Genomic DNA, 115,343 nt, shown 5'->3' with positions numbered 1-115,343 from the left:
GTTGTGCCACTGTTTGCTTACGCCATTCAAAGAGCTTCCCTTCGATAAAACAGCCCCGTTTGTGCGGGGCCGTTGTTGAAGGAGCTGCAATATGCACCATCGGAAAGGCCCGATGCTGTGAAAGGTTGCAAGTCATCAGTTGTAAGCTATGAACCGTTTTGGTAGCTGGGGTTTTCGTGCCTTATTCCATCACCCACAGGGGAGCTGTCACAGCCCCCGCTGGTGTCTGCAACCGAAGCAAATACGCCCCGGCAGCAATCCTCGCGGGCAATGGAATTGAGTAGGAACCAGCTTCAACACGCCCCTCTGCAAGATTTGCCACGCACTGGCCAACAAGGTCATGCAACGTCACCGCTACCGAAGCCGATTCCGGCACCGCAAACCTGACCATTGTTGACGACGTTGCCGGGTTAGGAATCGCCTGCAACTGGTACTCTGCGGCATTGCTCGTTTCCCCGACGCTGCTGGTTCCCGACGGAGCATTGTAGATATGCCCCGCGCCACCATACTCCTCCTCGAAAAGGCGAATAAGCTCAACAAAGGTGACGATTTTCACCTCCCCACGTGCCTGCATTTCCAACAATGGCTTCACCACCGTGTCCTCAAATGGTTTGGTCTCGCCGGGCAGCCGCCCTTGTCCGGTGCTGAAGGTTGCGGTTAAGATTTTGTCGGAAGAGATGGCCCCGTTTTTGTACAGATCCACCAACTGGCGAACTCCCTCCACCGTGCTTGCATACTGGCCCACAGCATAGACGTTCGCGTTGGGGTCATCAACGAAGTAGTTGTAGCGGTCTTTTGGTCGCCAGACACCGGAAGGGGATGGGTCGTTGACGTGGTTTGGCGTGCCGCTGCCAATCAAGATATTCCCGGGCCAGACATACCACGGATACTTGCTCCCCCGCAGCGGCTGGCGGAATCGGTCCCACTCCTGAAAGTTTGGCGACTCGGGATCCCACACGTGCCCACCGATTACCGTTGTTGGCTTCACCCCCAACGAGTCAATCAGGCAAGCAACGTCGGCGTAGTTGTAGCCTTTTTGCTCGTGCGAGTGCGGGTCAACCGATATTCCCATATCCTCCTTGATGAACCGCACAATGTTCTTCCCATTGGTTTGCGCCATTAACTCCGGCGTTTCCCATTTCAGCGCAGCCTCCAGAAACAACCACTCTGGTTCCCAATTGAACGCCACTCCATTCCGCTGGATCATTCGGCAGAACTCCACCAGCGCGGCCCGATTCTGCACGTAGCGTTCCTGCGAGACTTGGCTGGTGAGGTCCCGCAGAAGATTGTCCTCATTGTGCATGAACAAGCAGACATACACCACTCCGTTTTGTGGCGGACTCTGCCCGTATAACCTCCCTATGGCACAGAGTAATGCGATCGCAAAAATGATAACCGAGATCGGTGATAAGCGTACGGTGCGTTCCATGTCAATACCTCCTTACCCTCTTGATTCTGTGAACGGATGTGTTGCGGTGGTAGGAGGCAGGGAGGGGGCGATGGTTCCCTGAAAAAGCATCAAGGAGGCAGGGCAAAGCGGGAAGATCAGCATCATGGAGTTCTACAAAGCAGCACGGGGAAGAGAATCCAGTTCTCTTCCCCGTGCTGCTTTCTGTCATGGACTCAATCCCTTTTCCTAAAACCGCATCACCTTCCCAATCCTTTCCTTGATCGTCTCCACGGTTGGGACCACGGCTTCCATTAAGGTGAGGTTGTAGGGGATTGGGATGTCGGGGGTGGTTAGCCGCTCGACCGGGGCATCAAGATGGGTGAAGGCCTCTTGCGCTATCGTTGCGGCAATCTCGGCACCGAAACCGCAGGTTAGGTTGTCCTCGTGCACCACAATGCAGCGGCTGGTTTTGCGAACCGAACGGAGCACGGCCTCGCGATCCCACGGCATCACGGTCCGAAGGTCCAACACCTCCACGCTGGCTTCCACCTGTGCGGCGGCTTCCAATGCCCGATGCACCATTTCCCCCCACGTCACTATCGTCACCTCCGTCCCTTCTTTCACCACGTTGGCAACACCAAAGGGGACCATGTAATCATCGCCAGGATAGGGGCGGCGGGCCTCCTTCGTGTCCAGCAAGGCGCGATGCTCGAAGAAGAACGTGGGATCGTTGCTGCGAAGCGCGGTCCGCAGCAGCCCAACGGCATCGGCGGCGTTGGAAGGGAAGGCAACGCGCCACCCAATCAAGTGAGCATAGATTGACTCACCACTAACCGAGTGCCACGGGTCCCCAGTTTTTTTGCCAAACCCAACCGGAATCCGAACGACCATCGGCGCGGCAAAATTGTTGGCGGTGCGCCAGCGCATCGTTCCGCAGTCGTTGATCTGCTCGTGAGCCGGGTCCGCGTACTTGCGGAATTGGATCTCCGGAACCGGCATCAGCCCCGCGATTGCCATGCCGACCGAGCGGCCAATAATCCCCTCTTCATTCAGCGACGTGTCGAACACCCGCGACTCCCCAAAACGGATTTGCATATCCACCGTTGCCCCATGCACCCCCCCTTTCTTCCCCACATCCTCCCCAAAAACCAGCACGCGATTGTTCGCCTCCAACTCCTGCATCAGGGTGCGGCGGACGGCATCTATCAGATTCATCCGTGGTCCGTTTGGCGCGGGTTGGTCGGTCCCATGAAGCCGTTTTCCGTAGGCCTCGGCTCCAATTTCTGGAAGATCACCCCCCGTTTTTTGGATCATCCCTTCGGTGTAATAGACGTTCTCTTGGGCATGGGCAATTTCCGGATCTGGCGCAGCGGTGGCGCGTTCGGCGGCGGCGGCAACTTCGGCGGTGGCTTCGGCCTCCAGTTCCCCCCATTTCTCGGCAGTCAGCACCCCTTTGCCGATCAGGTAATCGCGCAGTTTGGGAAGCGGGTCGTTTGCCCGTTCCTCCTGCAGAAGCTCGGGGGATTTGTAGGCCTGGGTGTCAACAAAGGAGTGGCCGCTTAGCCGTGGGACTTTCAGATGGAGCAGCACCGGCCCCTTCCCGGAACGGATGTGGGCCACGGCCTCGGAAATCAGCCGCGAGGTCTCTTCGGGATCGGTCCCGCTGCCGCTTATCACCCGCAGGTTCTGGAAGGAGCCAAGGTTCTGGGCAATGTTCGCGCCAGGCGTTTGATAGATGCCCGGAACGGAGATTCCAAACCCGTTGTCTTCAATAAAAAACAAGTAGGGAAGCTGGCCGACGGTGACGATGTTCAGCGCGGCCCAGAATCCGTTGGTGGCGCAGGAGCCATCCCCCCCCAATGCTGCGGCCATCGCCCCGTTCCATTCCGATTGCTGCAACACCTCGGCACGGTACCGAATCGCTTGGGCCCATCCGGCGGCAGGGGAGTATTGCGCGCCAACGTCGCCGCTGGTGGGAAGCACCGTTGCCCGCCCCCGCGACGGCAGATTATGCACCACCCCAATATCCCGCCCCTCGCTGATGCCGCCGCTGCGCCCCATTGTGCTCCGCAACGCCTCCTCCGGCGTAAGCCCTTGTGCCAACACAAACGGACGGGAGCGATAATAGACGGTGGCAGCATCGTGCGGGTGGTCCATCAGCATCCCAAGCAGAATTTGCGCAAGGTCATGCCCACGCGAGGAGAACTGATAGGTGATAAGCCCCCCAGGAACCAGTTTCGATTCCTCGATATGGTCCAGCGCACGGCTAACCAGAAGCTGCCGCGCAACCGCCAGCCAATCAATGGGCGATGCAGCCGCTGGAGTGGTGGTGGCCGCCGCACCGTTTGTGGCATTTGCCTTCGGCTTGCCGTTGGCTGCTTGGGTTGTTGGGGTTGTGGTCGAACGTTTCGCCATTGTGGTTGTTATGCTTCAGGAATGGATTGATTGATGGAAGAGTGCAAAGATAGCCCAGCCGAGAAATGGGGGGCAATCCTTGAATGTGTTACATGGCGTGGGAAGCGGGAATCGCTTACCACTGCAACGACACCCCAATGCCAGGATTCACGGGGTTGAACCAGATGCGCGACGTAAGGTCCTCGTCAACATTGAAATCGAACAGGTGCGCACCAACGTAGGCATCAACCATGCAAAGGATGTCAATCCCCAAGTAGTAGGCGATGTTTACGTCGCGTTCATCCCGGTAGATTTCACGGATTTGTTTCAGCCGAGCGTAGGCGTTGTCGGTTTCGGGCGTGGCCGCCACCAGGTTGGCTTGGTCGCGATAGAGGTTGTGGTAACGAACAGCCTGGAAAACGAAAAACCCCGCCACCCCAACAAACAACGGAGCTTTCCAATACTGCTCGTTGTACATCTGCCCCCCACCCGGAATCAGCGATAGCAGAACCGCCGTTGTTGGGTTTTTGGTCATCGCTGTGCTGGGGGCTGCGGCAACGCTGTCGGCGGGGGTGGGTGGCGCGATGGTGGTATCCGCCCCCTGGGCCGTTGCCATTGCTGCGGCCAGCAGCAGCAAGCAGAAGGTGGAGAGAAGAACGCGAATCATGCAATCGCGGCAATGGCTTCAATTTCAACCAGCGCATCCTTTGGCAGGCGTGCGGCTTGCACCGTTGAGCGCGCCGGCGCGGAATCGCCGAAGACCTCGGCATAGATGCTGTTGACGGCCCCGAAATCGTTCATGTCTTTCAGGAAAATGGTGGTCTTCAGCACGGACCCAAAATTTGCGCCGCCAGCTTCCAACACCGCCCGCAGGTTTTCCAGCACTTGCCGGGTTTGCGCCTCAAGGCCATGGGCAAGGTCGCCGGCTGGGGTCAGCCCGATTTGCCCGGCGGTGAACAGCAGGTTCCCGAACACTTTCCCCTGCGAGTATGGGCCGATAGGAGCCGGAGCTTTTTCAGTGAAAACGATCATCAGGTTTATTGAGAATTGTTTGCGATTGGCTTGCGGGGAACCGGAGGCTTCTTCACCACCCGCCAGGCTTGATTGGCCAGCCATCAGCTTCCGGTTTCCGTCCCCGAACATACCGAACCACCGGCTGTTGGCAAGGGGGGAAAATCGCTGGGGCGAAACACTGCTACATTTTCCCAGGCTTCCAGGCTTGACACGGTTTGCGCCAAGAACGTATGTTTGCCCCTCGTTGTGCCGGGCCCGTAGCTCAGTTTGGGAGAGCGCTAGAATCGCACTCTAGAGGTCGTCGGTTCGATCCCGATCGGGTCCACGTGTGGATTGAAGGTGATGTTCTTTGATAACAACAAAGCATTCTGCTGGTGGTTTTGCATCCTTCCTTTGCTGGGGGATGCGCCCCTTGCTTGCCGGAGTTGGCTTCGCTATGTTTGCCCTCCGTCATCCGTTTGGCAACCCAGCAATAACTGCCCTGTGGTGTAACTGGCAACACGTCTGACTCTGGATCAGAAGAGTCCAGGTTCGAGCCCTGGCGGGGCAACTTCATCGCTTTGTTTGGATATTTCCCCGATCCATCTGCCGCGTTCGTCTAGGGGTCTAGGACGCTGGCCTCTCACGCCGGTAACACGAGTTCGAATCTCGTACGCGGTACCAAAACAACAACGCCCGACTGCACCAGTCGGGCGTTGTTGTTTATTGCCATTCCCCCTAAAATTTGTACCCGAATCCAATCGCTAACACTTCCCGGATTTGGGTTGATGGCCCAATCGTTTTGTCGTCGCGGGTGATCTTCACCTTCTCATCGTACAGCACATCCAGCGCAACGCTTGCGGTGATGTAGTCATTCACTTTCAGCCCCAACAACGATTCCCACGTCACCACCGCTTTGTCGAATGTTGAGTAGGCGGAGAAGACATTCAGCCGCGAGCTGAGCGTCACGTTGGTCATCAGCTCCTTTTTGAATGTGGCGTTCAGCAACGCGCCAAGCTCACTTTTCACCTTCTTCCCCGGGTCCACGCCGAACGCCCCGGCTGCCGACAGTTCGTCGTCCATCACAAGGATCAATCGGTTAGAAACTGGCGCAAGGAAGACCTCGAAGTAGCTGGCGGGCTTCCACGTGGCACCAAGACCAAGCGTGACGTAGGCCGGTGCAGCAAACCGCGAGATGACCGTAGGGTCCCCGGTTGCGCTGTCTATCTTGTCGTAGTTGAAACCATCGCTCAGTTGGGTGCGGGCATCAAGCAAGCCGCTGTAGAATAGCTGGTCGGTGGCCTTGTAGCCATACTTGGAGATCACGATCACTTTATCATCGCTTTTGCGGAAATCTTGTTCGGCAAGTTTTGTGAAACCGTAGCCAACCTCCAACCCATTATCCCACGTCGAGACCTCGGTCTTCATGTTGCCGAACAGGTTCACCAGCCCTGCGATTGCTAACGTGTTCTGGCCACCACCGGCCCAGTTGGAAAGCGCCACCTGCGAGAAGTTCACCCCAACTTGCCCTCCCGTTTTCCATGTGGTGTCTGGCGGTGTGGCCTCCTGCGCTTTTGCCGCAAGCGTTGTTAAAATCAGCGTAAGAAGTCCGTGGCAAAGGGTTCGTGTTGTCATGCTGTGCTCTCCCAAAAAGGTGTGCGAAGGTTTGATTCCTTTCTGCTGCGGGCGGATGCCCCTTCCCTGCGGTTATGGTTGCACCGCCGTGTGGCGGTGGTCGTGTTGATGATCCTCATCAGCCTGGCTGCTGGTGTGGCCGCAGCAATGGCTGTTGCAGCTGCTGGCAGCAAGCGGGTCGGCAACGGTTGCGGTTGCCGTGGCGGCGGACCCGGCGGCGGAAGCAATCGCACTTCCGCGCAGCAGTCGCAGGCCGTTGGCCACCACAATCAGCGATGCTCCCATGTCGGCAAACACCGCCATCCAGAGTGTGGCGTAGCCCAGCACCGCCAGCACGAAAAATATCAGTTTCAGCCCCAGGGCAATGGCGATGTTTTGCCACAGCACCCCGAACGCCCGCCGCGACAACCGGATGAACTCCGGCAGCTTCCGCAGGTTGTCCTCCATCAGCGCAACGTCGGCGGTTTCCAGCGCCACGTTTGTCCCCGCCGCGCCCATCGCAAAGCCAATGGTTGCGCCGGCCAGCGCGGGCGCGTCGTTGATCCCATCCCCCACCATTCCGGTTGAGCCGTGCGCCTGCCGGAGCTGCTGCACCGCCGCAATTTTGTGATCGGGAAGAAGCTCGGCACGGACATCGTCAATCCCCAACTGGGTGGCGACCGACCGGGCCGTCAGGGCGTTATCCCCCGTCAGCATCGCTGTCTTCAGGCCCAGCTGGTGAAGCTCCGCAATCGTTTCGGAAGCGTTCTGGCGGACGGTGTCCATCACCCCAATCACCCCCAGCACGGCGGTGCGGTTCATCACCACAACAGCGGTTTTTCCGTTGGCCTCAATCGCCGAAAGTTTTTCTTCAACATCGCTGTTGCACACCTGCAAGTCATGGGCCAGGCGGTGGTTCCCAACCCAGATCGTCTCACCCTCCACCACGGCTTGGATACCCCGCCCGGGGAGCGCGGAGAATTCGGAGATCACCACCTCCGGCTCATCCACGTGGTGGCGATCGTGCTCGGCAACAATGGCCGCGGCTATCGGGTGCTCCGATTTCACCTCCACCGCCGCTGCAAGGTGGAGCAAGTGGTCGGACGGGATGTTGTTGAAGGTGATCACGTCGGTGACGTGCGGCTTCCCTTCGGTCAATGTCCCGGTTTTGTCCAGCGCGATGCAGCGCAGGTTCCGGCCAAGCTCCAGATAGATTCCCCCTTTAATCAAAATCCCCCGCCGCGCCGCCGCCGCAAGCCCGCTGACGATGGTCACCGGGGTGGAAATCACCAACGCGCAGGGGCAGCCAATCACCAGAAGCACCAGCGCACGATGGAGCCAATCAACCCAGCCGGCAGCAAAGAAAAGCGGCGGCACAATCGCAACCAGCACCGCAATCGCCACAACAATCGGCGTGTAGATTCCGGCAAAGCGGTCCACAAACCGTTCGCTGCTGGAACGGTTGCCAGCGGCCTGCTCAACAAGCTGCACAATCCGGTTGATGGTGCTGTCGGCAACGGCCCGCGTCACCCGATACTCGAACGCCCCGCTTCCGTTGATGCTGCCGGCGAACAGCTCATCGCCCGGGGTTTTCTCCACCGGCATGGATTCGCCGGTGACGGGCGCTTGGTTCAGGGCCGAGGCACCGCTAACCAGAACTCCATCCAACGCCAGCGATTCGCCAGGCTTCACCCGAACGATGTCGTTCACCAGCACGTCCTCCGCCGCCACCACTTGCCAAACATCGCTGCGGCGGACGGTGACGCGGTCGGGGGTAAGCTCCATCAGCGAGCGGATGGCGTTGCGGGCGCGGTCTAGGCTGCGGGCTTCAATCAGCTCGGCAACGGCAAACAGGAAGATCACCATTGCCCCTTCGGCCCACTCGCCAATCATCACCGCGCCGATGGTTGCAATCGCCATCAGGAAGTTGATGTTCAGCGTAAGGGTCCGCAGCGAGTTCCACGCTTTTGGGGCAACCTTCCACCCGCCGGTGATGATCCCAACCGCCGCAACCGCCCGGATCAGCGTGGCCGATTCCTCCATCCCGCCAACCACAAGCCCTTCGGCAGCGATTGCGCAAACCCCAGAGATCGCCGCCAACACCACCCCGGACGATTGCCACCACGGATTGGAAAGGACCGGAAGCTCCACACGCTTGGCCGCGCCATCGTGAATAATCGCCTCCATCCCCAGCGTGGCAATGGCACGCACCAGGTCGGTTGCATCGGCAAGGGAATGCTGAACCGTCAGCGTGCGGCTGATAAGATTAAAATCCAGATTCTGGATGCCGTCGCGGCCCGCCAGAAGGTTGCGGATCATCCGCTCCTCGGTTGGGCAATCCATCTGTTCGATACGTAGCTGCGTTGTGCTCATGTCTGCCTGCAAAATGATAATTCCTTGTTCCATCTCCAATCAAACTCCATTGCGAAATTGCTCCAACCCCACCTTAATGATGATGCTCCTGCAGCTCCCCTTTCTGCCGTTGCGACTTCAAGTAGAACACCCCTTTCACGGCAACGCGCTCCCCTTCGGCAATTCCTGCACGGATGATCGCTTTCCCCGAGGCTTGCGACTCCACCTCCACCTGCACACGTTCAAACGTTCCAGGTTCATGCTCGCGATACAGGAAATACTCACCCCCCTGCTGCTCCAACGCATCGGCGGGGACGCTGAGCGCGGTGGTCCCCACGGGGCGTTCAAACTCCACGGTGACGAAGGTCTCCGGGCGCAAATGGACGTTGGGATTATCCACCGCCACGCGCACCGTGACGGTTCGGGAATCGGGGTTCACCGTTGGGGCAATGAAGATGATCCGCCCGGCGTGGCGGTGGCCGTCGGCATCGCGCACAAACCCGGTGCGCCCCACCGTTATTTCGCCAGCAACCGCCGGCGGGACCTGCGCATCGGCCCAGACGACGTTCGTGTTGACGACCTGGAAAGCATCCTTGCTTGGCTCCACATACTCCCCCAAGGCCACATCCCGCTGGGCAACCACCCCGGCGATTGGGGAGCGGAGAAGGATGCGAGGATTGAAAGCCGTCTCTTCCGAAATCTTCTCCGGATTAATCCCCAGCGACCGCAACCGCGCTGTGGTGGCTTTTGCCGAAGCCGTTGCCAACCCCCAAGCCGACTCCGCCTCCTCCAAATTTTTCTTGGACCCAACTCCATCGCTCACCAGCTGGCGTTGCCGCGCCAGCGTTGCTTCGGCTTTTGCCAGCTCGGCACGCGCTTGCAGATACTCCCCTTTCAGATTGCTCACATCGAACGCCTCCAGCTCCGCCAGCGGGGTTCCGGCGCGGACGTGATCCCCCTCCTTCACAAACAGCTTGGTGACGCGCCCGGCAATCACCGGTCCCACGTGCGCAACGCCATCTTGCGTTGGCATCACCCGCCCCGGTGCTGTCACCACGGCGTTGACCGGCTGGCGCTGCGCCGGCTCCACCACGATTCCTGCTTCCTTCATCGCCGCCGGGGTAAGGGTGATCTCGCTTCCGTGTTCATCCCCGTGTTCGTGGCCCTCATGTTCGTCGCCGTGTTCATCCCCATGCTCGCCACTGTGGGCTTCCCCCTCGTGGTCATGGCCCTTTTCCTTCTGTTGTTGGCTTGTGCTGTCGGCATCCTGTTTGGCGGGGGCGCCGGTGCCGGAGCATCCGGCAAGCAGGCACAAGGCAAGCGCAGCCGCCACGGCCATGCACCAATGGAACCGCGCAGCAGGGAAGAACCAGCGTGATGAACGTGAGGCCATGATGATATTCTGATGAATGGATTGTTGATGGATTGGTTGTTGAGGAACTGGTCGTTGGTGAATCGTGTGGCTCATTTCCCACCTCCGCTGCCGGTAAGAAGTTGAAGGCCCAAGCGAAGGCGTTCGGCAAGGGCGGCGGCCTCGGCAGCGTCGGCGCGAAGCTCCACGAAGGCGGCTTGCGCGGTTAATGCCTCCAAGTACGTTGCCTCTCCCTGTTGATAGAGTTGCAAGGCAATCTGGTACGCTTTGGAAGCCTGGGGCAACACCCCTTGCTGATACTCATCGGCGGTGCGTTGCGCGGTTTGGTACTGCTCCCACGTTAAGCGAAGCTCGGCCAACATCTCCCGCTCGATTGCCGATGCTTCCGCCTGGCGAATCGCTTCCTCGGCGGCGGCGGCATCACCCGGGCCGCTGTTCATCCATCGCCACAGCGGAACGCCCAGCCGAACGCCGCCGCCATAGTATCCGCCAACAGCATCCACCGTTTGCAGGGAGTACTCCAACGTGAGCGAAGGGTAACCCTGCATGGCCACCGCTTTCCGCTCGGCGTTTGCGGCTTGGGTGGCATACTTTGCCGCTTGCAGCTGGGGGGCGTTGGCCCTGAGTGCCGCCTCCAACTGGTCGAACGTTGGCACTGCCGCGCCCGCAGGAAGTACGTTGGGAAGTTGAACAGGCTCGGCAGGCGAAGCACCAATCACCAACCGAAGCTCGGTAAGGGCTTGCTGGTATCGCCCTTCGGCAACGCGCTGGCGGCGTTGCGTTGTGGCCAACGCAAGCTGCGCTTGGGCCGCTTCCAACGCGCCAATCTCACCAGCATTTCGTTTGGCCTCCGTCAGCCGGGCAAACTCCCGCGCAACCCCGGTCGCGCTGTCGGCAAGCTGGGCGGCTGTGCGGGCGGCGTAGGCATCGTACCAGGCCAGGGCCGCACGCCGCTGGACCGCACGCTCGTCCGCTTTGCGCTCCCACGTGGCTTGCTCCAAGCGTGCGTTGGCCACGCCACTCCGCGCCCCAGCCAGCGTTGGGAAATCGAGGGTTTGCGAAACCCCAACCGCGCTGTTCCCCTTTCCCACAAGCCCCGGGGCTGCGGATTCATCAACCGTGTAAAACACCTCGGGGTCGGGCAGAAGCGACGCGCCGGACAACTGGCCACGCTCCCGCTGGATAACCGCATCGCCACGGCGCAACAGCGGCGAAGCAGCCACCGCACGGCGTTGCGCTTCCTCCATGGTCAGGGGCGTTTGCGATTCGGCACGCTGGGCCGCGGCAACGCAGCCAATGGCCACCATCAGCAGCACGACCGCCGTATTCCCGGCACCATGCGGGACTGGCGATGGAGTTGGCGATGGAGTTGGAAGCGGGCCGGTGACGTCCAGCACGTGGTCGCTGGGGGGCTGGCTGCTTCCAAGCCAATCGTAAATGATGGGAAGAATGAAAAGGGTGAGAAAGGTGGAGGAAACCAGCCCGCCGATAATCACCGTGGCAAGGGGGCGTTGCACCTCCGCGCCGGCCCCGGAAGCAAGCAGCATCGGAACAAAACCGAAGGCCGCCAACGCAGCAGTGGTGACAACCGGGCGCAACCGCTCCTCGGCACCGGCCAGCACCGCTTCGCGCCGGGGGAATCCTTCGGTTTGGAACTTCCGGATTGCGGCCACCATCACAATGCCGTTCAGCACCGCGATTCCGAACAGGGCGATGAAGCCAACGCCGGCGGAAATGGAGAACGGCAGCCCAGCAATCACCAGCCCGCCAATGCCCCCAATAATCGCCATCGGCACGCAAAGGAAGATCATCACCCCTATCCGTGCCGAACGGAAGGTTTGGAACAGCAAGCCAAAGATCAGCGCAAGGGCAATCGGAACAACAATGGTTAGCCGCTGCGATGCCGCCTGAAGATTTTCGAACTGGCCGCCAAACGTGATGTTGTATCCGGCGGGGAGCTTCAGTTCGGCGGTGATCTTGGCGCGGACCTCGTTCACAAAACTTTCAACATCGCGCCCGCGGACGTTGGCTTGGACCATCACAAATCGCGAACCGTCCTGGCGCAGAACCCGCGTGGGGCCTTCCTCCAACGCCACCGATGCCAGTTCCGACAACGGCACGCGAGGCCCGGAAGGGGTGCTGACCCAGATATTCCCAATCGCTTCCGCGTTGTTGCGTGCTGGCTCGGCAAGGCGAACCACAACGTCGAACCGTTTCTCACCTTCGGCAACTTCGGCGGCTTTCATCCCGCCAATGGCGGTGCGGATAACGTCGTTCACCTCCTCCACCGTCATCCCGTACCGTGCGATTGCGGCGCGGTTGGGGCGGATCACCAGCTGCGGCAGCCCTGACGTTTGTTCCAGCGTGACATCTGCCGCGCCGGGCGTTCCGCGAAGGATGCGGGCAACCGATTCGGCAGCGGGGTTCAACGTCTGGAACTCCTCCCCGGTGATCTTCACCACCACGTCGCCGCGCGCGCCGGCAATCAGCTCGTTCATCCGCATCTCAATCGGCTGCAAGAATTGAACGCCGGCCCCCGGGACATTTTTCAGCGCTTGGTCCATTGCTTCCACCAGCTCCGCTTTTGTTCTTCCGGTGTTCCACTCCTCGCGGGGGTGAAGCATCACGTAGGCATCGGCAAGTTCCACCCCCATCGGGTCGGTTGAGATTTCGGCGCGCCCGGTGCTGCTAACAACGGTGCGGACTTCGGGGAATTTTTTCAGAATGGCTTCCACGCGGTTGGTGATCTGCTGCGACTCGGTAAGCGACACCGAGGGGATTCGGATGATGTGCATGGCGATATCCCCTTCGTCCAGCCGTGGGATAAACTCCCCCCCCAACCGGGTGAAGGTGAAGATTGCGCCAGCAAGCAGCAGCACCGTTGTGGGGACAATCACCCAGCGCATCCCCAGCGAACGCCGCAGCAGCGGCGCGTACCACCGTTGCAGCGTTGTGATAATCGGGGAGTGGCGGACCCGCCCCTGCTTTTTCAGCACCAGCGAGAGCATTGCCGGAACGTACGTGACCGACATCAGCAGCGCGCCAACCAAGGCATACGCCACGGTAAGGGCCATTGGGCGGAAGAGCTTCCCTTCGATCCCTTGAAGGGTGAGTATCGGGAGATAGACCACGATGATGATGATCTCCCCAAACTGCGCGGCCTTCCGAACCTCCACCGAACCGGCATAGAGCAGCCGGCGCATCTCCACATCGGTAAGGGGAACGCCCCCCGATTGCCGGTAGCGCGACTCCAGCATCCGCAAGCAATTCTCGACGATAATCAGCGAGCCATCCACCACCAGGCCGAAGTCAATCGCCCCCAACGACATCAGGTTTCCTGACTGCCCGGTTAGCACCATCATAATCCCGGCAAAAAGCATCGAGAGGGGGATCACCGAGGCAAGCACAATCCCCGCGCGAAGGTTCACCAAAAACAGAAGCAGCACCCCAACCACCAGCAGCGCGCCCTCCATCAAGTTGGTAATCACGGTGGTGATGGTCCGGTCCACAAGCTCTTCGCGGTCGTAGTATGGCTCAATCACCACCCCGGGGGGAAGCGCGCCGCGAAGCTCCTCAATCCTTTGCTTCACGGCATTGACGGTGACGCGGGAGTTTGCCCCTTTCAGCTGCATGGTGATGCCGGTCACCACTTCCCCTTTTCCATCTTGCGAGGCGGAACCAAAACGGATTGCCGCGCCAGGCTGGACGTCGGCAACGTCGGCAAGCAGCAGCGGCGTTCCCCCTGGCGAAACGCGGATGACGGTGGATTGCAAATCAGCAATCCCCGTTGCCAGCCCAACAGAGCGCACCGAATACTGCTCCGGCCCATTCTCGATATACGCCCCACCGGCGTTTCCGCTGGTGCGGGCAACCGCCTCGAAAACCTGGCGAAGGGTGATGCCGTAGGCCGCCAACGCGTCGGGGCGAACAAGGATGTGGAACTGCTTGACAAATCCCCCCAGCGAGTTGACTTCGGCAAGGCCCGGCGTGCCAAGCAATCCGCGCCGGACGATGTAGTCCTGCACCGTCCGCAGGTCCATTGCCGACAATTTGCCGGTGGTGTCGCGGACGATGTAGCGGAAAATCTCCCCCAACCCGGTGGATACCGGCGCAAGCTCTGGCCGCTCAACTCCATCGGGGATAAGCTCTTCGGCTTCGCGCAGTTTTTCCAGAACTTGCTGGCGGGCGAAATAGATGTCAACATCATCATGGAACACCACCGTGACCACCGACAGACCCGACTGCGAAAGGGAGCGAAGCTCCGCAAGGTCCGGCAACGATTTCAGCGATGTCTCAATCGGAAAGGTGATGAACCGCTCCACCTCAACCGGCGAAAATGCCGGGGCCGAGGTCAGGACTTGAACTTGATTATTGGTGATGTCGGGGACGGCATCAATCGGCAGCCGGCTGAAGGCATACACCCCCCCGGCAGCAAGCCCCAGCACCGCCAACAACACAAGCGCGCGATGCCGGAGCGAGAACGCAATAATTGCGTTAAACATGAACGTGGCTCCAAGTTTGGTGAATAGAGGATAGCGACCCGACACCGCAGGCGGACAAGAACTATCCGTGCGGCATCGTTGCTGCGGTAGCGTGGGACCTACTTGGAGTTATGAAAGCGGGACGTGGTCGGGGTTGTCGGCAACCCCGTCGGATGGTGTTTCGATGTAGGAAAGGAACAGCGGGGAAACGGGATGGGGGGAATCGGAAACGTGAACCGTTGGCTGCAATGCCGGGATATGGCACGGGCAGGAACAGAAGCAATGGTCGCAGGCATCGGTGTGGCTGCTGCCGTGGCGGCTTTCCCCTTCCTGTTCGTCAGCGGCGGCGCAATCCCCCTCGGCAGCGTGCGCGGCGGCGGGGAGCGTGCCGTGGGTTGGTTCATCAACGCATGGGAGCGACCGCTCAACAATCGAGAAGATTGCCAGCAGCAAACACACAATCGTATGAGTTATGGATTGGCCCATGGGGGTTCGCGTTAAGGCCGCAAATATAACCGCTGCCGCCCACTGAACAAGCCCAACCGCCGCCGCGCTGGCGATGCGAAGTAGTATCAACCATTCGTTTGGAAGTATATTCGCCAGAAATTTTCCAAGCATCAGCATGGTCAACCCTGAACGAAAAAACCATTGGGAAGATGTGTACCGGACCAAATCGCCGGACCAGGTTAGCTGGACCCAGGCGGTTCCATCGCCATCGTTGGAGATGATTCGGGAGCTTCGGCTACCCCACTCCGCGCCAATCATTGACGTTGGCGGCGGCGACAGCCATCTGGTGGATTTCTTGCTTGCCGAAGGCTTCACCGACATCACCGTGTTGGATATCAGCAGCGAAGCATTGGCGCGGGCGAAGCAACGGCTTGGCGAACAAGCCACGCGGGTAACGTGGGTGGTTGCCGACATCACGGAGTTCGCGCCGCAACGCCACTACGCCGTGTGGCACGACCGCGCCGTCTTCCACTTCCTTACAAAACCGGAAGAGATTGCGAAGTACGTTGCAACCGTTTCGGAATGGGTGACGGGCTTCTTGGTGATTGGGACATTCGGCACCGACGGACCGCGAAATGCAGCGGGCTGGACGTGACCCAATACTCCGCATCATCGCTGTCGGGGCGGTTCAATCCGGGGTTTGCCGCACGGGAATGCCGTGACCACGACCACCAAACGCCGTTCGGAACATTGCAGCGGTTTGTCTTTTGCACGTTGGCGGCAACCTGAATCAGGCTCCGCTCCCCTCCTCCAACATTGTTGGCCTTTACCCATTTCAATCCCGCATCAACGTTTGCCACGCTGGCCGCCGCGCCAGCCGCGCAGATTACTCTACACTCATTGCTTAACCTTTCAACCATGAACATCATCTTTTTTGGCGCGCCCGGCGTGGGCAAAGGGACGCAAGCCGCACTGCTGGCCGAACGCCTTGGGGTTCCGCACATCTCAACCGGGGCGATTTTCCGCGCTGCAATCCAATCGGGCCAGGAGCTTGGGCAGAAGGTGAAATACTACACCGACAACGGCCTTCTGGTCCCCGACGAGCTTACCACCGAAATCGCCGTGACGGCACTGAACGAACCGGAGTGCGCCAACGGCTTCATCCTTGATGGATTCCCGCGCAACCTGGGCCAGGCCGAAGCACTATCTGCCGCGCTTTCCGCAGCCGGGCGGGCAATCCACCGCGTGGTGTATCTGACCGCACCGCAGCAGGAAATCGTCCAACGAATGCTAAGCCGTGGCCGCGCCGACGACAACGAGGAAGTGATCCAACGCCGATTGGAGGTGTACGACCAGGAGACCGCGCCGGTGCTGGGATTCTACCGCACACACGCCGCCGATGTGGTGACGGAAGTGAACGGATTGGGGGACGTTGCCGAAGTGCAGGAACGGATTGTTGCCGCGTTGGGCCAGTAAGCCAGCAATGGCTGCGCGTTGCCATTATCACATCTTCCAATTTGGACCTCTCTGCCAAATGAACACGCCCACCAACCGCCGTGCCGATGGCGCAACGCAGGAAGAGCTTGCGTTGGAATACCTGCTGGGCATAGGCTACCGGTTGGTGAAAAAAAACTTCCGGTTTGGGAAGGTTGGTGAGATTGATTTGGTGATGCGCGACGGCCCGATCTACGTGTTTGTTGAGGTGAAGGCGCGGCGCAGCCACGGGTTTGGAACGCCCGAAGACGCGGTGACCATGGGGAAGCGGCGGCAAATCCGCAAAGTGGCCGAAGGCTTCATCCACGTCAACAAGATGAGCGACTACGAAGCCCGGTTCGACGTGGTGGCGATTGATTACGTCACCGGGCGGGATGGCCAGCCGGAGATTCGCCACCACAAAGATGCCTTCTAACAACCCCTTGCGCCAATGCGTCCCGACGACTCCAAACCCATGAACATCCAAACCATTGCCGTCCATGCCGGCCACGCGCCCGGCCCGGCGGCGGCAGGGGCAATGCAGCCGGTGGCTCCGGCCATTATCCTTTCCAGCACCTTCCAGCGGAACCCCGACGGGACCTACCCGGAAGGCTACATCTATTCCCAAATAGATAACCCGAACCGCTCGGCACTGGAATCCACGATTGCTGCGTTGGAAGGGGGAAGCCACGGCGTTGCGTTTGCCTCAGGCTCGGCAGCGATGATGGCGGTGCTGCAATCGCTGCGGCCCGGGGATCACGTGCTGGCCCCGCTGGCGATGTACTACGGCAGCCGGACGATGCTCACCGGCATCTTCCAGCAATGGGGGCTGCACACAACGTATGTGCCGATGGAGGACCTTGCGCAGGTCCAGGCGGCAATCACCCCCGCCACGCGATTGGTGATAACCGAAACTCCATCCAACCCCACGCTCCGAATCACCGACCTTCGCGAAGTTTGCCGCCTTGCCCACGCCGTTGGCGCGTTGGTGTTGTGCGACAACACATGGGCAACCCCAATCCTGCAACGCCCAATCCAGCTTGGTGTGGACCTTGTGCTTCACTCCACCACCAAATACATTGGCGGCCACAGCGACCTGACCGGCGGCTGCATCGTTGCCCGCGAAGGGTGCCAACTCACGGAGTCAATCCGGCAGTGCCAGGTTGTGGGGGGCGCGGTCCCTTCCCCGTTCGATTGCTGGCTTGCGTTGCGGAGCATCCCAACGTTGCCGCTGCGTGTGCGGGCGCAATCGGCTGGGGCGGCTGCGGTGGCCGATTTCTTGCAGCAGCATCCGCGCGTCACTGCGGTCCATTATCCCGGGCTTCCGCTTCACCCCGGGCATGGCGTTGCGGCAAGCCAGATGGAATTATTCGGCGGGATGCTTGCCTTCCAGGTGGATGGCCACCGCGCCGAAGCAATGGCCGTTGCGGCCCGAACCCAGCTGTTCACCCGCGCCACAAGCCTGGGCGGGGTTGAAAGTTTGATTGAACACCGCGCATCGGTGGAGCCGCCCGAAAGCGGAACCCCGGAATCCCTGCTTCGCGTTTCCATCGGCCTTGAACATCCCGATGATTTGATTGCCGATTTGGAACAAGCGCTTGCTGGATAGCCGCCGCCGAAGCAATCGGCACGCGGGTTCCGGGCCATTAACAACTCACACAATCTTCGTTCGCTATGCGTTTCCTTTTTCCGATTCTGGCCACCTTCGTTTTTTGCTCCGCGATTGGTTGCGCCCAGCCGCACCCGGATTCCAACCCCGTTGCGATCGCCCAGCAGTTTGTTGGCCACCTTTCCGCCGGACGCTACGCCGATGCCGTTGCGATGATGGATGCCACCATGCAATCGGCAATGCCCGAGGCAAAGCTGAAAGAACTTTGGGGACAATTGCAGCAGCAGCTTGGCCAGTTCACCGCCCTGACCGGGGAGACACGGACCGAAAAATTGCAGGGCTACGACATCTGCTACGTGGCCTGCAAGTTCACCAACCAGCACATTGACACGAAGGTGGTGATGGACCCGCAAGGGAAGGTTGCGGGGCTGTTCTTCCTTCCGGCAAAATCGCAATCGGGCGCGCTGCCGGACTATGTGATTCAGGGGAGTTTCACCGAGCAGGAGGTGAAGGTTGGAAGCGGCCAGTGGGAGCTGCCCGGAACTTTGACGATTCCCAACGGCAAGGGACCATTCCCCGCCGTGGTGCTGGTCCACGGGTCCGGCCCGAACGACCGCGACGAGACGATTGGCCCAAACAAGCCGTTCCGCGACCTTGCCTGGGGGCTGGCCTCGCAAGGGATTGCCGTGCTACGCTACGACAAACGGACGCTGACCCACCAGATGAAAATGGCGACGATTGCCAACCTGACCGTGAAAGAAGAAGTGGTGGACGATGCCGTTGCTGCCGTGGCGATGCTCCGCACAAACGGAGCGATTGACCCAAAGCGGATCTACGTTTTGGGGCACAGCCTGGGCGGAATGCTTGCCCCAAAAATTGCCGCCGCCGATCCGAAAATTGCCGGGCTTGTGATCCTTGCCGGAGCCACCCGCCCGCTGAACCATGTGATCGTTGAGCAGATGACCTACCTTGCCGGGCTGGACGACACGATTGACGCAAAAGAACAAGCCCAGCTGGCCATGCTCACCAAGCAAGCCGCAACCATTGACCAACTGCAACCCGGAAGCACCCAAAGCCCCGCAGAACTGATGGGGGTTCCGGCCTCATACTGGCTTGACTTGAAAGGGTACAACGCCCCGGTGCTGGCTTCCACGCTGCTGCGAAAAATCTTGGTCCTGCATGGGGGGCGCGATTACCAGGTGACAAAAGACGACCTGGTGAACTGGCAAGATGCGCTTGCCGCACGGGGCCACACCACCTTCAAAACATTCCCCAATCTGAACCACCTGTTTATGGCCGGAACGGGGATCAGCAACCCGACCGAGTACGAAGTTGCCGGGCACGTTGCGCCGGAGGTGATTGCGGAAATTGCGGGATGGATAGGGAAGTAACCGATGCAACGCCACCGGGACCTCCATCCATCTCCATTTCCATCTCCATCCACTTCCCCGCTTGCCATCCGCACCGAGTTGCTTCGGAAGGAATTCCGCCGCCTCCGTCGCCAGCCTGGGGTTGCGGGGTTCTTGCGGGGGCTGGCTGGGCGTGGCCCGGAAGAAGTGACCGTGGCGGTGAAAGGGCTATCCCTGCAAGCCGAACGTGGCGAGCGGATTGCGTTTATCGGACCGAACGGATCGGGGAAATCCACCACCATAAAAATGCTGACGGGGATACTTCACCCCACCAGCGGCCATGCCGAGGTCCTGGGGTTCAACCCGTGGCGGCAGCGGAAGCAGCTGGCGTTTCAGCTTGGGTCCGTCTTCGGCCAGAAATCTCAGCTTTGGTTCCACCTCCCTCCAATCGAGACTTACTACCTCCTCTCAAAAATCTACGAGCTTGAGGGCCATTTCTACCGCCAGCGGCTGGACCAGTTGGTGGAGTCGTTCGGGATTGGCGAATACCTTACCACTCCGGTCCGGAAACTTTCGCTGGGCCAGCGGATGCGGTGCGAAGTGGTTGCCAGCCTGCTCCACAACCCCTTGCTTCTGTTGTTGGACGAGCCATCCATCGGGTTGGACGTGGTGGCGAAAGGGCTGCTGCGGGAGCATATCCGAGCGGTAAACGCCAGCGAAGGGACCACGATTTTCATCACCTCGCACGATGCTGGCGACGTTGAAACGCTGGCCGAGCGAGTGGTGGTTATCAGCGAGGGTGAGGCAATTTTCGACGGTCCGGTGAGCGACCTGCGCGAGCGATTCCTGCGGGGGAAGCGGCTTGAGGCCACCCTTGCCGAGCCACTATCCCCGCAGCTTACGGCCCAGCTTACCGGCGATGCCAGCCTTACCGGCCACCCGTGGCAAGTGGCCGCCGCCCAGCCGTTCCGAATCGTGTTGAACCTTTCCGGCAACCGCCCTGGCATCACCCGCGATGCCATCACCTTCCTTACCGAGCGTTGCGCCGTGGAGGATATCACCATCACCGAGCCGCCGATGGAGGAAGTGATCAGGGCGATTTACGAAGCCCAAGCCAGCGCGTAGATAAGCGAAGCCAAAGGCCGCAAAACCCCTGCCGGCGCGGTTCATATTTGCCACAACCCTACACACGCCGCCCCCTTTTTTGGGCCAGGGCAATCGCTATCTTTGCCGGTTCAAAAAAAATTGAAGCAGTAAAACGTCTGCAAACTCAATAACTCAATCAGGAGAACGACTCTCAATGAAGAAAGCATTTGCGATGCTTGCGCTGGGCCTGGGATTGGCAGCGTGCGAGCAAGGTGGCGGCAGCGCCAGCAGCGGGAAACCGCAATTCAACGGCCAGATGGACAGCGTCAGCTACGCCGTCGGGTTGCAGATGGGGCAATCGGTCCGCCAGGACTCGATCAACATCAACCCTGACCTTGTGGCCAAAGGGATTGCTGCCGGAATGAAAGGGGACTCCAGCGTGATGAACCAAGCCGCGTTCGTGGCCGTGATGACCAGCTTCCAGCAGACCATGATGCAGAAGCAGATGGCCAAGCAACAACAGCAACAACAAGAAATGAGCGGGCAAGGGGAAGCAAACAAAGCCGAAGGGGAGAAATTCCTTGCCGAGAACAAAGGGAAGCAGGGGATCGTCACCACCGCCAGCGGGCTGCAGTACCAAGTGATTGAGCCGGGAAGCGGAGCCTCGCCAAAACCAACCGACAAAGTGAAAGTGAACTACCGCGGAACGCTGATTAACGGCACGGAGTTCGACAAAGGTGATGGGATTGAATTTGCCGTTGGTGGCGTTATCCCGGGTTGGACCGAGGCAGTGCAGCTGATGAAGCCAGGGGCGAAATTCAAACTGTTTGTCCCAAGCAATTTGGCATATGGCGAGAATGGTGCGCCGCCAAAAATTGGCCCGAATGCCACGCTGATTTTTGATGTTGAACTGCTTGAGGTGAAGGCTGGCGACGGCGCAGCAGCAAAGCCCGACATGAAGTAAAGACACCGGCAGCCAACCATTTTTCAATAACTACTTAGCGGCCACACGGCCAGGATACAAGAACCGATGAACAAGTGGATAACGATACCGGCAGTGCTTCTGCTGCTGGTGTGTGCCGAGGCCTCGGCGCAGAAAGGGAAGAAGCCGGCGGCCCCCGCAACCCCAACAATGCAGACCTCATCCGACAGCATCAGCTACGCGATTGGGTTGAACTTGGGGAAAAGCCTGAAGGAGAACAGCATTGCCGTTACCCCGGCGATGGTCTCCGCCGGCGTGGCCGATGGCATAGCGGGAACCGCAAAACTGACCGACAACCAAATCCAACAATTGCTGATTGCCTTGCAGCAAGAACTTGCCGCACGCCAGGGCGCGCAGGGTGGGGGCCAAACGCTATCGCAAGGATCAGCACCTCAACAAGGACAAAACCAAGTGCCACCAGAACAACTTGCCGCGCAAAACAAAGCGCAAGGGGAAGCATTCCTTGCCAAGAACAAAACGGAGCAAGGGGTGATAACCACCGCCAGCGGCCTGCAATACCAAGTGCTGACCGAAGGGACCGGGGCATCGCCAAAAGCCACCGACAACGTGAAGGTCCACTACACCGGAATGTTGCTGGACGGAACCGTGTTCGACAGCTCGGTCCAACGTGGCGAACCGATCAGCTTCCCGCTGAACGGTGTGATTGCCGGCTGGACCGAAGGCCTGCAGCTGATGAAGGTTGGCGGCAAAAACCGCCTGTTTATCCCAAGCGACCTGGCCTACGGCCCGAACGGCTACCCAGGCTCGCCAATCGGCCCGAACGCCACGCTGGTGTTCGACGTTGAACTGCTGGGGATTAACCAGTAACTCCGCACCAACGCACACCGCGCAAACGCGGCACGCACAACAACGCAACGCCGGAACGAATGAGCTTCGTTCCGGCGTTGTTTTTTCCCAAAAGCCAACAAGTGCTTGCCTGTTTCACTCGTTGGGCTACTTCACCTTTACCTGCATTTTCAGTTTCACGCTGTCGTTGCTGACAACCCGCAGTTGGCGTGGGCCAGCGGGTGGGCGGGCAATGGTTTGTGGCGGATCGGCCTGGTCCGGCTCCGTGGCTTGCGGCTTGCTGGCGGCGGATGCGGCATCGGCAGAGGAGGAAGAAGCGTTGGAGGGAACGGCTACTTTGCTCATCCGGTTGTTGCTGTCGCCCGTGGCCCGCTTGGCTGCGGGGGAAACCGCCGCTTCCGTGGAAGGTGTGGCGGCTTCTGGGGTTGGAAGGGTGCTGGCAGGATCGGTGCTTGGTTCCGGCAACGCCAGCGGTTGCGATTGCGGCACGGCAACGGAAGGCGTTGCTGGCATTGGCTTGGTGGTGACAGTGGCGTTTGGTTCCTGCATCATCACATATCCCCCAACGCTTAGCCCCGCCACAGCAACCGCCCCCAAGAATCCTTTCAGCAATCCTCCGGAAGCATACCAGGCCGCGCCGCCAGCGGCAATCCCTGCCGGGGCTTTCGCCGCCGCCAAGGACTCCATCACCCGCAAGCGGGTCAGGGCATGCTCGGCGGGGAAGGCGGCCAGGTCGCTCCGCACGGTGGCGCGGATTAACTGCTCGGCCTCCAACGCGGCACGCAACCCTGGGTCCGCAGCAAGCTGCGCCGCAAACTGGGTTTGCTCCGGTGTGGTCATCATGCCGTTCAAGTAACGGTCAATTGTTGATTGGCTATGGTTCATTGTGGGAATCCGTCAATTGCCGGTGCGTAGCGATTGGAAAAGTCTTCGTTCATCATTCATGCTTGCTGTGGCTATCTCGCTTTTTCCATTCTTTTCATCACCTCGGCCCGCAGCTTCTCCCTTGCCCGCGAGGCCCGTTTCCAGATTGCTTGCGAGGACTTCCCCAGCATGACCGCAATCTCATCCAAACCATAACCGCTGTACATATTCAGGATCAATACTTCGCGGTAATCCATCGGCAGCGCGGCAAGCGCGGCCACCACAATCTCCTCCATCTCGCTCCGTTCCCGTAAATCGTCCACCGCCGGGTGGGCCGATTCGGGAAGGTCCTCGAACCGTGAGGTCCGCGCGCTGGCTTTCAGGTGGTTCAGCGAAAGGTTCCGCGCCATTGTGAGGAAGAAGCCGATGGGGTTGTCAATCTTTTTCGGTTGCTGCCGCAGGTGTATCACTTTTTCCCACAGTTCTTGGGTAAGATCCTCGGCGGTTTCGCTTCTTCCCACCATCTTCAAACAGTAGGCAAACAGGCGGTTGTTGTGGCGGTTGAACAGCTCAACAAACGCTGCGTCGTCCCCCTCCAAATGGCGCGAAAGGAGCAGTGCATCCCGCCCCACTGCTGGGGCAGTACGTTCGGTTCGCGCATTCGCTGGGCTGGGAATCGCGATTGCCAGTTGGCTCATGGTTTCGTCAGTATTGGTTGGCTTTTTTTCCATGACAACCTTGATAAACAGATCCTGACAGCCGGGAAGTTTTTTTCTTTGCCTTTTTTCCCTGTGTCAGGTTTTGGAGGGGGCGATTGTCTCCGGTGTGATCCACGATGTGCGAAGCCACCAAACGGAAGAACCCGGGCAACACACGCCGCCAATCGCGATCAAGCAAAGAACAGCACTTGCATCAACACTACTCATCGGAATGCGGCAATGATACAGCCACAACGTCAAATAACTTTCATCGCCAGCATCATTCTACTGCTGACCTTTGCCCCAGCTGCGCCAGCATCGGCACAGGTTCGCCGGCTTCCGGGCGCGGTGATGGGGCTTGGGACCGGTTATGACCGCGGCATTCTACTTTCGGCCAGCGGAACGCAGGAATACGACCCGTACAGCAACTACACCGAAGTCCCCTGGGCCGGTTTCACCATGATCTTCCCCAAGTTATTCGGCGAAGGGATTGGGCTATCCACCACCATGAACTACGCCCAGTACAACCTTCACGCCACCAGCACCACAGGCCGCCAGCTGCAAACCACGGGCGGGGCATCGGCCCAGGCGACGATTGAGCACCGCTACGATTTCTTCAGCCAAGCCGCCCAGTGGGACCTGATGTTTTACGCCCAAATGGGGAGTGTTGCGCGGTTTGAAGCTGGTCCCTGGGGCGGGATCGGAATTTTCCCAGAATGGAAGGAGGACGAAACCGTTCTTCAGCCAAGCGACGCACGCTTCGGCAACGGCCAAACCAGCCAGACCATTGATTCCGGGCGGACAACGCGGGAAGCCGTTGGAACCTTTGGCGTTGGGATTCGGGCATCGTTCGAGGTTCCGTTCCTATTCGGCAGCGCGTTGCTCCCAAGCATTTACGCCAAGGTTGGGGGGGTTATGCCAACCGATCGGCCAACCAACGAGGCAGGGATCATGGGAAGCATTGGCGCAGGGTTCACACTCCTGTTCGGAAACACCCGTGGGGAGATTGTCCCCGCCGAGCCGATCGCTGCCGAGCTGCCACCTCCACCCGCTGCTGCCGCCGCCACCGATTCTTCCTCGGCAACGCCCCCTCCTCCAGCATCCAAAAAACCGTCGCTGATGGCAACGCTGGATTTTTATTCCGAGACCGCCGATGGCCGCCGTGGCGATACGCTGTGGCTGCAACCAAAGCGGACGTTGCACCAGGTGGAAGGCTCCATCCCGGACCAGATCAGTTTCGACCCCAATTCGGCATCGCTTCCGGGCCGTTACCACCGGCTTGACCGCACCGCCGCCGCAACATTCACATTAGACTCAGTAGCGGGGATTGATGCTGCCCAGTTTGCGGGGCAGGCACTGAATATTGTTGGCTTCAGAATGGCCAACCTTCCGCAATCGCGGCTGACGCTGACCGGGGGGAAACAGCGGAGCGAGCCGGCGTGGTTTTCCCGCGCCCGCGCCGAAGCGGTTCGGGAATATCTAACAACCGTGTGGGGGATTCAGCCAGCGCGAGTCACCATTGCCACCGCCAAAGGGCGCGGCAGCAACGAAGCCGCCGTGACGCTTGCTTCGGCCTCCCCCGAAATTTTGCTTCCGGTTTCGGTGGAATGGATTGAGCAGGAAATGGCGGCAACGGCGGTGGGGATCGAGCCGCAGATTACGGCGGAGCATGGCACAAAAGGGTGGCGCGTGACGGTGCTGCGCAACGGCAGGGAAATCGCCACGCTGCGGAACACCGACGGCGAAAGCACGGGGCTTGATGCCGGGCTGCTTCTGGGGGATGCGACCGTTGGCGGGGCAATGCCATTGCTGCAGGCCGAGCTTGTTGTTGAAGACTCCACCGGGGCAACCACCATTGCCCGCGACGCGTTGGCGGTGGCTTCCGCGCCGGCGGGGAAGGAACTGGCGCAGCAGGTGTTCCGCCGGCATATTCTGCTGTCGGTATCGGCAGCCGAGCTGGACCGGATTGCCGCGAACGTCCACGACAGCGCGACGGTGACGATTGCCGCCGCGCCAATCAACAACCCGCAATCCATCCGCGACACCCTTGCCGAAACGCTCCGCAAGCAGGGGAAACGCCAAGTGGCGGTGCAGGCCATCTCCATCGAGCAGCCATTGGCCGCAGCAACAACGCTGGTGGAGATCACCGTCAGCCAACGCTACTAACCGAACAGCTTAAGGCTCTACATCTTCTGACATTTCCACCATGCAACCCCGCTGCGATTGGCTGGTATCAGCCGCCCCGATGCTTGCATCGCCATAAAAAAAATCAACCCGCCGGTGTATCCTCTGGTACATGACCGGCACCCGTATTCACCATAGGTTTGCAACAACCCACCATAATCAAACACAGGTTCGGCACGAACACACGAAACATTATGACCACCGTACACCACCACACAACGAACGGACGACGCAGAGCAGCATGGACCCGAGCGGCGGCAGCACTGATGATGCTGGCCGCTGCTCTGGTTGCTGGCGCGCTGCCAACCCATGCCCAGCAACAGACCTCTGCCGGGGCAACCCTGAACGGCTACGTCACCGACATCGAAACGCAGGAGACGGTGATTGGCGCGACGGTTGCAATCAAAGGGACCAAGTTAGGGGCATACACCAACAAAAGCGGCTACTTCTCCATCCCCAACATCCCCGCTGGCCGCCACACCATTTCCATCAGTTCGGTGGGATACGAACGGAAGGAAGAGGAGATGGAGATTGGCGTGAATGAATCGAAGAAAATCACCTTTACCCTTACCCCCAAAGCCGTCGCCAAACAGCAGATCACCGTCACCGCCGACAAGGAAGTGGAGAAGCGGCAGATTGATGTCAGCCGGGTGAGCATCCCGGTGGAGCAACTGCGGCAAATTCGGGTTGGTGGGGAGTCGGATATCTTCCGCTCGTTGCAGTATATGCCGGGCATTCTCACCTCCTCGCAAATCTCCAGCGGCTTGTACATCCGTGGCGGTTCGCCGGACCAGAACCTGGTGTTGATTGATGGCAGCACCGTCTATAACCCTTCGCATCTGCTCGGATTCTTCTCCGCCTTCAACCCCGATGCCATCAAGGATGTTGACCTGATTAAGGGGGGATTTCCGGCGGAGTTCGGCGGGCGGATGTCGGCAGTGCTGAACTTGACGCAGAAGGATGGGAACCGGAATGAGTTCGAAGGGGTGGGGTCCATCGGGGCGGTGTCGTCGCGGTTGTCGCTGCAGGGGCCGGTGGGCAAGGGGTCCTACTTTGTGGGGGGCCGCCGCACCTATCTGGACTTGCTGCTTGGCTTGCTTCCCGAGGACAAAGCCAACCCACTTCCCACCTTCAATTTTTACGACCTGAACGCCAAGATCACCCAGGACATCACCGACAACGACCGTGTGTCGCTTAGCGGATTTATCAGCGAGGATGAGTTGGGGATTGAAGGTGCTGGATTCGATTTCAACATCGGGATTGGCAATCGCACCGGCGCGCTTCGTTGGACCCACATCTTTGGCGACAACCTGTTCACCGTTGTGAACCTTAGCGGCAGCCGATACCACAATGGTTTTAGCGGAGATCAGTCGGGCTTCAAGATAAAGATGGAGAATATCATCAACGACTACACCGCAAAGGCAGCGGTGGAGTGGTTTGCCAGCAACGAGCTAACCCTGAAAGCTGGCTACGAGGGAACGAAGTACCAATTCCATTACCTTCAGAATTTCACAGGGAAGGACTCCACCGCGCAGTCGGGGCAGGTCAGCGGCGCAGCAACCAACCTTACGGTGGATGATTGGGTCCATGCTGGATATGCTCAGGTCAATTACCAGCTTACGGATCTGCTATCGCTGCAAGCCGGATTGCGTGCCAACTATGCGAACCTTTCCGACACCGTCACGTTCGACCCACGCGCCGCGCTTCGCTACCAATGGCAGGAGGATATCGCCTTCAAGGCCGCGTGGGGGATTTATCACCAATATCTCCACCTTGCTTCGCTTCCCGATTTCAGCTTCTTCGACACATGGCTTCCAACCGATTCCACGATCGAAGCGGGGCGGTCCGAGCAATACATTTTCAGCGTAGAAACCACCCCTTTTGAAGGCTACGGGCTGAACGTGGAGGGATACTACAAGAAGCTCTACAACATCAACGAGCTGGACCAGTACGAGACCAACGCCAAGACCGTTGCCGACAACCTGTTCAGCGGAAACGGGACGGCCTACGGTGCCGAGATTTTCTTGCAGAAAAAGACCGGGAACCTCACCGGATGGATTGGCTACGCGCTGGGGTATATCAACGCCAGATTTGACAGCGTCAACCAGGGGAGGGAGTTCCGCCCGAAATACGACCGCCGCCACGACCTGAAAATTGTGGCACAGTACAAGCTGAGCGATAGCTGGGAGATTGGCGCATCCTTCAGTTTGCAAAGTGGGCAATCGTACACCGGGGCAACCTCGCGGTTCAACAGCAATCTTCCTGGGGAGGACCCTGGGGTTCCGGTTGTGATTCCTGCGGACCGCTACGCGTTGCGGCTTCCGGCCTCGCACCAGTTGAACATCAACGCCAACTACAGCACCACGCTGTTCGGGCTTCCGGCGCGGCTGCTGATTGACATCTACAACGTCTATTCCCGCCGCGACATCTGGTTCCGCTACTACGACACCACCAAGGAAGTCACAGAAGTAACCGATGTCCGCTTGCTGCCGATTCTTCCGACGGTGGCTTTGGAGGTGAAATTCTAAAAGAGCGGAGGAAGCCATTCTCTAAAAATTGGGGGAAGCCATTCTCTTTCAGAATTGGGGGAAGCCATTTCCCCCCTCCGATTACTTGCGTCAACTGAACCTTGATAAAAAAAACCAACACCATGAATACATCTATCATCAACCGCATTGCCATTGCTGCTGCCGTGGTTGCGCTGCTGTTCAGCGCCACTGGGTGCGAGGATTTACCGCCGGACGCTTACATCCCCCAATATGCGCTTGAGGGGTATCTGCTGGTGGATAAGCCGATCACGAACATCTACCTTACCCGCTCGCAAGCCGTCACCGACACGTTCAAGTTCAACAAAGGTGGGGTGCCCAACGCCGATGTGAAGATCATCACCGGCAGCAACGTCTATCAGTTGCAGTACCGGAACGACAATCGTTCGGGGGGATATTTCTACCCCGACACCACGGTGCGGGTGCAACCCAACACCACCTACAAGATTGAGGTCCGCACCGCCGATGGGGCCCTGCTCACTGCCCAGACCATAACGCCGGAGCGGATATCATGGATCAGCCCGCCAAAATCATCTTTGCAATATCCCGTTGACACGCTGAACCTGCCATCGCCCGACTCGCTGAAGTTGCGTTGGACCACTGCGCCAAACGTTGTGGAATATCTTATCAGCATCCGCTGCGAGGATACGTTGGAGTATGGGAAATATCTGGAGCCTTCCACCGGTGAGCGGAATCGCCGGATTGAGCGGAGCTATGAGAAAGATGTGCCCCTGTACAACGACGTTAGCCGTTGGGGCTTTGTGCTGCACAACGAGACCCCGACCGTTTGGGCCGGATTCAAGTGGTTTGGGCGGCACACCGTCACCATCTATGCTGCCAACGACCCGATGGGCCGCTGGTACAAGCTGACCCACTTCGGCGCAAACCCGACGTTCGACCCGTTGTACTCCAACGTCAGCGGCGGTGTGGGGGTGTTCGGCGCAGCCTCCATTGTCGAGTCGCAGGTTTTTGTGACGAAGAATCAGCCGTAAAATCGCTTACTCCAAACACACACACGGGCATCCCCGGCAGCCGCATTGGCTGGCCGCAGCACCCCACAAAAAAACTCCTCCGCCATTGCCACGCTGGGCAACGGCGGAGGAGTTTGTGTTTGAGGAAGCCGATTATGCGGTTGCGGTTGTGGCTGCCGTTCCTTGCTCCAGCTCCACGGCTTTCGGGAACAGGATGTTGTTCTCCAGATGAACGTGCTGGTGCAAATCTTGCTCGAAAGCATGAAGCTCCTGGTACAACACGCGGTAGGTCATGCAGGCATCTTCTGGTGGGGTGAAGTCGTGGCTAAGTTGGCGGATTTCGGCCATATCGTTCCCTGCGTCCTGGTGCTCCATCTCCATCATCCGAATGGGGTTGCGGATGGAGCCGAATGGCATTGCGGCGGGCGCGCTTCCCGCCCCCCCCGCAATCCGCTTAATTGCCGGGAACAGGATTCCCTCCTCCTTCTGCATATGCTGGTCAAGCTCGCGGACAACCCCTTCGAACAGTTCGGCAATCCGCACTGTTTCGGGGCGGTGATCGCCGTGCACACGGGCAACCTTTTTGGCGTGGGCCAAGATTGTTGGCGCGGTTTCGCGAACGTAGCGGTGGTGGTTGCCAACGATGTAATCAACCAACAACGCCGGCGACCAGAGATTGAACTGCGGTATGCCAGCCGCAGGGGTTGCGGCAAGCTCTTCCAATTTTTTCGACAGTTCCTCTATGGAAACGCCTTTGGCTTGGCACGCGTCGGCAATGGTTCGCCCGCCGCCGCAACAGAAGTCAAGGCCATGTTGTTGGAAGATTGCTGCTGCGCGGAAATCGGCGGCAACAACGTCGCGGACGGTGGTTTGTGCTGGATTCATCATAGTTTTTAGCTACTGGTTAATGGTTACTCTGTTCGATACGTGCGCGGCTTGGTCCAGATGATCTTCCCGTCGTCAATGCGCAGTGCCCCCTTCCCCTCCATCCCCTTAATCGAACGGATCACTGTCTCCACCCGCAACCCTGTCATGTCGGCAAGCTGCTGCCGGGTGAAAGGGACCTTCCAGGCTCCCCCGGTTTCCGGGGCAGTGGGGTCGTTACGGTGGAAGTATTCGATCAGCGTTGCCAGCCGGTGCTCGGCTTCCTCAACGGCGATCTCCGTCAGCATCATGGATTTGTAGATCAGCCGCCCGCTTAGGACCTGTGTCAGCTTTATGTGGACATCGAAGTTCTGGCGAAGCAGCTCAATAAATCGGTCGTAGGGGAGCTTCCAGACTTGGCTGGGCACCACCGCAATCGCCGATGCTGGATAGGGGAGATTGTTGAACAACGGCGGCTCCCCAAAACTTTCCCCTTCGGTGAAATACCCCTGCACAAACTCCCGACCCTGATCGTTCCACGTTGCCATTTTTATCCGCCCACTTTTCACAACGTGGAAGTGGGCGGCGCGCTCTCCTTGCTGAAACAGCATCTCATCCCGTGCAAGCTGCACAAGCCGGGGTTGATACTGCCGAAGAATCTCCTCAGGGATCATCGTGAACCTTGTTGATGCAAAACTATCCCCACCAGAAGTGGCGGGCTTATGATCTATATCAGAAGATGGGAAAAAGTTGATTAAAAACTGACCGTGCCGCTAACAAAGCCCCACGACACCGTCTTCCTTCCCCGAATCACAAGGCGGTCACCGTCGCCGTCGAACAGGGACCATCCGGCTTGCAGGGTGAAGGCATCGAACAGCTTTGCCGTAAACGTCAGGTCCAGTTCCTTTCCGATTGTTGCCGTTCCGCCGGAAATCCCCAAATCGTCAGGATTGCTGGCAAGGCTAAGCAGATGAAGGTCCGCCGCAATCTTTGTGGTGGCCGATGTTGCAACTGATGCCTGAATGATAAGGTCCCGCAGCCCCATATCCCCACGCTGGGCAGCATTGTCAAGGATATCCATGTGGCCGTAGAACTTGTGGTTGGTGGCGTACAACGTGTTGAAAACTTGATGTTTCGTTGAATCTGTCCCTTTGCCAGAAAGCATGTCAAGCCCCGCGCCAATCCGCAGGCCCATGGCTTCCTTCATGGTGTAGCCCAAGCGCACCCCCACCAACGTTGCGGCGATATCGCGGTGGGCCGCACCGGCAAAAAAATCGCCGAACTGATACGCGCCATCAACCTCATAATCAATCCCGCTCAACGCGCCGATAGAGTGCACACCAACCGTGTGGCGGTTTTGGCGAACGGAATCGAAACGGGGGTTATCAAACAGGAAAAATCCCTGGATTGTGACCGTTGGGTCGGCAGGACCGCCAGCCGTTTTCCACCCACCCCACAACCCAGCAAGAAAAACGTCACGGGTATAAACCGGGGTGGCGGGATTGCGGGCTATCGCGGCGGCGATTCCATCAAGGGTGACGCTCCCTATTGTTGTTTTTGCCACCAATCCATCGAACGACTGCCCAAAATTTCCCCAATCGGAAGCGCCAACCAACCGCTCGTTGCCGTACGCCAGCACCTGCCTTCCCACCCGAAGCGTCAACGTGCTGTCGAACAATCCCCGAAGCTCAATCCACCCCTGCCGCATATCCAAACTTGTGGCTCCGCTATTCAACACCGTACGGCTTGCGCCGAACGTGCGCGCATCTTGCAGCTCCACCATTGCCCCCAGATGGTCGTTAAAGGTAATCGCCCCCCCAAGCCGCGATCGCAATAAATGGAAAGGGTCCAAGTGCGGGTTTTGGGAAAACGAGCGGTTGTCCAGCTCCGTCCGTTCGCGCACTTGCCCGATAATTTTCACGGTTTGACTTTGGGCCATGTTTGCAAACATCAGCAGGCCAAGTATGGCCAAAAAAATCCGCATTGTGAGAATTTTCATGATGGTGTCTCTCCAGGAATGGTTATTGTTGCTCCATTGATTCCGTAGCGGGTGTTGATGCCGCCAAATGTTGGCAATTTTGGCTTCCACACTTGCCATCACTAACGTACTTCACATAACCCCCTGGAAGTATGATTCAGATCATGGTTTACCCACGATCTTTGGGCGTAGCTTGCAATTGTGAACGTGGTAGAAAGAAGAAAATGAGGGGAGGGAAATCGCATAACCGCTAAACCAATAACGTCATGGAATTTTTCACACAACGCGGCAAAGGGTTAATCTGGGCATTAGGCCTTTGCCTTCTGATTGCAAGCTGTGGCGATCAGAACGAAGCCGATCCGGCAAGCAAATTGGAGGAGATCCAAGGCCAGGAGACAGCCGTGCTGACCGATCCACCAAACGTCCCTCCGCCAATAACCCGGAAGCATCCAACAAAGGTTATTGTGCATTTAGAGGTAGTGGAAAAAGAGATGCAGATGATGGATGGCGTTAGCTACGTTTTCTGGACGTTCGGGGGGACCGTTCCCGGTAAATTCATCCGCGTTCGCGAAGGGGATTTTGTGGAATTCCATCTTAAAAATCACCCAGATAATAAACTGCCTCACAACATTGACCTTCACGCCGTAACCGGGCCGGGCGGTGGCGCAGCATCAACATTTACCGCGCCGGGCCACGAAACACAATTTTCTTTTACGGCGTTAAATCCAGGGCTGTATATCTACCACTGCGCAACTGCTCCGGTGGGTATGCACATTGCGAACGGCATGTACGGATTAATTTTGGTAGAGCCTAAAGAAGGCTTGCCAAAAGTTGATCGCGAATTTTACGTGTGCCAGGGTGATTTTTACACAAAAGGAGCCTACGGCGAAGCTGGGTTGCAACCATTCGACATGGAAAAAGCAATGCGCGAAGAACCCGACTATGTGGTGTTTAACGGAAAAGTAGGTGCGCTTTCGGGAAATACAGCACTAAAAGCTAAAGTCGGAGAGAAAATCCGGTTGTTCGTTGGCAACGGCGGTCCGAACATGGTCTCTAGTTTCCACGTCATTGGGGAAATTTTCGACAACGTTTTCCGCGAAGGTGGCAGCGTCCCCGACCACAATATCCAGACAACGCTTGTTCCCGCTGGTGGCGCGGCCATGACCGAGTTCACGTTAGATGTGCCCGGCGATTTTATTCTTGTTGACCACTCAATTTTCAGAGCTTTCAACAAGGGCGCGTTAGGGGTATTAATGGCCGAGGGCACTCCCAACAAGAATCTCTATTCTGGGCAGCAAGATGACCGTATTTATCAGCCCGAAGGTGGCGTAATTCAATCCATGCCTGAAGGCCCTGCTGTTGAAGCAAAGCCGATGACGAAAGAGGAGAAATTAGCCCAAGGGAAAAACATTTATGCCAGCAACTGCCAAGCCTGCCACCAAGCCGATGCCAAAGGAATTGAGAAGGCATTCCCACCGCTGGCCGGATCCGATTATTTCGCTAACGACCCATCAAAAGCGATCATGGCCGTTTCGCATGGGTTAAGCGGGAAAATCACTGTGAACGGGAAAGAATATGACGGGGTGATGCCAAAGCAGAACCTTAGCGATGCCCAAACAGCAGCGGTTCTGACTTACGTTCTCAATAACTTTGGAAATAAAGGCGGAGAAGTGAACGCTGAAGATGTGGCGAAGCTGAAGAAGTAGCACGCATACTCGAACAGGATGGATATGATCTGGTTTATTCTTATGCTTGGGTTCGCTTCCGCTGGGATCAGCAACCAAAGCCCGGCAGCAAGAACGATGGTGGAAATACAGGGGGGAATCTACACCCCCCTGTACTCCCTCGACAGCCAGAAGATCACGGTGAAGCCATTTTCCATGGACGTTTACCCCGTAACGAATGCGGATTTTTTGGCGTTCGTCAAAAAATACCCTGATTGGAAAAAATCAACAGCAAAACGGCTGTATGCCGACTCCAATTACCTGCGCCACTGGGCAAGCGATACGGAGTTCCCGCAATACCTTTCCAACAGCCCTGTGGTAAACGTCTCCTGGTTTGCAGCAAAACGATATTGCGAATGCGAAGGGAAGCGATTGGCAACAACAGCAGAATGGGAATTGGCCGCAAAAGCCAGCCCAACCAGCAAGGATGGAAGCCGCGACACCGCGTTCCGTCAATGGCTAATCCAGGTGCTATCGAAACCAAGCGGGAACGCCACGCCAGCAGTAGGCTTAACCCCACGGAATTATTATGGGGTTTATGACTTGCACGGCCTTGTTTGGGAATGGACGTACGATTTTAACAGCGCACTAACAACCGGCGAATCAAGGGGGAACAGCACTTTGGATAACAGCTTGTTCTGTGGTGGCGGATCGTTCGCATCGAAGGACGTAAGCAATTATCCGGCATTTATGCGGTTCGCCATTCGCTCCAGCGTTAAAGCACGTTACTGCGTGCCAAATTTGGGATTCCGATGCGTGAGGTAATTATGAAGATGACAACGAAAACAACCAGAGTAATCGCAATGGCGTTGCTGATCGGCTTGCTGCTGGTTTCGTGCAAAAGCAGCGTCAGCGAAAATATTGGGGAGAAGCAATCGAAAGAATGCTGCACAACATCGGCCGATGGATCAACCGCAGCAAAACTCCCCGACGAATCGGTGTACAACCTTAGCTCCGTCTGGAAGACGCAGAAAGGGGATTCGGTTCCGTTCAGCAGTTTCCACGGGGAAGTGACGGTGGCCGCAATGGTGTTCACCCATTGCGCTTCGGCCTGCCCACGAATCGTTGCTGATATTCAAAGAATTGAACGCGAATTACAGCCACAGGAGCGGGGGAAGGTTCGATTCCTGCTTATCAGTATGGACCCCGAGCGCGACACGCCGGAACGGATGCAAGAATTTGCCGGGCAATTTCAACTGAACGACCATTGGACGCTGATCTCCAGCAATGAAGACGCAACAATGGAAATGGCAAATATTCTTGGGGTGCGCGTCAAAAAACTTTCCGATGGCGGGTTCGACCACTCGAACACCATCCACGTGATTAGCCCCTCGGGAATGATTATTCACCAGCAGCAAGGCCTGGCAGTGGACCCAGCCGAAACGCTGGCAGCATTGCGGGGATTGCTGAAAGCAGCATAACCGTGCTATTCATACAAACAGCCGCCCCGCAGCATTGCGGGGCGGCTGTATTTTTTTTGCAGAAGCTGTTTTTTTTAGGCCTCCCGCAACCACCGCAGCACTTCGCGGAATGTTGGGCGTTTGCCATACATCAGGATTGCCGTGCGGAAAATTTTCCCCGAAGCCCAGATCACAACGCCGGTTGCTGCAACCATCACCGCAATGCTTCCGGCAATTTCTGTGGGCGAAGGCATTTTGGTGACAAGCCGGATCATCATCAGCGTTGGCGTTAATAATGGGACGTAGCTTAGCGCGGTAACGGAAAAAGAATCGGGGTCCTGCATCACCACAAACGCAAATGCCATTGGCGCAACCAGCAGCATGGTCAGATAACTGGTGATGACCTGCGCCTCCTGCTCGGTGGTGACAAGCGAGCCGATCCCGATAAACAACGAGGCATAGAAGGAATACCCCAACAGCAGATAGAGAAAAATCAACGGAAATGATGCCACAATATCTGGCGAGATCACAACGGCAAAATATCCAACAGCTGCCACGCCAATAATCACCCACGCCGCAACTTGCGTTGCCCCCAACGCGCTTAACCCCAACAATTTCCCCCACATCAATTCCTGCGGCGTTCCACTGCTGACCAGAAGCTCCATAATTCTGTTCGATTTTTCCTCAACAAGGCTCCGCACCAGCGACTGCCCTGTTGTCAGCACCAGGATCATAAACAGAATGATGCCGATATACGCAGCAAAAAATGTCTGCAAAAACCCCTCTGATTTTTCCGCACCCTTCTCGCTTATTTTCACTGTCTCCATCGTCAGCGATTGGTTTGCGCGACCCCATGCTGCGGTGTCAATTCCGGCAGCAACCATTCGCTCCACATTCAAAATTTTCTCGATTTGATTTTCGAAGCTGCTGACCAAGCGGATATTACTGGGATTGGCCGAACGATAATTCGCAACCACCACCCCGGCACTGTCGCGGATCACCACCGCACCCTCCATTTTTTCGGCAAGGATTTCGCGGTCCGCAGCGGCAATTGCCGAGTCAATGGCAACGGTGGTGGCTGGCGTGGTTGGATAGCGTTGCAGCAGGTAGCTTGGCTGGCCGTTTGGGAGCGTGTCCAATTTCAGCCGTTCGGCAAGCGGCGCGGCAACGGTTCCGGTGCTGTCAATCAGCCCAATAATTGCGGTGTTGCTGTTCCCTTTGCCGGCCAGCATCGAAGGCAAAAACCCGAACAACAGCATCATCGCCGGGGTCAGGATTAACGAAAGAATAAACGATTTCGCTTTGGCTTTTTGCGTGAACTCCCAGCGGGCAATCTGCAAAATTCGATTCCAGTTCATTGGCTTTTAATTATTGGTGGAATGGGTGGCGGTTGTTTTCCCGGCGGAGCGGCGCACGGTCTCGATAAAAATGCTGTTGAGCGATGGCCGAACCCGCTCAATCCGGGTAAGCGATAGCCGCGTGCCGATGTGGGGAATCACATCATTAATCGTGGCGGCGGGCCGCAACGCAAGCTCGGCTCCGTTCGGATAAATCCTTGCGTCCATCACCATTGGAAGCTCGCGCAGGAATCTTCCATCCCCTTCGAACTCCATCGCCACGTTGTTTCCGCCATGGTCCTCCTTCACCTGTTGCACCGTGCCGGCCAGGACCACTTCCCCTTTGTTGATAAGGGCAATGCGGTTGCAAAGCTGCTCGGCCTGCTCCATCTGGTGGGTGGAGTAGATGATGGTTTTTCCTTCATCGCGAAGCTGGTCCAGGATTGCGCGCAGCAGTTCTTGGTTGACAGGATCAAGCCCGCTGGAAGGTTCGTCAAGGATGATATACTGCGGCTGGTGGATCAGCGCGATAATCAGCTGCACCTTCTGCTGGTTCCCTTTGGAAAGCTCCTCAATGCGGCGGCGTTCGCTTCCGGCAAGGTCAAACCGGCGAAGCCAGTCGGTGGCGTGGCGGCGTGTGGCGGCGGGGTCCATGCCCCGCAGGCTGGCAAAGTGGAGAATCGTCTCAAGGATCCGCGACTTCTGGTACAGCCCGCGCTCCTCGGCAAGGTAGCCGATGGAGGAGCGGATGGAATCGGAGAAAGGGTGGCCGGAGTAGGTCACGGTTCCGGAGTCGGGGCGGATGATGGTGGTAATCATCCTGATGGTGGTTGATTTCCCGGCCCCGTTCGGGCCAAGCAAACCGAAAATCTCCCCTTGCCGTGCTTCGATCGTCACGCCGTTTACGGCATGGATGGTTGCGAAGCGTTTGTGCAACTGTTGGGCATGAATCATGGATACGCGAAATGTGTGGATGGAAACCGGCAGGCGGTTGTTGTTCGGCGGCGGCTACGGCGGCCATTGCGGGAAGGTTACGAGCACCGGAAGCAAGCGCGGGCGGCTTACCGCACACGCTCCACGCGGCGGATTTCGGGGACGTGATAGATCAACGCTTTTTCCACCCCGGCGCGAAGGGTCAGCGGGGCAAGGGCGCAATGCTCGCAGCTTCCGATCATGCGGACTTCGCAGGTGCGGGTCTCCTCCTCGAACCGAACAAACTCAATGTCCCCGCCATCCTTCTGCAAGTACGGGCGCACTGCGGCAATCGCCTGGTTGATCCGTTCGCTGATGGAAGAAGGCATAGTTATGGCCACCTTGATGAACTTTGCGCTAAACTTTGCCCCAGCAAATTAACCACCCCGACTGTACCGGCCAGCGATTCCAAAATATCCCCCCCACCCAACCCTCCCGCAAGTTTTCCGCAAACGCTCGTGAAACAGCCCCCCTCCCACGGAGGGGTACCCAACAGGGCGGGGTGGGTTCGGGGGAACGGTGGGACGGGCGGCCTTTCGCGTTGACCCCAGAAGGTTCTGATCCTGAAATTTGGAAATAGATGCGGTTTCGCGGGTGTCCCCAACCTACCCCCCAGCCCCTTGGGGGGAGCAACGCAAGAAGGCCGAAGATGGCGCCGAAGGCTAAAGACCTTCGGCTACCCCGATTCATCGGGGCAGCTACCCTTTTCCGACTCCCCGCTCCCCCTCCTTCCTCACTTTGATTATCTTCGCGCCGTTCATAACCGGAGCGGGGGGGAATTTCAGAGAGGCTGCGGGCGGATACTCTTACGGCGCATCATCTCCCATGTCACATACAGCAAGCCCTGCAATCGTTTCACAACCGACCACCCAACACCCAACCCAACAACCAGCGGAGACCACCGAACCACAGAACATTCTTCTTCCCGGCATCACCCCCCGCAACGGATTTCGATTCCGGAGGGGGCAGCAGGAATTCCTTGCTAAACTGGCCGATGCATTCGGGGCAGGGGCGCTGAACCAGTTGGGGGTGTTTGTGCCGGGCTACGGCAAAACAATCACCGCGTTGTCGGCGTTTGTGGTGGCGCATGCTATCGGCGTTGCCAAAAAGTTGGTGGTGTTCGTCCCCCGCGGGAACCTGCGCGACCAATACGCCGACCCGCAGGAGCTGAACCGTGTCTTCCAAAGCATCGGCGCGCCCCGCTTCTCCTTCTGCGTGGCCGATTCGGAAAAGGTCTTCCTGAAAAACATCGAGACCTCGATCATCATCACCACATACCAGTATGCCAGCGGGCGTGGTGGCCACAAGGCGTTGCTCCATTTCTGCCAGTCGGCCCCCTGCATGTTTGTGTTCGACGAGGTCCACCACCTTTCCGACGACGGAACCTGGGCCACGAAGATTGACCAATTCCCCTGCGCCGCCAGCGTGGCACTAAGCGGAACCCCGATGCGGTCCGACAACAAAACCTTGTTCGGCGTTCCGTTCGAGCTTCGGAACGATGGCGAGCAGTACTACCGCGCACTCCATGAAGTCACCATGCGCGATGCCCATGCCGAAGGGAAAATCTTGAAGCGGGTCCATGCCCACGTGATTGATTACCGGCTGAAGCTGGCCCATGCCGAAACCGGCCAAATCGTGGAGCTGTCGCTGTCGCAGATGGTGGAGATGACCAAGAACAAAAGTGATGTTGATGCATTCCTGGCGCGGCGGAAGCTCCGGTTTCACGAGGTCTATCTGGAGTCGCTGCTGGCGCCGGCGTTCGAGTGCTTCGCCGAAAAACGGAAGGGGCGCGATGCCGAGCTTGCGGCCAATCCGGCCATAAAAAAAGCGGACGCACGCAACCACCAGATGCTGATTATCGCCATGAGCAACCGCCATGCCGAGGCGATTTTGGAGTTCGTGCAACGCCGATTTCCGCAATGGCGTTCGGCGCGCATCGGCCAGGACGTTCCCGCCGAGGAACGTCAGCAATTGCTGGAGCAATACCGCAACGGCCAGCTTGATGTGATGGCCCAAGTGGATATGATTGGCGAAGGGACCGACATCAAGCCGATCAGCGTAATCGTCAAGGCGGACCTGGTGCGGGCCTACTCCAAAACCTTGCAGCAAATCTTCCGGGGGATGCGCTACTACGGCGGATTTGGCGAGGCCGGGAACGTCTGCGACATCTACGCCGCCAACGATTCCGAAGTAGTGACAACGCTGGAATGGATCACCAGCGAAGAACAGATTGGCGTGCGGATGAAGGAGGAGCGCGAACGCCACGAACAGCTTACCCGCAACACCGCCGCCGAAAGCGGATGGGAATTGCGCGACGTTGAGCACCGCGATATGCAGCGATACACGCTTGAGCTTTTCCCAGAGCTTGCCAAACCGCTCCCCGAGCAACCCGCCGCAGCCCCCCCGCCACCCCAGAAAGATTACATCCTGAACGTCAGCCAGCGCGAGCATGAGCTGCGGCAGGAGTGTGCTTCCCTTGCCTCGCGGCTCTCCTTCATCCTGAAATCCCACGGACAGATTGTGGAGATCAACTTCATCCACGGCGAGGCCAAACGGAGGTTCTCCAAATCCCAGGAAGAGCTAAGCATCAACGAGTTGGTGAAGAAAAAAGACTGGCTGGAACGCTGCATCGCCGCACGGCGGTTGGTTCCGTAAACACTCCCGCAACCGTTCAGGATGTTGCTGCCAATCCGGGTAGCTGCCCCGATGAATCGGGATTGATAAAAGGTCGTTAGCCTTCGGCGACACACGACCCCGATAAAGATCGGGGCCGCCACCGGAACGGTAGCCGAAGGTCTTTAGCCTTCGGCGTCAGGCCTTCGGCGGCGAAGCCTTCCAATCCACCGCAGCCCCCCCTTTCTCCACAACTCCCTCCCCTTTCGTACGTTTGCCCGAACCACAAGCACACACACAAGTGGAATGTTCCAGATGAGCGAATTGCCAACAACCATCCAAACCGCTACCGCAGCGCAGATCAGCATCCATTCTCCTATCGGCACCATTGCCATTGAAGGGACCGCGCGCGGCGTTTCCAGCATTCGCTTTGTTGAATCCGGCATTGGCCGCCAGCAGCAGCCCCTCAAACTTCTTCCCATGCCGATCCGCACCTGCGCCATTCAGTTGGAGGAATACTTCGCGGGGAAACGGCAGGAGTTTTTCCTGAAGCTGGATATGTTCGGCACCGAGTTCGAGCAGCGCGTTTGGCAGGAGGTGATGCACATCCCCTTTGGCGAAACCCGCAGCTACGGCGAGATAGCCGGGGTGCTGGGCGATGCCAAAGTTGTGCGCGCCGTTGGCCAGGCCAACGCCCACAACCCCTTCATGATTGTTGTCCCCTGCCACCGCGTGGTTGCCCACGATGGCGCGTTGGTTGGCTACGCCGCCGGGCTGCACCGCAAACGCTGGCTGCTGGACCACGAAGCCAAAGCATCAGGAGCACGATTGGCGTTGTAGAGCCAGCGGTGGCTTCGGCAAAAGATGACCTATCCGCCCCGATTGGATTGGAATAAGCCACAGCCCTTCAGCTTTCACTCCCCCGACAGAATCAGGAGTACGCCGCCCCGCCCCCCTCAAACACCATCTTCCCCACTTGATAGGTCCCGACGTGGGCTTGCACGGTGTCGGCGATTGGGTTGGCGTAGCCGCCGCCCAGGGTAAGGACCAGCGGGATTTCGTGATCGCGGGCGGCCTCCATCACCATCCGGTCGCGCTCCATCAATCCGTTGTGGGTTAGTTGAAGCCGGCCAAGCGTGTCGGTCCGCAGCGGATCCACCCCGCCCTGGTAGAAGATGATGTCGGGGGAAAAACAGAAGAGCCGTGGAAGAGCTTCGCGAAGAAGCGCAAGGTAGGTGGGGTCATCGGTTCCATCCTCCACGCCAACATCCAACGTGGAGGGGATTTTGGTGAAAGGGAAGTTGTTCCGCCCGTGCATGCTGAAGGTGAATGCGCGGGTATCGCCGCCCAGGATTGCCGCCGTTCCATTCCCCTGGTGAACGTCCAGATCCACCACCGCAACGCGCCGCACGGCACCGGCAGCAAGCAACGCCAACGCAGCAACGGCAATGTCGTTGAAAACGCAATATCCCTCGCCATACTCGCGGAAAGCGTGGTGCGTCCCGCCAGCAATGTTCCCCGCCACCCCTTGCTGCAACGCAGCCCGCGCCGCCAGCACCGTCCCCCCAACCGATGCCAGCGACCGCCGCACAAACGCCTCGGTCCAGGGGATTCCAATCCGCCGGATGATTTTTGGGTCCACGCTCCCGTCGCAAAAACTGCGGATATACTCACGGCTGTGGGCAAGCTCCAGCATCTCCATTGGGACCGGGGTTGCTTCGTGCAGTTCGTGGGGCCGCAGCACTTCCTGTTCAATTAACGCGTCGCGCAGCATCCGGTATTTCTCCATCGGGAATCGGTGCCCCGGGGGAAGCTGGACGGTGTAGCTGTCGGAGTAGAAAACGACCATGGGGAAGAGGAAGAATTACTGCTACAATTCGGTTTCTCTGTGGCATCGCGGTCATCTTCTGCCGCCCCCCACCTACTTCACTACTTCACCCCAACCCCCAAATATGCGGCGAACTGAACCTCGGTTGGACCTTCCCCCAACTCATCCCGCAGGCGGTTGTACACCCGTTCGCTGACGCTGCGCCATTCCTGTTCCCCCAGCTTTTTTTGCAGCAGCACAAGGGGGGCATTTGCTTGCTGCGCGGATTTCCAAAATGCTTGCAACGAGGAGGCCACAGTGGTGTGGGTGATCTGGTGAATCTGGACATCGCGGAACCCCGCGCTGGTCATCTCCTGCGCGAATTCATCGGGGTCCCCCAGCGGAGCTTTTCCATCGCCAAACGGAAGGCCCGGAAGGAACTCGCGAACGGCATCCATCACCAGCCCGAACGGCCTGCGGAACGGGGCCCAGCTGCTCACCACCGCACGGCAACCGGGGTGGATCACGCGATGGAGTTCGCGGAACCCAGCGGCGCGGTCGGGGAAGAAGAACAACCCGAACATGGAGAATGCTGCATCGTAGCTATCGGAATCAAACGGCAATGCTTGGCCATCCCCCTGAACCACCTGGACAGTGGTGATACCCAGCGCGGCAGCGCGGCGTTCCAAATTGGCGATCATCGCAGGGGAGAAATCAAGGGCACTAACGGTTGCGCCATCGGCGGCGGCAACCAACGCCAGCGTCCCGGGGCCGGTGGCCACATCAACAATGCGGGGCGATGGGGGAAGCAGGGCAAGCCGCAACGCGTCGGCAGCGAACAGCTCGAACTGCGGCACGATGTCCGCAGTGTAGGCATCGGCAACAAGGTTCCACGGCTCGGCAACGGCAAGTGGGTTAGCAGGGGGATTCGTCATGGTTATTGTGGGAAGTTTTTTTGATGGTGATTGATAGCGGTTTGGCGAACAGCCGCTGGCTGCACGGCCGATGCGCAAAAACGATGAAGATTGCCTTACTGGAAGGACCTCCATCCATGCAGGTTCCGCACGTCAATTTCGGATAGTGGATAGCACCCGCTTAGCCGGGTGTTGCGCACCCAAGCAATCAGGTTCGGCAAGGGGCAACGGTCGCGGTAGATGCGGCCAATGGCGCAATCGCTGGCGTCAAGGTCGTAGCAGAAATACCACCAATGCGTCGCCGACGAAGCCACCACATGAATCACCGTCCCGAACTCATGGAAATGGGTGTAGAAACGGTTGGAGATGGAGATATACCGCTCGTCCTCCTCCGGGTCCCGCTCCACAATCACGGCGTGAAGCTCCACATAGTTGATAAAGCAGTTCAGCACATCAGCACCAACGAACAGGAGCAGGCTGCCGGAAGGGAGAATGTCATCAACAATCAGCGAGAGATTTTTCGATTCGATGTGGCGATCGAACACCGAACCTTCCGGCACGTTCCCGGAAGCCATTCCGCCAACCACGCTTCCCCCCGCAGCAGGCACGCCGCTGCCAGCATCAATCTGCTGTGCGGTTGCCGGAGTAAGGGGTTGCGGTTTTCTGTTCATTGCCTGGCCTTTTAGCGGGCGGCCAAGTTAGCGAAATCGCATCGGACGCTGAAGGCTTCATCCATCCCGGCGGGTCGGCGGGCGGCTACCCACCCCTTTCCATCGCTGATTTGGCACTTTGCAATGCCCCCGGTAACACGTTGTCAGTTCCGGTTGCTTACATTGGGGCGCAAGCGTAGGTTTGCCCTCCTTCAAGATGAGTAACTCCCCTGTCCGAATTGCTTTTGATGCCATGGGTACCGACCGCGCACCGTCGGAAGATGTGCGTGGGGCGATTGACGCACTTCAGGAGATGCGCCAACGTGGCCGCGACTTCACGCTGACGCTGGTTGGTCGCCAAGCAGAGCTTGAGGCGGAGCTGGCCAAGTTCCCGGCGGTGGACCGCAGCCGCATCGCCATTGCCAACGCCACGGAGGTGATTGCAATGGACGACGAACCGGCGCAAGCCGTCCGGTCCAAGCGCGACAGCTCGATTGTTCGCGGGCTGACGCTTCACCGCGAGGGCCAGGCCGATGCCTTCGTCTCGGCAGGGAACACCGGCGCGGTGATGGCCGCTTCCACGTTTATCCTGGGGCGCATCCCGGGCATTGCCCGCCCGACGATTGCCTCGCAATTCCCCTCGGCCAACGGCTACACCATCGTTGCCGATGTTGGCGCAAACGTGGACACCAAACCGCGCAACCTGTATGAGTTCGCGGTGATGACCAGCGTCTATGCCGAAAGCATCTTTGGTTACCCGCGCCCAACCGTTGGGCTGCTGAACGTTGGCGAGGAGGAAGGGAAAGGGGAAGAACGCGCCGTGCAAGCCTACGAGCTTCTGAAATCCAGCAGTTTGAATTTTGTTGGAAACGTGGAAGGGCGCGACATCCTGAAAGGAACGGTGCGCGTGGTGATCTGCGACGGGTTCACCGGCAACATCATCCTGAAATTTGCCGAAAGCGTCCCCGGCCTGCTTCGCGCAAAGCTGACGAACTACGCCAACTCCGGCTTCCTGAAAAAGCTGATGACGGGCTTATCGAAAGGGGTGCTGAAAGGGGTGTTCCGCGAGATGGACTACCAAGAATATGGCGGGGTTCCGCTGTTAGGGGTGAACGGGGTCTCCATTATCGGGCATGGTGGGTCCACCGCCAAAGCCATTAAGAATATGATCTTCAAGGCCGAAGAAATGGTGCGGAAAGAGGTCAACCAAAAGATTGCTGCGGCCATTGGGAACGCGGCCAAGCAGTAACCGCAATCCGCACTTGGCCGCAACGGATTTATCAAACCAGAGAAACTATCCTTCATGAATCTGCTGAAACGCGCCGCTATCACATCGGTGGGATACTACCTTCCGCCGGACCGCTTCGACAATCATTACTTCGAGAGTTTTCTGGAGACCAGCGACCAGTGGATTCGCGAGCGCACCGGCATTATCGAGCGGCGATTCCTGAAAGAGGGTCCCACCAGCGACCTTGCGGTCCCGGCCATTCGGCAATGCTTGGAGCGGCGCGGAATCGGCGCGGATGCGGTGGAGTGCATCATTGTTGCCACCGTCACCCCCGATATGTTCTTCCCCTCCACCGCCTGCGTGATCCAGGAAAAAATTGGGGCAACGAAGGCCTGGGGATTTGATCTTTCCGGGGCTTGCTCCGCCTTCCTGTTCGCGCTGAACACCGGCGCAAAAATGATTGAAAGCGGCGCGCACAAAAACGTCCTGGTGGTGGGGGCCGATAAGATGAGCCCATCCTTGATTTCACCGACCGGAACACCTGCATCCTGTTCGGCGACGGCGGCGGCGCGGTGCTGCTGGAAGCCATTGAAGATGAGTCGCTGGGCCTGCTTGATTTCGAACTTCACACCGACGGCACCGGCGGCTGCAACCTTCACATGAAAGGGGGGGGAAGCCTGAACCCACCAACGGCCGAGACCGTTGCCCAGAAGATGCATTACGTGTTCCAAGATGGAAAGACCGTCTTCAAATCGGCAGTGGTGGGAATGGCGGACGTTGCCGAAAGCATCATGCGCCGCAACAACCTTACCGCCGCCGACATCCGCTGGCTGGTCCCGCACCAAGCCAATCTTCGGATCATCAGCGCCACCGCCGACCGCATGGGCCTGCCGATGGAAAGCGTGATGGTGAACATTGACCGCTACGGCAACACCACCGCCGGAACCCTCCCAATCTGCTTGGGGGAATGGTGGGAACAAGGGCTGTTAGAAAAAGGTGATGGAGTGGTGCTGGCAACCTTCGGAGCCGGCTACACGTGGGGCGCGGGCTATCTCCGCTGGGCGTACTAATTCAAGAACGTTATCAATCCAACCCTCCCAAACTATGCGCTCATTTCTGTTCCCGGGGCAAGGCTCCCAGTATGTTGGCATGGGCCGCCAAACGTACATCAACAACGGGATCATTCGCGACATCTGCGACCGTGCCGACGACGTGCTTGGGTTCCAGCTAACCGGCATCATGTTTGAAGGCCCCGATGATGAGCTGCGGCAAACCCGCAACGCCCAGCCGGCGATTTTTCTCCACAGCTACGCCCTCTATCAACTGCTGGACACCCCCCAGCCCGACATGGTGGCGGGGCATTCGTTGGGGGAGTACACCGCGCTTGCGGTTGCCAACGCCCTCACCTTCGACGACGCGCTGCGGCTGGTGCAGCTTCGCGGCGCGGCGATGCAGGAAGCTGGCGAACAGCAGCCTGGGACCATGGCCGCAATCATTGGGCTGGATGATGAGAAGGTAGCAGCCATCTGCGCTGAAGTTTGGCAGGAAATTGGGGTGGTGCAGCCGGCAAACTTTAATTCGCCGGGCCAATTGGTGGTCAGCGGCACACCGGAAGCGGTGGCCGAAACAATGAAACGGGCAAAAGAAGCCGGCGCAAAGCTGGCCAAGCAGCTGAACGTCTCCGGCGCGTTCCACTCGCCGTTAATGGAGCCGGCCCGCCAGCGGCTGGCGCAAGCGTTGGAAACCACGCCAATCCGCGATGCCGAGATTCCGGTGTACGTGAACGTTTCGGCCCAAGCCATCACCCTTGCCGACGACATCCGCGCCGCACTGCTGGCGCAGCTAACCGCCCCGGTTCGCTGGACCGAGTCGGTGCAAAATATGGGAGCCTTTGGGGCAACCCGCTTTGTGGAAGTGGGACCCGGAACGGTGCTGCAAGGCCTGGTAAAACGGATACTTCCCGGAAGCAACGTCACCAGCATCGAGCATCAAGGGCAGATTGACGAGTTCAACGCAAACACAACCGAAGCATGAGCCAGAACAACCCCGGACGATTGGAAGGGCGCGTCGCCATTGTCACAGGCGGGGCCCGCGGAATTGGGCGCGCAATTGTGGAACGATTGGCCGCCGAAGGCGCGCGCGTGGCATTCACCTACAACAGCTCCCCCGGCCCCGCCGCCGAAATTGAAGCGGCACTGGGAGCCGACCGCGCAATGGCAATTCAATGCGACGTTGCCAACCCCGACCACGTGGCGGCAATGGTGGAAAAAGTCCTGACAGCATGGGGGAAAATCCATATATTGGTGAACAACGCGGGGATCACAAAAGACACGCTGATGCTGCGGATGAGCGTTGAAGATTTTGAGAACGTGATCCGCACAAACCTGACCGGAACCTTCCTGGCAACCAAAGCCGTTCTACGCCCGATGATGGGGGAACGCTGGGGGCGGATTATCAACATCGCCTCGGTGGTGGGGCTGGTTGGGAACGCCGGGCAAGCCAATTATGTGGCCTCGAAAGCGGGGGGTGATTGGGCTAACAAAATCGGTTGCGCGCGAGGTGGCATCGCGGAATATTTTGGCCAACTGCATTGCGCCGGGCTACATCCAAACCGACATGACCGCCGCGCTGAACGAAACGCAGCAGGCCGAGTTATCGGCACAGATTCCGCTGAAACGGATTGGGCAAGGGGGGGACATCGCGGGGCTGGTGGCGTTCCTTTCCAGCGACGATGCCGCCTACATCACCGGGCAAACCTTCGCCGTTGATGGCGGCATGACGATGGCGTAACCCCGGGCTGAACGATAGGGCAATCGGTCCAGCACCATTCGCCAGGTTGCCGATTGTCGCATTTCAGGGGTGAGGTATCTGGTTAGATTGCGTCCCGTTTGTGCCGTGGCCTCCCAACTACGGAAGAGGTTACTGGCAACGTGAACTGCTTCCAACTGACATTCACAACAATACAACTACTTCCTTACGGAGAGACAAGCAATGGCAGACGTTGAGTCAACAGTCAAGCAAATCATTATCAACAAGCTGGGCGTCGAGGAGTCGCAGATCACTCCTTCGGCATCCTTCATCAACGATCTTGGTGCCGATTCGCTCGATACGGTCGAGCTTATCATGGAATTTGAAAAGGCATTCGACGTCACCATTGACGACACCGATGCCGAAAAAATCCAGACCGTTGGCGATGCAGTAAGCTATCTGCAAACAAAAACCGTCTGATCCTTTGGGGGCTGGCTTATCCCTTATTCCAAGCTGTCCCCCCCTGTGCGTGACATCATGCGGACGCATCGCCCGGTCTCCCACGGCTTCCACAGCATGAGAGACCGGGCATTTATTTTGCCGCCCCATTCCGCACCTTCAATAAGCGGATGGATCTTCCCCTGGCATTCCTGTGGGGATCGCGAGCTTCCCCCTCCCTGAACTTCCAACATACTTGACACCAACAGATGGCGCGACACACTGATCGCAGAGTTGTTGTAACCGGCATGGGCACGGTGAACCCAATTGGAAACACCGTTCCGGAGTACTGGCAAGCACTGATCGCCGGCACCAGCGGTGCCGACTTCATCACACGGTTCGACGCAACCGGCTACGAGACCACGTTCGCCTGCGAGGTGAAAGGATTTGACCCAGTGGAGCGGCTGGATCGCAAGACCGTTGGGCGCACCGACCAGTTCACCCAGTTCGCGCTGGCCTCCGCCGATGAAGCAATGGCCAATGCAGGATTATCCTCCGGCACGTTCGACCCCGAACGATTCGGCGTGGTGTTCGGCTCCGGCATTGGCGGGATGTGGACCTACCATAACCAGCAACGGGTGCTGTTCGAGACGAACAACCCGCGCCGCATCAGCGCGTTCTTTATCCCGATGCTGATCGCCGATATCGCCGCCGGCATGATCTCGATGCGGTTCAACCTGAAAGGACCGAACTACGCCACCACCAGCGCGTGCGCCACAAGCTCCCACGCAATTGCCGATGCCTTCATGCTGATCCAGCGTGGCGATGCGGACCTGATGATAACCGGCGGATCCGAAGCCGTTGTCACCCCCATGGCGATTGGCGGATTCAACGCCATGAAAGCACTCTCCACCCGCAACGACGACCCCAAAACCGCAAGCCGCCCGTTCGATGTTGACCGCGACGGGTTCGTGCTGGGGGAAGGTGGCGCAGCAATCGTGCTGGAGGAGCTGGAGCACGCAAAAGCACGCGGGGCAACCATCTATGCCGAGATTGTTGGCATTGGCCTTACCGGCGATGCCCACCATATCACCGCGCCCCCTCCCGATGGCGAAGGCGCGTACCGCTCGATGCGCCAAGCAATTCGCGATGCAGGGTTGGAGCTTACCGATGTTGATTACATCAACGTCCATGGGACCTCCACTCCATTGGGGGACCTGGCCGAAACCACTGCAATCCGGAACCTGTTTGGCGACCATGCCAACAAGCTGCTGATTAGCAGCACCAAGTCCATGACGGGGCATTTGTTGGGGGCCGCCGGCGCGGTGGAGGCAATCGCGGCGGTGCTGACAATCGTCAACGGGATTGTCCACCCAACCATCAACAACAACACTCCCGACCCCGCAATCACCATTGATTTTGTTCCGAACGTTGCGCGCAAGCACGATGTCCGCGTGGCGATCTCCAACACCTTCGGTTTTGGCGGCCACAACGCATCGCTCTGCTTCCGCCGATTCGAGGAATAACTCCCCGCACGCTGCGGCTACAGTTTTGTGTGGGGAAGGGGCAGAATGCTGTTCTACCAAGTTCCATAATCCCAGTAAGCAAAAGGTTCCGGCTTGAAACCGTCAAGCACTGTTATCCGGCAATTGGTGGGGAAGCTGTTCGGGCGGTCGCCCAGCGAAACGGCGACCGCCATGCTGATTTTTTCCCCGCAGCCCAACAAAATTTTCTCCCCTCGGAACCTGCTTTCGGCAGACTCCATTGCTGCCATTGAAGCGATCACCGGGCACCAGATCCGCAACGTTGCCTACTTCGAGCAGGCATTGCTTCACCGCAGCTACTTGCAGGTGCTGGATGACAAAGGGGCGGTCAGCAACGAGCGGTTGGAGTTTCTGGGGGACAGCATTTTGAATATGCTGATTGGGGAGTTCCTGTTCCACCGCTACCACGACATCCAAGAAGGGGAACTAACGAAGCTGCGAAGCCGCCTGGTGAACCGCAAGGCGTTGATGATCTGCGCCCGCGCAATCCAGCTGGAACGCTACATGCTGCTGAACACCTCCGCCAATCAATCCCTTGCCCAGGGGAACGATTCCCTTCTGGCCGATGGGTTCGAGGCCCTGCTGGCCGCACTCTATCTGGACAGCGGATCACAGCTTGGTCCGGTGAAAGAGTTCCTATCGCGCACGCTTCTTACGCCGGAGATGTTCGAGAAGATTTTGTTCACCGAGGAGAACTACAAGAGCATCCTGTTAGAGCACTTGCAGGCCAACGGGATGGGTATCCCACGTTATGTGGTGGTGTCGCAGGAGGGTCCGGACCATGAGCGGGTGTTCACCATCCAGGTAGTGACCAGCACTATCGAGGAACCGCTGGGATTGGGAACCGGGCGCAACAAAAAACAAGCCGAACAAGCCGCCGCCGCCGAAGCCGTGGAACGGCTGAATATCCAAATGCCAGCAAACGGGAAGTAAAGCAGCTCCACGGGACGGTAGCGGCCCCGACCTCCGTCGGGGTTGATAACAGGTCTTTAGCCTGCCGCCGAAGGCTAAAGACCTTCGGCTACCCTTCACCTGCCGAAGGCTAAAGACCTTCGGCTACCCTTCACCTGCCGAAGGCTAAAGACCTTCGGCTACCCTTCACCTGCCGAAGGCTAAAGACCTTCGGCTACCCTTTGCAAAGGCGGCCACCCCATCCGCCAGCCACCAACCCTATCCCGTTGCCTTCCGCAATCTTCCGCTGATGTAATCTATTCCCATCACCAGCACGATAATCATCAGAAGGATCATCGAGACGTTCTGGTATTGGAACTGCTTGATGTTATCGTACAGCATAAACCCAATGCCGCCGGCCCCAACAATTCCCAAAATCACCGAGGACCGGATGTTCAGCTCCAGCCGGTAGAAGAAGTTGGAGATCAGCAGCGGCATCACTTGCGGAACCACCCCCCACCGAATCACCTGCGACCGCGACGCGCCGGTGGATTCCAACGCCTCGATCGGGCCGCGGTCAATCGTCTCAATCGCCTCGGTGAATAATTTCCCCATCGAGCCAACCGAATGCACGGCAAGGGCCAGCACCCCCGCCATCGGCCCCAAGCCAACGGCGGAGACCAGGATCAGCGCCACAATCAGCACATCAACCGAGCGGTCCACGTTGAAGAAGAACCGGGCGGTTGCCCCAAGAGCAACCGTTGGGGTGATGTTCCGCGCAGCAACAAACGAGAGCGGCAGGGAGATGATGGTGGCAAGCAACGTCCCAACCCACGCCATTTGGATGGTGACCAACATCTGCCACGACACCTCATCAAGGATGCTCCAATTTGGCGGCCACAAACCCAGCAGGAAATCCCCGAAGAATGGCTTCACAAAGAAGCCCTGGCGGATCTTCTCAAGGTCCATTTCCGTGGTGCCCATGCTCCATATCGTGAAGCCAACCACGCACGCAATCAGCAGGTAAAGAAATAACCGTTTGGACATATCGGAAGTTGGTTGTTGGGAACATTCAGGAGGGCCCGCCACAAATCGCAGATTCTTCACTGGCGGGGTGATGTGCCGTGGGCTACAAGCTCTCCAGCACTTCTTTCTCAATCTGGTAAATCGCCTCCACAATCTCCGGCGTTAGCTGGTCCGGCTTGCCGTCGAAGGCAATCTCACCTTTGCGGAAGGCGATGATCCGGTCGGCATACTGCCGCGCAAGTTCAAGCACGTGAAGGTTCACCACCACCGTGATCTTTTCCTGGCGGTTGAACCGCTGCAGGATCATCAGCACCACCTCGCTCAGCTTTGGGTCCAGCGAGGCCATTGGCTCATCGGCAAGGATCACTTTGGGTTGCTGGGCCAATGCGCGGGCAATGGCCACACGCTGCTGCTGGCCGCCGCTTAGCCGGTCGGCGCGGTTGTTCACTTTGTCGGCAAGCCCAACCTCGGTCAGATACCGGATCGCTATCTCGCGGTCCTGGCGTGAGTATCGCCCCAGCATTGAGTTCATCCACCCGGTGCGGCTTAGCCTTCCGGTCAGGACGTTGTTCAGCACGGAGATGGTTTTCACCAGATTGAATTGCTGGAAGATGAACCCCACCTGCCGCCGAATCTCAACAATCCGTGGGCCGGTGGCGTGGGTGATATCTTCCCCGTCAAACAGCAGTGTTCCCGTTGATGGCTCGTTCATCCGGTTCAGGCATCGGAGGAAGGTGGATTTCCCCGCCCCCGACAACCCAATCACCGCAATGAACTCCCCCCGCTGAATCTCCAGATTCACCCCCCGCATCGCCGTGAACTCCTTCCCGTTGCTGTCGCGATACACCACCCCAAGATTGCGGAGCAGATATTGCGCGCTGGTGTTGGGAATTGGCGGCGCGGCGGGCGATTCCTGGCGCACCAGCGCACGGCGGTTGCGGTGTTCGCGGCGGGTCATCCAGGCCAGAACAATCCCCCCAATGGCAAGCCCAATTCCAAACAGAACGTAGGAGATGGTGGCGTTCCGCTCCCGCTCCGATTGCCGCTGCTCCGCTTTGGCCACCGACGCGCTGTCGGTTGGTTTGGCATCGCCCGGTTTCACTTTTCCGCTGATGTCAAGGTTCATCAGCTCGGCAGCGCGGCGCACGGGGTCGTAGTCGGCACTGGTGGCGGGGATCATGGCATCCACGTGGTACATCTGCTGCATCAGCACCTTCCCGGCGGAGTCGGCAGTCAGGCTTTGCACGGCAGCGGTGACCTTCTGAACAATCTGCGGGTAGGTGTCCAGCATAAACTGCGAGGTGGCCATGTTATCGCCCGGGATCGGGGGGGAAAAGAAAATGGGGCGGACTTTTCCGTTGTACGCGCCATCGCCAAGCTGGGTCCAGGACCCGCTTTCCCCGATAGTATCGTTGGGTAGGTTGCCCCCGCCGTGATTGTTCCGTTGATGACCGAAAGCACCACCTTATCATGCCCGCCGGCAAACGTCTGTTTTCCAAAATAGGTGTCGGGGTTGATGCCGATTGCCTTCAGGGCGGCTTTGGGGTAGATATGGCCGCTGGTGGAGGTGGGGTCCACCCATGCGATCTCCTTCCCTTTCAGGTCGGCCAGCGTCCGGTAGCCGCTGTCGGCATGGACGATGATGCAGCCGTAGTAGTAGGGGCGGCCACGGCGTTCGGCTTTTAGCAACACCCGCGCATCGGCAATTTTTTCGGCAAAGACGTAGGTCAGCGGGGCAAAGAATGCGAAGTCAATCGTCCGCCCGCGAAGCGCTTCCACCAATCCGCTGTAGTCGTGGGCCACAAAAATCTTCACCGGCATTCCCGCACGCTGGCTAATCATCTGCGCCAGGATGTCGGCATTTTTCTGGACGTTCTCCGCCCGTTCGGATGGATTCAGCCCAATGACAATCTCCCGCTTCGGCTCCGGCTGGGCCAAAGCGATACACGGGAAGATTACGGCAAGCAGAAGGAGAAGGGGAAGGCGCGGAAGAAGATGTAGCATTGCCAAAGACAGAGAGGTTTTACGTTGCGAAGATCATGCCAAACAAGGCGGAGGCAAAGCTCCGATTTCACTGTATGCCTGAAGGCTCGATCAACCGAAGCGATCTTCCGTGGATAAGGGCAAATCTTGGATACGCTCATGCTCTTTTAGGAATGCATTTAATCTATTTCCCAATCCACGGGAAATTTTGGTTGTAATGACGGCATGAGCCTTATTCCGAGGGCATGGATCCGGGCATATTCTTGCCACAACAGGGCAGTGGAGTTGATCGGCATTGAACGTGCACTGGCAATCTTGATAAAAATCGGATTGGGGATATACAGAATATTTTTTGCCCACGGCTACCACGGGGCAAGGGTCCGGTTGTACAAGAACAAGATCATTGGTTGGCTGATTCTGTTGAGCTTGAAATTCATCATACACTTTTTGCAATTCATCCAGAGTAAATATTGCGATTTTCAGCAGTTCTTTGCCTGGCGGTTTGTGAAGATCATGTTTCCAAATAGGTGTTAGTTCTTCTAACCGTAAAAGCTCTAATCGGCTAACAGAAGTCTCACCTTTCTTTTGCCACATTGCGCTTGGGGAAAGCTCTGTGCCATCAAAAATCTCTGATGTTATTGCTCGAGCAAGAAATTCATCTGGCCGTATGGAGTCGTTAGGGTTCATACGTAGGCAATCACCCTAAAACTGTTTCATAATTTTCTCAACAAGGGTTTTTATCAATGCTGGTTTGATGCAATCTTCTTCGGCTGTTGCTTCAAAATAATATTCGATGCGGTCGTCAAAGAATTCTACGTCGAACAATTTTCCTTCGGCATTACGCCACGTGATTTCCAAGCTCCCTTCCAAACCCATAAAAATATTCACTGGGAAAGGCAAGGATTCAAGGAACGCACTAAAATTATTGAAATAACGAACCGCATTGCGTGAAAGCCGCTCCCCTCCTCCTCCTGGATACCACCCCTCTTTCTGATTCCAAAAATCATTAAATCGCCTCATCCCCGCTTCGCCAAGAATTCCACGCGATGCCCCTGAGAGTTCAGATAATGCAGGGGAATACTGAGATAATGGATTGGAGGTATTTCCTCGGTCATTATAGCTTGATGAGGTTCCTCTGTTATGGATCAGCGTTTTTGCTATCGCAGTCATTTATTGTTCCTCTTCATATTCAGGATGTAATGTCTCAAGAAATTCCGGCGTAAGCAGTGCAAAAAATTCTTGCTTTTCAATCATGTGGGCAGCATCAATCGTTTGCTCTATCGAAAGCCAGGTGTCGTCTTCTGTGGGTATGTAGGCAATATCAATGTCTATTCGTGTTTTTGTGCCACCATCATCGCTCTGCTCAATATTGCTAAGATGTACTGTGCAATGGAACGTATCACGCATAAAATATGTTTGCAATGCCATGCGCTCATATTGAAGATTTCTTTGCGCCAGTTTTAATTCAACAGAAAGTTCCGGCAATACATTCCAATCAAATACCGTGATATACCGCATTCCAATTCTGGTGATTGATTTTAATACGCCTGCTCCATTCTGCACCTTGTTGAAAGTGTCCAACACCTCCGCTTTGAAACGATGCCAGCCGGGGTATTCACCTTGCGCTTCCACCGACAACACTTGCGGACCAATCAAGCAGAGAAAATTTGGATTGACAAGGTGATACAGCGGCTCATATTGCACCTGCATTTCTTTGCGAAGCTCTTCGGGAATATTGGCAAGCGGTAAACGCTTTAACTGCGGATAGCTATCCCGAACCGTCTGATATATCGCCCCAAATACGGCATCTGCGGGCATATCTGTCTGGAAGCGGAGTTCAATAACCGCCTCTTGTATCGGGCATGGGGAAATACGTTTTGGTAATCGCTGCACCATGATGTTGAAGATAGCAATGATACGGATGCTGGCACAAGCTATTGTGGCCGCTGGCTTCTCTATAACGAAAATGCAAAAGAACGAATTTCACCACCACACCCCCCCAAAAAATCACACATTCCAAAATTGCCGGTCAAGGCTGCGGTATTGGATTGCTTCGGAAAGATGCTCGGGGCGGATTGTTTCCTCCCCCGCAAGGTCGGCAATGGTGCGGGAAACTTTCAGCACTTTGTCGTACGCCCTGGCCGATAATCCCAACCGCGACATCGCCATTTTCAGAAGCTCCTGCCCGGCAGCGTCCAACGCGCAATGCTCGCGGATATCGCTGGAGGTCATGTCGGCATTCTTGAATGCATCGGTTCGCCCGCTGAACCGTTCGGCCTGGCGCTGGCGTGCGGCCACCACCCGCTGGCGAACATCCGCCGAGCTTTCCCCGCTCCGCTTCGATGCAAGCTCCTGATACTTCACCGCCGCAACCTCAATGTGGATATCAATCCGGTCCAGCAGCGGCCCGCTGATTTTGGACATGTACCGCTGGATCTGCTGCGGCGTGCAGGTGCACTCGGCATTCGGGTTGCCAAAGTTGCCGCACGGGCAAGGGTTCATGCTGGCCACCAACATGAAATTGCACGGAAAAGTCAGGCTCAGTTTTGTGCGCGAGATGGTGATCTTGTTATCCTCCAACGGTTGGCGCATCACCTCCAGCACGTTCCGCGCAAACTCCGGAAGCTCATCCAAAAACAGCACGCCGTGGTGCGCCAGCGAAATCTCCCCCGGGCGAGCAATCCCCATTCCCCCGCCAACCAGCGCGGCATCGCTGATGGTGTGGTGCGGGCTGCGGAACGGGCGCGCCGTCACCAACGCCGCGCCGTGCGGAAGGATTCCCGCCACGGAATGAATCTTCGTCGTCTCCAACGCTTCGTCGAACGCCATTGGCGGAAGCAGCGTGGGCATCCGTTTTGCGATCATCGTTTTCCCCGCGCCGGGCGGACCAACCATGATAAGATTATGCCCCCCCGCCGCCGCAACCTCGAACGCACGCTTCACATTCTCCTGCCCTTTCACGTCGGCCAAATCCACCCCGAAATCGTTTCCGCTGGCGAACAGCTCGGCACGGTTCACGCGGTGCGGGGCAATCGGCGCAACATCGCTAAGATAGTCGGCAACCTCACGGAGCGAAGTTGCGGGGATCGTCTCCACCTCCTCCACCAATGCCGATTCGTCGGCGTTGTCGCGGGGAAGGATGATCCGGCGGATCCCCTGCTGGCGCGCAGCAAGCACCACCGGAAGCACGCCGTGGACGGGACGAAGCGAGCCATCCAACGCAAGCTCCCCCAGCACCAACGTGTCGCGCAGCGGCTCGGCAGGAATTTGCCCGGTGGCGGTTAGTATCCCCAGCGCGATTGGCAAATCGAAGGCCGACCCTTCCTTGCGAACATCAGCCGGGGCAAGGTTGACGGTGAACTTTTTTGCCGGAACGCCAAGCCCGCTGTTCTTGATTGCCGCCGCCACCCGCTCACGGCTTTCCCGCACGGCGTTGTCGGGCAATCCAACGATGGTGAAGGAATACATTTGGTTTTCGACGTGCGTCTCGATCTCAACAAGAAACGCGTTGATCCCGACGGTGCTGGCGGAGCGAAGCTGAGAAAACATAAACGTGATAATGATGAGAGTGTGCGTGCGTGAAAACGGAACAATGCCACGATGCTTGGGAACGCTGGCACGTTGGACAACAGTGTTGGGCGGGAAAATAGTGTGGACCACACGAACCACCAGCAGCGGACGGATGAAAAAGCGAAGAAAATGGTGGCCGCTTGCCAAAGAATGCTGGCCGCCCCTGTTTCAGCTTGCAGCACCGAAGGGTACTTCTGCAAAATCTCTATAAGTTCGCCACGGCAACCTTCCGATGCACTCACACGCATTCCCTTTTTTCCCTGGGGCTTCCATGAACGGCACAGCATACATTCTTGGCGACCGCGCGCAGGCGTTGGCGAACTATCCCCACGCCCGGCGCGTTGGCGATTTCATCTACGTCTCCGGCGTCTCCTCACGCCGGTTCGACAACACCCACGCAGGGGTGACGATCAAGGAGGATGGAAGCGTCCAGCTGGACATCCGCGAGCAAACCCGCGCGGTGATTGAGAATATCAAGGCAATCCTGGAAGCCGCCGGGGCCGGGCTGGAGAACGTGGTGGACCTGCTGGTGATGCTGGTGGATATGGACGACTACGCCGGGATGAACGAGGTCTATAACCAGTACTTCAACGGGGAGACTGGGCCGGTCCGCACCACTTGCGCCGTCCACCAGCTTCCGCATCCGAACTTGTTGATTGAGATGAAAGCCGTGGCCTGGAAACGCGCCGAAGCGGAGTAACCGCCACGCGAACCGGTTCAACATCTGCCAATTTTCCGATTCCCTCCCTATCTACCATGAACAACACCGACCTTGCCGCAATCCTGTGGGATGCGCAGTTTTCCGGAACCCCGTGCCAGCCGCTTACTCAGCTTCGGCCCGCGCTGACGTTGCAGGATGCCTATGCAATCCAGCAAATCAACCTGGACCGCAGGATGAACGAGCGGGGGCTGTTCGGGAAACGGGCGCGGATGGTCGGCAAAAAAATTGGCATCACCAGCCGCGCCGTCCAGAATTGGCTGAACGTTAGCGAGCCAGATTTTGGGGGATTGTTGGACGACATGGCGGTCCCAAACGCTGGCCGCGCCGACATCACCAAACTGCTGCAACCACGGGTGGAGGGTGAGATTGCGTTCGTTCTGAAAAAATGCCTTGTTGGCCCAGGCATCACCCCGGCGCAGGTGGTTGAAGCCACCGACTGCGTTCTGCCAGCCATCGAGATCATTGACTCGCGGGTGAAAGATTGGCAGATCACCATCCAGGACACCGTTGCCGACAACGCCAGCAGCGGAATGTTCGTGCTTGGCCCGCAGCCCGCATTGCTTCGCCAGATAGACCTGCGAACCATTGGAATGACCCTTCGGAAAAATGGGCACGTGGCCTCCACCGGAGCCGGAGCGGCCTGCATGGGGGACCCGGTGAACGCGGTTGCATGGCTGGCCAATCGGCTTGGGGAATTCGGCCAGCAGCTTTCGGCGGGGCAAGTGATTCTTTCCGGCGCGCTTGGCCCGGTCCAGCCGGTGGTTTCCGGCGATTGGATCACCGTCCACGTTGGCCGCCTGAGCGAAGTCGCCGTGACGTTTTAACCGTCAGCCCAACCTCCGGTAGCCGAAGGTCGGGTAACCGAAGACCGGGTAGCCAAAGGTCTTTAGCCTTCGGTGTCATCTCACTGGGCAGGCTAAAGACCTGTTATCAATCCCGACGGAGGTCGGGGCCGCTACCGCCCCGACGGAGGTCGGGGCCGCTACCACGCCGGTAGCTCAAGACCGGGTAGCCGAAGGTCTTTAGCCTTCGGTGTCATCTCACTGGGCAGGCTAAAGACCTGTTATCAATCCCGACGGAGGTCGGGACTGGGCAGGCTAAAGACCTGTTATCAATCCCGACGGAGGTCGGGGCCGCTACCGCCCCGACGGAGGTCGGGGCCGCTACCACGCCGGTAACCGAAGACCGGGTAGCCGAAGGTCTTTAGCCTTCGGTGTCATCTCACTGGGCAGGCTAAAGACCTGCCGCTACCGCCCCGACGGAGGTCGGGGTCGCTACCACTCCGGTAACCGAAGACCGGGTAGCCGAAGGTCTTTAGCCTTCGGCGTTATCTCACTGGGCAGGCTAAAGACCTGTTATCAATCCCGACGGAGGTCGGGGCCGCTACCGCCCCGACGGAGGTCGGGGCCGCTACCGTCCCGATTGAATCGGGGTCGCTTCCGCGCACAATTTTCTCAACACATATCACACACACATGGCTTCAACTGTCGCGATCATCGGTTCTGGGAACATTGGGACCGACCTTATGGTGAAAATTCTTCGGAACGCCAAGCACCTTCGCATGGGGGTGTTTGTGGGGATTGACCCCAATTCCGACGGGTTGCGCCGCGCCCAAAACATGGGGGTGGCCACCACCCACGAAGGGATTGATGGATTGGTGAACCATCCGCTGTTTCCAGAGATTGACCTTGTGTTCGACGCCACCTCCGCCAGGGCGCATCTGCACCACGCGGAGGTTCTGCAGAAGCATGGGAAACGTGTGGTGGATTTAACCCCGGCAGCCATTGGCCCCTACGTGATACCGGTGGCGAACTTGCAGGAGCATATCAACGCCCCAAACGTGAACATGGTGACGTGTGGCGGCCAAGCAACCATTCCGATTGTGTGGGCCGTAAGCCAGGTGGCAGCGGTGGAGTATGGTGAGATTGTGGCATCCATCGCCAGCAAGTCCGCCGGGCCGGGAACCCGCGCCAACATTGATGAATTCACCCAAACCACCGCGCGCGCCATCGAGCTGATTGGCGGGGCAAAACGGGGGAAAGCCATCATCATCCTGAACCCTGCCGAGCCGCCCCTGATCATGCGCGACACCGTTTATACTTTTTGCGCCCCCGCCAGCCAGGAAAGGATTGCCGAATCCATTGCCAACGTTGTTGCGCGGGTTGCGGAGTACGTCCCTGGCTACCGTTTGCTAAAGCCCCCAATCTTTGACGAAGTGAACGTCACCATCCCCGGCGTTGGCCCCTTCAGCGGGCTGAAAGTTACCTGCTTGTTGGAGGTGGAAGGGGCGGGCCACTACCTTCCGAACTACGCCGGGAACTTGGATATTATGACCAGCGCGGCACTCCGAATGGGGGAAGAAATGGCAAGGAACGCCGCAAGCGTTGGGGGATAAGGCAATCCCTTCGGTTGGATTCATTTCGGTTGGATTCATTCGGCTGCGGCGGGCGGGGCAAGATTAGCCCTGCATCCGCCGCAGAATCTCCACGATCATGTCGAACCGCTTCCCCGGGGGCATGATATACATCCCCGCGATCCGCTCCCGAACGTCGGCGATGCTTTGCAGGAATTCCACAGCAATCTCCACCCCTTCCTCCAACGGTTGCGCCGCCCCTTTCATCCGCTGCTGAATCGCCTCGGGGATGAACATTCCAGGAAGTTCGTGGTGCAAAAATTCGGCATGAAGCGCGCTCCGTAACGGCATCACTCCAACCATGATCGGGATGTTCAGATGCTCGGTTCGGGAAAGCAGCTGGCGCACGGTGGCGGCCTCGAACATCGGCTGCGTGAAGGCCACGTGCGCCCCCTCGGCCACCTTGCGTTCCAACCGCTCAATCTCCCGTTCAATGTCGAACGCCATTGGGTTCACCGCGCAGGCAACCATGAAGTTCGTTCCGCCACTTCCCACCGGGTTCCCCATCAAATCCTCGCCGCCGTTCATGCGGGTAAGCGTGCGGATCAATCCAACCGAATCAACATCATAGACCGAAGTGGCATAGGGGTAATCGCCAATGTGGGTGGGGTCCCCCGTGACGGCAAGGATGTTCCGCAAGCCAAGCGCGTGCGCCCCCAGCAGCTCCGCCTGCAACCCCACCATGTTGCGGTCGCGGCAGGAAAGGTGGGTGATGCACTCCATCCCGGTCCGCTGGGCGATAAGGTGGCTGATGGTGATGGAACTCATCCGAAGCCGCGCCCGCGCGCCGTCGCTGATGTTGACGGCATCAATCCCATGCTGGTGCAGGTATTCGGCGGACTCGAACAGATGCTCCATCTCCACACCACGCGGCACGTCAAGCTCCACAGTGACCAGGAACTTCCGGCCAAGCGATTGGTGGAAGCGGCTTCCCTGCTGGTTGGCGGCGTTCCCCTGATCCTGCGGCTCCTTCTTTTTTTTCACTTTTATTTCCGGCTTCCCCACCGGCAATCCATCAATCGCTTCGCGGATGGCGCGGATATGCTCGGGCAACGCGCCGCCGTCGGCCCCCACCACCGTCACGCCATGCTCCACCAACGATTTGACGGAGTTGGCAACGTACTCAATCGTGGCGTTGTACACCGGTTGGCCATCCACCAGCGTTGGTATCCCAATGTCTGGCTGCGCCGAAAGATGAATCCCCCCGTGAAGCTCACCCACGCCAGCAAGCGAGCGGACAATGGCAAGCATCCGGTTTGGCCCAACGGTTCCGTTGGACCCAATGGCGGCAACGCCGTGCCGTGCGATTCGTGCAGCAATCTGGCGCGGGAACTCGGTGGCCAGCACTGCAGCATCCTCGGGGAAGGTTTTGTGGGCGATGATCGGAATATCGGCGGAGATATGGCGCGCCGCTTCCAACACAATCTCCAGCTCCTCAATCTCGATGAATGATTTCAGCAGAAGCAGGTCGCAACCGCCGTCCAGCAGTGCGTGAAGCTGGGCCATTGCGGCCTCGCGAACATCCTCGTGATGGAGCTTGCCAATCGGAGCAAGGAACTTCCCCACCGGCCCCACCACCCCGGCAACGTACGCCCGGCCAACCGCCGCCTGCCGCGCCTGCCACACACCTTTCCGGTTGATCTCATAGACCTTGTCGTGCAGGCCGTGCGCCGCCAGCGTCAGGGCGTTTGCGCCGGCGGTGTTGCTTTGGATAATCTCCGCCCCCGCCTCCAGAAATTCGCGGTGGAGCTTCTCGATCAGGAACGGGTTCTTCAGGTTGTAGAGTTCCACCGGGTGCTCGCGGTGGCCGCGGGCGCGAAGCGTGGATTCGATGGAGCCATCCATCAAGATGGGACCATCGGCAAGGCGTTGTTGAAATGAGCGGTTCAGAGCGGTTCGGCAGCTAAAATGGAAGAACGATTGCGGCGAAAAATAGTGGTGCGAAGGGGGAAAACAATGCTGGCACAAGTTCCCCACTTGTGCCAGCTTGCTACGCGTGATTGGCGTTGGCTACAAGGTTTTCATGTGCTCATAAATTTTCATTCGCGCTTCGGTGTCCAGCGTGTCGAACCGTGGCATTCCGCTGGGGCCTTGGGTCATGGTCGTGTCAAGTTTCCCGAACGTGCCGGTGGAGGTGCTGGTCCACCCTTTCATCTGGGTGACATCTGGGGAGACGGAGATTCCATCCAGCCCGTGGCAGTTGGCGCAGTTGCGTTCGTACAACGCTTTGCCCGTTTGCTCCAGCGGCGGATCGCCCCCAACTTTGGTGATGGTGGCTTCCGGCGCGGGGTCCAGCGCGTCGCAACCAACGGCAAGAAGGAGCAGCGCGAAGGCGATTGTTTTCCAGAATGATTGAATCATGGGAACTGTTGAATAGCTGAGTATCGGGTATCGCGGATGTGTGGAGCCGCCGGGCGGCCGTTGTTTAGCTGACGGTCACTTTATACTTCACCACACCGTTTTGGCCATCGCTGATGCTGTCGTCGGGGTCCGGCTGGGTGTTGCCGGCGGCATCGGTGGCGCGGATTGCAATGGTGTGCGTTCCCCCGGGCGCGTCCCACCGGAAGGTCCACGGGGTCCAAACGCCCTGGTACGGATAGGCCGTTCCTTTCGATAGCTGCTGGATGGAAGGGGGAAGGCTTTCTTGGTCCTGAATCTCGGCCAGCGGGGTAATGGTGGCCGGCGCAAAAGGGCCGCCGTCAATGCTGATCTCCACGGTGGAAATCGCCGCGTGGCCGCTGATTGCAAAGCCCCGAATCACCGTCTCGCCACGGGGAATGGAAACCCCTTCACGGACCGACGTGCCGCGGCTGCTGGCCTGGATCACCCGCTCGGTGTAGCCTTCCAGCTGATAGGTCCCGGTGTCCTGCGGGGCTTGTGTGGCCGAGGCCCGTACCAGCCATTTCACGTTGCTGAAGCCGTACATCTCATGGACAATCAGCCGCACCGGGAAGCCGTGTTCGCGGGTGAGCGGTTCGCCGTTCATGGCGTAGGCCAAGATTGGCGGGAAAAGCCCTTGCGACTCGCCGTTGATGATTCGGTCAACCGTCAGGTTGTTGATAAAGCCGAACTGGCGCGACCCGTCGGAGGGCTTATCGGCTCCGTACAGAAGGATGCGGCGATTGAGGTTGTAATCAATCCCGGCCTTATCAAGGAAGTGCTTCAGTGGGATTCCGGTCCAGTAGGCGTTGCCGGTGTAGCCGGTTGCCGACACCCGCAGCGGGCTTTCCAAAATGCACTGCATCGTCTTCAGGAAGGTGATCTCCGCCCCGTCGGCCTTTGCCTGCATCAAATCGGCAAAGGTGATGGTGAGGTTGTTGGAGAACGTTGCCCCTAACTGCCGCCCAATCTCCAACTTCCACTCCTCTTGCTTGATGTCGGGCATCGTCCAAGTGGGGATGCTTCCTTCGCCACCATGCTGCACAAACAGCTGGGCTTGCGGTGTCAGGAATGGGACCAACTCAGGTGCGGTTAGTGGCGTTACGGTGTGCTGTTCGCAGCCATCAAGGAGCGGAACCAGCACAACGCCAGCAATCCCAACGCCGCCAATTTTTAAGAATGTTCTCCGGTCAAGCATGGTCTCAAGTATCTATCAGTGGTCAGTTACAAAAGTCTTGGTGTTGCCCGTTTTTTTTCGGTGATCTTTCAGCCATTGGCTTCTGCCGCAGCTTTGGTTATTGGGGGGTGGTTCCAATAATCTTCCCGCTCCAAGCCAGGCCAATCATCACGTCAAGGCTGTTGCTGGCTTTCTTCCCCATTGGTGTCACCAGCAGGTCCGCGCCCAGCTCGAAGCCTTCCGGCAGCCGGATGATTGCCCCGCCCCCCACCTTTAGATATTGCTGAGTCTCGGGGGGATGTTGGATATCGAAGTCGTTGGTGCCGATTCGGGTGGAGGTGAGGAATCGGGCCACGCCATGGACCAGCACAAGGTCGGCAATGGTGTAGCCAGCTTCGGCATCCACGAACAATTCATCGGCGTAATTGGGGTCCTGGTAGGTGGCGGTTTCGGTGTTGCCAACAAAAATTGACGGGCGCAACCGGTAGCCCGCCGAAGCGGTGGCGTAGGCCGGAAGAGGCCAGAACGAATAGCCGTAGTTGGCGGCAACATCAAGGTTCACATTCCCCGAACCAAGCGGCGGCGTAAGGTCGCGGGTGTAGCCGGTGGGGATTGCCACCCCCAACGTGGCCGACACCACGTGGGCATCCTTCTGCCACAATCGGTACTTGGCTGCAAGGCCAACGTCGGCAATGCCTTGCGTTTCGATCCGCTCCACCGGCGTGGTGATGATGGAACGCTTGAGTGCCAGATTGCCAATCAGCGTCAAGTCATCGAACAGGCCATACTCGGCATACAGGAACAAGCTGCGGTCGGCCAGCGGATAATCGCGGACGGTGAATGGCGGGTTGTCGGTCGGGAATTTCAGCTCACCATCGAACCGATAGACTTCATTGGCGGACGACGTTCCGTAGGTGATCTTCCCATAAATCTTTCCCAGCTCCTGGGTCCACCCGCCAGCACGCAGAAGCGTTGGCAGCATAATCCAAAGGGAGCAAGCAATGGCAAGGGTCAACCGAGGATTCAGCGGCAAGGCAGCGGATACTCTCATGCAAGGCCTGGATGCAGTGTAATATGGAAGGAAGAACCAACCGTAGCGTTGGCCAAAGATAAGAACACAAATCGCCGAAAGGGTTACGCATCCCACGATAGCGAAGTGTAAAACTGGCGGTTCACCTCACCAGCCAGCCCGCTGCCCAACGGCCACCAAGGCGAACGAAATCCACACCAGAAAAAAAATATCAACTAACGGGCTGGGCGATATTTTTTTTCGCAGAAGCATAAAGCGGCAGATTTAGAAAAATTTTGCCGATTTTTTCTTTTACCCAGCCCCTTTCCTCCCTTCGCAGGCATCTATCCGCCACCCTGTTTGGCGGATTTTTTTTGTCCACCCATCCCTTTTAAGAACCCTTTAAGCCAGAATCATAGGTTGGTAAGTGTTGATTGAACAACGGCAAACAGAAACACAAACGCCAACGGCAATCAACAGAACAGACGCCTGATTCTCTTGCAACAGCAAACAGACCAACAAACCAATACCAAACCAACAGGAACACACGACCATGAAGACACCACGCAACTTCCGCACACTGTTCGCAGCAACGCTTGCACTGGCCCTTGGCTTTATCGCCCACACAACCGCCTTCGCCGCCAGCGATTACTTCCTGGAGATCGAGGGGGCGAAAGGGAAGCAGACAATACCGATTGAGGGGAACAGCGCGGCGATCACCTTGCAAGACTTACCCGCCGGAAACTACAAGTTCACCGTCAAGCAGCGGAACGGCGCGCCGGTGGAGGGTTCGGGGCAAGTGACGATTAACGTGCAAACCGCCGACGCAGATGGCGACGGGACCGCCGAATCCCGCAAAACTTTTGTGGTGCCCCACGTGCTGGAGGCATCGGGCACAACCAGCAACGCCGTGAAGACCCCGCGTGATGCTGCCAGCGGCCAGGCCACCGGCAAGCGCCAATACGAGCCGATAAGGTTCACCAAGCGCATTGACAAATCTTCCCCGGTACTCTATCGCCTGGCGCAGCCGGCCACCTCAATGACAGTTCAAGTGCAGTACGATCTGGCGACCAGCAAAAAAATCTAACGCTCCAGCCCAAAGAACACCCAGCTGAGATAGCGTGAATGAGATAGGGTGAAAAGGCAACGCACCGATGAACCATGATGAACAGGCCGCCCGCAGAAAACATGAGAGAGAGAGAGAGGAAAAAAATCTGCGGGCGGAGGAACAGCAAGATTGATAGAGAGGGAAAGGAGAGACCACTGAGAGAGAGTGCCAAAGAGAGAGAACGTGTGTGCTAAAGAGAGAGAGCCACACCACAACATCACGATGAGCAGGCCGCCCACACCACCTTGCCGCACGCGGCATCCGGGCGGAGGAAACCGATGACCAGCAGGGCAGCAACAACAGGCGACGGGGTACAGCAAGCCTTTGCTGCCACCGATACGATGACAAACCGCCGAAGCGTCCACCTCTAAAAAAAAGGAACGGACGCTTCGGCGTTTTTTTCTGCTTTGATCCCTCCTTTATCCCAGCAACGTGAGCGGCCCTTGCCGGTCGGTGAAGTTGAAGTCGTGGGCGGCTGCGGCTGCGGGGAACTCCAGCACGAACAGCGCGCCGTTCCCCGGCTCCGACTGGCACCAGACGCTCCCCCCCATCAGCTTCATCAGCCGCTGGACGATGAACAGCCCCAGCCCGGTGGAGTGTTCCCCTCCGGTGGGGCGTGCCGACAGCCGCGCAAACTTTCCAAACAACCGTTCGCGGTCCTTGGCGGTCAGCCCTGGGCCTTGGTCTTGGACCTCAATTCGGGTTTTGCCACCCAGCACCACCACCCGCACGGTAATCTGTTTTCCACGGGGGGAAAATTTCACGGCGTTGGAGACAAGGTTATCCAGGGCTTGGGCCAGCAAATTGGGGTCGGCCATCACCCGCACCGCGCCTTCGTGCGGCTCCACACGCAAGGTTTGCCCTTTCTGGGCAGCATGTTCCAGATACGGGCGCGTGACGCGGTCAATCGTTGCGGCCACATCAACGGCGGTTATCCCTATCTGCACGCTCCCTTCTTCCAAGCGATTGATATCCAGCAAGTTCGTGATGGTCTCGAACATCCGGTCGGCAGTCTGCAGGATGTCGGTGGCAAGCTCGGTGACAAGGCTTGGGTCGTTCGCCATTTTCCGGTCCCGCAGCAGCCCCGCAAACCCCCTGATTGCCGCAATCGGATTTTTCAGATCGTGGGCGGTGATCCCCAGGAACTCATTCTTCTCATGGTTCAATGCCACCAGCCGGTGGTTGGCTTGCTGAAGCTCGGCGTTGGCCTGGGCCAGCTCAACATTCCGCAGGTAAGCGATTTCCGCCTCCTTCTGCGCGTGCTCAACGTCGAACTGTAGCATCATCGCTCTGATTCGCAAGGTGCTCCGCTCGTTTGCGGCCTTGTCCTTCAGCGTGTGATGCTCCGACAAGTGATGGAATGCCTCCTGGAAATTTTCGGCAAGCCGGTACGCCTGGGCCAGCTCGCGGTGGATATCGGCGCGGCGCGTTTGGTCGCGGTCCACGGCGGGGTGGGCAAGTGCTGTTTGCAGAAGCTCAATCGCCGTTTCATGTGCCCCACACTCATCGCGCTGGTATCCCGCCAGCGACATCAGCGCGGCAACGTGATAGTCGGCAAGGTGGGGATCGGTGGTCATGGCCAATCCACGTTCCCATTGCGCGGCGGCCTCGGCGTTGCGGCCCAGCAGTGCCATCACGTCGCCGATGTTGATGGTGGCAGCGGCCACCCCCCGCTGGTCGCCAACTTCTTGGTAGATCGCCAACGCTTGCTGGTAGTTCAGCAATGCTTCCTCGTACTTCTCGGTTCCATCCTTCAAGCAGTTGGCAAGGTTGTTCAGGGTGTCGGCAATCGCCCCGCGATGCTGGGTTTGCTCGGCAAGCTCTAACGCCTGGTGATGGTAGCGGTGGGCGTTGTCGTAATCGCCAAGTTGGAAGTACAGCAGGCCAATGTTGTTCAGCGCGAACAGCATCCCGGCGCGGTCCCCCGCCTCCCGTTTCCGCTCCAGATTTTCACGGAACAACTCCAACGCTTTCTCAACATCCCCCAACGAATCATACACCAGCGCAATGTTGTTCAGAAGCGATGACAGCAACGAGTCGGCAAGGGTAGGGTTGGCTTCGCGGCGGCGCGTGGTAAGCTCGCGCGATTCCAGAAAAAACTGCAACGCACGCGCCGGGTCGCCCAGGCTAAGGTGGCAGCTGGCAATGGTGTTCAGGCAGCGGGCAAGCTCAATGGGGCGGTCCACGGTGCGGAACAGCTGGCGCGATTCCTCGGCAAGGCGAAGCGCGTCGGCATAGTTGGCTCGCATGAAATGGTAGCAAGCATGAAGCCACCGCAACTGCGCCATTCCCGGGCGGTAATCGGCCCGCAATGCCGCCCCCCATGCTTCCTCGATTGCCGCAAGAATATCCGCCCCCCCGGCGCGCAGCTGGGCGTTGATGTTCTTGATCTGTTCATCCAGATCTGCGTGCTGTGCTGTTGGCATTGGATGATATTCTGGCGGGATTTATTTCATCGCTGGTGCTGGTTGCAATCTCCCCTTCCCTTCTTTGCCGCTACCGGAGCCCTGCCAATGCTTGGCGTAATCGCGGAAGCATTGCCGCGATATCATCCAACGAAACCGCCCCGACCGACAGCCGGAACCACCCGCTCTCCTCCGTCATTCCAAAGGCTTGGAACGGGACAATGGCGATTCCCGATGCCTGCAGCAAGTAGTGGCGGATCTGTTCGTTGGTGGCAAGCGTTGCCCCGTCGGGCGTTTGCATTCCGTTGACTGGGAAGCGGACGCTAAGGTAAATCGCCCCCATCGGCGCGATGGTTTCCACCGGCAGCCCGCTGCTGCGGAGCAACTCCATGCCATCGTACAACGCCCGCAAACGGCCCTCCACCCCATGCCGCATGGTGGCGTGGAACTGATCCATTGCGGCATCGTCGGCCAGCAGTTTTGCCGTTGCAAGCTGCTCGGCGCGGGGTGCCCACGCGCCAACGTGCCCAATAAAACTGGCCATGCGATGGGTGATATCTTCCGGCCCAACGGTCCACCCAACCCGCACCCCGGTTGCGGCAAAGGCTTTGGAGATTCCATCAACAAAGATGGTGTAGGGCTGCATCGCTGGCCGCAGCGCCACAGGGTTCACATGGAGGACTTCCCCGAACGTCAGCATCCAATAAACTTGGTCGTACATCAAGTACAGCGGGCGCTCCTGCGGCGAGCGGCGGGCGTTTTCTTCCAGCACAGCATCGCAAACCTCGGCAAGCTGCTGGGGGGTGAACGCCGTTCCCGTTGGGTTCAGTGGTGAGTTCAAGGCAAGCAATCGCGCGCCGCGCAACGATTCGCGAAGCCGCTGGCCGGTTGGCAAAAAGTTGTCGGCACTGCCGCAAGCAACCGGAACCCCAACCGCGCCAACAAGGTGGCAGTAATGGTTGTTGTTCCACGTTGGGACCGGATACACCACCCGGTCGCCAGCATCCACCACGGCGCGGTAGGTGGCGTAAATTCCCGGGCGCGAGCCGCCGGTCACCAGCACCGACTCAACCGGATAGGTTAGCCCAAGCCGGCGTTGGTAGAACTCCACCACGGCACGCCGCAGCGGGGCAACGCCATCCGATGGCGGGTAGTTCGTTTCGCCAGCGCGGATGCTTTCCACGATAGCGTCCTCCAGCATCATCGGGATGCGGAACTGCGCCGGGCTGAAATCCCCAACCGTAAGGTTGCACACCGAGTGGCCCGCCGCCACCAGCGAGCGGATATCGGAAGCGATCTTCAAGATTTCCGACCCAATCAGCGCACCGGCCATTGCCGAGACACGGCTGGCGGGTTCGGTAAGAAGTTCAAGATCGTTGGTTTCAACGTTGTCGTCAATAATCATAGCAACACCTTCGGTATGGTTCTGTGTGGACTGGGAAGATAGGGATGCAGCGGGATTATGCAAGCCCGAAGAATAAAAGCAACAGATAGAGATGGCTATGCTTCCAACAAGGCCAAAGCCCCGCCACTTCAGCCCAAAAGGGCTGGCGCAGCAAGGCTTTGGGGGAATTCTGCTTCGTGTTCTTTACGGATTCTGTGCAATCAACGCAACCCCGAAGAAGAGGGAATGGAGGAAGCATGATGCATGGCTGCGCCACCCCTTCCCCAACCCTACTACTTCCCCACCCCCACCAGCTCCGTCACCGAAGCTCCGTTGATGGTTAGGCGGGCAAGATAAAGGCCGCTGCTTAGGCGGCCCAACGGCAGCCGAACGTGATGCTCCCCTTCGGCCACCGCGCCGTTTACCAGCGTCTCTATCTGGCGACCCAGAAGGTCGTACAACTCAACCCGGCATTCCCCACCGAAGGCGACGGAGTAGGTGAGTTGATCGCCCAGCACCGCAATCCGGTTCATTGCTTGGGTGATGAGAATGGTCCGGTTTGTTCCGCCACACAGGTTAATCTCCACCGGCTCAGCAATGCCCGATGGAGTAACGCAGAAACTCCGCTCGGGGCAAGCCACCGATAATTCGGGGGTGTAGATGGTGGAGTCGCTGATGGTGACCAGTGCGCGGAACGTGGCCAGCACGCCGCCGCTGGCCATTGGCGTTTGGCCGGCCCCTTCCATCACCACCACGCGCTTTCCATCCCGTTCCTCAACGTGGGAAATGAGCTTCCAATCTTGCGGGAACGCCGGGCCGGGGATTGCTGGTTGGGGGCTAATCCCAAAATTATCCAGGGCTGCTTCGGCGGTGAATCGCGTAATCCCGGCATCCTGCCACGCCGGGGCGGTGCACGCCAGCTGGAACGTGACGGTATCGCCAGGAATCGTGAGTTCAAGATCGGGATAGAGCTTGAAGGCCATGGTGGTCCGCCGCCCCAATGCCGAAATAGCAACCGAAAGGGAGTCCCCCGCCCCTTTCAGATACGCCCGCACAATCCCCTGCGCAAGCCCCTCGCGAACCGGATGGTACGTCACCGGAAGGTTCCACTCCTCGGCCGGAGCCATCCATCGCGGAAGCTGAATTCTTTCGGCATGAAGCGTGAACGCTCCGTCGTCGGCCTGGACCAGCTTGATGGCCTGGACCAGCACCGGAGTTTCGCCGGTGTTCACCAAACGGCAGAATTGCTCGGCACTGTCGCAGATCATAATCGCGGGGAAGGCATCCACCGCAAGCTCCGCCTTCCGCTCGCATTGCCGCACCCCCACCGTCACCGAACGGACCACCGAGCAGCCGTTCTGGTTCCAGACCTCAACGTCGTATCGGGTGGTGGCAAACGGGCGGGCGATTGGGTTCGGGCAGTCGTCGCAACTCAGGTCCGCAGCGGGGGTCCAGCGGTACCGAACGCCGCCGCTAACTCCAAGAAATGCCGAATCGCCAGCGCACATCACCGTGTCGGGCCAGATGGTTGGCTGCGGCAGCGGGTGGACCGTCACGGTAACGCTGTCGTCATCGGTGCAGCCTTCGGCGTTGCGAACCTGCACGCGGTAGGTTGTTGTGGATGTTGGCGTTGCGATTGGGTCGGGACAATCAGTGCAGCTTAGGCCCTGGGCAGGCTCCCAGCGATACGTCCCGCCGCCGCTGGCGCGAAGCTGGCGCGAATCGCCAACGCAGATTGGCCCGGCAGTATCCACCACCGCAACCGGCAGCGGGTTCACCACAACGCGCACGCTGTCGTAGCTGATGCAGCCGTAGGCATCGGTGATTACCACCCGATAGGTGGTGGTGGCTTGGGGCGTAGCGGTGGGGTTTGGGCAATCGGTGCAGCTAAGCTCCGCGCCGCCGCTCCATTGATATTCCGCACCGCCGCTTGCCCGCATCGTTGCTGTTCCGCCAATGCAGAATGCGGTGTCGCCGCGAACCGCCACCACTGGCTCGGGGGAAACGTCGAACTTCATCCCGGCAACGTAGCCGTAGCTGTCGGCCTTGCCGTAGCCGTAGAGATAGACGCAAACCGGTTTTGGGCACTCCACCCGGTGGACCCCATCACTCACGGAGATGATCCCCCACGAGTAGCAGGTGTTCCCAACCGGACGGAAGCGCGAGCGGTTCACCGGAACTCCATCCAGCAACGTCTGGCCCAAGAACGCCGTGGGGGCAATGATCGTCATGTACTGCTCCTGATAGACGCTTCCGGTTGGCGGGCGGTCAATCTGGACGTTCGAGCAGACGTAGGAAGTGAGATACTGCTTCTGCGGCGGGACGATAATCATAAACGGATCGCCCAGCCGGAACGCCGCGCCGGAATCGTTGCGGGTCTGCGAAGATTTCTTGTACTGCGCCACCAGAATCGGGCGGCTGGCCGTCAGCAACGCTGCGCGGCTTAGCGGAAGGTCCAGCACCGCGCCCGCGCTTAGCCGCTGGATGAAGGTTCCATCAAGGTAGACATCGGTATTGTTCGAGTCGGCAAGGATGCGGGCAACGTCGTAGCCAACGGGCGCATCCAATCCGGCGGTGGCAAATGGAGTAAGGATGTATTTGTTCCCCCAGACTGATGTTGGCGGAAGTTGCTCAAGCAAGTAATCGCGGGAGGTCAGGTCCGTGATATACTCGTAGGGGATTGTTGAGCGTTGGTGGCTTCCCACAACGGCAATCGGTTTGTCGGACTCCACCAACGTGCCGGTCAAATCCCCATTCAGCCTTCTTGAGGAGATATCAGCTTGCACCAAAAACGATTCCCCACGGTTCAGTATCAGCGAGATAGGCCGCCGTGAGTTATCGCCAAACACCGGAACGCTGGGGCGGATGGTGATGGAGGTGTTATCCTCGGTTGCCGTCACCGCAAACTGCGACGGGGTGGTGTTCAGCTCCAGCGTATCGAACGGATTGTTGTTGAACTTGCCATCGGAGTAGTAGCTCATCACGCGGTAGCGGGTCCCAAGCACGTCGGTGGGAAGTGCCATCATCGCATCGGTGGTGGTGATGGTTTGGCTCATGGCATACACCGCCACATCGTCGTTGGCCTCCACACGGAAGTATTGCGGGGCAACCCTCCCGTTTTGGCTGTTGGGAACCACGTCAACGTTGTTGTTGATTCCGGCAAGCTCAACCCCGTAGGCCAGCACCGAAAATTTATAAAGCCAGGGGGCGGAATTAATCGCGAACTGCCGTGTGCGCACCGTGCCGATGCTATCGCGCCACGTGATCCGGCCGGAGGTTGGGCGGTCGGTGGCGATGAAGACGTACAGGCTATCGCTCATCACGCCATTGGCCGGGCGTTGGTAGCGAACCTCGTTGTGGTAGTTCGGCGGGAAGGTGAACCAGAACTCACGGCCACGATTATCCCGCGCCGAAGGTGGCTGGGCAAACGCAGCGGCGCAGAGTATTGCTTCAGCAAGAAGCAGCAGAAAGAAGCGAGCAGTGTTGGCAGAGCACGAAGCAAGAGACATAGGGGAACCTCCTTTGCCATCATCAAACATTTCGGAAGGGATTGGAACTGTGGGGAAACGGCCAAGCAACAACAGAGAGAGGTAAGAAGCCAGCCGCGCAGAAACTTGCCCACAGAAGGGGAAGCAGTCATTCCACCTGCGGAAGGACGCGCCACGAATGTACGGCCTTGCGGTGAAACAAAGCTCGGTCGAAGAGGGGAAATTTTTCGGCGATAAACCCTGCGTTCCTTTTGCTTGATCCACGCAGGTTCTGCGGGGTCACTCCTTTCTCTCCCCCCTCTCGGTTGCGCCAGAAGACCGAAGATGATGCCGAAGGCTAAAGACCTTTTATCAACCCCGATTCATCGGGGCGGCTACCTCCTCAGGTCAAGGTAGCGGCAGGTCTTTAGCCTGCCCAGAGGCCGAAGGCCGAAGATGGCGCCGAAGGCTAAAGACCTTCGGCTACCTCCGTTGGTGCCGTCCCGAGGAAGTCGGGGTAGCGGCCCCGATCTTTATCGGGCCCCAGGACCGAAGATCACGCCGAAGGCTAAAGACCTTTTATTAATCCCGACGTAGGTCGGGGCGGCTACCTTTTGCGGCGATCATCCCGACGTAGGCGGGGTAGCGGCCCCGATCTTTATCGGGGCCAAGAGGCCCAGGACCGAAGATGGCGCCGAAGGCTAAAGACCTTCGGCTACCTTTTGCGGTGGCAATCCCGACGAAGTCGGGGTAGCGGCAGGTCTTTAGCCTGCCCAGGCACCGAAGGCTAAAGACCTTTTATCAATCCCGACGGAGGTCGGGGTAGCGGCCCCGATCTTTATCGGGGCCCAGGACCGAAGATGGCGCCGAAGGCTAAAGACCTTTTATCAACCCCGATTCATCGGGGCGGCTACCTCTTGCGGTGCGGCCTCCGGAAATGTCAGCAGCCGGTCGCGGTAGTATTCGTATTGCTTCTGCCGGGCGGCGATCTCTGCCGGCAAGCCAATCGAAAGGTCATTCACCAACGCGTCGAATTTGTCCAGGATGCCCGCGATCTCCTCCTGCTCCGCAAGCGGTGGGACTGCAATCCGGAGTTCTGCAAGTTTGCCCACGGCAAGCCCAGGTTGCGCAGATTTTGACGCGTACTGATTCAGGTTCATCAGCGTGAGCATGTGGAATGCCCAATCCACATTGATCTCAGCACTCGCAGTCACCACCACGGCATGCTCGGTTGCGTAAAACTTGCCACGCGCCCGCTGAACATTTCCGCACAGTGCCCCCTGGCGGCCTATCAGCAAGTAGGCTCCATCGTGGCTGAACTTCTCAACAAAACCCCGAACTCCATTCCCGCCAAAACAAGGATAAAGGTGAGATTGATCCGGCTCGGCAATGATGTTTTGAGCAGAGATGTGATGGCCTGCACGCATATCGAACATCTCCCCCAACGTCCCCCACCTCACATCCTTACGCCCCTCAAAGCTGAGCAACTGGTCACGGTAATACTGATACTGCTTCCGCCGTGCCACAAGCTCCGCCTGCAGGTTCGCCTGAAGCTCACGCACAAGCTGGCTGAACGTATCCAACACCCGCACGATTTCCTGTTGGATGGGGAGCGGGGGGAGGGGGATGCGGGTGTTCAAAAAACGCTTCTTGGAAATATTGAATCGCGTCACCCCGCTTGCGCTCAGCACTATCTGCTGCCGAACCGCTTCGCTGCGGAAAAGGTATTTCGAAAAACCCGGCAACAGCAATCCATCATCGTTGAACCGATACCCAAAACAAAAACTGTTCAGATAGATTGCTTCCGATGGACGCTCAACAATCACCGACGACATCCCAACCTCACCTGGTGTTTCCGACGACCCAGTGAACAGCACATCCCCCATCGTCACAGCATTCTGCTTCTCTCCGGCTTCAACACGAACGAAGTCACTGGCTTCAAGATCAAGGGCAAGGTTGTTGAAGATGTTTTTGTAGGAAGCAAATCGCGCATTGCCGTTGCTGAAATCAGCCTTGCTTTTCCCCGTGAGGCCGGCATAGGTCGTGCCTAACTCTTCAAGCATTTTGAACTCCACCCCGTTCGGGCAAAGCTCGGCGACCATTTGTTCGATGTAGTTCATGGGTTTCTGGGTATGGGTTGATTGTGGGGGAATGGACGGCCTCCCGACGTTTCAATCTTTCCACCAATCCTCCCGAAGCGTTCCCCTCCAACGGAGGGGTGCCCGACAGGGCGGGGTGGGTTCGGGGAAGCCACCGAACGGGCGGGGTTTCGCGCTGGCTCTCCCCTGCCTTGCGCCCCCCTGCTTCGCCGCAAGCGACGAAGCGTCCCCCCAATGCTGGGGGGAAATGGGTTTGGCTATTGCTCCCTGTCTTTTGGAAACTCACGCCACCTCTGTCGGCCCCTCCCCCAGAATTGGGGGAGGCGGGGAGGGGGCTGCTGCGGTGGCGGATTAGTAGGCCTATCGGTGTTTAGTATCACCCCCACCCAACCCTCCCCCGCTGGGCAGGGGAGGGCTAAAGTCGCCGAAGGCTAAAGACCTTTTATTAATCCCGACGGAGGTCGGGGCGGCTACCCCTCTCCGTCAGCCATCACTTCCGCACTTCCAGCTCCACAACTTGCACATCCGTTGGGGTGTGGACCACAAGGTAATAACGGCCCGATGGGATTGTGGATGTGGCGATTGAAAGCCGCAGCGTGCCGTGGCGTGCGTAGCCATCGTGCAGCCGCAGCCGTTCGCGCCCGGTGGCATCAACCACGGTGGCGCGGGTTGGGCCATCTTCGGCAAGGGTGATGGCCGCTTCGGCGGCGGCGGATCCGGCGGGGTTTGGCTGCACGGTGATTTTCAGCGCGCTGGTTTGGCCTATTAATCGGCGGTCGCCGGTTAGGCAAACTCCATCCAGAAGGAACGTTCCGGCAACGGTGGTGGCTTGCGCCTTCCCTCCATCCCAAGCAAATGTGTCAATGGCGATTGGCGTGGTTTGCGCATCCCCCAGCAGAACCACGCAACGGAGCAACGCCAGCGTGTCGTTCCCTTCGGCCCTTTCTCCACTTATCGTCACCACCCGATCCTGCCCCTGGACCGTTCCAACATTTTCCAGCGGAAGCAGCAGCGTGCGGTTAAATCGGAGCGTTGCGGCAAACCCCTTTGCGTTGCGTGGCGTTAGGTTCTGGCTGGTTGCCAGCACTATCGGAACAACCACAACATCGCCCGGCGCGCCCTGAATTTGCGCGGGGAGAATTGCCACTTCGGCGGTGCCGGTCAGCGAGACGTAATCGAACGGGGCCGAGATGCCGCGGCAGCCGTTCGTGTCGGTAATCGCCACGCTGTAGCTCCCTTCCGCTTCCGGCGCGTACCGCTGCGCGGTGGCTCCGGGAATTGGGAACCCGGCCAGCATCCATTGGTAGCTTGCAATCGAGTCGGTGGAGACCGCCGCCAGCGTGTCGTCGGCTTGGGTGATACGCGGAACCGATGGAAGCGGATGGACCAGAACAGTGACCGGAACTGGCGACTGCCCGGAGCATCCCCCCGCATCGCGGACCGTCACGCTGTAGCTTCCGGTTTGGCGCACGGTGATTGTTTGGGTGCTGTCGCCGGTGGACCAGCGGTATTCCGCGTAGCCCGCGCCTGCATCCAACATCACGCTATCCCCCTGGCAGAGCGTTGTGCTTCCGGTGGCGGTGATTGCCGGGGCCAGCGAGGCCGCCACCGTCACGTTCACCACCGTGTCGGCGGTGCACTTGGTCACGGTGTCTTCTTCATGCAGGCGTACCCATCCCGCTCCGGCAGCGTTCCAATCCACCGTGATTGCCGAGGTCCCTTGCCCGTTGGCAATCGCCCCGTTCGCGCTGATGCTCCAAAGGTAAATCCGATTTGCCCGCGCCGACACGCCGTAGGCAACGCCTTTCGAGTTTTGGCAAGCAGCGTTCGGTCCGGCAATGGCCGATCCCGGGGCATCCACCACCATCACGTTCACCATTGTTCGGGTTGCGCTGGCGCAGCGGCTGGCGGTGTCGAATGCTTCCACGTAGAACGTGGTGTCCCCCGCCAGCGCGCCGGTTGTGAACGTCTGGGCCGAATCCAACAACGTCCCCCCCGTGGCCGAATCGTACCAGCGGAAGGTGGCATCGCGCAGGGGCAGCGGAGCAAGCGTGGCGGCGGCCCCGCGGCAGACCGTCACGTTGCTAATGGTTGGCGCGGGGGGGCGGTCCTTCACCACCACCGTCACCGCCGTTCGGGTGCTGACGCAAGGCGTGCCAACCCCGGGCGAGACCGACTCCACATACCACGTCCGCGATGCCGAGACCGGCCCAACGGGATACTGCGCGCCGCTAAACTGAAGGGTTCCGCCCGTGGGTTGGTCGTACCACTGGAACTCCACCCCTTGCGGGTCGGTGGCAATCAGCGTCACCGGCTGGCCGCTGCAGGCGCTGGTGAACGTTGCCGTTGGCGCGGGCGGGCGCAAGCGCACCGTCACCGTCACGGCGGTGCGGGGGTCGCTGGTGCAGCGGGTGATGGTGTCGTAGGCTTCAACAAAATAGGTGGTGGTCCCCGCCAACGCTGGCGTGGTGTAGCTGGGACCAAGCTGCACGGGGGTTCCGCCGGTTGCCACCGTGTACCAACGGAGCGTGGCATTGGCCGATGGGGCAACGCTAAGAATTGCCGACTGGCCGGCGCAGATGGTTGGCGAAGGAACACCGCTCACGCTGGGCCGCGGGCGGACCGTGACGGTGATTGGCGTGCGGGTTGCGCTGGCGCAGCCCCCATCGGGGTCCACCGTTTGGGCGTAGAATGTTGTGGTGGCGTTCAGCTTCGGCGTGTCGAACGTTGTTCCCGGGGCAAGCCGGGATCCGCCGGTTGCGGCGGCGTACCATTCCACCGTTGCGGTTCCTTCCCCCTTTGCTTGCAGCGTAACCGATTCGCCGGGGCAGATGATTTTGCCATCACCCACCGGCGGCTGCGGGCGCGGGCGAACGGTGATGGTGATGTAGCCGGTTTGGGCGCAGTTTGTGCCATCGGTCACCTTCACTTGCAGCTGCGTGGTTTTGGTAAGGCTGGATAGGCTTTGCGCGGAAGCCCCCCCAGTCACCGTTCCGGCGGGCAAGGGCTTGCTGTTGGTGACGTCGTACCAATCAAACGTCAGCGCTCCGATTCCCGTTGCCCGTGCCGTCACCGTCACGCTTTCGTCGGCACAGATGGAAGTATCAGCCACGGTAAGGGTGACGTTTTCGCACAGAGGAACCACCGTCACGAACGCATCTTCCGATGCCGATTGCGCGCTGTTGTAGTCGCGGTCGTATGCGCCCGGGGTGGTGGGGTAATCGCGGCTAACGGTCCAGCCGGTGATGAACAATTTCCCCCCGGGGTCCACCGCGTTCCCCAACGCCACATCGCCGCTTCCGCCGCCGATATAGCTGGAGTAAAGCAGCCCGCCACCATCGGAGCGGAGCTTCACCACAATCACATCGCCGCTTCCGTTGTAGTCGGCATCGTAGCCATTTTTGGTGGTGGGGAAGGTGTTGGAGTAGGTGGCCCCGGTAACGTAGGCCGCCCCGGCTTTATCCACGCTAATGGCAAAGCCGAGCGAGATCACCTCGCCAAGAAATGTGGAATACGCAAGCGTCCCCCCGCCCCCCGCCACTTTCGTGACGATCATATCCTGCCCCCCCCGCTGGCGGTCGAACGCGCCCGGGGTGGTGGGGTAATCGCCGGAGTTGGTGAAGCCGGTGATGTACGCCGCGCCGTTGTCGTCCACGGCAATCGCGCCCCCCCCTTCGGTTCCGGTTCCCCCAACAAATGTGGAGTAGGTAAGGGCCGTGCCGTTGGCGCTCACCTTCGTCACGAACAGGTCGGCATTGCCGTTGTAGGTTTTGTCGAATCCGTTTGGCGCGGGGAAGTCGCCCGACTGCGTCACCCCGGTGATATACGCCGACCCGTTCCCATCAATTGCGATTCCGGTTGCGTCGTCGGCCCGCTGCCCGCCGATGTAGGTGGAGTACACCATGCTGCTTCCCGCAGGATTCAGCTTCGTCACCACCACGTCGTTGTCAAGGTTGTAGGTAACGTCGTAGGACCCCGCGACCGTGGGGTAATCGTTGCTAAGAGTGGTTCCGGCAAGATAGACGGCCCCGGTGTTGTCCACCGCAATCGCGTCGTTGATTTCGGTTGAGGTTCCCCCCAGATAGGTGGCGTAGTTGATGGAGGTGAGCGCGTCGTCCAGCTTTGCGGCGAACATATCGGCCCCCCCTTTGTACGAAGCCTGTGCCGATCCGCCAGTGGTGGGGAAGTTCAGCGAGCTGGTTGTCCCGCTGATAAACACCGATCCTTTGTCATCCACCGCAATGCCGCTTCCAACATCATCCCCCTGTCCGCCCAAGTAGGTGGAGGCAAGCAGCTGCGTCCCGTCGGCGCTGAGTTTGCTGATGAACACGTCGTTTCCGGCATCAGGCTGGGTGCGGTAGGCCCCGGCTTTGGTTGGGAAATCCAGTGATTTGGTGCTTCCCACCACGTAGGCTTTCCCCGATTTATCGTAGGTGATCGCCGCGCCGATATCACCACCGCCCCCCCCCAAATAGGTAGAGTAGAGAAGCGGGTCAATCACCACCGGAAGGGAAGGATCGTGGCCCTCTATCTGGAACCCAGCAAGCCCGGCTCCACGCAAAACAAACTGGCAACGGACCTGCTTCCGCCGGCCATTCACCACCTGGTAGGCAAACGGAGCTTTGTGCCGCAGCATTCCCAGCGATGTGAAAAAATGGAGTTCGTTGCCCGCCACCCGAACGGAGTCGCAGCCCGCCATTCGGATACGGATACGGGAGGCGGGGGTGTTCGGAGATAGATGGAAATCGTACCGAAGCGAGCCGCTGTCGGGATACAGCCGAAGATCAACGCCCGGGTACAGCCCGCGCATCCAGACCTCGCGGTAGGATTGCACCCCCGTTGCCCAACGCGCCGGATCGTTCCCCAAAAAGTAATTCCGCACCGTGGCCGAAGGGCTGATTGCGGTGATGAATGGAGCAGGGTTGCCCCCTTCAAACTCCATCGGGACAACGTGGCCGGCGATGGTGGCCGATTGCGAAAGGAGCATCCGCCGATTTGTTTTCCGAAGGTCCGTTGGCACGTGCTGGCGTTGGCGGAAATCGCAAACGATGCTGTTGGATGTCACCCAATAACTGGCATCACCCGTCTGCATCAGGAACTTCGCCTGCGCATTCCACTGGCCACGGTTTTCGATGAACTCTCTGGCGGAGCTGGTGGCGGCTGCAACCGTTTGCCCACGTGCTGGAAGCGCGGCGGCAACGGCGGCAATCAGCAGCGGCAACAGGAAACGGAAGGGCATTCGGAATATCAGCATCAACACGTTGGATTGAATCACTACCGGAAGGGGGGCCGCGCAACATAGCAATTGCGCTTGGATAGTTGCGCGGGCTTGCTCAACCAGGGAAGGGACCGCGGCTGGAGGAAGGAGAAGAAGGAGAAAAGAGCTATCGGCGCACGCCACGATTACTTGCCAACCACTTGAACCTTCGCCACACCACGCCACGCTCCCGAGGTGATGTTCAAAAAATAACTTCCCTGCTCGATCCCCTCCGTCGGGTAGGTAAACTGATGGAGGCCCGCATCCAAAGAACGCTGGCAGAAGGTCCGGACCACGCGCCCAAGCGCGTCGGCAAGGGTGATGGTGGTTTGCCCACCACGCTGCAACCGGAACCGCACCGATAGCTCCGTTGCCGAAGGGTTTGGGGAGATGGTGAGATCGCCCGCGCTGCTGGCCGCAGCATCGCCCCCCACCCCGGTCATCACTGGCGGGGGAACCACGGTCCCTTGCCACATTGTGATGCTGTCGCACTCGCGGGAATCGCTCCAGACGCGGGCCGCAGCGGCAATGGTGGTGGTGTCTTGGCTGATGGCGCTGAACCGGATCACAATCGGAACACACTCCCCGGGCTGGATCACCCGCCCATGCAACGCCTGCAGCGCCCCCGAAGCAACGGAGAACGCGGGGGAACTCCATGCCAGCACCTTCCCCCCCATTGGATTGATTAACGTGAACGGCGCGCCCCCGTTGTTGCACACCCGAAGCTCACGCTCGCTGTACTCCCCCGAGGTGATGGTATCGAACACGAGGCTGTTGACCTGCATGCAGGGGCTGGCCCCGGTGGCCACAATCGGAAGGGTGTGGCGGGCGCACTCCAGCAGGACGTTCAGCGTGTCGGTGGCAATGACCGGTTCCGGGATGATTGCTTTGATCCGCACCACCAGCGAATCCCCCTCCACCAATTGCGCCGGAATCACCTTGCTGGTTCCGGTGATGGTGAAATTGGGGCTTCCCCCCAGCCACAACTGCCGCACCCGAATGCCACGCCCGGGGGGAGTTTTGATGACGGCAATCCGCTCGGTTGGGATCCCGGTTCGGACCGTTCCAAACCGAACTCCATCCGGCGGGGAAAGCTCAACCGGCGTTGGGGTGAAGGAGTAGGGGATGGTCCAGTATCGCCCGGTGCGGTCGGTTATCACCACGGTGGCTTGCGCCGGGCCGGCGGTGTCGGCCACGGTAACGGTGAACTCGGCACCGGTGGACCGAAGCACCTCGGCAATATTGCTGGGCTTCCCCATCACCAGCTTGGTGTTGAAGGCCCCGGGCGCAAGCTCGATATTCTGCAGCCCGGATGGGCGAAGGTTCGCCAACCGAACGCGGCAAGCAAGATCGTAGCAGCCAATCGCCTCGGTGACAACCTCCAACGTATCGCCCGGGGCGTTCACGCTTCGCATTGGGGCAAGGGGATAGCCGTAGCTGATGGCCATCTGCTCCTGAAACTCGGTTGGCCAATCGCGTTGGATCCGTTTGAACTCCTTCCCGCTGCGCACGCCGTAGGCCACGCCGTAAAACCGCGCCGATGAATCGGCCCCGCGAATCGCGTAGGTTTCTCCGGGGAGTAGCTGCATCGTCCCCCACACCAAGTCGCTTTCCGGGATGCTTCCGTTGTTGAAGCTAAATGGATATTCCCGCCCGTTCGCCCCCTGCCGATAGAACACCCGCCCCACGCTTGCCGAATCGGTCACCACGCTGACGTAATGTTCAAGCGACGGAGGTGAGGTTGGCGCGATGCATGGCGCAAACGATGACCACTGCTGGCGCGGGACCATCTGGACCATGTACGGGGACCACGTGTCGTAGCTGATCTCCTTTTTCTCCTCGGCAACTTGGATAGTGTCGTGGTAGAAAGATGTGGCGGAGGAGTGCATCATCAGCTGCATCGGGCTGGCGGAAACGAACCGGAGGGCTTGGGCGAAGGTGTCAATCGGCACCTCGCGGAATCCGGCGGGGGGAATCCGCAACGTGTCGGGGTGGTCCAGCAGGCGGTTTTGCCACACCACCTGGGCATTTGGCGCGGCACCGTAGGCACGCACGTACTCCGTTGCCCGCACCGGAGCGGGGTTGGGGAGTGTGTCGGGGGGGATTGCTTTTGGCGGTTTGGAAAGCCGGTCCTGCGTTGGCAGATAGACGAACTCCTGGCCATACTGCTCGGTTGGGGGAAGCCACTCGAACATCATGTTTCGGCAGGTGTTTCCGGTGATCCCGGCAACCATCGGGTTGGCCTGTTGGCGGGTGTTTCCGCTCAGCACTCCAATCGGATAATTCGCCTGGATCAGCATCCCCGCTATCTCCCGTTGCGGGACCTTTCCATCCACCTGCTGGGTATCCACGGGGGCGGTGTACTGGTAGGCTTGCTTGGCTTGCAGGGTGATGGTGTCGGCCTTGATGGTGGTGTCGCTGGGGGTAAGGATCACCCTGGTGCTATCGTGGGCGGCAAGAAGAATCACCACCCCGGGGGCAGCGGTGTTTTTCGGGACCGGCTGCTCCGCGCTTCCGGAATAGACGTTCACCAGAAGGGAGGAAGGGAGAAGCGCGGCGCGGTACTCCATCCCCCAACGCTCCACCGGGATTGGGGTCCATGCCTCGCCGCCGAACGGCGTTGCAACGTAGCAGTACAGAACAATCGGCGCGGTGGCTTCCACGGCAAAGGTGCGGTTGCTGATCTCCCGATAGCCTTCCATCGGTGCCGAGCTTGGCAGGGGTATCGTGCTGAACGTCCCGGCGGAAAGCGTTCTGGTGATTGCCGTATCCCCCTGGGTTGGCGTCACCGTCACCACGGTCCCTTGCTGGCGGGAGTAAGCGAACAGAAGAAATTGGCGATCGAGTGCCGGCGGGAACCGTGGGTCCGTGGTGTTCTCCACAACGCGAGGGAAGGCAACAAAGTAGCGGCGGGCAAAGACCGTTGCGTCCTGGCTAAGCGGTTGCGCCGGCAACCGCCAGGTTGCCAGAACCGATACCACCAGAACCCAAACCGCAGCAAGACAACAACGCGCAAGTAATCCCCGCATGACGCTCCGAACGATGCAACAAGAACTGTTCTGCAAAGAAACGAGCAAGCAGGGGAGAAATCAAAACGGAGAGGGATTTTTTTTCAGGGAACATTCCATCTATTTCTCCACCATCCCCCGCAGCTTTTCTCCGTTCGATAGAGGTAGCCGAAGGTCTTTAGCCTTCGGCGGATTCAGCATTCCCGACCTCCGTCGGGATTGATAAAAGGTCTTTAGCCTTCGGCGGATTTATCCTTCGGCGGCAACTTCCGATATGCCGAAACGCAACTTCATTCCCGTGCAGCTTTCTCCGTTCGGCTCGAAGTCAGTAGCTTCCGGCCATGCCAACAGCCGACCGCCAGCAGAGCAATCGCCAATGGTCCGACCGTATCATCCGGCGCACCGACCCCACGTTCCGCCACCGCTGGGAGGTGTGGGTGAACAAACTTTCCGCCATGCTGAACAAACAGACTGTTTGGATTGACGTGGGGTGTGGCTCCAACGCCATGGTGGAAGAATATGGGCACCGCGCCGCAAGCGCAATCGGGACCGATGTTGTTCCGCCGGAGCGGCCAAGCAGTGCGCCGTTTCTGCTGATGCGCCCCGATACCCTTCCCTTCCCCGATGCCAGCGCCGATCTTATCACCCTCCGCTTTGTTGCCGAGCATCTTCCCGACGTGCCACGCACCTTTAGCGAGATTGCGCGGGTGCTGCGCCCCGGGGGGCGGGTGATGGTGCTAACCACCAACACCCACAGCCCTTTTATCATTCTGCCGCGGCTGCTCCCCTTCCGCCTGAAGAATGCGATACTCAGCCGATTATTTCGCGTTCGCGATGTGGATGTGATGCCCACCTTCCACCGGCTGAACACGCCGCACGCCATGCGAACGGTCCATCCCGATTTAGAGCTTTTGGAGCTTGAGTTTCTGCAAGATGCCAACTACACTCGCCGGTGGATTTTCCTGCTGTTCTACGCTTGGCACCTTGCCACCCGCCCCCGCCCGTTCCGCCGTTTCCGAACGAACTTGTTGGGGGTTTGGGGGAAGCCTCACTGATCCCCCGAACCCTGCCCCGCGCAACCTCCATTTCCCGCACCATTGCTGCGGTGGAGGGGATAAACACCCAAGATGATCAACGCCCAGCACGCCGAAGCCTTGTGCATGGCTTCGGCGTGCTGGTTGGCCGCCACACGTGCCCCAATCGTTGGGGCACCACCACAGGAAGAGTTAGAACGAGAGGCTTCCCCGAACAAGCAGGCTGCGGCCCACGGCCGGCGCGCCCATAAATTCCTGGTGGACATTGTTCAGGACGTTCTGCGCGGTCAGCGTCAGGTCCAGGCTTTGCAGCCCGGGTATCCGATAACCCAGCGTTAGGTCCACCAGTCCGTAGGAGGGGATGTCGCCTTCGTACACCCCGCTTTTCATGCGGAACCCTTCGGTGTAGCGGTAGCGGCCTTCGGCACGAAGCCCAGCGTCGGCATAGCGCACCGCCAACGAGCCTTTGTTTTTTGGCGCGTTCAGCGAAAGGTCATTCCCCCCTTCTACGTTCTCGAAGTAGTTGTCGCTCATGAAGCTATAGGTTAGCCCAATCCCCCACTGGTCGGTGATGCGGTAGTCTGCCGCAAGGTCCACGCCAGTGATCGTCACCTTGCCGTAGTTGCGGGGCGCGGCAACCAACGCGGTGGGGTCCGGAACGTTCGCCGGGCTAATGGTTCCCAGCGGAAGCGCGCCAACGGTTCCCCCCATCATTGCCGCCTGCGCCGTGGCGATGGAGTCGGCAACCTCCTGCGGGATTCCCTGCTGCTGCAATCCACCGCTGATAAATGGCTGCACGTAGGCGGCCAGCTCGGCACCGTTCAGGAATGCGTTTGGGGTGATGATCTCGGTCACGGTGAAGTTCTCAATCTGCGAGCGATAAAGGTCCACCGAAAGCTGAAGCCGGTCGGCGATTGCCCCTTTGTAGCCAAACTCAATCGTCTCCGTTGTGGTTGGCTTCAGCCGGGGGGTGTTGGAAGGGGCGGCAATCGGCTTGAACGGGTTTTGCGCGTCGTTCGGGTCCAGGATTGCCATGAAGCTATGCACTTGCTCTTCGGTTGGCGCGGGAATGGCGGAGATATCAACCCCTTGCGCGGCAAGCACCCCAACGGCAATGGGCCACAGCGCGGCGGTGCTAACCGGAAGCGGCTGCGACGGATCCGCAAACTTGGAGTGCATCAGATAGGACCCGTTGCTTTGGTTGAAGGTGAACCCCGATTCGGGAACGCCAAGCGTCCGCAGATCAATGCCGTAGGCCGCCCCAAAATCCGGGCTGATGCTGCCAAACCCAAACACGTCGCGCTGGAACACCAAGTCCAGGAAAAGATCGTTGGTGGTGGGGGTGTTGTAGGCGGTGTTGAACGTTAGCCGAAGATTCTGGTCCTGGTCCAGTTTATACATCAACGCCAGCCGTGGGGAGAACACGGGGTCCTCCAATCGGTTGTTCAAATCCAAGCGGCCCGTCAGCACAAGGTCCAGACGATTCTGCAGCAGATGCGCCTCGGTTTGCAGATAGGCCCCAACCTCCGTGATGTTATCATCATCCTCATTCCGCCCGGTAAGGGTCCCTTCGGTTTCCGGCTGAGTAAGGAACAGGTCCCCGCCGTAGGTGAAACCAAGCTGGTCGCTAAGAGCCGCAGAGTGCTGCACGCGCCCCACAATCTGCTGCGAGCGGTCCACGATTGCGCTGCCGCTACGAAGCAGGTAGGTCTTGCCCGCATCGCTTTTGTTCAGGAACCCTTGCACCAACAGGTCACCCCAATGTAGCCGCGCCCCGGCATGGGCAAAGCTCCATCCTTTCCCCTGGGCGGCCCCCACGTCCGTTAGCTCAATACCCTTCACCATCTGGTCGTAGCCGGCATTCAGGCTAAGGGTGGCGTTATCGCTCAGCACCAGGTCCATGCGCCCATCCACCCCAAACCGCTCAACGTTTTTCTCCCGCTTGCCAATGTTCAGCGTGTCGGCGGCGGCCCCTGCGGCAAGGGCGGCGGCGCGGGATTCGGCTTCTATCGAATCGGTGAAGCTCCAATCTTCGCCGCCGGAGTATTGGCCGGAAATTTTGTAGCCAACGCTCTCCCCAATCAATCCGGCATGGCGGATTGCGGCCTGCATCACCGGGCCAATCGCCGCCGAAGCACTGTCGCTGATGAACCCGCTGCCAAACTCAACAGTGGTCCCCTGCGTGGCCAGCGGAGATTTGGTGATGATGTTCAGCACCCCTGCCGAAGCATTCGGGCCGTAAAGTGCGGACCCGGGGCCGCGCACCAACTCCATCCGCTCCATATCGCTGTTGGTGGTGGGGACCAACGTCGGGATGTTGGCACGCAGCGATGGAAGCCCGGCATTGCGGCCATCCACCAGCGTAAGAAGCTGGCCGCTGAAGACGTTGCTAAACCCGCGCGTCACCATCTCGAACTGCGCCAACCCTTTCTGCGCAATGTCAACCCCGGCAACGCCGCGAAGGTGTTCAACGTGGGTCAGTGTTGGGGTGGCGTGGATTGCTTCGGCGTTCAGCACCGTCACCGATGCTGGTGCCTCCAACGCTTTCTCCATCTTCCGCGAAGCGGTTACGGTAACGCCGTTCAGCGTTAGCGCTTCTTCGTGCAACGCCACGGTTAGCGTTGCGGTTTCCCCCTGGGCCACCGCCACCGTTTGGACCGGCAGCGTGCGGTATCCAATGGCGGTGACAATCGCCCGCCAGCGCCCGCCGGCAAGGTCCCGCACGATGAACTTCCCCTGGGGATTGGTGTAGGCTCCACGAAGTTGTGTGGTGTCCTGTTCGTTCCGTAAGCGCACCGTTGCGCCGCTGATTGGTGCTCCGGTCTGCGCGTTGGTGATGGTCCCGGCGACGGTCCCAGTTTGCGACTGCGCAGAAGCGGACAGGAAGACCGCCCCAAGCAGTGTGATGGCTATAAGAGTCGTTTTCATGAGAACAAAACCCTGTGTGTGTGTGACAGAAATGCGCCTTGCAAGGACGGTTGCAAAACTACCCGCACGGCGGCGCAGGCTTGTCAGCGTTGGGTTCTGTTGTTGTCAGGAAAATGTCAGGCGGGAAGGGGGTTGGGAAGGAATCGCACAGATCAGCCTTGATCTTTTCAGCTTTTATCTTTCACGAACTTATACCCGGCAGTGTGCACCGTCAGAAGGTGCTCCGGCTGGGAAGGATTGGCCTCAATTTTTTTGCGCAAGGTCAGGATAAAGTTATCCACGGTGCGGGTGGTGGGGAACCGTTCGTAGCCCCAAACTTGGTTCAGAAGCACCTCGCGCGTGACCACTTGGCCCTCGTGGGCAATCAGGAATTTCAGCACGTCGTACTCCTTCCCCGCCAACTTGTGGGCCACGTTGCCGTGCCGAAGCTCATGCCCTTTGAAGTCAACCACAACATTCCCGAACTGGTATTGGTCCACCGTTGGGGCGGGGATGGTGGTCCGGCGCAACAATGCCTTAATCCGCGCAATCAGTTCGCGGATGCTGAACGGTTTTTTCACGTAATCGTCGGCCCCCATTTCAAGGCCAAGCACGGTATCAGTTTCGGAGGTTTTTGCCGTCAGCATCAGCACCGGGACGGTGATTCCTGCGGCGCGGATTTCGCGGCAAACATCCTGCCCGTTTTTGCCCGGGAGCATTAAATCCAGCACAATCAAATCGGGCTGTTGCTCCAGTGCCATCTGCTGCCCGGTGATCCCGTCGCTGGCGGTCATCACCGTGTAATGTTCTTCCTGAAGGCTGGCAACCAAGCCCATAACAATTGCGGGATCGTCTTCGATGATAAGGATGGTGCTCATGGCAATGGAGAATTATGGATGGGATTATGGAAGGGGATGTTGATTGATTGGAAACAGCAGCGTTACGGTGGTCCCTTGCCCCGGCGTGCTGGTAACGTGGATTGTGCCGTTGTGGGAATCCATGATATGCTTCACCAACGCCAACCCAAGCCCCGCCCCGCCGGCCCGGTGGGCGGTCTCCTCGCGGACCCTGTAAAACGGGTCGAAGATATGGAGCAGATGTTCGCGAGCAATCCCGATCCCGCGGTCCTCCACCGTCACCCCAACGTGGCCGTTGCGGCCAAACGTGGCAATGCGGATGAAGCGATGGTCGGTGGAGTATTTCATGGAGTTCGCCACCAGATTCACCAACGATTCGGCCACCGCGTCGGGGTCCGCAGCCACCACGGGCAAGCCCGGCTGGGCATCGGCCACCAGCTGGAACCCCCGCATCTGGATTTGATACTGAAGCGTGGCAATCACCGATTCCACAATCGGGTTGATGTCGCATTCAATCAAGGTGTACTCCTTCAGCCCACGCTCCACCTTCGCAAAGTCCAACACGTTGTTGATAAGCCGCGTAAGCCGGTCGGTTTCCCCCTCAATAATTTTCAGATACTCCTGCGATTTCTCGCTGGCAATGGTTGGGCTGCGTTGCAGCAACTCGGCGAACAGTCGGATGGAGGTCAGCGGCGTTTTCAGCTCATGGCTTACACTGCTGACGAAGTAGGATTTCATCCGGTTCAGCTCTTCCAGCCGTTGGGTTTCGGCGTGCTCCAGCATCAGCCGCTGCTGAAGCTCGATCCGCTCGATTGCCAGGCCGGCTTGGGCAGCAACGGTGGCCAGCAGGTCCATATCTTCCACGGTGAATCTCCGCCCCGATTTTTTTGGCCCCAACGCCAGGAACCCCAACGCTTTCCCTTGCTCGGAAAGGGTCAGGAACGCCACGGCCACGCCCCATCGCCGGAAGATACGTGCATCGGCAGGGACGATTGGAACGCCAGGTTCAATCTGGTCCTGGATCCCCACCGGAAGCCGCGTATCCCAGTTCAGCTGCGCCGCGTCGAACGGGACGGAGCGGTGCTGAAGGATCGGGAACGAATGGTGCGCCAGCGGGTGGGCGCGCGCCGTGTCGCCACGGATGCGGAACAGTGCAATCCGCTCCACCGGAATCAGCAGGGCAATCCGGTCCACCACCAACTGCGCCAACTGGTCCACATCAATGGCGCGGTTAATCGCCTCCACAAACTGGCGCTGGGCCACACGGTAGTTGTACTGAACCCGGAAAAACCGGCGGTCCACGAACGCTTGCACGCGGCGGCGGGCCGGCTCGAACAACAACGCGGCAATCACCGCGGCAACGGAGGAGAGCCAGATATCCTTGCTGAAGGTGAGACTGCTTTGCAGCAGCATCGCGACCACCCCCACCACCGCCAAGTAAATGGCCAGCCACACCCCAACCATCACCGCATACACCGTGGTGCGGTTTACGATCAGGTCAATATCCAACATCCGGTAGCGGACAATGGCGATCACGAAGGTGATGGGGGTGATGGCCACCATCAGAATCACCACTTCTTCCGGCACGATGATGAAGCCAACTTTGGAGGGAACAACCCACAGCAGGATATACTGAAGCGGACCCGCCGCGCTTCCCAGCAGCAGCCAGCGCAGTTTCCGGCGGGCGATCTCGTCGGCAGCAGCACGGAAGGAGTGAATAAAATTCCCCAAGCTGAACAGGCAGCCGGCCATAAACAGATAGCGGCAAAGCTCGAACAGCGCGGAGTAAACGGCCATCCATCCTTGATGGATTTCTGGAGTGGTGGAAAGAATGAAACTGAGCGTGGTGGCCGCAACAAGCAATCCGCCAACGGCATAGCAAACGTGCATCAGCCGTTCCGCACCGCGCCACTTTGGTTCGGGGAACAGGAAGGTGAAATGAACAAACAGCAACGGCATCATCACGTAGCCGGCCACAAACGCGCCACGCACCAGATACCCCAGCCCCGCCGGGTCAATCGTGTACCGCCCCGACGTGCAGGCGATGAGCAGCACAGCAAAATTCATGGTGTGGTGGAACACCCTGGCGTGATGTTCGTGCGGCAGCTTTACCAGAACAACAACCCCAAGCACAAAAAAGATTGCCGCCACCACCGTCATAATCAACAGGTAGCTGGGGCTGTAATGGGGGACCAGTTGCAGCGTGGCGGCGTGCAATTCCAGTTGCGGGATTGCTTCCTCACCTTCGGCCACCATGGCGTACTCAATCCTGACGGTGTCGCCAATCGCGAACTCATCAAGCAGCGTTTCCACAATGTTCAGGTCCCCACCCAACGGATATCCATTCAGCGTGGCGATAACCAGCGCGCCATGCTTGGCGGAATCTTTTTTGAAGGCCACGCCGCGCAGCAACGGAGCAAGCGGGCTGGTGGATTCGGTGGCCGCTGCGTCAACTTCGATATGCCCGCGATGCGCCAGCAATGTTCCCCCAAGCCCCGCTTTCTCCGCAGCCTGATACGTCCCGGCAGCGCCCAGCAGGACAACCAGAATATTCCAGACCAATATCCACGGGATTGATTTTTGGGAACGGAGAACCATGGGAAATTGAAGATGAATGATGCAGGCAGAACAGAGGAAGGGAACAGAAGCGTCGGGCGAAATTTATTGGAAAACGATGCCGCAGCAATGGCCTTTTTTTGCCGAGGCGGCAACGCTTTGGAAAAGCCACCGCTGCACGCGTTACTCAACCACGGTGATCCCCCACTCCAAGCTCCCTTCATCAATCGCCCCGCCGCTGACGTTTTGGAAGGAGACCGTCACCGTGTTGGCCGCCGAAACCCGCGCAAAGCCGATCACCAACCCGGCTGTAAGATTCGCCGATGGCGAAATCACCACCGACCCACCAACACCCGCGCCCGTCACCGTGAACGTCTCAATGCCTTGTGCACCTGCGGCAACGCTGGCAATGTCCTGCGTCACCGTTGCTTTGGTGATTTTGCGGCCCCAGCTCATCGTTCCCGTCGCCGTGCTGGTGAGTATCCGGTTATCGGATGCTGGTGCAACTGCCGGAAGTGTGTAGGTGATGTCACTCGTTTGATTCTGCGCTTTGAACGCCGTGTAGTTTGCCGTGTTTGGGAATTCCCCGGCGGCGTTGTAGCCCTCGAAGAACCTCAGCTCGCTTGGCGCGTTATCGTTGTTGGCAAGCCAGAGATCGGCGTTGCCGAAGACCGCTACGTCGGGGGTGGATATCACCATCGGTAGCCCGCCAAAAACGTTGTTGGCGTGGTAGCCGAAGCTACGCGCGGCGGATGCATCCAACGTTAAGCCAAGCCCCATGGCAATGGAAGATTGTCCACCGGCTGTTGTTCCGGTTCCCACTGCCGTGGAAAAATGGCCGCTGGCCGTTGCCGCCACCCCCATTGCCGTGGAATAGAAACCGCTGGCAACGGTTCGCGAACCGAACGCTGTTGCCGCATACGCGCTGGCCACTGCGCTATCCCCCATTGCCGTTGCAAGCCAACCGCTGGCAATGGATTGATAGCCGCTGGCAAACGAATTCTCCCCGCTGGCAACGGTGTGGGAACCGATTGCCGTGGCGGTGTCGCCGCTGGCAGTGGTGTTGCTGCCCATCGCCGTGGCGAAGCTGCCGCTGGCAACGTTCCCGCTGCCACCAACAACCGTGGCAAATGGTGTATCGGCGGTTGTGCCGGTGTTGTTGCCAGCGCGGTTGTTTTGCCCGCCAAGAATTGCGCCGTAGTCATCGGTCACGCGGTTGGTGGCTGCGTTGGCACCGCCGCCAGCAATCACCCCCCCAACGGCTCCCGTTGCCACCAAATTCCCATTGAACCCGCCAATGATGTTCGCGCTGGTGGCGTTCGGTTCAAACCGCATCACCCGCCGGTTGCCACCAGTAACCGCACCGCTGTTGTTGACCCGAACCTCAAACGCCACGTTGTCGGTGGTTCCCACAAAATTCGTTCCGGCGGTGGTTCCGGCATTGCCAGTCAGCCCCCAGAACATCCCCGCTCCGGTGGCAACGGTCAGAACCGGGTTCCAGATCGGGGCAAAGGTCGTTCCAATCTGGAACTCCATCGTTTTCGTGTCGCTGTTGAAGATCATCAACCCTGTTGCCGGGTTGGCTATCGCGTTCCGTTCGGCATTTGTCAGCCGTGGCATCAGGAAGCCAGCAGTGGTTGTGGAAAGATCCAAGATTGCCGATTTATCCGGCGCAATGGTCCCGATCCCCATGTGGCCATATTGGTCGGTCATCGGGTGGAAGCCGGGGGGTTGTGCGGTGGCAGCAATGGCCGCAAAAAACACCCCCACGGCTACGCCAATGCTTCGAAAAACGGTTGAAGAACTCCTCATGGTGGATCACTGAATGGTGGTTCCAGGTTGCAGGATTGCGTTGCGGGTTAGCAGTGGCTTCGGTGGCACCACGAAGCCGTTCCGATTACTCACTTCCCGCACGGTGACCATTGCCCGGATCAAGCGTCGCATTCGGTCCGAAATGTCTGAGTTGCCCAAGTGCCTGTATCACACCGAAGAACCCACGGAAATTTCTCTCGAGCGATGCCTCGGTTGGAACGCTGCATCCGTGAAGCGCGGCAGCCACCATCAACAGAGCAAAGAACTTGGCCAAGAAGGCGTTGAAGCGGAATCGTTGCATGGCATCTCCTGTTGGAAAATGAATGGTTTCTGTGCCAGCAAACTTAGCCCTACGGCCATCCGGCGGTTGCCAGAAAAAGGTCAGGAGGATGTCAGAAAAATATCAGGGAGGATTTGCGGGAGCCATGCGTGGCATTGCGCGTTGCTCCCCCTCTTGGGAGGGGGCGGGGGGGTGGGTTGGGGGCACACACGAAACTGCGCCTATTTCCGAATCTCAGGATCAGAGCCTTCCGGGGTGAACGCGAACCGCCGCCCGTTCGCTCGTTCCCCCGAACCCACCCCGCCCTGTTGGGCACCCCTCCGTTGGAGGGGGACGCTTCGGGAGGGTTTGCGCGGGAAGCCTTTAGAAACGAACCGCCCGCCACAGCTTTTGCTATGGCGGGCAGCACATATTGATAGCAGATCCCACTGGTGGCCTTACGGACGGAAAGAAATATCTATCCAACGGCTTTGGCCACCATCGTACATCAGCGTCACACTCCCTTCGCCTGTGGTTGTGAGGTTTGCCCCACCCATTGTATGGATACGATCCGCGGCTGTTATCTCTGCCCCGCTTTCATCAGCTATCGTCATGTTGTTGGCTGACTGATTGTAGATAACGAGTATCTGCCCATCAACACCGCCGGAAAGACCGATGATGGTAAAGGCTCCGGGTGACGTGGTAATCCGCAGGAACGAAGCACCTGATGCAGCGAGCGCAACACTGCTAGGAGGGCCCACGAACGTGGTGACATCGGTTCGGGTGGTGATCGGTGCTGTTGTTGGTGTAGTCCACGTAAGTGTCGCAGTCGTTAGCGTTGGTGCTGGTGCAATCGTTAGCACTTGCCCGGCTGTTCCATTGCTGGCCGGTAGCGTGTAGGTGATGTCGTTGGCTTGCGTTTGCGCCTTGAACGCCGTGTAGTTTGCTGTCCCGTTTGGAAAGTCCCCAGCGATGTTGTATGCCTCGAAGAACCGTAGCTCGCTTGGTGCGTTGTCGTTGTTGGCAAGCCAGAGATCGGTGTTGCCGAAAACTGCTACGTTGGCATCGGTGATCGTCATGTCAAGGGTTCCACCACTGTTGTTCGCGTGGAAGCCGAAGCTCCTCGCCCCGTTCAGCCTTAGGCCGCGACCGCCGGGGATTGCTGAGTAATCGCCAGCTGCCGTGTTGTAATATCCCCCACCCACCGCCGATGCCGCACCCGATGCAGCGTTGTGGTCTCCTCCACTCACCGTCGATGACGCACCTGATGCAGTGTTGTGGTCTCCTCCACCCACCGTCGAATTGGACCCCGATGCAATGTTGCGCTCTCCACCACCCACCGTGGAATTATTCCCCTGTGCCTCGTTGCCCGTTCCTCCACCTACCGCCGAATTGAACCCCGATGCAATGTTGCGCTCTCCCCCACCCACTGTCGAATTACCCCCCTGTGCCTCGTTTTGCGTTCCTCCACCCACGGTCGAATTATCCCCCGATGCTTGGTTCCCAGCCCCTCCCGCCACCGTTGCTCCTCTCCCCGATGCCGTGTTGGTATATCCACCACCCACCGTCGAAAACTCCCCCGATGCCGTGTTGGCAAATCCACCACCGACCACTCCATAATCACCTGTCACCTGGCTGGCAGCGCCATCCGCCCCGCCGCCACTGATCGTTGCACCAACCACACCTGCACCAACGCTGTTCCCGTTGAACCCACCAATGATGTTCGGGCTGCTGGCGTTCGGCTCATACCGCATTACTCGCTGGTTGCCGCCAGTAGCTGCACCGGTGTTGTTTACCCGAATCTCAAACGCCACGTTGTCGGTGGTTCCCACGAAGTTTGTTCCCGCTGTCGTTCCCGCATTGCCAAGCAGGCTCCAGGCGTTGGCCGTCACGATCGAATCGGCATCGGACCACTGCATCACTCCACCCGTCGTTGAGGTGAGAATATCCCCGTTGCTGGCTGCGGGCGATGCTGGTAGCGTGTAGGTGATGTCGTTGGCTTGCGTTTGCGCTTTGAACGCTGTGTAGTTTGCCGTGTTCGGGAAGTTCCCGGAAGCGTTGTACGCCTCGAAGAACCGCAGCTCGCTTGGCGCGTTGTTGTTGTTGGCAAGCCAGAGATTAGCGTTGCCGAAGACCGCTACGTTGGCATCGGTGATCGTCATCGGAAGCGTGCCACCACTGTTGTTGGCGTGGAAGCCGAAGCTGCGATCCCCATCCAGCCTTAGGCCGCGACCGCCGGGGATTGCTGAGTAATCACCAGCTGCCGTGTTGTAATATCCCCCACCCACCGCCGATGCCGCACCCGATGCAGCGTTGTGGTCTCCTCCACTTACCGTCGAGGTTCCCCCCGATGCGGCATTGTAGACCCCTCCGCCCACCGATGAATATGACCCTGATGCCTCGTTGCGATCTCCTCCACCTACCGCTGAATTACTCCCCGATGCCTTGTTGTAGGCACCGCCAACCACCGCCGAATATGATCCCAACCCCTCGTTGTAATATCCTCCACTCACCACCGATGACGCACCCGATGCAGCGTTGTGGTCTCCTCCACCCACCGTGGAGGTTCCCCCCGATGCCACGTTGAACACCCCTCCGCCCACCGCTGAATAATCCCCCGAGGCTCTGTTGCTCTCCCCACCACCTATTGCTGGAGCAACCCCTGATGCCACGTTGTCACGTCCACCACTGACCGTCGAATGAACTCCTGATGCCTGGTTGCTCCTTCCTCCACCTACTGCCGAATAATTCCCCGATGCCCTGTTGTTCTCTCCACCACCTATTGTTGAAGCCACTCTTGATGCCACGTTGTCATGTCCGCCACCTACCATCGCATAGTGCTCCGATGCAGTGTTATGATCTCCCCCACCCACCGCCGATGCCGCACCCGATGCAGCGTTGTGGTCTCCTCCACTTACCGTCGAGGTTCCCCCCGATGCGGCATTGTAGACCCCTCCGCCCACCGATGAATATGCCCCTGATGCCTCGTTGATATCTCCTCCACCTCCCGCTGAATTACTCCCCGATGCCTTGTTGTAGGCACCGCCAACCACCGCCGAATATGATCCCAACCCCTCGTTGTAATATCCTCCACTCACCACCGATGACGCACCCGATGCAGCGTTGTGGTCTCCTCCACCCACCGTCGAGGTTCCCCCCGATGCGATGTTGAACACCCCTCCGCCCACCGATGAATAATCCCCCGAGGCTCTGTTGCTCTCCCCACCACCTATTGCCGGAGCAACCCCTGATGCCACGTTGTCATATCCACCGCCAACTGTCGAATGAACTCCTGATGCCTGGTTGCGCCTTCCCCCACCGACCGCGCCATAATTCCCCGTCACTTGGTTAATGGAGCCACTCTCACCACCGCCACTGATCGTTGCGCCAACCACACTACCAACGCTATTCCCGTTGAACCCGCCAATAATGTTCGGGCTGCTGGCCGCGTTCGGCTCGAACCGCATCGCTCGGTTTCCGTTGACGATCACATTTAACGGCGCGTTGCTGGCAGTCCCTATCAGGTTATCCACCCCGTCGGTGAACGCCCCGCCATTCCCCGTCTTCAACCATGCTACCGAGCCTACCACTGCTGTCGCGGTTCGCTTCAACAGGTCGCCATTTCCGTCGGCGGTGATGATACCGTCGTTGGTTCCAGGTGCCCACACGCTCCCATCGGCCGCGCCGCTTGCCGAGCCGAACCGCACGTTCGCCGCGCCGGCGGTTCCCGCAACTTCCAGCAACCGCCCGGCAGTTGGTGCTGCCGTGCCGATTCCTACCTCACCGGTAGTTGCCACACGCAGACGCTCCATGTTGTTGGTTCGAACCACCAGCGGTTGAGCATCGGTGGTTCCAATGAAGTTGGTTGCAGGATTGGTTCCTCCGTTGCCCGTCAGGCTCCAGAATAGCCCGCCCCCGCTGCTGGTCGTCAGCACCCGATCCCAAATCGGAGCAAAGGTTGTCCCGATGTTGAACTCGATGGTCTTCGCGCCGGTGTTGAAAATCATCAGCCCCACTGCTGGGTTGACCAACGCGTTGCGCTCAGCACTGGTCATCCGTGGCATCAGGAAGCCAGCGGTGGTGGTTGATAGGTCCAGGATTGCCGATTTGTCCGGCGCGATGGTGCCGATTCCCATGTGGCCGTAGATGTCGGTCATCGGGTGGGAACCCGGAGTTTGAGCGGTGGAGGCAATGGCTGCACACAATAATCCCACGGCTACGCCAATGCTCCGGAAAGCGACTGTGAAGTGCTTCATGTGGAGAATGGATAAGAGGAAGCCCTGACCTGAAAGGAGGGCCGGATTGGATGTTATAATGGCAGCGGTGGCAGCGATGGCAAGAATAGGCAATGGCTTCTAAGTTTCCAAGAAAAAATTCAGTCAATCAGTATCAGCAGGCCTCGGTGACCAATGTGGATACCGCCCGTTCGCTCGTTCCCCCGAACCCACCCCGCCCTGTTGGGCACCCCTCCGTGGGAGGGGGACGCTTCGGGAATTTTTGGAGGTAGCCGTGGGCAACTTTGTGCGTTGGCCTCGTGCGTTGCTCCCCCTCTTGGGAGGGGGCCCGGGGGTGGGTTGGGGACACATCCAAAACTGCGCTCATTACCGAATCTCAGGATCAGCAGGCCTCGGTGACCAACGCGAACCGCCGCCCGTTCGCTCGTTCTCCCGAACCCACCCCGCCCTGTTGGACACCCCTCCGTTGGAGGGGGAGGCTTCGGGAGAGTTTGGGGTAGCCGCCCCGACCTCCGTCGGGATTGATAAAAGGTCTTTAGCCCTCGGTGTCTATCACTCGGCCCCGATACAGATCGGAGCCGCTACCCCGACTGCGTCGGGATTGCCCCGGTGGCCAACAGAAACCACCGCCCGTTCGCTCGTTCCCCCGAACCCACCCCGCCCTGTTGGGCACCCCTCCAAGGAGGGGAACGCTTCGGGAATTTTTGGAGGTAGCCGCCCCGACCTTCGTCGGGATTGATAAAAGGTCTTTAGCCTTCGGCGGCATCTTCGGCCTCTGGGCCCCGATAAAGATCGGGGTCCCTACCCCGACTTCGTCGGGATCACTACCCCCTGCACAACAGCGAACGCCCTTCCACGTGGCTTGGGAAGGGCGTTCGTTGGCTTAATCGGCAGAAGGGTGAGGGGTTACTGCACGCGGGTCACCTTGAAGTAGGAATCGGTTTCGATGGTCACGGTCTCGGTGCCGGTGGTGTCATCGTCGGCCCATTGCAACGTCACGTTCCCGGCAGTCCCGGCAGTGCGGATCAGTCCTTTCACGTAAACGATCGCACGGTTGCTTCCAGTTGACTGGACATCTATCACCGTCCCTGCCGTGCCGGAGGTGGAGAGGATATCCGCTTCTCTGGATGTTGTTCCGTTCTCTTCCCGCGCCTGATAGCTCACCTTCATGGTCGTGCCGGTTGGAACCGTGAGGGCGATTTGCAGATCGTGCGCATTGGCCGTTGTGTTGACGTACAGCACCCCTTCCAACTCATACACCTCGCTCGTGTTCAAGGCGATGGAAAGGTGGTCGTCGTTCTGCAAGGTTGCGCTGCTGGTGACCCCTTCATTGGCGGTTTTACGGGCGAAGGCAAGGCCACCAACGGTTCCCAAATTGTTCGATGACCACTCCAACGTTGCTGTTGTTGACGTTGGCGTGGGGGTGCTGGCCACGCGAAGCACTTGCCCGGCAGTGCCATTGCTGGCCGGTAGCGTGTAGGTGATGTCGTCCCCCTGTACCGATGCCGCTTTGAACGCCGTGTAGTTTGCCGTGTTTGGGAATGCCCCAGCGGTGTTGTACGCCTCAAAGAAACGCAGCTCGCTTGGTGCGTTCTTGTTGTTGGCAAGCCACAGGTCGGTGTTGCCGAAGACGGCTACGGCTGGAGTGGAGATCGTCATGTTGCGAGTCCCGGCAGCGTTGTTGGCGTGGAAGCCGAAGCTGCGTGTTGCGCTGGCATCCAGCGTTAGGCCGCGCCCGCCCGGAATTGCTGAGTATTCGCCAGCGGCAGTGTCCTCAGCCCCTCCGGCGATTGCGGCATAATCCCCCGAAGCGACGTTCTGATATCCCGCACCAACCACCGAGCGGAATCCCGATGCGGTGTTGCTAAAGCCCCCACCAACCGCCGAGCGTATCCCCGATGCGGTGTTGCCAAAGCCCCCGCCAACTGTTGCGTATGCATTTGATGCGGTGTTGTTACTCCCTCCGCCAACTGTTGTACCCTGCGCCGATGCGGTGTTAGTGCTTCCGCCACCAATCGCCGAATTAGACCCCGATGCGGTGTTGCCCTGCCCTCCACTAACCACTCCATAATTAGCGGACACTTGATTGATACTTCCATCCACGCCGCCGCCGCTGATCGTTGCACCAATCACACCAGCACCCACGCTGTTCCCCTGATACCCACCAATGATGTTCGCGCTGGTCGCGTTTGGCTCGAACCGCATCACTCGCTTGCTTCCCCGGTTCGCTGTCCCGTCGCTGCTGAAGACTTTTAGCTCCAACGCCACGTTGTCGGTCGTTCCCACGAAGTTCGTTCCGGCGGTTGTTCCCGCGTTGCCAAGTAGACCCCAGGCGTTGGCCGTCACGATCGAATCGGCATCGGACCACTGCATCACTCCGGCGGTGGTTGAGGTGAGAACATCCCCGTTGCTGGCTGCGGGCGATGCTGGCAGCGTGTAGGTGATGTCGCCCCCCTGTACCGATGCCGCCTTGAACGCCGTGTAGTGTGCCGTAGCATTTGGGAAGGCCCCAGCAGTGTTGTACGCCTCGAAGAACCGCAGCTCGCTTGGTGCGTTGTCGTTGTTGGCAAGCCACAGATCGGTGTTGCCAAAGACAGCTACGTCCGGGACGGAGATCGTCATGTTGCGATCGCCAGCAGCGGTGTTCGCGTGGAAGCCGAAGCTGCGGATGGCAGTGGCAGCAAGCGTTAGGCCGTAACCGCCGGGGATTGCAGAGTATACACCGGCAGCCGTGTTGTTATAGCCTCCACCCACTGTCGAGTACGACTGCGATGCCGTGTTGTTATAGCCTCCACTCACCGTCGAAATATACCCCGATGTCGTATTGCTCTCGCCTCCTCCTATCGTCGAACGCCCCCCCAATGCCATGTTGCTCAAGCCTCCACCCACCGTCGAATAGGGACTCGATGCCGTGTTGCTCTGCCCTCCACTCACCGTCGAATAGGAATTCGATGCCGTGTTGCTCTGCCCTCCACTCACCGTCGAATAGGAATTCGATGCCGTGTTGCTCTGCCCTCCACTCACCATCGAACGATCCCCCGATGCCGTGTTGCTCAAGCCGCCACCCACCGTCGAATAGAAATTCGATGCGGTGTTGGTGCTTCCTCCACCAATCGCCGAATTAAACCCCGATGCGGTGTTGCCCTGCCCTCCACTAACCACTCCATAATCAGCGGACACTTGATTGATACCTCCATCCACGCCGCCGCCGCTGATCGTTGCACCAACCACACCAGCACCCACGCTGTTCCCCTGATACCCACCAATGATGTTCGCGCTGGTGGCGTTCGGCTCGAATCGCATCACTCGCTTGCTTCCCCGGTTCGCTGTCCCGTCGCTGCTGAAGACTTTTAGCTCCAACGCCACGTTGTCGGTGGTCCCCACGAAGTTCGTTCCGGCGGTTGTTCCCGTGTTGCCCGTTAGGCTCCAGCCACTGCTGGCTGCTGCCCACTCCAGCGTTGCTGCGGTTGCCGTTGGCGCAGGGCTGCTGGCAATCCGAAGCACGTGACCAGCCGAGCCGTTGCTGGCCGGAAGTGTATAGGTTATGTCGCCCGCTTGCGTTTGTGCTTTGAACGCCGTGTAGTTTGCCGTGTTTGGGAATGCCCCTGAGGTGTTGTACCCCTCGAAGAACCTCAACTCGCTTGGTGCGTTGTCGTTGTTGGCAAGCCAGAGATCGGTGTTGCCGAAGACGGCTACGTCAGGGGTAGAAATCGTCATCGGTAGCGTGCCGGCTCCGTTGTTGGAATGGAAGCCGAAGCTGCGGGTGGCGCTGGCATCCAGCGTTAGGCCGCGCCCGCCGGGGATTGCGCTGTTGCCGCCAGTCGCGCTGTTGCCGCTGCCGCCGCCAACGGTGGCGTTGATGCCACCAGCACTGTTATTAATGCCACCCGCCACAGTGGTGGCGGTGCTGCTGGCGGTGTTGCTTTCGCCGCCGCCAACCGTCGAGCGGTCCCCGGTGGCTTTGTTCTTGAAGCCACCACCGATTGTCGCTATCGAGCCTGTGACCGTATCGCTTTCCCCGCCGGCGATGGTGGAACGGTAGCCGCTGGCGTAGTTGTACGCGCCGCCGCCAATCGTTGCGTCGGTGGCCCCGGCAATTGTTCGGTTCGAGGACCCCGAGCCGATAAAGGACCCACCCGCTGCGGCCGTGTTCCCGAACCCGCCGCCAATAAACGAATAGGCTCCGCTGGCGGTGTCGCTTTGGCCGCCGCCAACGGTGGCATAGTTACCCGTTGCCCCGTTGGCACGTCCACCGGCTATCGTTGCAAATTCCCCTGTTGCATCGTTATCAATGCCGCCGCCAATGGTTGAGTAGTTGTTCGTTGCGCTGTTGGCCGCCCCACCCACCACCACCGAACGTTCGCCGCTGGCGGTGTTCGAATATCCGCCGCCAATAAACGCCCACTGGCCGCTGGCGCTGTCCCCTTCGCCACCAACCACAATGGCCATGTTTGCGCTGGCAAGGTTGTTTGCCCCACCGCCGATAAATCCGTTCCCCCCCGAGACGCGGTTCTGCAGGCCGCCAGCAATTGTGGCGTATTGGCCGCTGGCAACATTGCCCAAACCACCACTCACGGTGGCATAACTCCGATCTGATGTTGTCCCGGCATTATCTCCCGCACGGTTGTTCCGGCCACCACCTATCACCCCATAATCATCGGTGATCGTATTCAAACCGCCACTGGCTCCACCGCCCGACACCGTTGCGCCAATCACTCCGCTTGTCACGCTATTTCCGTTGAACCCGCCAATGATGTTCGCGCTGGTGGCGTTCGGCTCAAACCGCATCACTCGCCGGCGGCCTTCGGTGGCTGTGCCGGTTTCGTGCACGTGAATCTCAAAGGCTTGGTTGTCGGTGGTGCCCACGAAGTTCGTTCCGGCGGTTGTTCCCGCGTTGCCGGTTAGGCTCCAATCGTTGTTGGCGGGGCTGGCCCAGACGATGTTGGACCCGTTGTAGGTAATCACCTGGTTGGCCCCCGCGCCGGATGAGCTGATCTTCCCAAGCGTGATCGAGTTGTCAATGATTTCCGCCGAACCGATTGCATTGTCCATCATCTCAGCATTGCCGATCGCGTTGTCCATCATCTCGGCATTCCCGATTGCGTTATCGGCCATCTCGGAATTGCCAACGGCGTTGGAGGCTATCTCGCTGGCATTGACGGCATTGGCAGCAATTTTGCTGGCGGTGACGGCATCGCCAGCAAGGTCGGCATTGTCAACCGTGCCGTCCAAAATATCTGCGCCGGTGATGGTGTTGTCGGCAATCTCTGCCGAGCCAACGGCATCGGTGGTGATGGTGGGGTTCGGGTAGGTTCCGGTCAGATCCCCACCCGCCGCGCCGCCCGGGGATGGGTTCCCCCAATCTAACGTTGCGGCGGTTGCTGTTGGGGCAGGGGAAGCAGCAATCCGCAGTGCCTGCCCCGCAGTTCCGTTGGCCGCCGGCAGGGTGTAGGTGATGTTGTTGCCGCTTTGGTCCTGCGCTTTCAATGCGGTGTAATCGCTTCCGGTTCCGTTTGGTTCCTGCAGCCGAAGCTCGCCCGCGCTGCCGGTGTTCCCAAGCACAAGGTTGCCATCGTTAATCTGAACCCTGCCGGTTGCTTGAATTGCCGGGCCGGTTCCGTTGGTGCTTGCTGCCAGCGCCGCCGCGCTGCTTCCGGCGTTGGTGATGGCAAACAGCCCCGCGCCGCCGGTGCCGGAGTTCGTAAGGCTAAACAGCACGCCAGCATCGCTGACGGTTGCGGAAAAAGGGAAAGTGAGCGATGGCGTGGCCCACGTAAGCACGCCGGTTCCATCGGTTTGCAGAAACTGCCCCGATGCTCCCGGGCCAGTTGGAAGGGTCATGGTCCACGTGCTTCCAAGCGTTGGGGATTTCAGGATCAGCGGAACCACCGGCGCGCCCCCGCCCGACAAGTAGAGCGAGGTGCCGTAGAGCGTCTTGTACGTTTGCGCGTTCGCCACGCCAGATGCTGCACAAATAACAGCGGCCAGAGCAAGAAGGAGTCGTTTCATGGTTGATTGATTCCTCGTGATTACGGTTTGCTGTTACTGTGATTAGTTGGTGGAAACAAGCCGCCAGAAACCGGAGGTTGCGTCGTAGATCAAGGTGGCGGTGCCGTCGCCACCCAGGGTGATATCGCCGCCACCTGGCAGTTGGAAGCGGTTGGCCGCTGCCGAGCCAGCATTCTGGTGCTTCAGCGTGATGGGGTTGCTTCCGATGTTGCAGATCACGATCTGGCGGCCATCGGCACCGGCAAGGATTCCGGTGATGTCAACCCCGGCACCGACCGTGGTCTCCATGCGGAAGAAGGTGGCGGTGGAGCTTAACGAAAGGTCATCTTGGTTTGCGCCAAACGCGCCGCCGCTGGTGTTGGTGGAGTTCGTGGTGTTGACGATGGTGGCTCCATTGCCAACCCAATCAAGTGTAACCGTGCTGCCGGAGATGGATTTGACTTGCAGAACATCCCCAACAATACCGTTTGTGTCGGGCAGAACGTAGGTGATGTCGCCCGTCTGATCCTGCGCCTTGAACGCCGTGTAGTTTGCTGTCCCGTTCGGGAAGTCCCCTGCGGTGTTGTACGCCTCGAAGAATCGCAGCTCGCTTGGCGCGTTGTTGTTGTTGGCAAGCCAGAGATTAGTGTTGCCGAAGACCGCTACGTCGGGGGTGGAGATCGTCATTGGAAGCGTGCCACCACTGTTGTTGGCGTGGAAGCCGAAGCTGCGATCCCCATCCAGCCTTAGGCCGCGACCGCCGGGGATTGCTGAGTAATCACCAGCAGTGGTGTCGGCAGTGCCGCCACCAACCGTTGAATAATCCCCCGACACTTCATTTCTAAATCCGCCACCAATGGTGGCATGATCCCCTGATGCAATGTTATACTGGCCGCCACCAATGGTGGCAAGATTCTCCACTGCCTCGTTGTCACGTCCTCCGCCCACGGTTGCGCCGAACCCCGATGCGATGTGGCTCTGGCCGCCACCCACGGTCGCGCCATACCCCTGCACGATGTTCGCATTCCCTCCACCCACAGTCGAAAACATCCCCGATGCCGCGTTGGCACTTCCTCCACCAACGGTGGCGTAGCTTTGGTCACTCGTTGTCCCTGCGTTATCCCCTGCAAGATTGCCATAGCCACCCCCCACCACGCCATAGTCATCGGTGATCGTGTTCAAGTTGCCATTGGCCCCACCGCCGGCCAGCGTTGCACCAACCACACCAACCGTCACGCTGTTCCCGTTGAACCCACCAATGATGTTCGGGCTGGTGGCGTTTGGCTCGAATCGCATCACTCGCTGGTTGCCGCCAGTAGCTGCACCGCCGTTGTTGACCCGAATCTCAAACGCCACGTTGTCGGTCGTTCCCACAAAGTTCGTTCCGGCGGTGGTTCCCGCGTTGCCGGTTAGGCTCCAGCCGCCACCGCCACCGGATGCCCATTCCAAGGTTGCCGCCGTTGCCGTTGGCACGGGGGATGCCGCAATAGTAAGCACCTGACCAGCCGTGCCGCTGGCCGCCGGAAGGGTGTAGGTGATGTCGTTGGCTTGCGTTTGCGCTTTGAACGCCGTGTAGTTTGCCGTGTTTGGGAACGCCCCAGCAGTGTTGTACGCCTCGAAGAACCGCAGCTCGCTTGGCGCGTTGTCGTTGTTGGCAAGCCACAGATCGGTGTTGCCGAAGAGGGCGATTGCTGTGTCGGTAATGGTCATGTTTCGGTCGCCCGCCGCGCTGTTGGCGTGGAAGCCAATGGTGCGCGGCGCGTCCACGGTTAGGCCGCGCCCACCCACGATCGTAGAATACTCGCCATAAACATTGTTGTTAAGGCCACCACCGATCACCCCGGCAATGGATGCGCTATCAATCGTGTTGTTTTGCCCGCCACCAATGGAGGCTCTGGTTGAAGTGCTGGTGATGACATTGCGTTGGCCACCACCAATCGCGCTGTACGCTGCACCATCCGTCACCACGTTCGAGTCGCCACCAGCAATCACTGATGAGGTTGCGTTATTCGTCACCAAGTTGCGCCGCCCGCCACCAATCGCGCCGTACTGCACGCCATTGGTGATTGTGTTCGAGTCACCACCAGCGATCACCGATGACGTTGAACTGTTCGTCAGCAAATTGCGACGACCACCAGCAATCGCCCCGTACGTTGCGCCATTGGTGATTGTGTTCGAGTCACCACCAGCGATCACCGATGAGGTTGCGTTATTCGTCACCAAGTTGCGCTGCCCGCCACCAATCGCTCCGTACTGCGTGCCATTGGTGATTGTGTTCGAGTCACCACCAGCGATCACCGATGACGTTGAACTGTTTATCAACTGGTTCCGACGACCGCCACCGATATGGGCGTACTGGCTGTTATTACTGTTCCCATATCCCCCACCTATCGAACCGTACGTTCCACCAGAATATACCTGGTTGGAATCGCCACCGCTAATTGAGCCATAGCTCGCATTCGTCACCAAGTTCCGGCTACCGCCACCGATCGCCCCGTACTGTGAACCATTCGTCACCACGTTAGAATCACCACCAGCAATCACCGATGACGTTGCGCTATTCGTCAGCAAATTCCGACGGCCACCACCAATCGAACCATACTGCGCGCCGAAGGAAACTTGGTTGGAATCACCGCCGCCGATCGTGCCATAATTCACATTCGTCATAAAGTTGCGGCTACCGCCACCAATCGAACCGTATGGCGAGCCATTGATGATCGTGTTCGAATCGCCACCAGCAATCACCGATGACGTTGAACTGTTGTTCACCAAATTCCGCCGCCCGCCACCAATCGCGCTGTACGTTGCGCCGAAGGAAACTTGGTTGGAGTCACCGCCGCCGATCGTGCCATAATTCACATTCGTCATAAAGTTCCGCCTGCCGCCACCGATCGAGCCGTATGGCGAGCCGTTCATTACCACGTTCGAGTCGCCACCAGCAATCACCGATGACGTTGAACTGTTTATCAACTGGTTCCGACGACCGCCACCGATATGGGCGTACTGGCTGTTATTACTGTTCCCATATCCCCCACCTATCGAACCGTACGTTCCACCAGAATATACCTGGTTGGAATCGCCACCGCTAACCGAGCCATAGCTCGCATTCGTCACCAAGTTCCGGCTACCGCCACCGATCGCCCCGTACTGTGAACCATTCGTCACTACGTTAGAATCACCACCAGCAATCACCGATGACGTTGCGCTATTCGTCAGCAAATTCCGACGGCCACCACCAATCGAACCATACTGCGCGCCGAAGGAAACTTGGTTGGAATCACCGCCGCCGATCGTGCCATAATTCACATTCGTCATAAAGTTGCGGCTACCGCCACCAATCGAACCGTATGGCGAGCCATTGATGATCGTGTTCGAATCGCCACCAGCAATCACCGATGACGTTGAACTGTTGTTCACCAAATTCCGCCGCCCGCCACCAATCGCGCTGTACGTTGCGCCGAAGGAAACTTGGTTGGAGTCACCGCCGCCGATCGTGCCATAATTCACATTCGTCATAAAGTTCCGCCTGCCGCCACCGATCGCATTGTACTGCGCACCACTGGTGATTGTGTTCGAGTCGCCACCGGCAATCACCGATGACGTTGAACTGTTTATCAACTGGTTCCGACGACCGCCACCGATATGGGCGTACTGGCTGTTATTACTGTTCCCATATCCCCCACCTATCGAACCGTACGTTCCACCAGAATATATCTGGTTGGAATCGCCACCGCTAATCGAGCCATAGCTCGCATTCGTCACTGTGTTCCGGCTACCGCCACCGATCGCCCCGTACTGTGAACCATTCGTCACTACGTTAGAATCACCACCAGCAATCACCGATGACGTTGCGCTATTCGTCAGCAAATTCCGACGGCCACCACCAATCGAACCATACTGCGCGCCGAAGGAAACTTGGTTGGAATCACCGCCGCCGATCGTGCCATAATTCACATTCGTCATAAAGTTGCGGCTACCGCCACCAATCGAACCGTATGGCGAGCCATTGATGATCGTGTTCGAATCGCCACCAGCAATCACCGATGACGTTGAACTGTTGTTCACCAAATTCCGCCGCCCGCCACCAATCGCGCTGTACGTTGCGCCGAAGGAAACTTGGTTGGAGTCACCACCGCCGATCGAGCCATAACTTGCACTGATCACAACGTTGCGGCTACCGCCACTGATCGCACCATACTGTGAACCATTCGTCACCACGTTCGAGTCGCCACCAGCGATCACCGATAAGGTTGAGTTATTCGTCAGCAAATTGCGACGACCGCCACCGATCGCCCCGTACTGCGTGCCATTGGTGATTGTGTTCGAGTCGCCACCGGCGATCACCGATGACGTTGAATTGTTCGTCAGCAGATTGCGACGACCACCACCAATGGCAGCATAATCAGCCGAGAGGAAGTGATGGCTGCCGCCGCTTATCACAGAGTAGATTGCGCTGGTGTCAATAAGGTTGGGAGCCGCTGCGGAACCACCGCCAGCAATCAGCGAGCCGTAGGATCCGGTATCAATGGCGTTTTGATAGACACCTCCCACAATCATGGGGCTGGTTGGGTGGGGCAGATAGCGCATGACCGATGTATCGTTCACACGAATCTCCATTGCCACATTGTCAATCGTTCCCAAGAAATTCGTTCCGGCGGTGGTTCCGCTGTTGCCGGTTAGTTGCCAAGCAGCACCGCCACCGCTGGGGGTTGCCCACTCCAATGTTGCCGCCGTTGCCGTTGGCGCGGGGGATGCCGCCACAGAAAGCACCTGCCCAGCAGTGCCGTTGCTGGCTGGTAGCGTGTAGGTGATGTCGCCCGTCTGATCCTGCGCTTTGAATGCCGTGTAGTTTGCTGTCCCGTTCGGGAATGCCCCTGCGGCGTTGTACCCCTCGAACAACCGTAGCTCGCTTGGCGCGTTGTCGTTGTTGGCAAGCCACAGATCGGTGTTGCCGAAGACGGCTACATCGGGGGCGGAGATCGTCATGTCGCGAGTCCCGGCAGCGTTGTTCGCGTGGAACCCGAAGCTGCGGTCGGCAGTAGCATCCAGCGTCAGGCCATTGCCGCCCGGAATCACCGAAGACTCGCCAGCAACCGTGTTCCCCACGCCGCCACCAATCGTCGCATATTGCGCCGAGGCAATGTTGCTTCGTCCGCCACCTACCGTCGAAACCGGACCCGATGCGTCGTTGTGCACACCCCCACCTATCGTTGCAACAAGCCCCGAGGCAGTGTCGTTCCACCCACCACCTACTGTTGAATATGATCCTGATGCCTGATTGCTGTTCCCCCCATTCACTGTTGCATATTGCGCCGAGGCTGTGTTGCTCCTGCCCCCACCGACTGCGCCATAATTCCCCGTCACTTGGTTGATATTTCCACTTGACCCACCGCCCGACACCGTTGCACCAACCACACCACCACCCACGCTGTTCCCATTGAATCCGCCAATGATGTTCGGGCTGGTGGCCGTCGGCTCGAACCGCATCGCTCGGCTTCCGTTGGCAATCACATTTAACGGCGCGTTGCTGGTGGTTCCTATCAGGTTGTCCACGCCGTCGGTGAATGCTCCACCGTTGCCCGTCTTCAACCACCCCACCGATCCTACCACTGCCGTCGCGGTCCGCTTCAACAGGTCGCCATTTCCGTCGGCGGTGATGATCCCGTCGGTGGCCCCAGGGACCCACGCGCTTCCATCAGCCGAACCGCTTGCTGAGCCAAACCGCACGTTTGCTGCGCCGGCGGTTCCCGCCACCTCCAGCAACCGCCCAGCAGTTGGTGCTGCGGTGCCAATTCCCACCTCACCCGTGCTGGCCACGCGCAAACGCTCCACGCTGTTGGTCCGAACCACCAGCGGTTGAGCATCCGTGGTCCCGATGAAGTTGATTGCTGGGTTGGTTCCGCTGTTTCCCAGAAGCTGCCAGTAGAGGCCACTTCCGCTGCTGACCGTCACCACCGGGTCCCAGATCGGGGCGAAGGTCGTCCCGATGTTGAACTCAATCGTTTTCGTGTCGCTGTTGAAAATCATCAACCCTGTTGCTGGGTTGGCTATCGCGTTCCGTTCGGCGTTCGTCAGCCGTGGCATCAGGAAGCCAGCGGTGGTGCTGGAAAGGTCCAGGATTGCCGATTTATCCGGCGCGATGGTCCCGATCCCCATGTGGCCGTAGATGTCGGTCATCGGATGGGAACCCGGAGTTTGCGCGGTGGCGGTTGTTGTTGCGCCCAGCAAGAGCAGGGCAAGCAGAATCGCCGAAGAGGCACGAGCAAGGAAGGAGAGCTTCGTCATAACGGTTAGCAGCAGTGAGTAGGAACGGTTTTTCGTCGAAAATCAGCGGCAAAGATGGAAAACATCTCGCGGGCAGCCAAGAAGAAAATTGCCGCCACCGCAGCAGCCCCCTCCCCGCCTCCCCCAATGCTGGGGGAGGAGCTGGCAGAAGTGGTGTGAGATTCGGAGAGAAAGGGATGAACAGCCGAATCCATTTCTCCCCAGCATTGGGGGGACGCTTCGCCGCTTGCGGCGAAGCAGGGGGGCGCGACCTCGGTGGCCAACGCGAACCGCCGCCCGTTCGCTCGTTCCCCCGAACCCACCCCGCCCTGTTGGGCACTCCTCCGTGGGAGGGGGACGCTTCGGGATGGTTTGGAGGAAGATTGCAAGGACGGGATCGCCTGTGTGACGAACACAAACCGCCGCCCGTTCGGTTCTTTCCCCCCTTACTCCTTCTCTTCCGGCAGTTTTGGTTCCACCAGCATCACTTCCTCGCGCTCCATCACCACCGCGCCAACCGCCGCGCCGCGTGGTTTGCGGACGTGCTTTTTTAGGGTGTAGGCCACCGGGACCATCTTCGCGTTTTTCGCGCCGCTGTAGAAGGCGGCTACCGAGGCGGCCTGGCGCAGCACCTCCTTCGGCGGCTTGGTTTTGGGATCGGTCCAACGAAGCACCACGTGGGATCCGCTGGAGCCACGGGCGTGGAACCAGTAGTCGTTGGGGCGGGCAAACCGCATGGTGAGTTCGTCGTTGTTGGCCGCGCTTTTTCCGGCATAGACTTCGTGGCCGCCAGCCACTTCAAAGCGGCGGAACCGCCCGGCGGTTCCTTCTTCTTTTGGTTCTCCGGTCATTGCAAACAGTTTTTGGTTCGATTCCAGCAGTGCCTCAAGTTCTTCAACCTCCGTTGCCCGCGCCACCTGTTCCTGCAAGGTGGCGATGGTTGCAATGGCGGCAGCGGTTGCGGCTTGGCGTTCGGCGGCGCGCACCGCGGCCTGGCGCACGCCACGCGCACGGCGGAAGTACCGCTGGGCGTTCTCGTGCGGGGCCAATTTCACGTTCAGCGGAATGGTGAGGTTGTTCCCCTCCCAGTCGGTAAGCTCCGCCCGCTCCATCCCCTTTGCCAGCGCGTGCAAGTTCGCCACCAGCGCGTTCCCCATCTGCTCCCACTCGGCGGCGCGGGCTTCGTGTTCGTGGTCGTCGCGCCCTTTGGCCAGCGCGCGCCCAAGCCGCCCCCGCTCCGATTCCAACCGGCGCGCCATGCGGGTCCGCAGCTCCAGCAGCCGCCGCAGCCGGAAGCTGGCCGCACGGCAGGCACGGATTGCGCGGGGAAGATCATCAAACGTCTCCACGGCTGTGGCCGCCTGGCGCAAGTGGTGAAGATCCAGAAGCGTGAACACCACTTCGGTGGGAAGGTGATACAGGAAGAACGTGGCGGAGGCTTGGCAGGCGTTGTACAAAGCATCCACCGTGTCCAGAAGTTGGTGAAGCTCACGATCGGTTGCCTGCTGAAATGGCGGCGTTTCCGAACGGTGGAGCGACTCGGCAGCAAGCCGCCGGCCAAGTGAGGGGAGCGCGGTTTGCAACGCTTTGGCCGCCGGAAGTTCGCTGCGGCGCAGCTGCTCGATAATCTGGGTTCGGTTCAGAAGGCCGTCCTCGTGGTCATCGTCGCCGCCGCTGGGTTGCACCAAGCGGTGATGCTCCCCTTCGTCGTGCTGGAACGATTCGGCCACCGCGCCATTGCGCACCCAAAGCACGTTGCCGGAACCTTTGCCAAAAAAGCAAGCAAGAAGAATCGCGCCATCGGCAAAGTGGAACTCAATGGCGCGTTCCCCTTCGTGCATGGCAACCTCCACCAACTGCACACCGATCATTCCCTGAAAAAAATCCAGCGTGTTGCGGCGTGCGCGGCGGAAGTCATCGTGCAGAAGTGCGTAGCCAAAATGGAGGTCCAGCGAAAGCTCAACAAACCGGCTTTCCCCGTTGCGAATGAACCGGAGCATCAGCCGGTTTTTCTCCTGGGACCAACACTCGGCAAGGGTCCATGTGCCGATTGATTCCTGCAGCAGTTCGGCCTGGCGAGCAACGGTAAGGTAATGGCGAAGCATAGAGTTGGGAGAGAAAGAGCAATCGTGCGTGAGCGGCAACCATATCTATTTTTCCAACAGCTTGCAAGATGGGTGGATTTCGGTGACGGCATCTTCCGGCTCCCCCTCTCCGTCCGTTGCTCTGGCGTTGCTCGGGAATGAAATCACGGAGAGGGGGTGGGAGGTAAGGTTGGGTAGAGATGGGCGGGATCACCTCCTCCCCCTCTCCCCAACTGAACACGCTCTTTTTCACTCATGGTTCGGCAGAACGGTAAAGAAGAACGATATTCGCAGACCGGAACCCTTGCGGGATAGCAAGCCATTGCATCCAGTATGCTGGTGAGTTCCGGCACTTTGCCACTAACCCAGGGCTAAGCGATTGAATATCACAGCATCGTTCTTGCTTCATTCTATACATAATCTCCGCCAAGCCAGCAGCGCGTTGGCCATTGGCGAACGCTTTCTGGCGCAGTGGATTGTTCGGCTGTTGCTGCTGGTTGCGCTGCCGGTGCTGGCCGTGGCACAGGTGCGCCCGCCGGACTCGATTCGCATTGGTGGAACCACCGAGGGGCGGGAGTTCTGGGTGGTCTTCCAGAAAAATTTTCGTGACTGGACCCCAGACGAGGCTACCGGATCGTTAAAAAAAGCTGAGCCGCTGGAACTCCATCTCTTCATCACCTCTAGCAAGCGTGCCCAGGGGACGATTGAGATTGAAGGGATTCGGTTCCGGAAGGATTTCACGGTGAACGCGGGCCAGGTGATCGCCATCAGCATTGATACTGCCGCGCAGCTTCGTGCCAGCGATAAAGCCCAGAAGCTGGCGGTCCACATCACCAGCGACGAACCGATTTCCGTGTATGGCCTTAGCCACCGCTACCAAACCACCGATACGTACCTTGCTTACCCGGTTGACGTTCTGGGAACCAGCTACCGGGCTGTGGGCTACGGCTGGCTGGCCAACGATCTGGTGTCGCAAATCGCCATTATTGGCACGGAGGATGAAACGACCATCACCGTCACGCCAACAACGCCGATAGGGCGCGACAGCCCCCGAAAACCGCCATATCCCAAAGGGAAGCCGTTCCAGATTACGGTGAATAGAGGTGAGGTGTATCCGCTGCTTGCCCACTACAACGTGCTTTCAACGTCCGACCTTACCGGAACGCTGATCGAGGCCGATAAGCCGGTGGCGGTCTTCAGCGGCCACAACTGCGCATACGTTCCCGATAACAACATTAAAGCCTGCAACCTTCTGGTGGAGCAGCTGCCACCGATCCGTTCTTGGGGGCGGCAATTTTTTGTGGGGACAATGGCCGGGCGGACAAGCTCGGTGGTGCGTGCTGTGGCAACCGAGGATAGCACCCTGGTCTATGAAAACAACCAACTGGTGGCGCGGCTGAAGCCTGGGGAGTTCTACCAGAACAGCAACCAGACCCAGCAGACGATGCTTACCAGCAACAAGCCGATCCTTGTTGCCCAATACTCCAAAGGGTTTGCCAATGGCGACAGCGTCGGCGACCCGATGATGATTGTAGTTGCCCCCACCGAACAGTTCCTTCCCAAGTATCGCTTTGCCACGCCAATCCAAGGGCAATGGCGGCACTACGTGAACCTGATTGTCCCGACCGATGCGTTGCACACCCTGCGGTTAGACGGGCGCGCATTGGACCCACGCCAGTTCCGCCCCTTCGGCATAAGCCGCTACTCCTTTTCGCAGGTGGAGGTTGATTATGGAACCCACACGGTGGAGTGCTCGCAGGCATTTGGTTTGTACAGTTACGGCTTCGGTTTTGGCGAGGGTGCTGGGGGGGCGGCCTACGACGCCTACGGCAACGGCGGCGGGCAGTCCATGGTCCAGGTGGTTCAAGCCCCCGACACGATCCCCCCTTCGTTGGATGCTACGGTGGATAACCGCTTGGCCACCCTCCGCGCCGTTGTCCGCGACGACCGTGTGAACGATTTGGGGATTGCAGAAATCACCCTTCTGGAGAAGGAGAACCTTGCCGTGACGATCCCGACATTTGCCTTTGGAACGCCGCAAGTTCCGCTGCAAATAGCAGTGACCGATCGGAAGCAAAACAGCTACGCTCGGTTCCGTTTGCGGGACCGTGCGGGGAACATCACCCAGCAAACCCTTTGCATCCGCTACGACCGCATTGGCGACTCGCTGGTGGCAACGGTTGTTGGGCCGGATGAATCGTGCGATTTCTCGGAGGACCTCTATCTGGGGGGATATGTGCGCTACTCGGTGGTGGACCACAACGCCACCATCCCGGCCCAAACCGCACCATTCAACAACCTGGTTCCGCTGAACGCGGCGGATGGCGCGCCGGCCTACGGGTTTGGGGTCCATGGGGCGATGTTGCTGGAAAATCGCTGGCATCTTACCGGGCGCGTCGGCTTGGATTTCTGGCGCGCCGATGCCTTCGGCTACCTTCCCGATTCCCTTCCCCGCTTTGCCCCCGACGGAACCCCGCTGGCCGAAGAATTCCAACTTCACCGCACCGTTGCTTACCTGATGCTAACGCCCGGCATTCAGTATTTCGTTGGGTTCCACAGCATCTACTTGCACGGGGCTTTGAACATTGCGCTTCCGATTTCGGTTCAGCAGCAGTACCGCCAGACGATCCTCCGCCCCGCCAACTACACCTACGCCAATGGAGAAGGAACGCTGGTGGAATACGATGGCGGCGATGACAAACTGGGGTTGATGATATCCCCCGAAGCAGGCTTCGGGGTGCAAGCGGCGTTGCGGGGCGGATACACGGTATTTGGCGAGTTGGGCGCGGGCTTCTCGCTGATGGACGCAATCCCCAACACCACCGGAAAGCCAACCTACTTGTTCAGCCGGTTCGGGGTGAAAGTCCGCATGTAAATGCGCATCCATCACCTCTCCATCAAAAAAAATGGGCCGGCAGCGTTCGTTCGCTGCCGGCCCATTGATTCACTTCTTGGGCATCTTCATCGTTCCCCCGCCACCGCCTGGCGATTCCCCTGCGCAAATGGATTGAACGGCATCGGCATCGAATCCGTGACCAGAAACTCTGCCGTGGCCTGATGTTCCTTTGCGTCCTTTGCCAGCACCTCTCCGCTCAATCGTGCTTCCCGAAGCATCGTTCCGGCAATGGTTGCGCCGTTGCCGCCGTTGGCAGCAAGGGTGATGGTCCCGCTCCCTGCGGGAATCGCCACATCGCGAAGGCGATAGACGTGATGCCGCTTCCCCGGCTCGGTGGCCGATAGGACCTCAAGGTTCCACGGTGATTGGCTTGCTGGCGTTCTCAACCGTCAGGACCGGGTGGGCGGTTCCTAAGCCCGCAAACCGTAGTCGGGCGGTTGCTCCACCCTCGCGGCAATCCACCCGGACGTAGCCATCCGGCCCGCCAATGGCAACCCCTGCCCCTTCGGTTCCTGAATTGAACTCCACCTCCGCCGAAGGCATCGCCCCTTTGTAGAAATATCCCTCAAACCGCTCCGGCTTCTGGGCCGGAATGTTCCCAAAATTGAACCACGGAGCAACCGCGCCCAATCCGGTTGTGGAGTCCCAATCAATCCGCTTTGTCCCTTCGGTAAACAGGCGGCGTCCGTCGCCGGTGCGAAGCTGGTGAATGGCCACGTCGCGGC

The 115,343-nt window shown here is 58.9% G+C and carries 75 protein-coding genes, 3 tRNA genes and 3 pseudogenes (2 of these 81 cut by a window edge); 33 read left to right on the top strand and 48 right to left on the bottom strand.

The genetic code is table 11. The features are described 5' to 3' along the window. On the top strand, positions 1 to 79 hold the 3' portion of the coding sequence (locus tag IPM61_08910) for a hypothetical protein (GenBank protein MBK8911436.1). 287 nt of this gene lie to the left of the window's left edge; the window shows 79 of its 366 coding nt (coding positions 288-366); the start codon falls outside the window, past its left edge; its stop codon occupies positions 77 to 79. Positions 80 to 181: 102 nt separating this feature from the next. On the opposite strand, the gene IPM61_08905 is transcribed toward IPM61_08910, so the two are convergent. The 4 genes from IPM61_08905 to IPM61_08890 all read right to left on the bottom strand — a co-directional run bounded on the left by IPM61_08905 (position 182) and on the right by IPM61_08890 (position 4,816). Beyond that, complete coding sequence (locus IPM61_08905) at positions 182 to 1,303, bottom strand: T9SS type A sorting domain-containing protein (GenBank protein MBK8911435.1); 1,122 nt, start codon at positions 1,301 to 1,303, stop codon at positions 182 to 184. Between the two features lie 333 nt (positions 1,304 to 1,636). Continuing rightward, positions 1,637 to 3,805: a pyruvate dehydrogenase gene (locus tag IPM61_08900; protein MBK8911434.1), complete on the bottom strand. Its 2,169-nt coding sequence runs from the start codon at positions 3,803 to 3,805 to the stop codon at positions 1,637 to 1,639. Positions 3,806 to 3,920: 115 nt separating this feature from the next. After that, entirely contained in the window at positions 3,921 to 4,451 is a 531-nt protein-coding gene (locus tag IPM61_08895; GenBank protein MBK8911433.1) for a hypothetical protein, read from the bottom strand. Further along, on the bottom strand, positions 4,448 to 4,816 hold the full coding sequence (locus IPM61_08890) for a RidA family protein (GenBank protein MBK8911432.1): 369 nt from the start codon (positions 4,814 to 4,816) through the stop codon (positions 4,448 to 4,450). Before IPM61_08890 ends, IPM61_08895 begins: the two co-directional genes overlap by 4 nt. A 233-nt stretch (positions 4,817 to 5,049) precedes the next feature. Here IPM61_08890 and IPM61_08885 point away from each other — a divergent pair. The 3 genes from IPM61_08885 (at position 5,050) to IPM61_08875 (ending at position 5,461) form a co-directional block, all read left to right on the top strand. Beyond that, a tRNA-Ala gene (locus tag IPM61_08885) sits at positions 5,050 to 5,123 on the top strand. Between the two features lie 152 nt (positions 5,124 to 5,275). Continuing rightward, positions 5,276 to 5,348, top strand: a tRNA-Gln gene (locus IPM61_08880). Positions 5,349 to 5,385: 37 nt separating this feature from the next. Next, a tRNA-Glu gene (locus tag IPM61_08875) sits at positions 5,386 to 5,461 on the top strand. Positions 5,462 to 5,515: 54 nt separating this feature from the next. On the opposite strand, the gene IPM61_08870 is transcribed toward IPM61_08875, so the two are convergent. From IPM61_08870 to IPM61_08850, 5 genes are all read right to left on the bottom strand, one after another. Next, positions 5,516 to 6,412: a DUF3078 domain-containing protein gene (locus IPM61_08870; GenBank protein MBK8911431.1), complete on the bottom strand. Its 897-nt coding sequence runs from the start codon at positions 6,410 to 6,412 to the stop codon at positions 5,516 to 5,518. Positions 6,413 to 6,484: 72 nt separating this feature from the next. Then, complete coding sequence (cadA, locus tag IPM61_08865) at positions 6,485 to 8,764, bottom strand: cadmium-translocating P-type ATPase (protein MBK8911430.1); 2,280 nt, start codon at positions 8,762 to 8,764, stop codon at positions 6,485 to 6,487. Positions 8,765 to 8,837: 73 nt separating this feature from the next. After that, positions 8,838 to 10,136, bottom strand: a complete 1,299-nt coding sequence (locus IPM61_08860) for an efflux RND transporter periplasmic adaptor subunit (protein MBK8911429.1) — start codon at positions 10,134 to 10,136, stop codon at positions 8,838 to 8,840. A 71-nt stretch (positions 10,137 to 10,207) separates the two neighbouring features. After that, positions 10,208 to 14,617, bottom strand: coding sequence for a CusA/CzcA family heavy metal efflux RND transporter (locus tag IPM61_08855; protein ID MBK8911428.1), 4,410 nt, complete (start codon positions 14,615 to 14,617; stop codon positions 10,208 to 10,210). Between the two features lie 108 nt (positions 14,618 to 14,725). Beyond that, a complete protein-coding gene (locus IPM61_08850) occupies positions 14,726 to 15,220 on the bottom strand; it encodes a hypothetical protein (GenBank protein ID MBK8911427.1) in 495 nt (164 codons plus the stop codon). Here IPM61_08850 and IPM61_08845 point away from each other — a divergent pair. The 8 genes and pseudogenes from IPM61_08845 (at position 15,219) to IPM61_08810 (ending at position 22,370) form a co-directional block, all read left to right on the top strand. Continuing rightward, positions 15,219 to 15,832, top strand: a pseudogene (locus IPM61_08845) (class I SAM-dependent methyltransferase). The gene IPM61_08850 and the pseudogene IPM61_08845 sit on opposite strands and share 2 nt — an antisense overlap. 129 nt (positions 15,833 to 15,961) lie before the next feature. Next, complete coding sequence (locus tag IPM61_08840; GenBank protein ID MBK8911426.1) at positions 15,962 to 16,519, top strand: adenylate kinase; 558 nt, start codon at positions 15,962 to 15,964, stop codon at positions 16,517 to 16,519. Positions 16,520 to 16,577: 58 nt separating this feature from the next. Continuing rightward, positions 16,578 to 16,952 (top strand): YraN family protein, encoded by a 375-nt coding sequence (locus IPM61_08835; protein MBK8911425.1) that lies wholly within the window; start codon positions 16,578 to 16,580, stop codon positions 16,950 to 16,952. Positions 16,953 to 16,991: 39 nt separating this feature from the next. Beyond that, positions 16,992 to 18,125, top strand: a complete 1,134-nt coding sequence (locus IPM61_08830) for an aminotransferase class I/II-fold pyridoxal phosphate-dependent enzyme (GenBank protein ID MBK8911424.1) — start codon at positions 16,992 to 16,994, stop codon at positions 18,123 to 18,125. Positions 18,126 to 18,190: 65 nt separating this feature from the next. After that, the gene (locus IPM61_08825) at positions 18,191 to 19,516 is read left to right on the top strand and encodes an alpha/beta fold hydrolase (protein ID MBK8911423.1); all 1,326 of its coding nucleotides are present in this window, start codon (positions 18,191 to 18,193) and stop codon (positions 19,514 to 19,516) included. A gap of 3 nt (positions 19,517 to 19,519) precedes the next feature. Beyond that, positions 19,520 to 20,599 (top strand): ATP-binding cassette domain-containing protein, encoded by a 1,080-nt coding sequence (locus IPM61_08820; GenBank protein ID MBK8911422.1) that lies wholly within the window; start codon positions 19,520 to 19,522, stop codon positions 20,597 to 20,599. A gap of 175 nt (positions 20,600 to 20,774) precedes the next feature. Next, complete coding sequence (locus IPM61_08815; GenBank protein ID MBK8911421.1) at positions 20,775 to 21,524, top strand: FKBP-type peptidyl-prolyl cis-trans isomerase; 750 nt, start codon at positions 20,775 to 20,777, stop codon at positions 21,522 to 21,524. 168 nt (positions 21,525 to 21,692) lie between these two features. Beyond that, positions 21,693 to 22,370, top strand: a complete 678-nt coding sequence (locus tag IPM61_08810; GenBank protein MBK8911420.1) for an FKBP-type peptidyl-prolyl cis-trans isomerase — start codon at positions 21,693 to 21,695, stop codon at positions 22,368 to 22,370. Positions 22,371 to 22,496: 126 nt separating this feature from the next. On the opposite strand, the gene IPM61_08805 is transcribed toward IPM61_08810, so the two are convergent. After that, positions 22,497 to 23,234, bottom strand: coding sequence for a hypothetical protein (locus IPM61_08805; GenBank protein ID MBK8911419.1), 738 nt, complete (start codon positions 23,232 to 23,234; stop codon positions 22,497 to 22,499). A gap of 71 nt (positions 23,235 to 23,305) precedes the next feature. Beyond that, positions 23,306 to 23,911, bottom strand: coding sequence for an RNA polymerase sigma factor (locus IPM61_08800; GenBank protein ID MBK8911418.1), 606 nt, complete (start codon positions 23,909 to 23,911; stop codon positions 23,306 to 23,308). 240 nt (positions 23,912 to 24,151) lie between these two features. On the opposite strand from IPM61_08800, the gene IPM61_08795 reads away from it, so the two are divergent. The 3 genes from IPM61_08795 (at position 24,152) to IPM61_08785 (ending at position 29,633) form a co-directional block, all read left to right on the top strand. Continuing rightward, a complete protein-coding gene (locus IPM61_08795) occupies positions 24,152 to 26,077 on the top strand; it encodes a hypothetical protein (GenBank protein ID MBK8911417.1) in 1,926 nt (641 codons plus the stop codon). 212 nt (positions 26,078 to 26,289) lie between these two features. After that, positions 26,290 to 28,623 (top strand): TonB-dependent receptor, encoded by a 2,334-nt coding sequence (locus tag IPM61_08790; GenBank protein MBK8911416.1) that lies wholly within the window; start codon positions 26,290 to 26,292, stop codon positions 28,621 to 28,623. Positions 28,624 to 28,745: 122 nt separating this feature from the next. Then, the gene (locus tag IPM61_08785) at positions 28,746 to 29,633 is read left to right on the top strand and encodes a DUF4249 family protein (protein ID MBK8911415.1); all 888 of its coding nucleotides are present in this window, start codon (positions 28,746 to 28,748) and stop codon (positions 29,631 to 29,633) included. A gap of 132 nt (positions 29,634 to 29,765) precedes the next feature. Here IPM61_08785 and ric read toward each other — a convergent pair whose 3' ends face one another. The 3 genes from ric to IPM61_08770 all read right to left on the bottom strand — a co-directional run bounded on the left by ric (position 29,766) and on the right by IPM61_08770 (position 32,475). Continuing rightward, positions 29,766 to 30,500, bottom strand: a complete 735-nt coding sequence (gene ric / locus IPM61_08780; GenBank protein MBK8911414.1) for an iron-sulfur cluster repair di-iron protein — start codon at positions 30,498 to 30,500, stop codon at positions 29,766 to 29,768. Between the two features lie 23 nt (positions 30,501 to 30,523). Further along, positions 30,524 to 31,150 (bottom strand): Crp/Fnr family transcriptional regulator, encoded by a 627-nt coding sequence (locus tag IPM61_08775; protein MBK8911413.1) that lies wholly within the window; start codon positions 31,148 to 31,150, stop codon positions 30,524 to 30,526. Positions 31,151 to 31,230: 80 nt separating this feature from the next. Then, positions 31,231 to 32,475: an alginate export family protein gene (locus tag IPM61_08770; GenBank protein ID MBK8911412.1), complete on the bottom strand. Its 1,245-nt coding sequence runs from the start codon at positions 32,473 to 32,475 to the stop codon at positions 31,231 to 31,233. A gap of 245 nt (positions 32,476 to 32,720) precedes the next feature. On the opposite strand from IPM61_08770, the gene nirK reads away from it, so the two are divergent. From nirK to IPM61_08755, 3 genes are all read left to right on the top strand, one after another. Beyond that, entirely contained in the window at positions 32,721 to 34,160 is a 1,440-nt protein-coding gene (nirK, locus tag IPM61_08765) for a nitrite reductase, copper-containing (GenBank protein ID MBK8911411.1), read from the top strand. A gap of 96 nt (positions 34,161 to 34,256) precedes the next feature. Further along, positions 34,257 to 34,943, top strand: a complete 687-nt coding sequence (locus IPM61_08760; GenBank protein ID MBK8911410.1) for a formylglycine-generating enzyme family protein — start codon at positions 34,257 to 34,259, stop codon at positions 34,941 to 34,943. Between the two features lie 8 nt (positions 34,944 to 34,951). Beyond that, on the top strand, positions 34,952 to 35,599 hold the full coding sequence (locus IPM61_08755) for an SCO family protein (GenBank protein MBK8911409.1): 648 nt from the start codon (positions 34,952 to 34,954) through the stop codon (positions 35,597 to 35,599). A gap of 74 nt (positions 35,600 to 35,673) precedes the next feature. Here IPM61_08755 and IPM61_08750 read toward each other — a convergent pair whose 3' ends face one another. The 3 genes from IPM61_08750 to IPM61_08740 form a co-directional block, all read right to left on the bottom strand. Then, on the bottom strand, positions 35,674 to 36,936 hold the full coding sequence (locus tag IPM61_08750) for an ABC transporter permease (protein ID MBK8911408.1): 1,263 nt from the start codon (positions 36,934 to 36,936) through the stop codon (positions 35,674 to 35,676). Between the two features lie 6 nt (positions 36,937 to 36,942). After that, entirely contained in the window at positions 36,943 to 37,869 is a 927-nt protein-coding gene (locus IPM61_08745) for an ATP-binding cassette domain-containing protein (protein ID MBK8911407.1), read from the bottom strand. A gap of 107 nt (positions 37,870 to 37,976) precedes the next feature. Continuing rightward, positions 37,977 to 38,216, bottom strand: coding sequence for a NifU family protein (locus IPM61_08740; protein MBK8911406.1), 240 nt, complete (start codon positions 38,214 to 38,216; stop codon positions 37,977 to 37,979). A gap of 496 nt (positions 38,217 to 38,712) precedes the next feature. Here IPM61_08740 and IPM61_08735 point away from each other — a divergent pair, with 496 nt between their 5' ends. Then, positions 38,713 to 40,542, top strand: coding sequence for a DEAD/DEAH box helicase family protein (locus IPM61_08735; GenBank protein MBK8911405.1), 1,830 nt, complete (start codon positions 38,713 to 38,715; stop codon positions 40,540 to 40,542). A gap of 273 nt (positions 40,543 to 40,815) precedes the next feature. Beyond that, a complete protein-coding gene (locus IPM61_08730; protein ID MBK8911404.1) occupies positions 40,816 to 41,340 on the top strand; it encodes a methylated-DNA--[protein]-cysteine S-methyltransferase in 525 nt (174 codons plus the stop codon). A 91-nt stretch (positions 41,341 to 41,431) separates the two neighbouring features. On the opposite strand, the gene IPM61_08725 is transcribed toward IPM61_08730, so the two are convergent. The 3 genes from IPM61_08725 to IPM61_08715 form a co-directional block, all read right to left on the bottom strand. After that, positions 41,432 to 42,349, bottom strand: coding sequence for a histone deacetylase (locus IPM61_08725; protein MBK8911403.1), 918 nt, complete (start codon positions 42,347 to 42,349; stop codon positions 41,432 to 41,434). An 80-nt stretch (positions 42,350 to 42,429) separates the two neighbouring features. Beyond that, positions 42,430 to 43,242, bottom strand: coding sequence for a methyltransferase domain-containing protein (locus IPM61_08720; GenBank protein ID MBK8911402.1), 813 nt, complete (start codon positions 43,240 to 43,242; stop codon positions 42,430 to 42,432). 95 nt (positions 43,243 to 43,337) lie between these two features. After that, on the bottom strand, positions 43,338 to 43,892 hold the full coding sequence (locus IPM61_08715; protein MBK8911401.1) for a hypothetical protein: 555 nt from the start codon (positions 43,890 to 43,892) through the stop codon (positions 43,338 to 43,340). 196 nt (positions 43,893 to 44,088) lie between these two features. Between IPM61_08715 and plsX the strand changes: the two genes are divergently transcribed. The 7 genes and pseudogenes from plsX to rnc all read left to right on the top strand — a co-directional run bounded on the left by plsX (position 44,089) and on the right by rnc (position 50,762). Next, entirely contained in the window at positions 44,089 to 45,120 is a 1,032-nt protein-coding gene (gene plsX, locus IPM61_08710; protein MBK8911400.1) for a phosphate acyltransferase PlsX, read from the top strand. Between the two features lie 54 nt (positions 45,121 to 45,174). Then, positions 45,175 to 46,169 (top strand): annotated as a pseudogene (locus IPM61_08705) (ketoacyl-ACP synthase III). Positions 46,170 to 46,203: 34 nt separating this feature from the next. Continuing rightward, positions 46,204 to 47,133, top strand: a complete 930-nt coding sequence (fabD, locus tag IPM61_08700) for an ACP S-malonyltransferase (GenBank protein MBK8911399.1) — start codon at positions 46,204 to 46,206, stop codon at positions 47,131 to 47,133. Then, positions 47,130 to 47,889, top strand: a pseudogene (gene fabG / locus IPM61_08695) (3-oxoacyl-[acyl-carrier-protein] reductase). Before fabD ends, fabG begins: the two are co-directional and overlap by 4 nt. Before the next feature lie 201 nt (positions 47,890 to 48,090). Continuing rightward, entirely contained in the window at positions 48,091 to 48,327 is a 237-nt protein-coding gene (locus IPM61_08690; GenBank protein ID MBK8911398.1) for an acyl carrier protein, read from the top strand. 227 nt (positions 48,328 to 48,554) lie between these two features. Beyond that, entirely contained in the window at positions 48,555 to 49,811 is a 1,257-nt protein-coding gene (gene fabF, locus IPM61_08685; protein ID MBK8911397.1) for a beta-ketoacyl-ACP synthase II, read from the top strand. 93 nt (positions 49,812 to 49,904) lie between these two features. Further along, positions 49,905 to 50,762: a ribonuclease III gene (gene rnc, locus IPM61_08680; GenBank protein MBK8911396.1), complete on the top strand. Its 858-nt coding sequence runs from the start codon at positions 49,905 to 49,907 to the stop codon at positions 50,760 to 50,762. Between the two features lie 237 nt (positions 50,763 to 50,999). Here rnc and phnE read toward each other — a convergent pair whose 3' ends face one another. The 7 genes from phnE to IPM61_08645 all read right to left on the bottom strand — a co-directional run bounded on the left by phnE (position 51,000) and on the right by IPM61_08645 (position 57,278). After that, entirely contained in the window at positions 51,000 to 51,767 is a 768-nt protein-coding gene (phnE, locus tag IPM61_08675) for a phosphonate ABC transporter, permease protein PhnE (protein MBK8911395.1), read from the bottom strand. Positions 51,768 to 51,849: 82 nt separating this feature from the next. Beyond that, a complete protein-coding gene (gene phnC / locus IPM61_08670) occupies positions 51,850 to 52,704 on the bottom strand; it encodes a phosphonate ABC transporter ATP-binding protein (protein MBK8911394.1) in 855 nt (284 codons plus the stop codon). Between the two features lie 275 nt (positions 52,705 to 52,979). Beyond that, positions 52,980 to 53,750, bottom strand: coding sequence for a phosphate/phosphite/phosphonate ABC transporter substrate-binding protein (locus IPM61_08665; GenBank protein MBK8911393.1), 771 nt, complete (start codon positions 53,748 to 53,750; stop codon positions 52,980 to 52,982). A 90-nt stretch (positions 53,751 to 53,840) separates the two neighbouring features. Beyond that, positions 53,841 to 54,416, bottom strand: coding sequence for a hypothetical protein (locus IPM61_08660; GenBank protein ID MBK8911392.1), 576 nt, complete (start codon positions 54,414 to 54,416; stop codon positions 53,841 to 53,843). A 15-nt stretch (positions 54,417 to 54,431) separates the two neighbouring features. Continuing rightward, positions 54,432 to 54,899, bottom strand: a complete 468-nt coding sequence (locus IPM61_08655) for a hypothetical protein (protein ID MBK8911391.1) — start codon at positions 54,897 to 54,899, stop codon at positions 54,432 to 54,434. Continuing rightward, positions 54,900 to 55,625 (bottom strand): TIGR04255 family protein, encoded by a 726-nt coding sequence (locus tag IPM61_08650; protein MBK8911390.1) that lies wholly within the window; start codon positions 55,623 to 55,625, stop codon positions 54,900 to 54,902. Between the two features lie 111 nt (positions 55,626 to 55,736). Next, on the bottom strand, positions 55,737 to 57,278 hold the full coding sequence (locus IPM61_08645) for a YifB family Mg chelatase-like AAA ATPase (protein MBK8911389.1): 1,542 nt from the start codon (positions 57,276 to 57,278) through the stop codon (positions 55,737 to 55,739). A 292-nt stretch (positions 57,279 to 57,570) separates the two neighbouring features. Between IPM61_08645 and IPM61_08640 the strand changes: the two genes are divergently transcribed. The 3 genes from IPM61_08640 to IPM61_08630 all read left to right on the top strand — a co-directional run bounded on the left by IPM61_08640 (position 57,571) and on the right by IPM61_08630 (position 60,415). Next, a complete protein-coding gene (locus IPM61_08640) occupies positions 57,571 to 57,999 on the top strand; it encodes a RidA family protein (GenBank protein MBK8911388.1) in 429 nt (142 codons plus the stop codon). A gap of 56 nt (positions 58,000 to 58,055) precedes the next feature. Beyond that, positions 58,056 to 58,844, top strand: coding sequence for a fumarylacetoacetate hydrolase family protein (locus tag IPM61_08635; GenBank protein ID MBK8911387.1), 789 nt, complete (start codon positions 58,056 to 58,058; stop codon positions 58,842 to 58,844). A 650-nt stretch (positions 58,845 to 59,494) separates the two neighbouring features. Continuing rightward, positions 59,495 to 60,415 (top strand): acetaldehyde dehydrogenase (acetylating), encoded by a 921-nt coding sequence (locus tag IPM61_08630; protein MBK8911386.1) that lies wholly within the window; start codon positions 59,495 to 59,497, stop codon positions 60,413 to 60,415. A gap of 63 nt (positions 60,416 to 60,478) precedes the next feature. Here IPM61_08630 and IPM61_08625 read toward each other — a convergent pair whose 3' ends face one another. The 4 genes from IPM61_08625 to IPM61_08610 form a co-directional block, all read right to left on the bottom strand. Beyond that, a complete protein-coding gene (locus IPM61_08625; GenBank protein MBK8911385.1) occupies positions 60,479 to 62,410 on the bottom strand; it encodes a bifunctional homocysteine S-methyltransferase/methylenetetrahydrofolate reductase in 1,932 nt (643 codons plus the stop codon). Positions 62,411 to 62,443: 33 nt separating this feature from the next. Continuing rightward, a complete protein-coding gene (locus IPM61_08620) occupies positions 62,444 to 62,794 on the bottom strand; it encodes a c-type cytochrome (GenBank protein MBK8911384.1) in 351 nt (116 codons plus the stop codon). 64 nt (positions 62,795 to 62,858) lie between these two features. Beyond that, on the bottom strand, positions 62,859 to 64,010 hold the full coding sequence (locus IPM61_08615) for a molybdopterin-dependent oxidoreductase (GenBank protein ID MBK8911383.1): 1,152 nt from the start codon (positions 64,008 to 64,010) through the stop codon (positions 62,859 to 62,861). Between the two features lie 97 nt (positions 64,011 to 64,107). Continuing rightward, positions 64,108 to 65,040: a transporter gene (locus IPM61_08610; GenBank protein MBK8911382.1), complete on the bottom strand. Its 933-nt coding sequence runs from the start codon at positions 65,038 to 65,040 to the stop codon at positions 64,108 to 64,110. 511 nt (positions 65,041 to 65,551) lie between these two features. On the opposite strand from IPM61_08610, the gene IPM61_08605 reads away from it, so the two are divergent. After that, complete coding sequence (locus tag IPM61_08605; GenBank protein ID MBK8911381.1) at positions 65,552 to 66,085, top strand: type VI secretion system tube protein Hcp; 534 nt, start codon at positions 65,552 to 65,554, stop codon at positions 66,083 to 66,085. Positions 66,086 to 66,525: 440 nt separating this feature from the next. Here the strand turns inward: IPM61_08605 and IPM61_08600 are convergent, their stop codons facing one another. The 7 genes from IPM61_08600 to IPM61_08570 form a co-directional block, all read right to left on the bottom strand. Further along, entirely contained in the window at positions 66,526 to 68,532 is a 2,007-nt protein-coding gene (locus tag IPM61_08600) for a tetratricopeptide repeat-containing sensor histidine kinase (GenBank protein ID MBK8911380.1), read from the bottom strand. A 70-nt stretch (positions 68,533 to 68,602) separates the two neighbouring features. Beyond that, positions 68,603 to 69,844 (bottom strand): aminotransferase class I/II-fold pyridoxal phosphate-dependent enzyme, encoded by a 1,242-nt coding sequence (locus IPM61_08595; protein MBK8911379.1) that lies wholly within the window; start codon positions 69,842 to 69,844, stop codon positions 68,603 to 68,605. A 344-nt stretch (positions 69,845 to 70,188) separates the two neighbouring features. Next, the gene (locus IPM61_08590) at positions 70,189 to 73,404 is read right to left on the bottom strand and encodes a T9SS type A sorting domain-containing protein (GenBank protein ID MBK8911378.1); all 3,216 of its coding nucleotides are present in this window, start codon (positions 73,402 to 73,404) and stop codon (positions 70,189 to 70,191) included. Between the two features lie 845 nt (positions 73,405 to 74,249). Then, positions 74,250 to 75,482 (bottom strand): restriction endonuclease subunit S, encoded by a 1,233-nt coding sequence (locus tag IPM61_08585; GenBank protein ID MBK8911377.1) that lies wholly within the window; start codon positions 75,480 to 75,482, stop codon positions 74,250 to 74,252. 469 nt (positions 75,483 to 75,951) lie between these two features. Further along, positions 75,952 to 80,715, bottom strand: coding sequence for an SBBP repeat-containing protein (locus tag IPM61_08580; protein MBK8911376.1), 4,764 nt, complete (start codon positions 80,713 to 80,715; stop codon positions 75,952 to 75,954). Between the two features lie 149 nt (positions 80,716 to 80,864). After that, a complete protein-coding gene (locus tag IPM61_08575) occupies positions 80,865 to 83,672 on the bottom strand; it encodes a T9SS type A sorting domain-containing protein (protein MBK8911375.1) in 2,808 nt (935 codons plus the stop codon). Continuing rightward, positions 83,653 to 83,841: a hypothetical protein gene (locus tag IPM61_08570; protein ID MBK8911374.1), complete on the bottom strand. Its 189-nt coding sequence runs from the start codon at positions 83,839 to 83,841 to the stop codon at positions 83,653 to 83,655. The genes IPM61_08575 and IPM61_08570 overlap by 20 nt, the downstream gene beginning before the upstream one ends. Before the next feature lie 226 nt (positions 83,842 to 84,067). Here IPM61_08570 and IPM61_08565 point away from each other — a divergent pair, with 226 nt between their 5' ends. After that, positions 84,068 to 84,781 carry a class I SAM-dependent methyltransferase gene (locus tag IPM61_08565; protein ID MBK8911373.1) on the top strand — a complete coding sequence of 238 codons (714 nt, stop codon included), beginning with the start codon at positions 84,068 to 84,070 and terminating at the stop codon, positions 84,779 to 84,781. Positions 84,782 to 84,952: 171 nt separating this feature from the next. On the opposite strand, the gene IPM61_08560 is transcribed toward IPM61_08565, so the two are convergent. The 8 genes from IPM61_08560 to IPM61_08525 all read right to left on the bottom strand — a co-directional run bounded on the left by IPM61_08560 (position 84,953) and on the right by IPM61_08525 (position 111,743). Then, complete coding sequence (locus IPM61_08560; GenBank protein ID MBK8911372.1) at positions 84,953 to 87,688, bottom strand: TonB-dependent receptor; 2,736 nt, start codon at positions 87,686 to 87,688, stop codon at positions 84,953 to 84,955. Between the two features lie 167 nt (positions 87,689 to 87,855). Continuing rightward, positions 87,856 to 88,545 carry a response regulator transcription factor gene (locus IPM61_08555; protein MBK8911371.1) on the bottom strand — a complete coding sequence of 230 codons (690 nt, stop codon included), beginning with the start codon at positions 88,543 to 88,545 and terminating at the stop codon, positions 87,856 to 87,858. A gap of 24 nt (positions 88,546 to 88,569) precedes the next feature. Beyond that, the gene (locus tag IPM61_08550) at positions 88,570 to 91,122 is read right to left on the bottom strand and encodes a HAMP domain-containing histidine kinase (GenBank protein ID MBK8911370.1); all 2,553 of its coding nucleotides are present in this window, start codon (positions 91,120 to 91,122) and stop codon (positions 88,570 to 88,572) included. A 141-nt stretch (positions 91,123 to 91,263) separates the two neighbouring features. Next, the gene (locus IPM61_08545) at positions 91,264 to 92,892 is read right to left on the bottom strand and encodes a hypothetical protein (GenBank protein MBK8911369.1); all 1,629 of its coding nucleotides are present in this window, start codon (positions 92,890 to 92,892) and stop codon (positions 91,264 to 91,266) included. Between the two features lie 717 nt (positions 92,893 to 93,609). Beyond that, entirely contained in the window at positions 93,610 to 97,407 is a 3,798-nt protein-coding gene (locus IPM61_08540; GenBank protein MBK8911368.1) for a hypothetical protein, read from the bottom strand. A gap of 885 nt (positions 97,408 to 98,292) precedes the next feature. After that, positions 98,293 to 103,395 (bottom strand): hypothetical protein, encoded by a 5,103-nt coding sequence (locus IPM61_08535; protein MBK8911367.1) that lies wholly within the window; start codon positions 103,393 to 103,395, stop codon positions 98,293 to 98,295. Between the two features lie 42 nt (positions 103,396 to 103,437). After that, on the bottom strand, positions 103,438 to 109,659 hold the full coding sequence (locus tag IPM61_08530; protein MBK8911366.1) for a hypothetical protein: 6,222 nt from the start codon (positions 109,657 to 109,659) through the stop codon (positions 103,438 to 103,440). 425 nt (positions 109,660 to 110,084) lie between these two features. Next, positions 110,085 to 111,743 carry a DUF814 domain-containing protein gene (locus tag IPM61_08525; GenBank protein ID MBK8911365.1) on the bottom strand — a complete coding sequence of 553 codons (1,659 nt, stop codon included), beginning with the start codon at positions 111,741 to 111,743 and terminating at the stop codon, positions 110,085 to 110,087. Positions 111,744 to 112,122: 379 nt separating this feature from the next. Here IPM61_08525 and IPM61_08520 point away from each other — a divergent pair, with 379 nt between their 5' ends. Beyond that, positions 112,123 to 114,597: an IgGFc-binding protein gene (locus IPM61_08520; protein MBK8911364.1), complete on the top strand. Its 2,475-nt coding sequence runs from the start codon at positions 112,123 to 112,125 to the stop codon at positions 114,595 to 114,597. Positions 114,598 to 114,683: 86 nt separating this feature from the next. On the opposite strand, the gene IPM61_08515 is transcribed toward IPM61_08520, so the two are convergent. Then, the gene (locus IPM61_08515; GenBank protein ID MBK8911363.1) at positions 114,684 to 115,004 is read right to left on the bottom strand and encodes a hypothetical protein; all 321 of its coding nucleotides are present in this window, start codon (positions 115,002 to 115,004) and stop codon (positions 114,684 to 114,686) included. Then, positions 114,967 to 115,343, bottom strand: the 3' end of a protein-coding gene (locus IPM61_08510) for a hypothetical protein (protein MBK8911362.1). The gene runs 934 nt beyond the window's last position; the window shows 377 of its 1,311 coding nt (coding positions 935-1,311); its start codon lies off the right edge, out of view; it ends in the stop codon at positions 114,967 to 114,969. The genes IPM61_08515 and IPM61_08510 overlap by 38 nt, the downstream gene beginning before the upstream one ends.

The sequence above is a fragment of the Chlorobiota bacterium genome, from assembly GCA_016710285.1.
Classification (GTDB): domain Bacteria; phylum Bacteroidota; class Ignavibacteria; order OLB7; family OLB7; genus OLB7.
This window is presented reverse-complemented; position numbering and strand designations above follow the sequence as displayed.

Coding starts and splice junctions, on each gene's coding strand:
- cadA (MBK8911430.1), bottom strand. CDS start 8,764: ATGAGCACAACGCAGCTACGTATCGAACAGATGGATTGCCCAACCGAG.
- IPM61_08630 (MBK8911386.1), top strand. CDS start 59,495: ATGGCTTCAACTGTCGCGATCATCGGTTCTGGGAACATTGGGACCGAC.
- ric (MBK8911414.1), bottom strand. CDS start 30,500: ATGATGAATCCAGCACAAACCACCGTCCGCGACGTTGTTGCCGCCGAT.
- IPM61_08730 (MBK8911404.1), top strand. CDS start 40,816: ATGAGCGAATTGCCAACAACCATCCAAACCGCTACCGCAGCGCAGATC.
- IPM61_08810 (MBK8911420.1), top strand. CDS start 21,693: ATGCAGACCTCATCCGACAGCATCAGCTACGCGATTGGGTTGAACTTG.
- IPM61_08615 (MBK8911383.1), bottom strand. CDS start 64,010: ATGCTTGACCGGAGAACATTCTTAAAAATTGGCGGCGTTGGGATTGCT.
- IPM61_08855 (MBK8911428.1), bottom strand. CDS start 14,617: ATGTTTAACGCAATTATTGCGTTCTCGCTCCGGCATCGCGCGCTTGTG.
- IPM61_08565 (MBK8911373.1), top strand. CDS start 84,068: ATGCCAACAGCCGACCGCCAGCAGAGCAATCGCCAATGGTCCGACCGT.
- IPM61_08740 (MBK8911406.1), bottom strand. CDS start 38,216: ATGCCTTCTTCCATCAGCGAACGGATCAACCAGGCGATTGCCGCAGTG.
- IPM61_08585 (MBK8911377.1), bottom strand. CDS start 75,482: ATGAACTACATCGAACAAATGGTCGCCGAGCTTTGCCCGAACGGGGTG.
- IPM61_08555 (MBK8911371.1), bottom strand. CDS start 88,545: ATGAGCACCATCCTTATCATCGAAGACGATCCCGCAATTGTTATGGGC.
- IPM61_08715 (MBK8911401.1), bottom strand. CDS start 43,892: ATGAACAGAAAACCGCAACCCCTTACTCCGGCAACCGCACAGCAGATT.
- IPM61_08795 (MBK8911417.1), top strand. CDS start 24,152: ATGATACAGCCACAACGTCAAATAACTTTCATCGCCAGCATCATTCTA.
- IPM61_08525 (MBK8911365.1), bottom strand. CDS start 111,743: ATGCTTCGCCATTACCTTACCGTTGCTCGCCAGGCCGAACTGCTGCAG.
- IPM61_08535 (MBK8911367.1), bottom strand. CDS start 103,395: ATGAAACGACTCCTTCTTGCTCTGGCCGCTGTTATTTGTGCAGCATCT.
- IPM61_08835 (MBK8911425.1), top strand. CDS start 16,578: ATGAACACGCCCACCAACCGCCGTGCCGATGGCGCAACGCAGGAAGAG.
- IPM61_08745 (MBK8911407.1), bottom strand. CDS start 37,869: ATGATTCATGCCCAACAGTTGCACAAACGCTTCGCAACCATCCATGCC.
- nirK (MBK8911411.1), top strand. CDS start 32,721: ATGGAATTTTTCACACAACGCGGCAAAGGGTTAATCTGGGCATTAGGC.
- IPM61_08655 (MBK8911391.1), bottom strand. CDS start 54,899: ATGACTGCGATAGCAAAAACGCTGATCCATAACAGAGGAACCTCATCA.
- IPM61_08540 (MBK8911368.1), bottom strand. CDS start 97,407: ATGAAGCACTTCACAGTCGCTTTCCGGAGCATTGGCGTAGCCGTGGGA.
- IPM61_08735 (MBK8911405.1), top strand. CDS start 38,713: ATGTCACATACAGCAAGCCCTGCAATCGTTTCACAACCGACCACCCAA.
- IPM61_08595 (MBK8911379.1), bottom strand. CDS start 69,844: ATGGCCGGTGCGCTGATTGGGTCGGAAATCTTGAAGATCGCTTCCGAT.
- IPM61_08530 (MBK8911366.1), bottom strand. CDS start 109,659: ATGACGAAGCTCTCCTTCCTTGCTCGTGCCTCTTCGGCGATTCTGCTT.
- IPM61_08605 (MBK8911381.1), top strand. CDS start 65,552: ATGAAGACACCACGCAACTTCCGCACACTGTTCGCAGCAACGCTTGCA.
- phnE (MBK8911395.1), bottom strand. CDS start 51,767: ATGTCCAAACGGTTATTTCTTTACCTGCTGATTGCGTGCGTGGTTGGC.
- IPM61_08900 (MBK8911434.1), bottom strand. CDS start 3,805: ATGGCGAAACGTTCGACCACAACCCCAACAACCCAAGCAGCCAACGGC.
- IPM61_08905 (MBK8911435.1), bottom strand. CDS start 1,303: ATGCACAATGAGGACAATCTTCTGCGGGACCTCACCAGCCAAGTCTCG.
- IPM61_08640 (MBK8911388.1), top strand. CDS start 57,571: ATGAACGGCACAGCATACATTCTTGGCGACCGCGCGCAGGCGTTGGCG.
- IPM61_08785 (MBK8911415.1), top strand. CDS start 28,746: ATGAATACATCTATCATCAACCGCATTGCCATTGCTGCTGCCGTGGTT.
- IPM61_08690 (MBK8911398.1), top strand. CDS start 48,091: ATGGCAGACGTTGAGTCAACAGTCAAGCAAATCATTATCAACAAGCTG.
- IPM61_08870 (MBK8911431.1), bottom strand. CDS start 6,412: ATGACAACACGAACCCTTTGCCACGGACTTCTTACGCTGATTTTAACA.
- IPM61_08545 (MBK8911369.1), bottom strand. CDS start 92,892: ATGAGGAGTTCTTCAACCGTTTTTCGAAGCATTGGCGTAGCCGTGGGG.
- IPM61_08890 (MBK8911432.1), bottom strand. CDS start 4,816: ATGATCGTTTTCACTGAAAAAGCTCCGGCTCCTATCGGCCCATACTCG.
- IPM61_08860 (MBK8911429.1), bottom strand. CDS start 10,136: ATGGCCTCACGTTCATCACGCTGGTTCTTCCCTGCTGCGCGGTTCCAT.
- IPM61_08590 (MBK8911378.1), bottom strand. CDS start 73,404: ATGTCTCTTGCTTCGTGCTCTGCCAACACTGCTCGCTTCTTTCTGCTG.
- IPM61_08830 (MBK8911424.1), top strand. CDS start 16,992: ATGAACATCCAAACCATTGCCGTCCATGCCGGCCACGCGCCCGGCCCG.
- IPM61_08750 (MBK8911408.1), bottom strand. CDS start 36,936: ATGAACTGGAATCGAATTTTGCAGATTGCCCGCTGGGAGTTCACGCAA.
- IPM61_08820 (MBK8911422.1), top strand. CDS start 19,520: ATGCAACGCCACCGGGACCTCCATCCATCTCCATTTCCATCTCCATCC.
- plsX (MBK8911400.1), top strand. CDS start 44,089: ATGAGTAACTCCCCTGTCCGAATTGCTTTTGATGCCATGGGTACCGAC.
- IPM61_08635 (MBK8911387.1), top strand. CDS start 58,056: ATGAACAACACCGACCTTGCCGCAATCCTGTGGGATGCGCAGTTTTCC.
- IPM61_08755 (MBK8911409.1), top strand. CDS start 34,952: ATGACAACGAAAACAACCAGAGTAATCGCAATGGCGTTGCTGATCGGC.
- IPM61_08600 (MBK8911380.1), bottom strand. CDS start 68,532: ATGCCAACAGCACAGCACGCAGATCTGGATGAACAGATCAAGAACATC.
- fabF (MBK8911397.1), top strand. CDS start 48,555: ATGGCGCGACACACTGATCGCAGAGTTGTTGTAACCGGCATGGGCACG.
- IPM61_08825 (MBK8911423.1), top strand. CDS start 18,191: ATGCGTTTCCTTTTTCCGATTCTGGCCACCTTCGTTTTTTGCTCCGCG.
- IPM61_08650 (MBK8911390.1), bottom strand. CDS start 55,625: ATGGTGCAGCGATTACCAAAACGTATTTCCCCATGCCCGATACAAGAG.
- fabD (MBK8911399.1), top strand. CDS start 46,204: ATGCGCTCATTTCTGTTCCCGGGGCAAGGCTCCCAGTATGTTGGCATG.
- IPM61_08805 (MBK8911419.1), bottom strand. CDS start 23,234: ATGAACCATAGCCAATCAACAATTGACCGTTACTTGAACGGCATGATG.
- IPM61_08660 (MBK8911392.1), bottom strand. CDS start 54,416: ATGAACCCTAACGACTCCATACGGCCAGATGAATTTCTTGCTCGAGCA.
- IPM61_08895 (MBK8911433.1), bottom strand. CDS start 4,451: ATGATTCGCGTTCTTCTCTCCACCTTCTGCTTGCTGCTGCTGGCCGCA.
- IPM61_08840 (MBK8911426.1), top strand. CDS start 15,962: ATGAACATCATCTTTTTTGGCGCGCCCGGCGTGGGCAAAGGGACGCAA.
- IPM61_08645 (MBK8911389.1), bottom strand. CDS start 57,278: ATGTTTTCTCAGCTTCGCTCCGCCAGCACCGTCGGGATCAACGCGTTT.
- IPM61_08720 (MBK8911402.1), bottom strand. CDS start 43,242: ATGACGAATCCCCCTGCTAACCCACTTGCCGTTGCCGAGCCGTGGAAC.
- IPM61_08620 (MBK8911384.1), bottom strand. CDS start 62,794: ATGATTCAATCATTCTGGAAAACAATCGCCTTCGCGCTGCTCCTTCTT.
- IPM61_08770 (MBK8911412.1), bottom strand. CDS start 32,475: ATGAAAATTCTCACAATGCGGATTTTTTTGGCCATACTTGGCCTGCTG.
- IPM61_08815 (MBK8911421.1), top strand. CDS start 20,775: ATGAAGAAAGCATTTGCGATGCTTGCGCTGGGCCTGGGATTGGCAGCG.
- IPM61_08610 (MBK8911382.1), bottom strand. CDS start 65,040: ATGAGAGTATCCGCTGCCTTGCCGCTGAATCCTCGGTTGACCCTTGCC.
- phnC (MBK8911394.1), bottom strand. CDS start 52,704: ATGACCCGCCGCGAACACCGCAACCGCCGTGCGCTGGTGCGCCAGGAA.
- IPM61_08775 (MBK8911413.1), bottom strand. CDS start 31,150: ATGATCCCTGAGGAGATTCTTCGGCAGTATCAACCCCGGCTTGTGCAG.
- IPM61_08850 (MBK8911427.1), bottom strand. CDS start 15,220: ATGCTGATGCTTGGAAAATTTCTGGCGAATATACTTCCAAACGAATGG.
- IPM61_08570 (MBK8911374.1), bottom strand. CDS start 83,841: ATGTTCCCTGAAAAAAAATCCCTCTCCGTTTTGATTTCTCCCCTGCTT.
- IPM61_08550 (MBK8911370.1), bottom strand. CDS start 91,122: ATGGTTCTCCGTTCCCAAAAATCAATCCCGTGGATATTGGTCTGGAAT.
- IPM61_08665 (MBK8911393.1), bottom strand. CDS start 53,750: ATGCTACATCTTCTTCCGCGCCTTCCCCTTCTCCTTCTGCTTGCCGTA.
- IPM61_08560 (MBK8911372.1), bottom strand. CDS start 87,688: ATGAAAACGACTCTTATAGCCATCACACTGCTTGGGGCGGTCTTCCTG.
- IPM61_08800 (MBK8911418.1), bottom strand. CDS start 23,911: ATGAGCCAACTGGCAATCGCGATTCCCAGCCCAGCGAATGCGCGAACC.
- IPM61_08760 (MBK8911410.1), top strand. CDS start 34,257: ATGGTGGAAATACAGGGGGGAATCTACACCCCCCTGTACTCCCTCGAC.
- IPM61_08580 (MBK8911376.1), bottom strand. CDS start 80,715: ATGCTGATATTCCGAATGCCCTTCCGTTTCCTGTTGCCGCTGCTGATT.
- IPM61_08790 (MBK8911416.1), top strand. CDS start 26,290: ATGACCACCGTACACCACCACACAACGAACGGACGACGCAGAGCAGCA.
- IPM61_08725 (MBK8911403.1), bottom strand. CDS start 42,349: ATGGTCGTTTTCTACTCCGACAGCTACACCGTCCAGCTTCCCCCGGGG.